Source organism: Burkholderia aenigmatica (genome assembly GCF_048627025.1).
Classification (GTDB): Bacteria; Pseudomonadota; Gammaproteobacteria; order Burkholderiales; family Burkholderiaceae; genus Burkholderia; species Burkholderia aenigmatica.
Genome location: NZ_CP184469.1, coordinates 2,448,784 through 2,560,874, shown reverse-complemented (window position 1 = coordinate 2,560,874; position 112,091 = coordinate 2,448,784). Strand labels below are relative to the sequence as shown.

107 protein-coding genes and 3 pseudogenes (2 of these 110 only partly in view) are annotated in these 112,091 nt (G+C 64.3%); 64 read left to right on the top strand and 46 right to left on the bottom strand.

Features of this window, described 5'->3' with window-relative positions; genetic code table 11:
- On the bottom strand, window positions 1-178 hold the 5' portion of the coding sequence (gene panB / locus ACN8ZM_RS28485) for a 3-methyl-2-oxobutanoate hydroxymethyltransferase (protein WP_420211403.1). The gene continues 680 nt to the left of window position 1, outside the view; 178 of the gene's 858 nt are visible here — the first part of the coding sequence; its start codon is at window positions 176-178; the stop codon falls past the left edge of the window.
- Between the two features lie 77 nt (window positions 179-255).
- Between panB and ACN8ZM_RS28480 the strand changes: the two genes are divergently transcribed.
- Window positions 256-1,074: an AraC family transcriptional regulator gene (locus tag ACN8ZM_RS28480; protein ID WP_301803877.1), complete on the top strand. Its 819-nt coding sequence runs from the start codon at window positions 256-258 to the stop codon at window positions 1,072-1,074.
- A gap of 19 nt (window positions 1,075-1,093) precedes the next feature.
- On the opposite strand, the gene ACN8ZM_RS28475 is transcribed toward ACN8ZM_RS28480, so the two are convergent.
- Window positions 1,094-1,627 carry a methylated-DNA--[protein]-cysteine S-methyltransferase gene (locus tag ACN8ZM_RS28475; protein WP_043178584.1) on the bottom strand — a complete coding sequence of 178 codons (534 nt, stop codon included), beginning with the start codon at window positions 1,625-1,627 and terminating at the stop codon, window positions 1,094-1,096.
- Window positions 1,624-3,102, bottom strand: coding sequence for a DNA-3-methyladenine glycosylase 2 family protein (locus tag ACN8ZM_RS28470; protein ID WP_420211402.1), 1,479 nt, complete (start codon window positions 3,100-3,102; stop codon window positions 1,624-1,626). Before ACN8ZM_RS28470 ends, ACN8ZM_RS28475 begins: the two co-directional genes overlap by 4 nt.
- Window positions 3,103-3,422: 320 nt before the next feature.
- On the opposite strand from ACN8ZM_RS28470, the gene ACN8ZM_RS28465 reads away from it, so the two are divergent.
- Complete coding sequence (locus ACN8ZM_RS28465; protein ID WP_089453766.1) at window positions 3,423-4,715, top strand: MFS transporter; 1,293 nt, start codon at window positions 3,423-3,425, stop codon at window positions 4,713-4,715.
- 101 nt (window positions 4,716-4,816) lie between these two features.
- Here ACN8ZM_RS28465 and ACN8ZM_RS28460 read toward each other — a convergent pair whose 3' ends face one another.
- On the bottom strand, window positions 4,817-5,920 hold the full coding sequence (locus tag ACN8ZM_RS28460) for a LacI family DNA-binding transcriptional regulator (protein ID WP_205821725.1): 1,104 nt from the start codon (window positions 5,918-5,920) through the stop codon (window positions 4,817-4,819).
- Between the two features lie 70 nt (window positions 5,921-5,990).
- Here ACN8ZM_RS28460 and ACN8ZM_RS28455 point away from each other — a divergent pair, with 70 nt between their 5' ends.
- Window positions 5,991-6,827, top strand: coding sequence for an NAD-dependent epimerase/dehydratase family protein (locus ACN8ZM_RS28455; RefSeq protein WP_043178578.1), 837 nt, complete (start codon window positions 5,991-5,993; stop codon window positions 6,825-6,827).
- A 19-nt stretch (window positions 6,828-6,846) separates the two neighbouring features.
- On the opposite strand, the gene ACN8ZM_RS28450 is transcribed toward ACN8ZM_RS28455, so the two are convergent.
- From ACN8ZM_RS28450 to ACN8ZM_RS28440, 3 genes are all read right to left on the bottom strand, one after another.
- Entirely contained in the window at window positions 6,847-7,167 is a 321-nt protein-coding gene (locus tag ACN8ZM_RS28450; RefSeq protein ID WP_043178577.1) for a DUF1330 domain-containing protein, read from the bottom strand.
- Window positions 7,168-7,357: 190 nt separating this feature from the next.
- Window positions 7,358-8,056, bottom strand: a complete 699-nt coding sequence (locus tag ACN8ZM_RS28445; RefSeq protein ID WP_420211401.1) for a hypothetical protein — start codon at window positions 8,054-8,056, stop codon at window positions 7,358-7,360.
- A gap of 113 nt (window positions 8,057-8,169) precedes the next feature.
- On the bottom strand, window positions 8,170-8,634 hold the full coding sequence (locus ACN8ZM_RS28440; RefSeq protein WP_175022382.1) for a MerR family transcriptional regulator: 465 nt from the start codon (window positions 8,632-8,634) through the stop codon (window positions 8,170-8,172).
- 78 nt (window positions 8,635-8,712) lie between these two features.
- Between ACN8ZM_RS28440 and ACN8ZM_RS28435 the strand changes: the two genes are divergently transcribed.
- The 7 genes from ACN8ZM_RS28435 to ACN8ZM_RS28405 all read left to right on the top strand — a co-directional run bounded on the left by ACN8ZM_RS28435 (window position 8,713) and on the right by ACN8ZM_RS28405 (window position 14,648).
- On the top strand, window positions 8,713-9,957 hold the full coding sequence (locus tag ACN8ZM_RS28435; protein WP_043178572.1) for an NADH:flavin oxidoreductase/NADH oxidase family protein: 1,245 nt from the start codon (window positions 8,713-8,715) through the stop codon (window positions 9,955-9,957).
- Between the two features lie 248 nt (window positions 9,958-10,205).
- Window positions 10,206-10,532, top strand: coding sequence for a DUF2946 domain-containing protein (locus ACN8ZM_RS28430; RefSeq protein WP_420211400.1), 327 nt, complete (start codon window positions 10,206-10,208; stop codon window positions 10,530-10,532).
- Window positions 10,533-10,641: 109 nt separating this feature from the next.
- Complete coding sequence (locus ACN8ZM_RS28425; RefSeq protein WP_420211399.1) at window positions 10,642-11,559, top strand: hypothetical protein; 918 nt, start codon at window positions 10,642-10,644, stop codon at window positions 11,557-11,559.
- A gap of 16 nt (window positions 11,560-11,575) precedes the next feature.
- The gene (locus ACN8ZM_RS28420; protein WP_043178564.1) at window positions 11,576-11,941 is read left to right on the top strand and encodes a copper resistance CopC family protein; all 366 of its coding nucleotides are present in this window, start codon (window positions 11,576-11,578) and stop codon (window positions 11,939-11,941) included.
- 294 nt (window positions 11,942-12,235) lie between these two features.
- Complete coding sequence (locus ACN8ZM_RS28415; RefSeq protein ID WP_031402528.1) at window positions 12,236-12,487, top strand: FeoA family protein; 252 nt, start codon at window positions 12,236-12,238, stop codon at window positions 12,485-12,487.
- The gene (feoB, locus tag ACN8ZM_RS28410) at window positions 12,484-14,343 is read left to right on the top strand and encodes a ferrous iron transporter B (protein WP_089453737.1); all 1,860 of its coding nucleotides are present in this window, start codon (window positions 12,484-12,486) and stop codon (window positions 14,341-14,343) included. Before ACN8ZM_RS28415 ends, feoB begins: the two co-directional genes overlap by 4 nt.
- Window positions 14,340-14,648 (top strand): DUF6587 family protein, encoded by a 309-nt coding sequence (locus ACN8ZM_RS28405; RefSeq protein WP_420211398.1) that lies wholly within the window; start codon window positions 14,340-14,342, stop codon window positions 14,646-14,648. Before feoB ends, ACN8ZM_RS28405 begins: the two co-directional genes overlap by 4 nt.
- 123 nt (window positions 14,649-14,771) lie before the next feature.
- Here the strand turns inward: ACN8ZM_RS28405 and ACN8ZM_RS28400 are convergent, their stop codons facing one another.
- The 7 genes from ACN8ZM_RS28400 to ACN8ZM_RS28370 all read right to left on the bottom strand — a co-directional run bounded on the left by ACN8ZM_RS28400 (window position 14,772) and on the right by ACN8ZM_RS28370 (window position 20,972).
- Complete coding sequence (locus tag ACN8ZM_RS28400) at window positions 14,772-15,221, bottom strand: hypothetical protein (protein WP_175022377.1); 450 nt, start codon at window positions 15,219-15,221, stop codon at window positions 14,772-14,774.
- A gap of 111 nt (window positions 15,222-15,332) precedes the next feature.
- The gene (locus ACN8ZM_RS28395) at window positions 15,333-17,450 is read right to left on the bottom strand and encodes a TonB-dependent receptor (RefSeq protein ID WP_420211397.1); all 2,118 of its coding nucleotides are present in this window, start codon (window positions 17,448-17,450) and stop codon (window positions 15,333-15,335) included.
- Between the two features lie 38 nt (window positions 17,451-17,488).
- Window positions 17,489-18,952 carry a PepSY-associated TM helix domain-containing protein gene (locus tag ACN8ZM_RS28390; RefSeq protein ID WP_420211396.1) on the bottom strand — a complete coding sequence of 488 codons (1,464 nt, stop codon included), beginning with the start codon at window positions 18,950-18,952 and terminating at the stop codon, window positions 17,489-17,491.
- Window positions 18,953-19,194: 242 nt separating this feature from the next.
- Complete coding sequence (locus ACN8ZM_RS28385; protein WP_301767098.1) at window positions 19,195-19,680, bottom strand: hypothetical protein; 486 nt, start codon at window positions 19,678-19,680, stop codon at window positions 19,195-19,197.
- A 104-nt stretch (window positions 19,681-19,784) separates the two neighbouring features.
- Window positions 19,785-20,330, bottom strand: coding sequence for a hypothetical protein (locus ACN8ZM_RS28380; protein ID WP_043178551.1), 546 nt, complete (start codon window positions 20,328-20,330; stop codon window positions 19,785-19,787).
- Window positions 20,327-20,560, bottom strand: coding sequence for a hypothetical protein (locus ACN8ZM_RS28375; RefSeq protein ID WP_420211395.1), 234 nt, complete (start codon window positions 20,558-20,560; stop codon window positions 20,327-20,329). The genes ACN8ZM_RS28380 and ACN8ZM_RS28375 overlap by 4 nt, the downstream gene beginning before the upstream one ends.
- An 88-nt stretch (window positions 20,561-20,648) precedes the next feature.
- Window positions 20,649-20,972 (bottom strand): hypothetical protein, encoded by a 324-nt coding sequence (locus ACN8ZM_RS28370; RefSeq protein ID WP_021162626.1) that lies wholly within the window; start codon window positions 20,970-20,972, stop codon window positions 20,649-20,651.
- 599 nt (window positions 20,973-21,571) lie between these two features.
- On the opposite strand from ACN8ZM_RS28370, the gene ACN8ZM_RS28365 reads away from it, so the two are divergent.
- Window positions 21,572-22,204 (top strand): LysE family translocator, encoded by a 633-nt coding sequence (locus ACN8ZM_RS28365; protein ID WP_420211394.1) that lies wholly within the window; start codon window positions 21,572-21,574, stop codon window positions 22,202-22,204.
- A 60-nt stretch (window positions 22,205-22,264) separates the two neighbouring features.
- Entirely contained in the window at window positions 22,265-22,522 is a 258-nt protein-coding gene (locus tag ACN8ZM_RS28360) for a type VI secretion system baseplate subunit TssF (protein ID WP_420211393.1), read from the top strand.
- A gap of 2 nt (window positions 22,523-22,524) precedes the next feature.
- Here ACN8ZM_RS28360 and ACN8ZM_RS28355 read toward each other — a convergent pair whose 3' ends face one another.
- From ACN8ZM_RS28355 to ACN8ZM_RS28335, 5 genes are all read right to left on the bottom strand, one after another.
- The gene (locus tag ACN8ZM_RS28355; protein WP_420211392.1) at window positions 22,525-22,779 is read right to left on the bottom strand and encodes a PAAR domain-containing protein; all 255 of its coding nucleotides are present in this window, start codon (window positions 22,777-22,779) and stop codon (window positions 22,525-22,527) included.
- Window positions 22,769-23,602, bottom strand: a complete 834-nt coding sequence (locus tag ACN8ZM_RS28350; RefSeq protein ID WP_420211391.1) for a hypothetical protein — start codon at window positions 23,600-23,602, stop codon at window positions 22,769-22,771. The genes ACN8ZM_RS28355 and ACN8ZM_RS28350 overlap by 11 nt, the downstream gene beginning before the upstream one ends.
- Window positions 23,586-26,534, bottom strand: coding sequence for a lytic transglycosylase domain-containing protein (locus ACN8ZM_RS28345; RefSeq protein WP_420211390.1), 2,949 nt, complete (start codon window positions 26,532-26,534; stop codon window positions 23,586-23,588). The genes ACN8ZM_RS28350 and ACN8ZM_RS28345 overlap by 17 nt, the downstream gene beginning before the upstream one ends.
- Before the next feature lie 61 nt (window positions 26,535-26,595).
- A complete protein-coding gene (locus ACN8ZM_RS28340) occupies window positions 26,596-29,100 on the bottom strand; it encodes a type VI secretion system Vgr family protein (RefSeq protein WP_420211389.1) in 2,505 nt (834 codons plus the stop codon).
- Between the two features lie 211 nt (window positions 29,101-29,311).
- A complete protein-coding gene (locus ACN8ZM_RS28335; RefSeq protein ID WP_420211388.1) occupies window positions 29,312-29,644 on the bottom strand; it encodes a hypothetical protein in 333 nt (110 codons plus the stop codon).
- Between the two features lie 473 nt (window positions 29,645-30,117).
- Here ACN8ZM_RS28335 and ACN8ZM_RS28330 point away from each other — a divergent pair, with 473 nt between their 5' ends.
- The 3 genes from ACN8ZM_RS28330 to ACN8ZM_RS28320 all read left to right on the top strand — a co-directional run bounded on the left by ACN8ZM_RS28330 (window position 30,118) and on the right by ACN8ZM_RS28320 (window position 33,433).
- The gene (locus ACN8ZM_RS28330; protein WP_420211387.1) at window positions 30,118-30,825 is read left to right on the top strand and encodes a hypothetical protein; all 708 of its coding nucleotides are present in this window, start codon (window positions 30,118-30,120) and stop codon (window positions 30,823-30,825) included.
- 132 nt (window positions 30,826-30,957) lie between these two features.
- A complete protein-coding gene (locus ACN8ZM_RS28325) occupies window positions 30,958-32,124 on the top strand; it encodes a M24 family metallopeptidase (protein WP_420211386.1) in 1,167 nt (388 codons plus the stop codon).
- A gap of 349 nt (window positions 32,125-32,473) precedes the next feature.
- A complete protein-coding gene (locus tag ACN8ZM_RS28320; protein WP_420211385.1) occupies window positions 32,474-33,433 on the top strand; it encodes a T6SS immunity protein Tli4 family protein in 960 nt (319 codons plus the stop codon).
- Window positions 33,434-33,520: 87 nt separating this feature from the next.
- On the opposite strand, the gene ACN8ZM_RS28315 is transcribed toward ACN8ZM_RS28320, so the two are convergent.
- Complete coding sequence (locus tag ACN8ZM_RS28315) at window positions 33,521-35,149, bottom strand: NADP-dependent glyceraldehyde-3-phosphate dehydrogenase (protein ID WP_420211384.1); 1,629 nt, start codon at window positions 35,147-35,149, stop codon at window positions 33,521-33,523.
- A gap of 580 nt (window positions 35,150-35,729) precedes the next feature.
- On the bottom strand, window positions 35,730-36,677 hold the full coding sequence (locus tag ACN8ZM_RS28310) for a LysR family transcriptional regulator (protein WP_175022361.1): 948 nt from the start codon (window positions 36,675-36,677) through the stop codon (window positions 35,730-35,732).
- Between the two features lie 224 nt (window positions 36,678-36,901).
- Here ACN8ZM_RS28310 and ACN8ZM_RS28305 point away from each other — a divergent pair, with 224 nt between their 5' ends.
- On the top strand, window positions 36,902-37,930 hold the full coding sequence (locus ACN8ZM_RS28305) for a DUF1338 domain-containing protein (protein ID WP_043178533.1): 1,029 nt from the start codon (window positions 36,902-36,904) through the stop codon (window positions 37,928-37,930).
- A 170-nt stretch (window positions 37,931-38,100) separates the two neighbouring features.
- Here ACN8ZM_RS28305 and ACN8ZM_RS28300 read toward each other — a convergent pair.
- A pseudogene (locus ACN8ZM_RS28300) lies at window positions 38,101-38,399 on the bottom strand (hypothetical protein); the annotation flags it as partial.
- Between the two features lie 340 nt (window positions 38,400-38,739).
- On the opposite strand from ACN8ZM_RS28300, the gene ACN8ZM_RS28295 reads away from it, so the two are divergent.
- The gene (locus tag ACN8ZM_RS28295) at window positions 38,740-39,045 is read left to right on the top strand and encodes a hypothetical protein (RefSeq protein ID WP_420211383.1); all 306 of its coding nucleotides are present in this window, start codon (window positions 38,740-38,742) and stop codon (window positions 39,043-39,045) included.
- Between the two features lie 349 nt (window positions 39,046-39,394).
- Here the strand turns inward: ACN8ZM_RS28295 and ACN8ZM_RS28290 are convergent, their stop codons facing one another.
- The 3 genes from ACN8ZM_RS28290 to ACN8ZM_RS28280 form a co-directional block, all read right to left on the bottom strand.
- Entirely contained in the window at window positions 39,395-39,592 is a 198-nt protein-coding gene (locus ACN8ZM_RS28290) for a CsbD family protein (RefSeq protein ID WP_011356274.1), read from the bottom strand.
- 56 nt (window positions 39,593-39,648) lie between these two features.
- Window positions 39,649-39,999, bottom strand: coding sequence for a BON domain-containing protein (locus tag ACN8ZM_RS28285; RefSeq protein ID WP_420211382.1), 351 nt, complete (start codon window positions 39,997-39,999; stop codon window positions 39,649-39,651).
- Window positions 40,000-40,062: 63 nt separating this feature from the next.
- Entirely contained in the window at window positions 40,063-40,227 is a 165-nt protein-coding gene (locus ACN8ZM_RS28280; RefSeq protein ID WP_179258841.1) for a hypothetical protein, read from the bottom strand.
- 374 nt (window positions 40,228-40,601) lie between these two features.
- Between ACN8ZM_RS28280 and ACN8ZM_RS28275 the strand changes: the two genes are divergently transcribed.
- From ACN8ZM_RS28275 to ACN8ZM_RS28260, 4 genes are all read left to right on the top strand, one after another.
- On the top strand, window positions 40,602-42,134 hold the full coding sequence (locus tag ACN8ZM_RS28275; RefSeq protein WP_420211381.1) for a PAS domain S-box protein: 1,533 nt from the start codon (window positions 40,602-40,604) through the stop codon (window positions 42,132-42,134).
- Window positions 42,135-42,274: 140 nt separating this feature from the next.
- Window positions 42,275-42,466, top strand: a complete 192-nt coding sequence (locus ACN8ZM_RS28270) for a CsbD family protein (protein WP_043178525.1) — start codon at window positions 42,275-42,277, stop codon at window positions 42,464-42,466.
- 419 nt (window positions 42,467-42,885) lie between these two features.
- Entirely contained in the window at window positions 42,886-44,037 is a 1,152-nt protein-coding gene (locus tag ACN8ZM_RS28265; protein WP_420211380.1) for a branched-chain amino acid ABC transporter substrate-binding protein, read from the top strand.
- A 195-nt stretch (window positions 44,038-44,232) separates the two neighbouring features.
- Entirely contained in the window at window positions 44,233-45,405 is a 1,173-nt protein-coding gene (locus tag ACN8ZM_RS28260) for an NAD(P)/FAD-dependent oxidoreductase (protein ID WP_420211379.1), read from the top strand.
- A 104-nt stretch (window positions 45,406-45,509) separates the two neighbouring features.
- Here ACN8ZM_RS28260 and ACN8ZM_RS28255 read toward each other — a convergent pair whose 3' ends face one another.
- Window positions 45,510-46,691, bottom strand: a complete 1,182-nt coding sequence (locus tag ACN8ZM_RS28255; RefSeq protein WP_420211378.1) for a serine hydrolase domain-containing protein — start codon at window positions 46,689-46,691, stop codon at window positions 45,510-45,512.
- A gap of 354 nt (window positions 46,692-47,045) precedes the next feature.
- Here ACN8ZM_RS28255 and ACN8ZM_RS28250 point away from each other — a divergent pair, with 354 nt between their 5' ends.
- Complete coding sequence (locus tag ACN8ZM_RS28250) at window positions 47,046-48,173, top strand: aminotransferase class V-fold PLP-dependent enzyme (protein ID WP_420211377.1); 1,128 nt, start codon at window positions 47,046-47,048, stop codon at window positions 48,171-48,173.
- A gap of 343 nt (window positions 48,174-48,516) precedes the next feature.
- Here ACN8ZM_RS28250 and ACN8ZM_RS28245 read toward each other — a convergent pair whose 3' ends face one another.
- Both ACN8ZM_RS28245 and ACN8ZM_RS28240 read right to left on the bottom strand, forming a co-directional pair.
- Complete coding sequence (locus tag ACN8ZM_RS28245) at window positions 48,517-49,059, bottom strand: isochorismatase family protein (protein ID WP_420211376.1); 543 nt, start codon at window positions 49,057-49,059, stop codon at window positions 48,517-48,519.
- Between the two features lie 113 nt (window positions 49,060-49,172).
- A complete protein-coding gene (locus ACN8ZM_RS28240) occupies window positions 49,173-50,015 on the bottom strand; it encodes an NmrA/HSCARG family protein (protein ID WP_420211375.1) in 843 nt (280 codons plus the stop codon).
- Between the two features lie 100 nt (window positions 50,016-50,115).
- Between ACN8ZM_RS28240 and ACN8ZM_RS28235 the strand changes: the two genes are divergently transcribed.
- Complete coding sequence (locus ACN8ZM_RS28235; protein WP_051889683.1) at window positions 50,116-50,496, top strand: winged helix-turn-helix transcriptional regulator; 381 nt, start codon at window positions 50,116-50,118, stop codon at window positions 50,494-50,496.
- Between the two features lie 125 nt (window positions 50,497-50,621).
- Window positions 50,622-50,801 (top strand): annotated as a pseudogene (locus ACN8ZM_RS28230) (GNAT family N-acetyltransferase); the annotation flags it as partial.
- A 129-nt stretch (window positions 50,802-50,930) separates the two neighbouring features.
- On the opposite strand, the gene ACN8ZM_RS28225 reads toward ACN8ZM_RS28230, so the two are convergent.
- The 3 genes from ACN8ZM_RS28225 to ACN8ZM_RS28215 form a co-directional block, all read right to left on the bottom strand.
- A complete protein-coding gene (locus ACN8ZM_RS28225; protein WP_043178512.1) occupies window positions 50,931-51,473 on the bottom strand; it encodes a hypothetical protein in 543 nt (180 codons plus the stop codon).
- Between the two features lie 74 nt (window positions 51,474-51,547).
- Window positions 51,548-51,973, bottom strand: coding sequence for a hypothetical protein (locus tag ACN8ZM_RS28220; RefSeq protein WP_043178510.1), 426 nt, complete (start codon window positions 51,971-51,973; stop codon window positions 51,548-51,550).
- 224 nt (window positions 51,974-52,197) lie between these two features.
- Window positions 52,198-52,656, bottom strand: a complete 459-nt coding sequence (locus tag ACN8ZM_RS28215) for a GNAT family N-acetyltransferase (protein WP_420211374.1) — start codon at window positions 52,654-52,656, stop codon at window positions 52,198-52,200.
- Between the two features lie 268 nt (window positions 52,657-52,924).
- On the opposite strand from ACN8ZM_RS28215, the gene ACN8ZM_RS28210 reads away from it, so the two are divergent.
- Window positions 52,925-53,791, top strand: a complete 867-nt coding sequence (locus ACN8ZM_RS28210) for an AraC family transcriptional regulator (protein WP_080741427.1) — start codon at window positions 52,925-52,927, stop codon at window positions 53,789-53,791.
- A gap of 87 nt (window positions 53,792-53,878) precedes the next feature.
- A complete protein-coding gene (locus ACN8ZM_RS28205) occupies window positions 53,879-54,793 on the top strand; it encodes an alpha/beta hydrolase (RefSeq protein WP_420211373.1) in 915 nt (304 codons plus the stop codon).
- 291 nt (window positions 54,794-55,084) lie between these two features.
- Here the strand turns inward: ACN8ZM_RS28205 and ACN8ZM_RS28200 are convergent, their stop codons facing one another.
- Complete coding sequence (locus ACN8ZM_RS28200) at window positions 55,085-55,726, bottom strand: hypothetical protein (RefSeq protein WP_420211372.1); 642 nt, start codon at window positions 55,724-55,726, stop codon at window positions 55,085-55,087.
- A gap of 185 nt (window positions 55,727-55,911) precedes the next feature.
- On the opposite strand from ACN8ZM_RS28200, the gene ACN8ZM_RS28195 reads away from it, so the two are divergent.
- The 3 genes from ACN8ZM_RS28195 to ACN8ZM_RS28185 all read left to right on the top strand — a co-directional run bounded on the left by ACN8ZM_RS28195 (window position 55,912) and on the right by ACN8ZM_RS28185 (window position 57,293).
- Entirely contained in the window at window positions 55,912-56,286 is a 375-nt protein-coding gene (locus ACN8ZM_RS28195) for a VOC family protein (protein ID WP_043178503.1), read from the top strand.
- A gap of 75 nt (window positions 56,287-56,361) precedes the next feature.
- The gene (locus ACN8ZM_RS28190; RefSeq protein WP_205822146.1) at window positions 56,362-56,568 is read left to right on the top strand and encodes a hypothetical protein; all 207 of its coding nucleotides are present in this window, start codon (window positions 56,362-56,364) and stop codon (window positions 56,566-56,568) included.
- Between the two features lie 170 nt (window positions 56,569-56,738).
- On the top strand, window positions 56,739-57,293 hold the full coding sequence (locus ACN8ZM_RS28185; protein WP_420211371.1) for a hypothetical protein: 555 nt from the start codon (window positions 56,739-56,741) through the stop codon (window positions 57,291-57,293).
- Window positions 57,294-57,413: 120 nt separating this feature from the next.
- Here ACN8ZM_RS28185 and ACN8ZM_RS28180 read toward each other — a convergent pair whose 3' ends face one another.
- Window positions 57,414-57,755 (bottom strand): hypothetical protein, encoded by a 342-nt coding sequence (locus tag ACN8ZM_RS28180; RefSeq protein ID WP_420211370.1) that lies wholly within the window; start codon window positions 57,753-57,755, stop codon window positions 57,414-57,416.
- A gap of 245 nt (window positions 57,756-58,000) precedes the next feature.
- On the opposite strand from ACN8ZM_RS28180, the gene ACN8ZM_RS28175 reads away from it, so the two are divergent.
- On the top strand, window positions 58,001-59,893 hold the full coding sequence (locus ACN8ZM_RS28175; RefSeq protein WP_420212682.1) for an SAM-dependent methyltransferase: 1,893 nt from the start codon (window positions 58,001-58,003) through the stop codon (window positions 59,891-59,893).
- A gap of 86 nt (window positions 59,894-59,979) precedes the next feature.
- The gene (locus ACN8ZM_RS28170; RefSeq protein WP_420211369.1) at window positions 59,980-60,681 is read left to right on the top strand and encodes a hypothetical protein; all 702 of its coding nucleotides are present in this window, start codon (window positions 59,980-59,982) and stop codon (window positions 60,679-60,681) included.
- Window positions 60,682-60,750: 69 nt separating this feature from the next.
- On the opposite strand, the gene ACN8ZM_RS28165 is transcribed toward ACN8ZM_RS28170, so the two are convergent.
- Window positions 60,751-61,722, bottom strand: a complete 972-nt coding sequence (locus ACN8ZM_RS28165; protein WP_043178498.1) for a LysR substrate-binding domain-containing protein — start codon at window positions 61,720-61,722, stop codon at window positions 60,751-60,753.
- A gap of 137 nt (window positions 61,723-61,859) precedes the next feature.
- Between ACN8ZM_RS28165 and ACN8ZM_RS28160 the strand changes: the two genes are divergently transcribed.
- The 8 genes and pseudogenes from ACN8ZM_RS28160 (at window position 61,860) to ACN8ZM_RS28125 (ending at window position 73,245) form a co-directional block, all read left to right on the top strand.
- Entirely contained in the window at window positions 61,860-64,160 is a 2,301-nt protein-coding gene (locus ACN8ZM_RS28160) for an NADP-dependent malic enzyme (RefSeq protein ID WP_089453713.1), read from the top strand.
- A 674-nt stretch (window positions 64,161-64,834) separates the two neighbouring features.
- Window positions 64,835-67,366, top strand: coding sequence for a type VI secretion system Vgr family protein (locus ACN8ZM_RS28155; protein ID WP_420211368.1), 2,532 nt, complete (start codon window positions 64,835-64,837; stop codon window positions 67,364-67,366).
- A 4-nt stretch (window positions 67,367-67,370) separates the two neighbouring features.
- Entirely contained in the window at window positions 67,371-68,336 is a 966-nt protein-coding gene (locus tag ACN8ZM_RS28150; protein WP_420211367.1) for a DUF4123 domain-containing protein, read from the top strand.
- 40 nt (window positions 68,337-68,376) lie between these two features.
- Complete coding sequence (locus tag ACN8ZM_RS28145) at window positions 68,377-71,229, top strand: T6SS effector BTH_I2691 family protein (protein WP_301766895.1); 2,853 nt, start codon at window positions 68,377-68,379, stop codon at window positions 71,227-71,229.
- Window positions 71,230-71,240: 11 nt separating this feature from the next.
- Window positions 71,241-71,975: a putative type VI secretion system effector gene (locus tag ACN8ZM_RS28140; RefSeq protein ID WP_301766896.1), complete on the top strand. Its 735-nt coding sequence runs from the start codon at window positions 71,241-71,243 to the stop codon at window positions 71,973-71,975.
- Window positions 71,976-71,998: 23 nt separating this feature from the next.
- Window positions 71,999-72,175, top strand: a pseudogene (locus tag ACN8ZM_RS28135) (hypothetical protein); the annotation flags it as partial.
- 45 nt (window positions 72,176-72,220) lie between these two features.
- Window positions 72,221-72,958: a putative type VI secretion system effector gene (locus ACN8ZM_RS28130; protein WP_420211366.1), complete on the top strand. Its 738-nt coding sequence runs from the start codon at window positions 72,221-72,223 to the stop codon at window positions 72,956-72,958.
- A 35-nt stretch (window positions 72,959-72,993) separates the two neighbouring features.
- On the top strand, window positions 72,994-73,245 hold the full coding sequence (locus ACN8ZM_RS28125) for a PAAR domain-containing protein (RefSeq protein WP_043178489.1): 252 nt from the start codon (window positions 72,994-72,996) through the stop codon (window positions 73,243-73,245).
- A 52-nt stretch (window positions 73,246-73,297) separates the two neighbouring features.
- On the opposite strand, the gene tssF is transcribed toward ACN8ZM_RS28125, so the two are convergent.
- Window positions 73,298-75,187, bottom strand: coding sequence for a type VI secretion system baseplate subunit TssF (gene tssF, locus ACN8ZM_RS28120; protein ID WP_420211365.1), 1,890 nt, complete (start codon window positions 75,185-75,187; stop codon window positions 73,298-73,300).
- A 93-nt stretch (window positions 75,188-75,280) separates the two neighbouring features.
- On the opposite strand from tssF, the gene ACN8ZM_RS28115 reads away from it, so the two are divergent.
- Both ACN8ZM_RS28115 and ACN8ZM_RS28110 read left to right on the top strand, forming a co-directional pair.
- Window positions 75,281-75,736, top strand: a complete 456-nt coding sequence (locus ACN8ZM_RS28115) for a hypothetical protein (protein WP_420211364.1) — start codon at window positions 75,281-75,283, stop codon at window positions 75,734-75,736.
- 407 nt (window positions 75,737-76,143) lie between these two features.
- Window positions 76,144-77,124: a hypothetical protein gene (locus ACN8ZM_RS28110; RefSeq protein WP_043178481.1), complete on the top strand. Its 981-nt coding sequence runs from the start codon at window positions 76,144-76,146 to the stop codon at window positions 77,122-77,124.
- A 40-nt stretch (window positions 77,125-77,164) separates the two neighbouring features.
- Here ACN8ZM_RS28110 and ACN8ZM_RS28105 read toward each other — a convergent pair whose 3' ends face one another.
- Both ACN8ZM_RS28105 and ACN8ZM_RS28100 read right to left on the bottom strand, forming a co-directional pair.
- Window positions 77,165-78,859: an NfrA family protein gene (locus ACN8ZM_RS28105; RefSeq protein WP_420211363.1), complete on the bottom strand. Its 1,695-nt coding sequence runs from the start codon at window positions 78,857-78,859 to the stop codon at window positions 77,165-77,167.
- The gene (locus tag ACN8ZM_RS28100) at window positions 78,856-80,820 is read right to left on the bottom strand and encodes a glycosyl transferase family protein (RefSeq protein WP_043178477.1); all 1,965 of its coding nucleotides are present in this window, start codon (window positions 80,818-80,820) and stop codon (window positions 78,856-78,858) included. Before ACN8ZM_RS28100 ends, ACN8ZM_RS28105 begins: the two co-directional genes overlap by 4 nt.
- A gap of 944 nt (window positions 80,821-81,764) precedes the next feature.
- On the opposite strand from ACN8ZM_RS28100, the gene ACN8ZM_RS28095 reads away from it, so the two are divergent.
- The 6 genes from ACN8ZM_RS28095 to ACN8ZM_RS28070 all read left to right on the top strand — a co-directional run bounded on the left by ACN8ZM_RS28095 (window position 81,765) and on the right by ACN8ZM_RS28070 (window position 87,210).
- Window positions 81,765-82,073 (top strand): hypothetical protein, encoded by a 309-nt coding sequence (locus ACN8ZM_RS28095; RefSeq protein WP_080741426.1) that lies wholly within the window; start codon window positions 81,765-81,767, stop codon window positions 82,071-82,073.
- A gap of 12 nt (window positions 82,074-82,085) precedes the next feature.
- Window positions 82,086-83,729 carry a DUF2334 domain-containing protein gene (locus tag ACN8ZM_RS28090; RefSeq protein WP_043178475.1) on the top strand — a complete coding sequence of 548 codons (1,644 nt, stop codon included), beginning with the start codon at window positions 82,086-82,088 and terminating at the stop codon, window positions 83,727-83,729.
- Between the two features lie 107 nt (window positions 83,730-83,836).
- Entirely contained in the window at window positions 83,837-84,805 is a 969-nt protein-coding gene (locus ACN8ZM_RS28085) for a hypothetical protein (protein WP_420211362.1), read from the top strand.
- Window positions 84,806-85,117: 312 nt separating this feature from the next.
- Entirely contained in the window at window positions 85,118-86,317 is a 1,200-nt protein-coding gene (locus ACN8ZM_RS28080) for a PLP-dependent aminotransferase family protein (protein WP_043178472.1), read from the top strand.
- A gap of 12 nt (window positions 86,318-86,329) precedes the next feature.
- The gene (locus ACN8ZM_RS28075; protein WP_043178469.1) at window positions 86,330-86,521 is read left to right on the top strand and encodes a hypothetical protein; all 192 of its coding nucleotides are present in this window, start codon (window positions 86,330-86,332) and stop codon (window positions 86,519-86,521) included.
- Window positions 86,522-86,616: 95 nt separating this feature from the next.
- Complete coding sequence (locus tag ACN8ZM_RS28070; protein ID WP_420211361.1) at window positions 86,617-87,210, top strand: pyridoxamine 5'-phosphate oxidase family protein; 594 nt, start codon at window positions 86,617-86,619, stop codon at window positions 87,208-87,210.
- Here ACN8ZM_RS28070 and gcvA read toward each other — a convergent pair.
- Window positions 87,183-88,103: a transcriptional regulator GcvA gene (gene gcvA, locus ACN8ZM_RS28065; RefSeq protein WP_043178468.1), complete on the bottom strand. Its 921-nt coding sequence runs from the start codon at window positions 88,101-88,103 to the stop codon at window positions 87,183-87,185. The genes ACN8ZM_RS28070 and gcvA overlap by 28 nt on opposite strands.
- 134 nt (window positions 88,104-88,237) lie before the next feature.
- Here gcvA and ACN8ZM_RS28060 point away from each other — a divergent pair, with 134 nt between their 5' ends.
- From ACN8ZM_RS28060 to ACN8ZM_RS28030, 7 genes are all read left to right on the top strand, one after another.
- The gene (locus tag ACN8ZM_RS28060; protein ID WP_039354670.1) at window positions 88,238-88,942 is read left to right on the top strand and encodes an SDR family oxidoreductase; all 705 of its coding nucleotides are present in this window, start codon (window positions 88,238-88,240) and stop codon (window positions 88,940-88,942) included.
- Window positions 88,943-89,140: 198 nt separating this feature from the next.
- A complete protein-coding gene (locus ACN8ZM_RS28055; protein ID WP_420211360.1) occupies window positions 89,141-90,418 on the top strand; it encodes an epoxide hydrolase family protein in 1,278 nt (425 codons plus the stop codon).
- Window positions 90,419-90,795: 377 nt separating this feature from the next.
- Window positions 90,796-91,605 (top strand): enoyl-ACP reductase FabI, encoded by an 810-nt coding sequence (gene fabI / locus ACN8ZM_RS28050; protein ID WP_420211359.1) that lies wholly within the window; start codon window positions 90,796-90,798, stop codon window positions 91,603-91,605.
- A gap of 61 nt (window positions 91,606-91,666) precedes the next feature.
- Window positions 91,667-94,015 (top strand): DUF3141 domain-containing protein, encoded by a 2,349-nt coding sequence (locus ACN8ZM_RS28045; protein WP_420211358.1) that lies wholly within the window; start codon window positions 91,667-91,669, stop codon window positions 94,013-94,015.
- 19 nt (window positions 94,016-94,034) lie between these two features.
- The gene (locus ACN8ZM_RS28040; RefSeq protein WP_043178464.1) at window positions 94,035-94,973 is read left to right on the top strand and encodes a phosphate acetyltransferase; all 939 of its coding nucleotides are present in this window, start codon (window positions 94,035-94,037) and stop codon (window positions 94,971-94,973) included.
- 4 nt (window positions 94,974-94,977) lie between these two features.
- Window positions 94,978-96,156, top strand: a complete 1,179-nt coding sequence (locus ACN8ZM_RS28035; RefSeq protein ID WP_420211357.1) for an acetate/propionate family kinase — start codon at window positions 94,978-94,980, stop codon at window positions 96,154-96,156.
- Window positions 96,157-96,181: 25 nt separating this feature from the next.
- On the top strand, window positions 96,182-96,436 hold the full coding sequence (locus tag ACN8ZM_RS28030; RefSeq protein ID WP_420211356.1) for an RNA-binding protein: 255 nt from the start codon (window positions 96,182-96,184) through the stop codon (window positions 96,434-96,436).
- A 167-nt stretch (window positions 96,437-96,603) separates the two neighbouring features.
- Here ACN8ZM_RS28030 and ACN8ZM_RS28025 read toward each other — a convergent pair whose 3' ends face one another.
- Window positions 96,604-96,999 carry a hypothetical protein gene (locus ACN8ZM_RS28025; protein ID WP_143331169.1) on the bottom strand — a complete coding sequence of 132 codons (396 nt, stop codon included), beginning with the start codon at window positions 96,997-96,999 and terminating at the stop codon, window positions 96,604-96,606.
- Between the two features lie 405 nt (window positions 97,000-97,404).
- Here ACN8ZM_RS28025 and ACN8ZM_RS28020 point away from each other — a divergent pair, with 405 nt between their 5' ends.
- The 10 genes from ACN8ZM_RS28020 (at window position 97,405) to ACN8ZM_RS27975 (ending at window position 107,116) form a co-directional block, all read left to right on the top strand.
- Complete coding sequence (locus tag ACN8ZM_RS28020; protein WP_420211355.1) at window positions 97,405-98,448, top strand: alpha/beta fold hydrolase; 1,044 nt, start codon at window positions 97,405-97,407, stop codon at window positions 98,446-98,448.
- 17 nt (window positions 98,449-98,465) lie between these two features.
- Window positions 98,466-98,990 (top strand): cytochrome P460 family protein, encoded by a 525-nt coding sequence (locus ACN8ZM_RS28015; protein ID WP_155291798.1) that lies wholly within the window; start codon window positions 98,466-98,468, stop codon window positions 98,988-98,990.
- A 305-nt stretch (window positions 98,991-99,295) separates the two neighbouring features.
- Window positions 99,296-99,622, top strand: a complete 327-nt coding sequence (locus ACN8ZM_RS28010; protein WP_043178459.1) for a DUF4148 domain-containing protein — start codon at window positions 99,296-99,298, stop codon at window positions 99,620-99,622.
- An 84-nt stretch (window positions 99,623-99,706) separates the two neighbouring features.
- Window positions 99,707-100,498, top strand: coding sequence for an alpha/beta fold hydrolase (locus tag ACN8ZM_RS28005; RefSeq protein WP_420211354.1), 792 nt, complete (start codon window positions 99,707-99,709; stop codon window positions 100,496-100,498).
- A 76-nt stretch (window positions 100,499-100,574) separates the two neighbouring features.
- A complete protein-coding gene (locus ACN8ZM_RS28000; protein WP_420211353.1) occupies window positions 100,575-101,975 on the top strand; it encodes an amidase family protein in 1,401 nt (466 codons plus the stop codon).
- Between the two features lie 427 nt (window positions 101,976-102,402).
- Window positions 102,403-102,873: a rhodanese-like domain-containing protein gene (locus tag ACN8ZM_RS27995; RefSeq protein WP_089453687.1), complete on the top strand. Its 471-nt coding sequence runs from the start codon at window positions 102,403-102,405 to the stop codon at window positions 102,871-102,873.
- Between the two features lie 28 nt (window positions 102,874-102,901).
- Window positions 102,902-103,840, top strand: coding sequence for a serine O-acetyltransferase EpsC (gene epsC, locus ACN8ZM_RS27990; RefSeq protein WP_043178453.1), 939 nt, complete (start codon window positions 102,902-102,904; stop codon window positions 103,838-103,840).
- Between the two features lie 8 nt (window positions 103,841-103,848).
- Window positions 103,849-104,070: a helix-turn-helix domain-containing protein gene (locus tag ACN8ZM_RS27985; protein ID WP_420211352.1), complete on the top strand. Its 222-nt coding sequence runs from the start codon at window positions 103,849-103,851 to the stop codon at window positions 104,068-104,070.
- Window positions 104,071-104,208: 138 nt separating this feature from the next.
- Entirely contained in the window at window positions 104,209-105,141 is a 933-nt protein-coding gene (locus ACN8ZM_RS27980; protein WP_021156739.1) for a family 2A encapsulin nanocompartment shell protein, read from the top strand.
- The gene (locus tag ACN8ZM_RS27975; protein WP_420211351.1) at window positions 105,116-107,116 is read left to right on the top strand and encodes a family 2A encapsulin nanocompartment cargo protein cysteine desulfurase; all 2,001 of its coding nucleotides are present in this window, start codon (window positions 105,116-105,118) and stop codon (window positions 107,114-107,116) included. Before ACN8ZM_RS27980 ends, ACN8ZM_RS27975 begins: the two co-directional genes overlap by 26 nt.
- Before the next feature lie 57 nt (window positions 107,117-107,173).
- On the opposite strand, the gene ACN8ZM_RS27970 is transcribed toward ACN8ZM_RS27975, so the two are convergent.
- The 7 genes from ACN8ZM_RS27970 to groL form a co-directional block, all read right to left on the bottom strand.
- Complete coding sequence (locus ACN8ZM_RS27970; protein ID WP_420211350.1) at window positions 107,174-108,067, bottom strand: acetylglutamate kinase; 894 nt, start codon at window positions 108,065-108,067, stop codon at window positions 107,174-107,176.
- Window positions 108,068-108,115: 48 nt separating this feature from the next.
- Window positions 108,116-108,637: a PTS sugar transporter subunit IIA gene (locus tag ACN8ZM_RS27965; protein ID WP_420211349.1), complete on the bottom strand. Its 522-nt coding sequence runs from the start codon at window positions 108,635-108,637 to the stop codon at window positions 108,116-108,118.
- Window positions 108,638-108,776: 139 nt separating this feature from the next.
- On the bottom strand, window positions 108,777-108,995 hold the full coding sequence (locus ACN8ZM_RS27960) for a hypothetical protein (protein WP_011356211.1): 219 nt from the start codon (window positions 108,993-108,995) through the stop codon (window positions 108,777-108,779).
- A gap of 58 nt (window positions 108,996-109,053) precedes the next feature.
- Complete coding sequence (locus tag ACN8ZM_RS27955) at window positions 109,054-109,425, bottom strand: DUF6697 family protein (RefSeq protein ID WP_043178447.1); 372 nt, start codon at window positions 109,423-109,425, stop codon at window positions 109,054-109,056.
- Window positions 109,426-109,867: 442 nt separating this feature from the next.
- Window positions 109,868-111,160, bottom strand: coding sequence for a hypothetical protein (locus tag ACN8ZM_RS27950; RefSeq protein WP_420211348.1), 1,293 nt, complete (start codon window positions 111,158-111,160; stop codon window positions 109,868-109,870).
- A gap of 46 nt (window positions 111,161-111,206) precedes the next feature.
- Window positions 111,207-111,821: a LysE family translocator gene (locus ACN8ZM_RS27945; RefSeq protein WP_089453680.1), complete on the bottom strand. Its 615-nt coding sequence runs from the start codon at window positions 111,819-111,821 to the stop codon at window positions 111,207-111,209.
- Window positions 111,822-112,000: 179 nt separating this feature from the next.
- Window positions 112,001-112,091 carry the 3' portion of a chaperonin GroEL gene (groL, locus tag ACN8ZM_RS27940; protein WP_420211347.1) on the bottom strand. Its footprint extends 1,550 nt past the window's final position, so the window shows 91 of its 1,641 coding nt (coding positions 1,551-1,641); its start codon lies off the right edge, out of view; it ends in the stop codon at window positions 112,001-112,003.

Sequence of the window (112,091 nt, the reverse complement as noted above, 5' to 3'; positions counted from 1 at the left end):
CGGGCATCCCGTACAGCACCATGCCGACGGAGTCGCCGACGATGATCACGTCGGCCACCTCGTCGACCAGCTTCGCCATCGGTGCGGAATACGCGGTCAGCGACACGAGGCTGCCGATGCCCTTGGTCGATCGGATCGCGGTGACGGTCTTGCGGGTGGTGCGGGTATGAGCGCTCATGAACGGAAGCCGTGTGAAAGAAGAGTCGCCACGGTAGCATCGCGCTCGTTCGCGCAATGACCTTCGGAGGACGTCTTATGTTGCTGGCGGGACAACCGGGTGACCCTTATGCGGTGCCGCCGATGGCGCGCCTGCCGAGGCCGCTGTACGTGCGTGCGTTCGAGATTCCCGGCAACGCGAATGTCGACGCGCACAGTCATCCGTGGGCGCAGCTGATGTATGCGACGAGCGGCGTGCTCGAGGTGTCGACGCCGTCGGGCCGTCACCTGCTGCCGCCGCACTATGCGATGTGGATTCCGCCGCACGTGCCACATGCGGTGTCGACGCGCGATTGCGTCGCGTTCCACAGCCTGTATCTCGACGCAGCGATCGCGCGCGACGACGTGCACGACGATTGCGCGATCCTCAGCATGACGCCGCTACTGCGCGAGCTGGTGATCGCCACGGCCGACTTGCCGGTGAACTACGACGAGACCGGGCCGGACGGTGCGCTCGTCTGCCTGATCGCCGACCGGATCGCGCGGATGCGACAGGCGCCGCTGACGGTGCCGCTGCCGCGCGATCCGCGTCTGCTGAAAATCGCGCGTGCGTTGCATGCGTTTCCCGGCGATACGCGCAGTCTCGACGATTGGGGGCATCAGGTCGGCGCGACGCGGCGCACGCTGTCGCGGCTGTTCCGGCAGGACACGGGGCTGTCGTTCACCGAATGGCGGCAGGCGGTGCGGCTGCTCGCGTCGCTGCCGCTGCTCGATGCCGGCGAGCCGATCGGCGCGGTGGCCGCGCAACTGGGCTACGACTCGACGTCGTCGTTCATCGCGTTGTTCCAGGCGAAATTCCGCGTGACGCCCGGCGCGTATGCGAAGCGTGAAGCGCGCCGGCCGGTGCTGAGCGCGTGACGCGGTCGCTTAACACTACTCAGAACGCGAGCGCCTGCTGCACCGGATGATGAGCACCGCGCTCGAACCCCGCGCCTTCGAGCGACAGCAGCGCGCGCTTGCGATCGATGCCGCCCGCATAACCGGTCAGGCTGCCCGACGCGCCGACCACGCGATGGCACGGCACCATGATCGACACCGGGTTCCGGCCGACCGCACCGCCCACGGCGCGCGCGCCGCTCATCGGCAAGCCGACGCGCTCGGTGATCTCGCCGTACGTCACGAGCTCGCCGAACGGAATCGCGAGCAACTCCTTCCAGACGCGTCGCTGAAACGCGGTGCCGCGCAAGTGGATCGGCACCGAGAACGTCTCGCGCATGCCGGTGAAGTATTCGGCGACTTCTTCCGCGACCTTGCGCGCAAGCGGCGACATCGCGCGCGCGTCCGCTTCGGTCACGATCGCAACCGGCGGGAAGTATTTCTGGCCGACGAAGTAGAGGCCCGTCAGCGCATCGTCCTCGATGCGCACGGCGATGTCGCCCAGCGGGCTCGGAATCAGGTGAGCGGGAGTCATCGCAACACATCTCCATGAAGGCGCCACACGTGCAGTGCGGCATACGCGCGCCACGGCGCCCAGCGCGCCGCATGTGGCGCGGATGAGGGCATACGGGCGCGTTCGGTGCGGGCGGGAAGCCACGCATCGTCGGCCGGGAACGCATTCGGCCAGGCCATCGCGCGCATCGCGACGTACTGCACCGCGCGTTCGTCGAAGCCGGGCAGCGCGCGCAGCGCGGCCAGCGTCGCGTCGAGTGGCGCCATCGGTTCGAGCGCGAGCGTGCCGTCGTCGACTGCGCGGGCGAGCGACACGATTGCCTGTGCCGCGTCGCGCGCGATGCCGATCGTTTCAAGGGCGGAAGGCGGCAGGGCGGCCAGCGTCGCGGCGGAAGGCAGCGCGTGCGTGAGGCCCGGCGGCGCGCCTTCCACCGATGAGCCGAAACGTTCGGCGATGCGCGCCAGCACCGGCGTGCCCGCATGTGCTGCCGCCAGCCGTTCGCCCGCGATCGCACGGATCGCAATCTCGACGCCGTCGAACGCGCCCGGTACACGCAGGCCCGGCGAGCCGCTCGCGAGTTCGCCGAGATGCGCGTCGATCACGTCGGGGCGGCTGTCGAGATCGAACAGCCGCCGCACGCGTGCGAGCACGGCCGGCACGACCGGCGTCAGCGCGGGCGATACGGTGACGGCCAGCGCGAAGCGCTGCGGTACGTGCGTGACGGACAGCCAGCCGGCGACGCGTCCGTTATCGCCGTTGCCGTTCCGGTTCGGCATGTCGACGACACGCGCATAACCCTGTGCATCGATTCGCTCGACCCCATCGATCTGCCGCTGCGCGAGAAAGCGCATCAGGTCGTCCCACGCGAACGGCGGCCGGTACGGCAGCGGGAACGTCATGTCGCCATCGGCCGATGCACGGACCCCTTTGCGCAGCCGCAATGGGTTGAGGCCGTAACGCTGCAGGAACAGGTCGTTGAAGCGCCGCACGCTGCCGAATCCGGCCGTCGACGCGACGACGGCCACCGGCAGCGCGGTATCGGTCAGCAGCCGCTTGGCCATCAGCAGCCGGTGCGTCTGTGCGAACTCGACTGGCGACACGCCGAACTGCGCGCCGAAGATCCGGCGCAGATGGCGCTCGGTCACGCCGACGCGCTGCGCGAGCGCGTCGACGGAATGGGTGTTCAGGAAACCGTCCTCGATCAGCGTGGCGGCCGCGTCGGCGAGATTGCCGGACAGGTCGAGCAGCCCGTGGCCGGGCGCGAGCTCCGGGCGGCAGCGCATGCAGGGTCGAAAGCCTGCTTTCTCGGCGGCCGCGGCGGTCGGGTAGTAGCTGCAGTTCTGCGCCTTCGGCGGCTTCACCGGGCAGACGGGGCGGCAATACACACCGGTCGTCGCCACGCCGACGAAGAACCAGCCGTCGAAGCGGCGGTTCCGCGAAAGCAGGGCGTCGTAGCAGGTGTCGGGATCGAGGCGCATGGGACGACTGTAAACCATCCCGGCCGCCGATTCTGGCTGGAATCGGACATGTGTATCGGCCACCGTACCCACGCGCGCCCGTCGGGAAAATTCGGGAAAAACGGTTAATGCCACGCGGCGAAACAGTCGTCTCTTTTGCCATGGCCAATTTGAGATGACTCATCGAAATCCCCGACTGACAGGGCGCCGGCACACGCCCTATCCTTTGAAAAACGTTTTCCAGATTGATCGGCGGAATCGGCTGCGCGCGACAGCGCGCAGCCGTCCGCCCCGGCGCCGGTCGCCGGTCAACGAACATCGTGCGGCGCGACGGGCGCGGCCGCGTATCGGAGACATTCATGCAATCTGCCGTCGTCGGCGCCGTGCGCGCTGCCGCCAGCCGCTACCGCTGGACCGTCTGTGCGCTGCTGTTTTTCGCGACCGTGATCAACTACATGGATCGGCAGATCCTCGGCCTGCTCGCGCCGATGCTTCAGCACGACATCGGCTGGAGCCAGGTGCAGTACGGCCGCATCGTGATGGCGTTTTCCGCGTTCTATGCGCTCGGCCTGCTCGGCTTCGGGCGCATCGTCGACCGGCTCGGCACGCGCATTTCGTATGCGCTGGCGATGCTGGTGTGGAGTATCGCCGCGATGCTGCACGCGGCGGTCGGCTCGGTAATGGGTTTCGCGTTCGTGCGCGCGCTGCTCGGGATCGGCGAGGGCGGCAACTTCCCGGCCGCGATCAAGACGACGGCCGAATGGTTCCCGCGCCGCGAACGCGCGCTTGCCACCGGCATCTTCAACTCGGGCGCGAACATCGGCGCGGTGTTCGCGCCGGCGATCATCCCGGCGATCGCGGTGGCCTACGGCTGGCGCGCGGCGTTCGTGATCATCGGCGCGATCGGCCTCGTGTGGCTCGCGGTGTGGCTCGTGTTCTATCGCCAGGCCGATACGCGCGCGCTCGCCGCCGAGTACGACGAGCCGCGCGACGAAGCGGAAGCGCTCGACGCGGCGAATGCGAACGCCGGTGCGCCGCGCTGGGGCGAACTGATCCGCAAGCGCGAGACGTGGGCGTTCCTGATCGGCAAGTTCCTGACCGACCCGGTGTGGTGGTTCTACCTGTTCTGGCTGCCGAAGTGGCTCAACGAATCGCGCGGGATGGACATGCAGCACATCGGCCTGCCGCTCGTCTGCATCTATGCACTGACGACGGTCGGCAGCATCGGTGGCGGCTGGCTGTCGTCGATGCTGCTGCGCGCGGGCTGGAGCGTGAACGGCGCGCGCAAGACGGCGATGCTGATCTGCGCGTGCTGCGTGCTGCCGATCGCATTCGTGTCGCAGGTGCAGAGCCTGTGGGCTGCGGTGCTGATCGTCGGCCTCGCCGCCGCCGCGCACCAGGGCTGGTCGGCGAACCTGTTCACGACGGCGTCCGACCTGTTCCCGCGCCGCGCGGTCGCGTCGGTGGTCGGGATCGGCGGGATGGCCGGTTCGATCGGCGGCGTGCTGTTCTCGGAAGTGATCGGCCAGGTGCTGCAGCGCACGGGCCACTACTGGGTGCTGTTCGCGATCGGCGCGTCGGCCTACCTGATCGCGTTGGGCGTGATGCACATGCTCACGCCGAAGATGAAGCCCGCGCAGCTCGACGCGTGACGAGGCGATCGCTTAGTCGCTCAATCGTGAATCGCATGTCCGCAAACGAACGCGCCGCCCTTGGGCGGCGCGTTTTCTTTTGAAGGCTCGAAGCAGGGCGCTCAGCCGACCGCGGCCGTCGACGCGCGCATGATCAGCCGCGGCTCGAACGTCGAATAGCTCGCATCGGTGCGCCCCGCGAGCGCGTCGATCAGCTTCTGCATCGCGAGCTCGCCCATGTTCTCGCTCTGGATGTCGACGGTCGTCAGCGCGGGCGCCGCGTATTCGCCGTACGGCACGTTGTCGATGCCCGCGACCGACACATCCTGCGGCAGCCGGAAGCCGAGCGACGCGGCTTCCTTCATGAAGCCGAGCGCGATCAGGTCGTTGTAGCAGATCACGGCCTGCGGGCGCTGCGGCCCGAGCATCACGCGCGAGCACGCGCGTTCGCCGGCTTCGGCGGTCGGCGCATGCGCATCGTGCACGTCGAGCGTGAGCCCGGCTTCCGCGAGGCAGTCGCGCGCACCCTGGATCCGTTCGTCGTTCACGCGGGCGGTGCCGAAGCCGAGATACGCGATGCGCGTGTGCCCGAGATTGAGCAGGTGGCGCGCGAGCATGTAGGTCGACAGCCGGTTGTCGATGCCGACGCTTGGAATCGGCAGGCCGGGGCTGCGCCGCAGCAGCACGAGCGGCTTGTTGAGGTCGAGCATCCAGCCGGCTTCTTCATCCGGCATCCGCGTGCTGACGATCAGCCCGTCGACGCGCTGCGCGAGCGCTTCGATCAGCGAGCGTTCGCGCGTCTGGTTCTCCTCGGTATCGACGAGCAGCAGCGTGTAGTCGTGCTGTAGCGCGACGCGGTTCGCGCCCTTCACCACGTTCGTGAAGTGCGGGTTGCTGATGTCGAGGATCACGAGGCCGATGGTGCGCGTGCGCCCGGTGATCATCGAGCGCGCGAGCGGGTTCGAACGGTAGCCGAGACGCTCGATCGATTCCTTGAGCCGTGCCTCGACGGTCGGCGAGAAGCGCTGCGTGCCGTTCACGTACTTCGATACCGTCGCGACCGACACGCCGGCTTCCGCCGCCACGTCGCGGATCGTCGGGGAAACTTTTTTCATCGGAAGGGTAACGTTTTCGTTCGATAACGCCGGATTGTGGCAGAAAAAGGGCACGCGCGGCCACGCGGCGATATCGGGAAAGTGCGGATGGCAGCGAACGGGTTCGACCATTGACGTTCGGCGACGCTCCCGCGTATAGTTGGAAAACGTTTTCCGATTCAGTCAGATTCAAGGAGATTCCATGAACGCCTCATCGACCGGCACGCGCAAACCGTTCGGGCGCTTGCTGCTGACGGGCGCAGCCGGCAACCTCGGCCGCCAGTTGCGCGGCGCGCTCGCCGACTGGGCCGACGTCGTGCGCGTCAGCGACATCGCGACGCTCGGCGACGCGGCCGCGCATGAAGAAACCCGCGTCGTCGACCTGGCCGACCGGGCCGCGGTGATGCAGCTCGTCGACGGCGTGGACGCGATCGTCCATCTCGGCGGCATTTCGGTCGACGCGCCGTTCGACGATCTCGTCGGCGCGAACATTACCGGTACGTACAACCTGTACGAAGCCGCGCGCAAGCACGGCGTGAAGCGCGTCGTGTTCGCGAGCTCGAACCATGCGATCGGTTTCCATCCGGTCACGGAAGTGCTCGACGCCGATTCGCCGCTGCGCCCCGACAGCCTGTACGGCGTGACGAAGTGCTTCGGCGAATCGCTGTCGCGCTACTACTTCGATCGCTTCGGGATCGAGACGGTGTGCCTGCGGATCGGTTCTTCGTTCGAAGTGCCAAAGAATCCGCGCATGCTCGTGACGTTCCTCAGCTATCGCGACTTCATCGAGCTCGTGCGCTGCTCGCTGCTGACGAACCGCGTCGGGCACGCGATCGTGTACGGCGCGTCGGACAACCCGGTGAAGTGGTGGGACAACACGAAGGCCGGCTTCCTCGGCTTCCGCCCGCGCGACAGCTCGGAACAGTTCGCCGGATTGTTCCCGGTGACGGCGCCGACCGCTGACTACGACGATCCCGCGCAGCGGTTCCAGGGCGGCGGGTTCGTCGTCGGCGAGCCGATGGAGCGCAACGCGTCGTAAGCGCCGCCGGCGTGGCCGATCAACGCAGGATGTCGGTCGCCTTGTGCGGTTCGGCGACGCCGTCGATCAGGATCAGCGGGCCGCTCGCGTGTCGGGCGCGCAGCGGCTGGATCTGCCGGTACGCATCCGATTCGTACCACGCACGTGCCGTGTCGAGATCGGGAAACGCGATCGCGATCAGGTCGCCGCGCCATACGCCTTCGCGTACTTCCGGCCGCGCGCCGTGAATCACGAAATGGCCGTCGAACGGCGCAAGCGTGCCGTCGATGCGTTCGAGGTACTCGATGATGTCGTCGCACATCTCGACGTCGTGCAGGTGGGCGATGGCGTACGCGGTCATGGTGGGCTCCTTGGCGTGAGTGCGTCGATGGAGCCATGATCGCGGCGCTGGCTACGCGCGTCGATTACCTGCGACGTAAGCAAAGCTGCACGGCCGGGGAAGGGGGCCTGCGCGTGCCGGCAGACACATCGCGCGTGCAGCACGGTACCGCTTACCCGCCCGCATCGTCAGCCGTGACGCCGCGTCGCCGTCAATGCGGCTTGCTGCAAACCGGATCGGTGTCGCGCCGCTCCACCGAATCGCACCAGTAACTCGGCCGCCATGCTTCGAACGTGACGGCTTTCGCCGCATTGGCGCGCGTGACGCGCACCGGGTCGGCTTTCAGCGCATCGCCGTCCGGGTCGTCGTTGAGGCGCCAGTTCCGCATGACCTCCCGATGGAATACCCACGTGCGATGGGCTGCGTCGTAGCGAAACGTCACGCGGTCGCGCCAGTGGCTCGGCCCCGCGAAGACGCCCTGTTCGACCGTGAAGGTGCGAGGTTCGATCGTGAGCGCGTTGTCGGCCACGCCGTCCAGATACGGGTCGCCCATCCCGCCTTCGTCGGCTTTCATGATCACGGCGTCGTTGCGCGCCGCCAGCCGATAGCGCCCGTCCTTGCCCGGCAGGAAGATCAGCAGCGGACGCAGCGACGCCTTGCGCATCGAGTCGTCGGGCTGATGCGCGACGACGACATAGCCGATGCGGGCGCCGTCGGTCAGTCGTCCTGACGCGGCATCCAGCGCTTCGTAGCCGGCGGGAAGCTGCGCGACGATGTCGCCTGGAAGGCCGGCGGTGTCCGGGCAACGGATCGAAGCCGGCGTGTCGCCGCAGTTCGCGGCGAAGGTGCTGCCGATGCCGAACGTCAGCAGCGCGGCGACGAGGCATCCTTTGATGCGGGGGAGCGTCATGCGGATCGGGACTTGATGAGGATGAGGTCGCGCGGCGGAAGCCGACGGGCACGCGTCGTCTTGTCTCGCCACAGCGCAGGTTGTGTGTGCGTCAGGTGACGCAGTGTAGCCAGTCATGCGCGCTTGCGCGTCGGCCGTGGGACGGGCACGGGCACCGGTGCCGGCGGCTCGTCGGCCTGCGCGCACAGCCGGTCGAGCATCCGTTGCGCGGCGCCCGCGCAATCCTCGCCCGCCGGCTTGTTCTCGATCTCGTCGATCAGCACCTGCAGATGTTGCCGGTTCTGCGCGAGACGCCGTTCGAGCAGCGCGATTTCATCGACCTTGTGCCGCAGCGCGACCAGCAGTTCGTCGCGCGGCCATGCGCCGAGATCGGGCGGCAGCACCGCGCGGATTTCGTCGAGCGCAAAGCCCGCGCGCTGTGCGCGGTCGATGATCGCGAGCCGCGTCAACGCTTCCGACCCGTATTCCCGATAGCCGTTTGCCTGCCGACGGGCCGGTTCGAGCAGGCCGCTCGCTTCGTAGAAGCGGATGCGCGACGCCGCGATGCCGCTGGCGCGCGCCAGTTCGCCGATTTTCATGCTGTGCTCCAAAAGGGGCTTGACCTTAAAGTTGACTTTAAAGTTATCGTTGGGCATCGTCAATCGAGGGTGCCCTCCATGAACCTGTTTACACCGCTGACACTGCCCAACGGGGCGGTGATTCCGAACCGTCTGGCCAAGGCCGCGATGGAAGAGAACATGGCCGATGCGAACCACGCACCGTCCGACGCGTTGCTGCGCCTGTATCAAGCGTGGGCCGATGGCCAGGTCGGCCTGATCCTGACCGGCAACGTGATGGTGGACGGCCGCGCGATGACGGGGCCGAACGGCGTCGTGCTCGAGAGCGATGCGCATCTCGACCGCTTCCGCCGCTGGGCGCAGGTGGCGCGCTCGGGCGGCGCGCACGTGTGGATGCAGATCAATCACCCGGGGCGCCAGATGCAGGCGGCGCTCGGCCAGACGACGCTCGCGCCGTCGGCCGTGCCGCTCGCGCTCGGTGCGCTGTCGAAGCAGTTCCCGGTGCCGAAGGAGATGACGCAAGCCGATATCGCCGACGTGCAGCAACGCTTCGTGCGCGCCGCCCAACTCGCGGAGCAGAGCGGCTTCACCGGCGTGGAGATTCACGCGGCGCACGGCTATCTGTTGAGCCAGTTCCTGTCGCCGCTGACGAACCGCCGGCAGGATCAATGGGGCGGCAGCATCGAGAATCGTGCACGCCTGTTGCTCGATATCGTGCGGGACGTGCGCGCGACGGTGTCGCCGGCATTTGCCGTCGCGGTCAAGCTGAACTCGGCCGATTTCCAGCGTGGCGGCTTCAGCGCGGACGATGCGAAGCGCGTGGTCGAACTGCTGAATCCGCTCGGCGTCGATCTCGTCGAACTGTCGGGCGGCAGCTATGAAGTGCCGGCGATGCAGGGCGAGGCACGCGACGGGCGCACGTTGGCCCGCGAAGCGTATTTCCTCGAATTCGCGCGCGACATCACGGCCGTCGCACGGATGCCGCTGATGGTCACGGGCGGCATCCGGCGCCGCGCGGTTGCCGAGCAGGTGGTCGACAGCGGCGTGGCGATGGTCGGCATCGCGACCGCGCTGTCGATCGAACCGAACCTGCCGCGCGACTGGCGAGCCGGCAAGGACAGCGCGCCGGTGCTGGAGCCGATTCGCTGGAAGAACAAGGCGCTGGGCGCGCTGGCGAACATGGCCGTCGTCAAGTTCCAGCTGACGCGGCTCAGCGAAGGCCGCCGCACGCACCCGCAGGTGTCGCCGCTGCGCGCGCTGGTGAGGCAGCAAATGGCCGCGCAGTGCCAGACGCGGCGCTACCGGAAGTGGATGGCGGGGCGCGCCGCAGGCACACGCGCGTGACGTGTGCGCGGGGCGGTATCGACCGCCCCGCACGGATCGGCCCGCCCATTTGCGGGTCGTTTCAAGGCTCGATTCTTTCGGATTGCTTTCTGAAATATCGAGCCTGTTTACTGCATTATTCAGGCACCTGAGCGCGATTTCAGCGTGGCATAATCCACCACCTTCATCGCCAGCCATTCTCGCCGCGCGTCATGCACGTCGCCCGTTTCCGCAAGCCAGGCAGCCTGATCGGATTGATCGCAATCCTGATGATGGCGCTCGCCCCTGCGGTCTCGCAGATGATGGCGTCGCGTCATCGGCTCGTCGATGCGCTGGCCGTCTATTGCACGGCGAGCGTCGAAGAGGCGGTGGTCGCGCACGACGACGGCAAGCCCGCACATGGCATCAAGGCGCACTGGCAAGCTTGTCCCTATTGCAGCTTCGTTGCCCACGCCGCCGCGCTGCCGGGCCATCCCGTCGCCTTCGCCGTGCCGCTTCCGGACTCACAGCGGCCGATCGTGTCGGCATCGATTCCGGCCCGCATCCGTCTCGTCCATACCGTCGCGCAATCGCGCGCGCCGCCTGCGTTCTCCTGAGTTCGTCTGATTTTCCTGCCTGACACGCCGCCGCTTCGCGCTCGGAGCGAGCGGCCGTTCGTCGCGCGCGTGCGCGACGGCATCGAACGACAACCGGAGAACACACCACATGCCCCGCTTTACCGAACGGCACGCGCCCCGCGCATGCGCCGCGCTGCTGGCCGCCTTTGCCGGCCTGTCCCATGTTTCTTCAGCGAACGCGCACGCCGTGGTCGGCGATCGCGTCTTTCCCGCGACGATGACCGTGGACGACCCCGGTGTCGGCGACGAATTCGACACGCAGTTCGGTCACATCAAGTCCTCCGACGACAGCGGCAACAGCTTCAACGTCAATACCGTGTCGTACGAGTGGGACAAGCTGATCACAAAGAACCTCGCGTTCAGCGTCGCCAGCCAGTACGTGTCGCAGAACGTCCCGGACGGCGGCTCCGCGAAGGGCTGGGACAACGTGACGCTCGGCGTGAAGTACCTCGCCTACACGAATGCCGCGCACGAATTCATGGCGTCGGTCGGCCTGAAAACCCAGATCGGCGGCACCGGCGCGAAATCGATCGCGAATCCATACTCGACGTTCACGCCGGCCGTCTACGTCGGCAAGGGCTTCGGCGATCTGCCCGCGTCGCTCGGTTACTTGCGCCCGCTTGCGCTGACGGCCGAGCTCGGGCCGAACCTGACCACCGCGTCGTCCGACCAGGGGCCGAATTCGCTCGGCTGGGGCGTGACGCTGCAATACAGCATCCCGTACCTGCAGCAGCAGGTGAAGAATCTCGGCCTGCCGCAACCGCTCAGCAACATGATCTTCGTCGTCGAGGCGCCGATGAGTACCTGCACCGCGGGCGCGTGTTCGGGGCAGACGACGGGGACGCTCAACCCCGGTGTCCTGTGGCTCAATCGCTACGGGCAATTCGGTGTCGAAGCGCAGATTCCGGTCAACCGGGCAAGCGGCCATCATGTCGGTGTGCTCTTCGACGCGCATCTGTATTTCGACGACCTGTTCCCCGGCTCGCTCGGCAAGCCGCTCTTCTGATCGACGGAGAATCGACATGACTGTTCAGACCACGCTGCGCGCTGCTGCCGCCGCGCTGTTGCTCGCCGGCGCGCAGCTTGCGCACGCGCACGCCTATCCGACCCACCAGGCACCGTCCGCGGGCGAAACCGTGACCGGCTCGCCGAAGACGGTCGCGATCGATTTCGACGACGGGCTCGAACCCGCGTTCAGCTCGATCGCCGTCACCGATGCGCAGGGCCACGCCGTCACGAACGGTAAAGCCGAAGTCGACGCGTCGAACCGCAAGCACATGTCCGTCGCGCTGAACCCGCTGACGCCGGGCGTCTACACGGTGGCGTGGGTGGCCGTCGCGCTCGACGGCCACCGCACGCAGGGGCACTACGCGTTCACGGTGAAGTGACGGCAGGCGCGCTCGTCGGCGCGCAGCAGGATACGGCGCTTACCGGCGCGTAGTTTCTCGGGCTGGCGTAGGGCCGCGTGCTCGCCGCCGTGCTCAGCCAGACAGCGCCGACCGCCGGCTCGCCCTGAGGCGGCATCCACGGCTGCAAACATCGAGGGCCCCGCGCCGGGGCCCGCTTCACCCTCATTTCCCCTCGCGGTCGAACAGGTTCGGGCCGACCTTCGCGTCGCGATTGTCCTCGGCCACTTATAATGAGAACGATTTTCATTTTTCTTCCGTAGCGTTCTCCCCGCCATGCGCCTCTCGAATCTGACCCAACACACGCCGGCCCTGGTCGACCATGTCGACGACGCGCGGCCCGACGACCCCATCGCCCAGCGCCTGCGCGATCTCGGCTTCGTGCGCGGCGAGCCGGTACGCGTCGTGGCGCGCGGGCCGTGGGGCGCCGATCCGCTGCTGATCCAGGTCGGCTCGACCCGCTTCGCGCTGCGCCGCGCCGAAGCGGAGCGCGTCAGCGTGAGCGTGCAGGAGGGCGGCCAGTCATGAGCGCCACGGCATTGCGTATTGCGCTGGTCGGCAACCCCAATTGCGGCAAGACCGCGCTGTTCAATCAACTGACCGGCGGCCGGCAGAAGGTCGCGAACTATGCCGGCGTCACCGTCGAGCGCAAGGTGGGACGTTTTGTCGCGCCGTCGGGCCGGCAGATCCAGGTGCTCGACCTGCCCGGCGCGTACAGCTTCGAGTCGACGAGCCCCGACGAGCGCATCACGCGCGATGTGCTGCTCGGCCGTCACCCCGGTGAAGCGCCGCCCGACCTCGTGGTGTGCGTGGCGGATGCGACCAACCTGCGCCTGCACCTGCGCTTCGTGCTCGAAGTGCAGCGCCTCGGCCGGCCGGTTGTGCTGGCGCTGAACATGATGGACGCGGCCGAACGCCGCGGCATCAGGATCGACGTCGACGTGCTGGCGCGCGAGCTGGGCGTGCAGATCGTGCAGACGGTGGCCGTGCGGCGCGGCGGCGCGAGCCGGCTCGTCGACGTGCTCGACCGCGCCGTCGCGAACCCGCCCGCGGCACCGGCCGACCAGCCGGCCGCGGCCGACGCGGCCGATCCCGACGCGATCCACACGCGGGTGCGCGCGCTGCTCGCGGCCGCCGTCGTGATGCCGCGCGCCACCGACATTCGCGACGATCGAATCGACCGCTGGGCGCTGCATCCGGTGCTCGGGCTCGTGATTCTCGCGGCCGTGATGTTCCTGGTGTTCCAGGCCGTGTATTCGATCGGCAAGCCGATTACCGACGCGATCGGCGACGGCTTCGGGTGGCTCGGTACGCTGGCCGGCGCGCACCTGCCGGACGGGCCGCTGCGCGGCCTCGTCACCGACGGGCTGATCGGCGGCCTCGGCACCGTGCTCGGCTTTCTGCCGGAAATCCTGGTGCTGTTCCTGTTCATCCTGGTGCTGGAGGAGTCGGGCTACCTGCCGCGTGCCGCGTTCCTGCTCGACCGGATGATGGTGTCGGTCGGGCTCACCGGCCGCTCGTTCATTCCGCTGCTGTCGAGCTTCGCGTGTGCGATTCCCGGCGTCCTCGGCACCCGCAGCATCACCGACCCGCGCGACCGGCTCGCGACCATCCTCGTCGCGCCGCTGATGACGTGCTCGGCGCGCCTGCCGGTGTATGCGCTGCTGATCGGCGCGTTCATCCCGTCGCAGCGCGTGCTGGGCATCTTCAACCTGCAGGGCGTCGTGCTGTTCGTGCTGTACGCGGCGGGCATCGGCGGCGCGATGCTGGTGGGCTGGATCATGAAGAAGGTGCGCGGCCCGCAGGGCGAGCACGCGTTGCTGATGGAGCTGCCGTCGTATCGCCTGCCGCGCATGCGCGACGTGGCGATCGGCCTGTGGGAGCGCGGCTCGATCTTCATGAAGCGGCTGACCGGCGTGATTCTCGCGCTGACCGTGCTGATGTGGTTCATCTCGACGTTCCCGTCGCCGCCGGCCGGCGCGGTCGGCCCCGCGATCGACTATTCGTTCGCCGGCTACATGGGACGCGGCCTGCAATACGTGTTCGCACCGCTCGGCTTCAACTGGCAGATCAGCCTGTCGCTGATCCCCGCGTTCGCCGCGCGCGAAACCGCCGTCGCGGCGCTCGCGACGGTCTACGCAGTGAGCGGCGGCGACGCCGACATCGCAAGTGTCGGCCACGCACTCGCCGCCAACTTCTCGGTTGCCAGCGCGCTGTCGCTGCTGGCCTGGTTTGCGTTCGCGCCGCAATGCATGTCGACGCTCGCGGTGATTCGCCGCGAGACGGGTTCGTGGCGCAACGTCGCGATCTCGTTCAGCTACATGTTCGTGATGGCGTATGCCGCGTCGTTCGTCACCTACCAGATCGCGCGGGCGCTGACATGAGCGCGGCCCTTGCCTGGCAATACGCGGCGATCGCGGTGCTGGTCGCCGCCAGCGCGCTCTTCATGTTCCGCAAGCTCGCGCCGAAACTGGCGGCGCGCGGTCAGCGCGCCGCCGCACTCGCATTGTCACGGCCGGGCCGGCCGCGCGCGCTGCGCTGGCTCGGCGCGCGCCTGATGCCGGGCTCGGCGGTCGCGAGCGCCGGTTGCGGCGACGGCTGCAGCACCTGCGGCGCCTGCGACACCGGCGGCGCACCCGTGCCGTCGGACGAACAGCCGCTCAGGTTCCATTCGCGCGTGCGAGACTGAAGGGCGCGGCGAGGATCGCGATAGCCCGGTCAGGCAACGGCCTGGCGATCGCATTCCTCGTCGTGTTCCGGCGGGGCCGGCCGTCGCGATAGGCGCGCAACGCGTCGGCGGCACGGCGGCCGCCTACCATTTGAACGCCTGCCACCGGTACGTATCGTCGAGCGACTCGATGACGAGCCGCTCGACCGGCACCGGCTTCACCGATCCGCACCACTCGAGCGGGTCGGCACCCTGCCGCACCCCCTCCGTGACGAGCGCGTCGCGCGCCGCATCATCGACACGCGCGCGCTGCCAGAGCGTCTGGTCGTGAAGCAGCTTCGTCGCATCGATCCCGAAGCGCACCAGCCCGCCGCCGGCCTGCCGCGTCTGCCACATCGTCAATGTCACGCGATCGCCGGTCACGGGATCGATCGCCCGCCGGTTGGCCATCTTCTCCCAGTGGGGATTGCGCGAGAACCAGGCGACGGGTTTCGCTTCGGGCGCCATGTCGAGCGCGTTCGGCATGATCACTTCGCTCATGATGATCGACTCGAAGTGCAGCATGACCGTGTAGTGCCACGCCATCGTAGCCATCCGGCATTCTCCTGTTTCGATTGAACGTGTCTGCGGCGCGACCCGGCCCGCCCGCTCGCTCGTCCGCCGCGGCGGATCGGCCGCGCGGGCGTGGGGCCGGGTCGCGCGGCGTCAGAACCGGTAGTTCGCGAGCACTTCGAGCCGCCGGTCGTTGCCGAGCAGGTACTGCGTCTCGTTGTAGTACGCGGACTGCACGAAGCGCCGGTTGAACACGTTGTAGGCGCGCGCGGTGATCGTCGTGTCCTTGCGCGGTTTCCACGCGAGGCCGAGGTCGACGGTGGTGTACGACGGCATCACGAGCTGGTTCGCGGTGTCGGCGAAGCGCTTGCCGACGTACTTGACGCCCGCGATGCCCGTCCAGTCCGGCGCGAAGCGCCAGCTCACCCACAGGTTCGCGAGCCGCTGCGGCACCGATATCGGCACGTTGCCCGCGCGCGAGACCGTCGTGCCGCCGGAGGTCTGCTGGAAGTCGTCGTATTTCGCGCGCAGGATCGACACGTTCGCGTCGACGCGCCAGTCCTTCGCGATTTCCGCGCCGACCGTCGCCTCGAGCCCGCGCGACGACTGCTGGCCGACCTGGATCGACTGGTTCGGGTTCAGCGGATCGGCCGTCAGGAGATTGCTCTTCACGATCCGGTACGCGGCCAGCGTCCATTCCGCCTTGCCGCCGAGGAGCGACTGCTTCACGCCGATCTCGATCTGCCGGCCGGTCGCGAGCGTGAAGTTCGCCTTCGACGCATTCAGCGACAGCAGCGAGCTGATCGGATCGGCCGCGACCGAATACTGGCCGTACACCGCGAGGCCGGGCTGCACGTCGTACACGGTGCCGATGCGCCAACCCGTGTTCGCGAACACCTTCGTGAACGCGCCACCGTTCACGAGATCGTCGCGGTTCACGCTCGCGTGGTCGTAGCGCAGCCCGCCGATCACCGACCAGCGCGGCGTGATCTCCAGCCGGTTCTCGGCGAACAGCGCGTACTGGTTCGACTGGCTGCGGTACTTCGGATAGGTGCCGGCCGTGTTGATGAAGCTGCCCGGATCGAAGTTGAACGGATCGACCGTCGACGTGCCCGAATACGGTGAGTTGTTGTCGTGCTGGAACGTCGTGTGATTGAACTCGAAGCCCGCCGAGAACGTGTTGCGCATCCCGAGCAGCGCGCTGTTCACGGTGGCCGCCGTCACGTTGCCGTACTGCTCCTGGTCGTGGAAGATCTCCGTGTAGCTGCTGCGCCGCACTTGCGCGGTTGACGGCAGGTACGTGTAGTACTCGGCATCCTTCCAGTGACGGTTGCTCTTCATCCGGTACAGCGTGCTCGTCACGTTCAGGCTGTCGCTCGGCTGCCAGTTCGCCGACACTGTCGCCCAGCTGTCGCGGAACGCGATGTCGCTGTCGCCGACGTTGTAGTTCTTCTTGTCGAGCGCGCGATCGCGTGCGCCGTTGACGAGCGGCACGCCGAAATACTGCATCGGATGCTGGAAGCCCTGCGCATACGACGCCGTCACGTACAGGTCGGCTGTCACGTCGTAGCGCAGCGCGCCGGAGATCGACAGGTTGCGCGAATTGCCGCGGTCGACCCAGTTCGACGAGCGGTTGCCGCTGATGTCGAAACGGTACGACAGCTTGTCGTTGATCGCGCCGCCGCTGCCGAACGCGGCCCGCGCCGTGCCCTCGGTACCGCCGCCGACCTGCAGCTCGTTCTGGATCGCGCCGCGCGTCGGCTTTTTCGGCACGATGTTGACGACACCGCCGATCGCGCCTTCGCCGTAGATCACCGAAGCCGGGCCACGCAGCACGTCGATATGGTCGACCGACCACGTGTCGAACGGAAAGGTCATGCCGATCGCGCCGTACGGGCGCACGCCGTCATAGAGCTGCGTGACCGACGACGCGCCGACGAAGCCGCGCGCGCCGAGCTCCGAGCCGCCGTTGCCGGGATGCGGCGATGCGCTGATGCCGGTGGCGCGGCTCACCGCGTCGACGATCGAACTGTCGCCGCGCGTGTCGAGCGTCTTGCGGTCGAGCTGCTCGACGCTCGCGGGCGTTTCGAGCGACGACAGCCCGAGACGGCTGCCGGTGTCGAGCGGTTGCGTGAGCGGCGTCGCCTTCTGGGCGTTGACGCGAATCGGTGCGAGCGTGGTGCCGGTGTGCTTGGCGTCGCTTTCCTGTGCCTGCCCGGCCGGCGCGAAGGCCGCGAGCAACGCGGCGGGCAGCATCAATCTGAACTTCATGTTTCGTTATCCTTCGAATCGGTGGAATCGCTTCGCGATCACGCGGTTGCGCGTGCCGAACGACCGAACAGCAGGCGGTCGATCAACCAGACCGCGACGATCGTCGCGCCCATCAGCGGAAAGACGACGCCGAGCAGCACGAGCCCCGCGATCCAGCCGCGCATCGGCGGCGCGCCGCGCTCGCGCGACGGCGCGCCCAATTTGTGCGCCGGGCGGCGCTTCCACCACATCACGGTACCCGTGACGGCCATCGCGGCGAGCCCGAGCGACAGCACCGCGCAGACGATCTGGTTCGCCAGCCCGAAGTAGCGGCCCATGTGCAGCGACGTGCCGTACGACACGGCCCGCGAGACCGCGCCGTAGTCGTCATAGCGGATGTCCTTCAGCACGGCCCCGCTGTACTGGTCGATGTAGATCGTCCGCTCGGCTTTCGGGTCGTCCGGGAAGTACGACGCGGTGAACACGCCGTCCGCGCCGGACGGCAGCGCGAGCGTGTAGCCGCTCGTCACGCCGAGGCCCGCGACGATCGCGATCGCGCGGGCCAGCGGCAGCGGTGCCGGCGTCGGTGCCGATGGCGAATGCGGGACGGGCACGTTGCCGACCGCCCACGGCGTTTGCGGCAACGGCAGGTCGTCCATCACCATTCCCGGCATCGATTCGCCGGATGCGTGGTGATGGCCGGATGTCGCCGCGGCCTGGGCCGGCGCGGGCGCCGTGACGGCACCGGGGCGGGTCGAGCGCACCGCCCCGCCGCCCCATGCGCCTTCCGGCGCGCCGAGGTTCACGGTCGCGGCCAGCGCCTTGAAGTTCTTGCCCCACGAACCCGACCACGGCAGCCCCGTCAGGATGAACGCCACCGTGCCGGCCGCGAGCCAGATGCCGGCCGTCGCGTGAATGTTCTTCCACAGCGGCCGGCCGCGCAGCGACAGGTCGGGGCGTAGCGCCTGCCCGACGCGCGCAGCGCCTCGTGGCCACCACAGCGCGATACCGGTGCCGATCATCACGAAGGTCCAGCACGCGGCGAGCTCCATCAGCAGTTCGCCGGTCTTGCCGAGCAGCAGCTTGCGATGCAGCATCCGGTCGATCTGCATGAAGCGGTTCTCGACGCTCAGCGTGCCGAGCACGCTGCCGTCGTACGGGTTCACGTACACGCTCTCGCGGCTGCCGTCGCGCAACCGGAACACGTATTCGGCGCTGCGGTCCGGCGCGGTCGAGACCTGCACGGAGGCCGGCGTCGCGCCGGCCGGCATCGCGGTGCGCGCGTTCGCGAGCAGCGCGTCGGGATCGAGTCGCGGCGTGGCGCGCGGCTCGACGACGAGCCGGTGCGGATACAGCAGCGGCTCGATCTGCGGCTGGAAGCAATAGAGCGTTCCGGTGATCGCGAGGACCACCAGGAACGGCATGACGAACAGGCCGGCATAGAAGTGCCAGCGCCAGAGTGTCCGGTAGCCGGCGTGGGTGGATTGGGCGGGCGCGATGGCCCGCTCGACGGTGGTCGACATGGTGTCAGCTCCTCGTGTTCGTTGAGCGGCCACGCCGGCGCGGGCCGGCGGACGTCAACGTGCGTCGCGCCCGCCTGCGCGCATCGATGGAACGGGCGGCGCGGCGCCACGCGCAGGCGGGGCGCATGACGGCGTCGCCCGCGCGATGCGGGCAAGCGGGTGAACGCTTGAATCAGGTCGTATGAGACGAACGGCGTGCAGGCGCATGCACATCGACGTGCACGAGCCGCTGGGCGGAACCGTCAGCAGAACAGAGGAGGCGCGCGCGAAGGGGGGCGATCGTCGAAGATCGATCGCACGAAGGGAATACTGTCGAAGTGAATCCGGAAGCGCCGCGGCGCGGCCGCGGGAAACAGCAACACCAGCAGGACGAACGACGCCAGCGCCGTGAACAGCGCGGCACCGAATGCGCACAGGCTGTCGCCGTTTCCGGACGATGCCGTGTTGTCGGCATGCGCGTCATGCTTGAGCGCATCGGCGAGCGCCAGCGCATCGTTGGCCGGTGTGATCGGCGCGCCGGCGTCGAAACGGGCAGCCAGCGCGGCCACGTTGACGATCAGCGGGCCGCGGCCCGAACACAGCACCACCGAGCCCGCATCCGGACTATCCGGATCGAGCATCACGGCACCCGACATCAGCGCGCGGGACAGCAGCGTCATGAGGAGGAACCCCCACAGAAGCTGTCGCGCGACACCGTGCTGGAGCAGGAAGCGGCGAAGTGCGTTCATGGCGCGCGATTGTACCTCCGTTTGCGGGGCGGGGCCGGTCGTCTCGCTGATGCGCGGCATCGGTCCGGCGTGCTGTAGCAGCCGAACGGGCGTGTCCGCAGCGGCTAGTCGGAACTGCACGATTCGCTGCCGGGCGGCGCGTTCGCCGGGCCATACGACCAGGTGCCGTCCGCGCGGGCGGTCAGCACGTTGCCCGAGCGCCGGTCGTAGAGGTGCCACTGTTCGTCGGCCGGGTCGTCGCCGTAGGGCCAGGTCGTCAGTTGGCCGCCGAGGTCGAAGTCGAACGCCCACGAACCCGGCTGGGCACGCGGCGCGACCGATTGCAGGATCTGCCCGTCGAGACGTTGCGCGGCCGCCGCGATGTCGCCAGACCGGGATTCGCTGTGCGCGAGCTCGTGACCGTCGAGCGCGATCGACCAATGGCAGTAGCAGATCCACAGATGCCCGTTGCCGGTGACCGTCACGTGCCGCGACGCGAGCCTGTCGCGCGCCGCCGCCGACAGCCCGCGCGAGCCCGCGAGCGGCTCCCTGACATGCAGCGCGGGTTGCCCGAATTCGAACGTGAGAAAGCTGCCCTGGCCTTTCGTCACGGACCAGGCCGGGGTTTCGCAGATGGCCGGCCAGATCCGGTCGAAGTCGGCAGCGTTCACGGCGTGCGTCTCACCTCGGCGAAACCGGCCTCGGCGTCGTCCGCGCTGGCGTCATCGTCGGCCAGCAGATCGGAGAGGTCGGCCGGCGACAAGCGCAGCATCGTGCGCTCGACGTCGTGATCGTAGCGGCGGTCGTTCGGGTCGTGATGCTTCTGCGCCTTGCGCCCGTAGCGCTTCACGAACACGCCGAGTGCGCCGGCCAGCCGGGATTTCCGGTTCCTGAGGCTCATGCGGCGAGGTCATCGGGCATGCGCGCGGATCGGGCAGGGCTGCCGTGGCCGCGCTTGCCGCCCGCGGCAGCCGCTGCGTGGCGCCGGCTCAGGCCGGATACGCATCGTCGACTTTCAGGTTCGCGAGCCGGAACAGCGTGCGCAGCGTCTGCGGATGAATGTCGCGGTGCGCGGCGAGCGACGTCAGCATGAAGTCGAGCACCTTCGCGTAGCGGAGCAGCACGAGGCAGCGCGCGAGATCGGGCGTGCGGCCGCGCATGTCCTCGGCGAGGTGGACCATTTCGGTGGACAGCGAGCGCGCCATCTCGAGTTCCATCTGCTGTTTTTCGGTCCAGTCGGGCAACGGCTGTTCGAGCAGCTTCGCGAGAAAGAGCTGGAACGACGTGTCGGACGAATTGGGCAGCGCATCCATGAAGGGCCTCGTTGCTTGCGCGTATCGATCGGGCGTATCCGGTGGGTGCGCCCGAGGGTGGATTCGTGTCCGCGCGATGAACGGCGCGGCTGTCCCCCGAACGGAATGCAGGTTCCGTACCAGCGCCGCGAGACCATTGTCGAGCCGGGCTGAGCCGCGCTGCGGCGCGGGGCGGCGAGTCCCGCCGATACTGGGGGGCGGAGGTGGTCGAGGCGGCCATCGACATGCGCGGCGCGATGCATGTCGGGTACGGCGGGCGGTGCGGCGAGGCGAAATGCTTCACGGATGTAACGTAACGGCGGGATAAATTGCGCGGCGCGTGCCTCGCCGGATCGACGAAACGGGGCGGCCCGTGCGTGCCGCCTGCGCCTGCCAAGCGTTCGGCCGGCCGGAAGCGGCGGGACGGGACGGCCGCCAGGGTCGGCAAAAACCGCTGGCGAATGTGACGAGTGTTTCAAAACCGAGACGGATTTGCCAGCGGCGATCCGGTTGCGTGACCGCCCAACTGGCAACTGGCCCAGCGAATTACCGGCCAATTGTCCATGGGCAGACGGCGCGCGTATGCCAACAATCCCCTGATCATCCCTGCGAGGTTCGACATGAGCGTCCACGCCTTCTTCTCGGCCAATCTGTTGCTGGCCTACACCGCCTATTTCATCGGTACGGCCAGCCCCGGGCCGAGCAATCTCGCGATCATGTCGGTCGCCGCGAACCAGGGCCGCAAGGCGGCGCTCGCGTTCGCGTTCGGCGTCATTTCCGGGTCGATGTTCTGGGCGACGGTGGCGGCGCTCGGCGTGTCGGCCGCGCTGCTGGCGTGGTCGAAGCTGCTGGTCGCGATCAAGCTCTTCGGTGGGGTGTACCTGCTGTGGCTCGCGTTCAAGTCGGGGCGCACGGCGCTGTCGGGCACCGCGGCAGCGTCGCTGAACGCGGCGGGCGAGCAGCGGCTGTCGCGCTTCTATGTCCGCGGCGCGATGCTGCACCTGACCAATCCGAAAGCGATCCTCGTGTGGGTGTCGATCGTTGCGCTGTCGTCGAACGGCGCGGGTGCATCGCACGGCGCGGTCGTGCCGGGCTGCCTTGCGATCGGGTGCCTGGTGTTCGGCGGCTATGCGCTCGTGTTCTCGATGGACGGCGCGCGCCGGCTGTACGTGCGCGGCCGGCGCGCGATGGAAGCGTGCCTCGCCGTCGTGTTCGGCGTCGCGGGGATCAGGCTGCTGGTGTCGAACGTCTAAGGCGGGCACGCCCGCGCATCTAGCGGGCGGCGCGCCGAACACGTCGGCGCGACTTCGTTCGTGAAGCGAAACGTCGTCGAGCGACTACTGGCGATCAAGCCGCATTCAGCCCTTGTGAGAGGCTTTGAAATCGTGATGGCGGCTGACGAGAACGCGTTCATTGAAAACAGCATGGGCGCGCGGATCCTTCAGCTCGACCTCTATCTGTCGCGCTATGCGCCCGCCAACAGCTTTACGCAGCTTGTCGTGCTGTCGAAGAACGACGGCTCCTTTATCGTGCGTTGCCCGATGCGGCCGGGCATCGCGCCACTGCTGTAGCACTACACGAGGCTCGAAATCAGGTGACAACCGCATGTCGCGCGATGGCCGTGTCGCGCGATCGGAATGCCGTTGTCTCTCATCGATTCGTCGCCTTCCTCGATGATGTTCGGTGACACGCCGGGATGCTGCGGACACGATATGCGGTCGCCTTTGCGGGCGACGTAGCGGCCATCGAATTTCATGGTCGATGAGCCCGTTTCGACTTTGCCACCGTGGTCAGTTGAGTCACCGATACGAATGATATTAATTGACATATCTCTCTTTCGCCCTCGAAGGAATCTTTGAGGCGTTACCGGCCCTAGTCATCAAATCAACGTACCTCTTATATGCCGCACGCCCTTTCTCAAAATTTCCTCCACTCCAGTAAGAGTCAGCAATATTAAGCCATGCAACAGCACGATTCGGTGTTATAGATAATACGCTCTGCAAAACCGGAATTGCCTCACCATCTCGATGACTCAATTGAAGGGCGTACGCATAATCATTAAGTGACGAAATCAAAATGTTGCGCGCGATGCGATCACCCAACCATTTCTCTTGATATATATTGGCATATGGAGCCAGAATTTCAACTGCCTCCCGAGGATGGTCATTTTTCAAAAAAATAAGAGCCTCTTGGTGGGCCATGTCAAGATAATAAATATACTTCTTTTTTAGATCGCCATCTTCCACCACCAATTTATAATTGCCAGTTAAATCTATATCATCTGCACAAATCCCCTGAACATTTACATCCTTTATTTCGAGAGCTGAATTTCTCAGGCTCGCAAAAATACGATGGCCCGCCACAGCTTTCTCGCTAATATTTGCAATTCCGTTATGAACGGGCGCAAGCTCACCATCAAGTGAGTCATTTTCTAACTTTAGCTCTCTGGATTTAACGTAACAATCCGCCGAAGTAGATGCGCCGGCTGGTGGGGCGCCACCCGATAGCGTTAATGTATAAAGATTATCATTTTTTACCAGAGCCGCATCCGCCCCTTGAGCTGTATAAAATTTGACTAAACCCTCGGAATGCGCAAGCAGCGTTGTAAAGGAAAAAAATCCACAAATTGATAAATTAATAATTCTTTTCATTGGCAAGCTCCTGTTGCGCCTTCACTCTCTCCGAAACAAATCTTTTTGCGACATTTTCTTGCTCATCGGGCGATGAATGGATAAATCGAACAAGCTTCCCATCCGAATTTTTTCTGCCACGCTCCGCATAAATTGCATCAATCAACTTCACGTCATAATCTCGCGTCTCCGTTGGCGGCTCAAGGGAACTCATTGCCGTTGTAATAACATCGGTTGACGGCCCATGCTGCACACAAGTTGACCAAATTACATCATTCAGTGCATGGGAGTGGTATCTCATGTCAACATGCGCGGAGTCCTGAATTGTTTGAATCTGAATGTCGTAGTGAGTTTCTCTCGTAAACTTATGTTCCGCATCATGAAATTTAGATTCGTCTGATTTTACCAGCTCCCGCCATTTATCGGAAAATTCAGATGATCCTGGTGTTAATCCCTCAAAGGCGTTGGGCCAAGGGAATCCAGACCATGAAACAAATTGTTTTACTCTTCCGCCAATAATGGGCGGGCCATGCTTTTGTCGTGTTTGGCTCGTAAACTGATACGAACCGTATGAAACTCCCCCAGGGTCTCCTTGACCACCGGAGATGGCAATTGGCCCTCGACCACTAGTTTCGTAATATGTCGACAACCCCCCAAGATCGTAATCCCGTCGCTTTCTAACAGTGGCAAGGAAATTGCCCAGCAGTCCGATCGGATGAAAGTGCCACGGCGAGAGGTCAGCGGGAAAACCATCGACCCCCTTGATTTGCTCCCACCACTGAAGCTTCGCGAGTCGGTCAAGCTCTGTCTTCCACATCTCTGTCTTCTTCTGCATAAGTGGGGTGAGTTCTTCCCACTTACCTAGACCGCCGCCCCATTCGGTTTCATTGCGCACTATAAGATGCGAGACCGCTTCGGCCATCCAGCGCGTGTCCAATGCGTGCTTCAGTTCCTGCGCCGACACCTTCCCGTCTTGGTTCGTATCGATCGCCTTCTCAAGCTTCGTGATGAGTTCACCTGCATTTACTTTCGTAGCTTCGTCTATAAACTCGGTACCGTCCTCGTCCGCCAAATACTGTTCGGTTGTATGTATGTGGCGTTTGAACATGTCGGAAGGGCTGACGCTGCCGTTGTCAACCAACTGGAAACCCGGCCATTCCCAAGGACTGCGAAATTGTATGTTTGGGTGGTCAGTGTCGCATACCCAACCTGTCAGTTCGGAGCCATCCTTCGTGCCAATCGTGATGTTCCACCAATGATGACCCTTGTCGTCGATTGCGACGTTACCCTCGCCAAGCTTATCAAGTTCGGCACGACGAAGCACGTCCCGGAAATCCGCTCCCGGCCCGCTTACCTTGGAAACGTCCAGCGGAAAGTTCTGCCATCCCGACACATTCGCCGTGCTGATCGTGTTCGCAAGACTGCTTTCCACCCACATCGGGTTCCCGACGTTTGTGAAATGCTGCGTTGCTTTCTGCTTTCCTTTCGCGGGCACATTTGTCACGCTCTTGGGCTGCACCTTGACCCAACGCGAACCCTTTGCATCGCCTATTGGCACGAGTTTCAACCCGGCTTGGGTCTGTTTCTGATCCGGCTCGGGAATTTCGCTGACCAGCTTGGCCCCCGGCTCGATTTCCAGAAGCGGCTTGTCTTTATCGTTCAGTTCTGTGGCGCGCGCGCGGCTTCGATCCATGAAATCCTTGAAATCCGCGCCTGCGAACACTTCGAGATGCAACATCGGGTAGTTCGGCTTCGGAGGTATCGGACTGGCCTTCATCGGCCATTGATATTGGCCGACATGAGCGAGGACTTCGCCTGCCTTGACGCGCTGCGGCTCCTTCAGGATTACGACTGTATCAAGCGGTTTCGGATCGACAATGGCATCCAGTTCGCCTTTGAACACGTAGCTCCAAGGCGCTTGGGGGGACACCGGCTTACCAACTTCGGCAGACAAAATCGTGCCCGATTTAACGGCCTTGATCTTGATCCAGTCCTGGTGTTTGGGGTCGCCATCGCCAGCAATAATTTCAGCCCCTTTCGGCAACAGACCGACAATCTTGCTCTTGCCGTTCGGCAGTTCACGAATGTTTAACCCTGTCTCGGGAGCCGGTAGATCGACTCCTTGATCGTTGTTCGCGGGTGGTAGTTCGTTCTGGTTGGTATTGTTAATGGGTAGATCGTCGGCCCCATCGGTACGCGTAGCGGGCGGCTGCGCCGGTGCCTTCGGCTTCGGCATAGATTGCGAGTTCTTCGCCTTATCGCCAACCCGATAGTAGCGCTCGCCTTCCCAATACGACATCGGCGCAGGAAGCGTCGGATCAGGTTTCGGGTTAGATTGGGCCTGTTCGATCGCTTTCTGATAGGTCTGCCAATCCATCGTATGCATGTACAGGCTGAAGAAAACGAGGGGCTTGTCCTGCGCCGGTTTGCTGCTCGGCGCGTTATCGGCTGGAGCGGGTGGTGGTGTAGCGGTAGTTGATGCAGGCGCGGGAGCTGATGCAGGGGCCGCAGGCTTCGCGGGTTCTTTCGGTGCCGGTTTCGGCGGCACAGGCGGCAATTTCAGTTCGTGCCGGACCAGTACAAAGCCGGTCGAATAGTGCGCCAGAGTTTTGTCAGGGTACGTCGTTTCCTCGTATTTCGTATTCAGCCGGTACGCGACAATCTTGCCGTCCGCGATGGCGCGCACGCCGCTGTCCTGCTTCAACATTTCGGCACTGCCTGCAGCGAAGTGCACGCCCCCATGCCACATGCCGCTGACGCCCATCGGATAGAAGCCGTTCTCGCACTTCGCCAGCGCCTTGAAATACGTCATCGGGACAGTCGCGTCGGCCTTACCTACGGGCGTGAAGGGATACGCCCAGCTCAGTGTGGTATCCGCCGGTTCCGTTGATTTCGGGGCCGATTGCGGCGCGGCCGCTGGATGATGTTTCTTTTTGTGCGTTGTCTTGCCCATGATTCCCGACTCGGATTCGGTTTCAGAATTTTTTATGTCGATACTATACCGGCCGTGTGATTCAACCGGAGAACACGGTGAAACGTCCGCCGTCTACCGATACTGGTGAAGAATGAAGCGGATTTTGCAGCGCGCCACTTGCGGCACCGGCTTTTTCCCAATTCGCGCACTTTTCCACAATCTGGCCCGACGTTGCGTTCTCGATCATGTTCGCCGTCAGTTTGATATACGAACCATTCGCGCCGATCCAGATTTCGTCGGCCGACAGGTACATCTTCTTGCCCGCCGTAATCTTCACATCCTGCGACGCGGCCAAGCTCATCGAATCATTCTGCGCCTGAAGGTCGATCGGGCCGCTTGCCGCGTAGATTTTGACGCCGAGCTTTTCAGCAAACAGGCTGATTTGTTCGAGTACACTCGCGAGCAACGCTCGACCGGCCGCGAGATTGATGTCTTCTCCGGCGACCACATTGGTTTGCTTGTTTGCCGTGATGTGCGCCGATCCTTGCGTCGATGCTGCGATGCCTTCCGGACTGGATAGCAGCATGATCGGTTTCGCGAATCCGTTTGCATCGCCCGTGCCGCCGCCCGCCGTGCGACCGCCCTTGCTCGTGCCTGCAACCGCGTGCTGCGTGGCGTCTGTGAAGGCTTTCAGCGCGTCGTGGCCGTCTTGCTGGCTTTGCGCCCGGTTCGTCTGGCTCGCCTTTGAGGTCGTTTGCAGCGTTGCTTCGGCGCGGATAAGTTGCTCGGATGCTGCCGTCGCACTCATCGGTTGCGTAGTGGAGGGTTGCGTCGACACGTAGAGCCCTTGTTCGGCGCGCACCGCACCGTAGCCGAGAGACTTGAGGTCGAAGCCCTGCCCGATGAATGCGCCGCGCGTATTGCCCGAATGCTGGATCAGGTAGCCCAGGTGCAAATGGGAGCTATAGCTCGTCGAGTACAAATGCACGCGGTTCTGTCCGCTGGCGTCATCCATCATCAGTTGGTTGTAACCTTCGCCGCCGTATTCGCGCGAAAGCAAACCCGAAGTCAGCCCGTGGGTGTGCCATTCGGGCATACTTTCGCCGCCGTGCATTCTGGACAGAATCACGGGGCGATCACAGTCGCCGTTGATAAAGCCGATCAGGCATTCATCGTTCTTGCGCAGCGGAAACATGCCGCCGCGCTTGAACCCCGCATCGGGCATCGCTGCGCGTATCCATGCCGATACATTCTGGTCGCCGTCATTGAGCCGATCCGATGTCAGGCGCACTTTCGCGCGCAGCATCGCATCCGTATAGATTTCCTCGTTATCCGGTCCGCCGACGATGCCGGTTTGAAGCTGCATGACGGGCTTCTTGTGTTCGAACGGACTACGAAACGCAACGCGGCGACGTTGCGCTTCGATTTCGACGTGGAAAAATCCAACGCCTCCGTCTTCGTGGCGCACGGACGAACCCGCGCCGGTCGCACGCGCTTGTTCGACCTCTGCGCGCAAGCTCTTGCAAAAGCGTGTCAGGTTTTCGAGACCCGGCACGTTGTTCTGGATCAACCAGTTTACCGAAAGAATCACCATCTCGCGATCCTGTTCCGACTGCGCATCGTGCACGGGGTGCCCTGTCAGCACGCCATAGCGGCCCGGCCATGCGCAACGCAGCGCGCCCACCCCGTAGAAGCGCTGCGCGCGCGAGCGCCATTCCTCTGCGATAAAGTTCGCCTGATTCTCGCCCATATCGCGATCTGACCACGTATGTGACCCGGTGTATTCGTACTGCTCGCCCAAGCCCGGAACGTCATCAAGATCGAACGCGGGCATCGTGACGTGCTTGGAAATGTCCGGGCGCTTGTAATCGAATGTGCCCGTGTCGAGTTCGGCGGACTGGATTTCTTGCGAATCGATCCACTCCCCAAGGCCGTCAAATTCTTCGTCCTGCACCGCGCCGCTAAACGAAATGGTCTTGCGCATCAACTCGGGAACCGAGAACAGATCGTCCATGATGACGACCTTGTGCGACTTGCCGTCCGGCGTGATATCGAAACGCGGAAAGAGGCCGAGTTCTTCGAATGTACGATGGACGTAGTTCCAGTCGGACTCCCATTGCATCCGCTGAGAATACGAGCGCAGCGCTTGGCGCACTTGCCACGTCACGTTACCGGATGCTTGCGGATACTTTCCGAGCACGTCGGACACGGTTTGCTGCGCGGGCGTCTCGATCCAGTCGCGCCGGTCGCTGCCGAGTCGAAGCAGCGCGAGGAACGAGTTGAATCGAAGCTGGTAGTAGGTGTTCGCGCCGTCCGCGCCCAAGCGACTGAACGCAGTCACATAGCCATGAACCGGCATTTCGCTGCCGTCCGTCTGTCGAATCCACAGTGTCACGGATTGCCGAATCAGCGCCTTGGCCTGAATCGTTTCAAGCCGCGTCGATGTTGCATCGATGGTGAATTCGAAGTCTCGTCCAAGGCATGCACGCCCCCGGACATAGAGCGGAATCAACCAGTCTTCGCCAAGTGGCGTATCAAGGCGAACTATCCGTCCGGATTGCACGTATTGCGCGCGCAGCACCTTGTTCAGCAGATCGGAAACCATCGGACTACCCCGTGCAGTGTAGTAACAAAAACGGCCGCCGGGCAATGCTGGGCGGCTGATCGGTATCACATAACAGGAAGGCCCAAATGTTTCGGCCGCTATTGAGGGCCTTCGAGCATCGGCGCGGTTCAAACCGCTGAATCGCGCCGATGTGGCGATTCATCATATCAAATCGCGATCTACCCCATCGCGGACTGACGATGTTTCACCTTCAGTGTCGCACCGACCGGTTTGCATCGCCGCCATACCGCGCCCGCCAGTATCGCGAAGCCGCCATGCGCAGCGCGTCGTGTCGCCGCTGCAAGTCTTCTTCTCCCAGCTCAGTGAGTTCGCGTATCTTTTGCAACACATAGCGTCGATCTTCGTCGCGCATTTCGACGTGTGGCGCGAAGCGGGCGATGGCGGTCAATCTAGAATAGTGGGCCGCGACGTGCTGGAACGACTCCAGCGCGCATTGCACCGCGCTTTCGAGTACCGCGATGTCGCGGGGAAGCAAGGGGTCGCGCGAGTGCGGCGTAGTCGGAAATTTGTCTTCAGGTGTCACGTTTGGCCTGCCCTCTTCTTCTTGGGGATGAGCCCGCGTCAACCGCGATGGAAGAATGGGGTGGGCGGGCACGAAACGAGGGTGGAAAACCGGCCTTGTAACCACTAACCGGTAGGCGCGAATACCTCCTCGCCACGGCCCGCCCGCAAACAGGCGTGCAGAAGCAGACGCACGACCTGCCGGGGCAGGCGTGCGAGTTACAAGGTTTATCGGGTTTCCACACCCGAGCCACCGCAGTTTTGGTAGCGCGTTGACTCTCGCCCGGCCTCCCGTGCCGTACAGTCGATTCGTCCGATGAAAACGGGCGCGTGGCTGTTCGTTGCCGAGGATTTTTGCGGATGCGCCCCCGCCCACTTTGATTACTCAGTGGTTACACACGAGAAAGATAGCGCCGGTACGCTCAAAATAAACCAATAACTCATTGTTTTTGCACAATAAATTGTAATCGCATTTCTTGACGGAGGGCATGGCGCGTGCCGTTCGTGGTCGGCCTGTTGATCGGCCCGGTCGGCTTCTATATCCGCAGGAGCGTGTCGGAAACCGATGCGTTCGTGCACGGTGAAGCGCTGCCGGTCGCACAGGTGCTCAAGCGCCTGTTCGGCGAGCACCTCGCGTCGTTCCTCGCGGCGATCGGCGTGACGATCGTCAGTACCGCTGCGTTCTACATGTATCTGATCTACATGCCGACGTTCGCGGTGAAGCAGCTCGGGTTGCCGATGTCCGCGCCGTTCATGAGCACGACGGTCGCCGGCATCGTGATGGTGGCGATCGCGCCGCTCGCTGGCCTGCTCGGCGACGTCTGGCGCCGGCCGGTCGCGATGGTCGCCGCCGCGATCGTCGTGCTTTCTGCGATCACGCTGCCGCTCTATACGTGGGTCATTGCGAGCCCTTCGCTGCGCAACCTGCTGATCATGCAGGCCGCTGCCGCCGCACCGATGGGCGTGCTCGTCGGGCTGGTGCCCGCGCTGTCGGCGCGGGCGTTCCCGGCCGCGGTGCGCAGCACCGGGCTCGCGGTGTCGTACAACATCCCGACGACGGTCTTCGGCGGCTTTTCTCCGCTGATCGTTACGTGGCTGATCGCGACCACGCACAACAAGGCGTCGCCTGCGCTGTACATCGCCGCGATGTCGGTCGTGAGCCTGGTCGCGCTGCTCGGGTTCCGACGCATGCCGCACGAATAAGCGAACCGGATTCAGTCGCCGTTTGTTTCGGTGAAATGCAGGATAACGAAAGAATCAAGCGCGCTGGAATGGCGATATCGCAATGACCGGCCCGTGCGGCCGCTCCCTCACCCTCAACAGGAGAAGTCCCGCATGAAATTCACCCCCACCTTCGCGCCGCCCAGCGAGGCGGAACTCAAAGGACGCCTCGACCGCGTGCGCGCACGCATGGCGGAAGCCGGCCTCGATCGCTACGTGGCGTTTTCGCCGGACAACATCTACTACCTGACGAACTTCGCGAACATCGTCCATGAGCGGCCGTTCGTGCTGGTCGTTTCGCGCAGCGGGCCGCCGCAGTTCGTCGTGCCGCAGCTCGAGCAGCCGCATGTGCGGACGCGCTCGATCGGCGAACTCGAGCTGATTCCGTACTTCGAATTCCCGGCGCCGGCCGGTCGCGAATGGAGCGACCGCTTCAAGGCGCTGTTCGGGCCGGGCGAACGCGTCGGCGTCGAGTCGGTGTGTCCGTTGCAGGTCTATGCGCAGACGCCGGGCGAGCGCGTGTGCATCGACATCATCGACGATGTCCGGATGATCAAGTCCGACTACGAGATCGGCCGCCACGTGTATGCGTGCGGGATCGCCACCGATGCGCACAACCTGCTGCTGAGCGAAGCACGCCCGGGCCTCGGGATGGCGGAGATGTCGTCGCGCATTCGCGGCTTCATCATGCAGCGGCTGCTGGGCGACGATCCGTCGCTGAACCCGTCGGCCACGCGGATCGTCGCGGTGTTCCAGCCGGGCAGCGTGTCGCACGATCCGCACAACTTCAGCAACATCGACATGCGGATGGAGGAGGGCGGCCCGCACGTGTCGATCGTCAATGCGGTGATGAACGGCTACGGCGCGGAAGTCGAGCGGACCTTCTTCCTCGGCCACGTGCCCGACGCGGCGCGCCGCGCGTTCGACGTGATGTCGGAAGGGCGCCGGCTGGCGTTCGATACGGCGATGCCCGGCGCGTTGCTGAGCGACGTCGATCGCAAGGTCAACGACTATTTCCGCCGCGCGGGGATGGGTGACCGGCTGCTGCACCGGACGGGACACGGGATGGGTGTCACCGCGCACGAGGCGCCGTTCTTTGCCGAAGGCTACGACCGGCCGATCGAGAAGGGGATGTGCCTGACGATCGAGCCGGGCATCTATATCGAGGGTGTCGGCGGCTTCCGTCATTCCGATACCGTGCTGATCGGCGATGAAGGCCCGGTTCAGCTGACCGGCGGGCCGCTCGATCTCGACGCGTTGACGTTCCCGGTACGGGCGTAGTGACGCGCAGGGGCAAAAAAAGCCGCTGCACGGGCGTGTGCGGCGGCTTTTTCATGAACGGCTCGCTTCGGAACTTGAAGCCCCCATCGATGAACGTCAAGATCTGCACCCCATGATTCCGAGGATTTTCATATCGGGCGTCATGGACTCGCCTATAGTCACGAAAGATAACGGTGACGAGGCCTGCTTCGCGCCGAACATGGACGCGCCGGGTGCTTCTCGGCAACATGGTGCAGATCATGAAAGATATCGATGTGCGGGGAGGATCGTGATGGCGCGTTTCGTTCGTTCACTGCTCTTGCTGGCGGGGCTGTGTGCCGGTTCGTTTGCGTATTCCGTGGAACCCGGGATGAACAATCCCTTGTTGTCGGAATTGCGTCCGTGGTGCATCGGTCGCCTGATGTTCGACCGGCCTGTCTCGAGCGAGATCTCGAACGAGCGTTACGAGTACCGCGGCGAAAAGCTGGTGACGACGCACGATGTGTCAGTGGAGGACTACGACGCCAAAGTCGCGGCGCGCGAGAAGGAACTGCGCACCAAACAGCGGGTGAATCCCGTCGATCTGCAGGAGACGACGGGACGCGCATGGCTGGAAAAGGCGTTTTCTCCGGTGCCGCACGCGCGGGTCTTCGTCTTCAACAATGCGGTGGTGAAAGCAGTAGCCTTACCGTTCGATACGGAAGGTTATCTGTTTGCGGACCGCACGCTCGTCCAGACGACGAGCTTGATCGGTTCGGATGTGCTGGACCGGGCCGAAAACATCTATGACGATACCTACCGCCGCATCAAGGTGCGCGATAACTGGAGCGTGCCTGCGGAATCCGGTTTTTGCTTCGATGGCGGGATCGTCACCGGCCCGTCGACTTACTCCGAAGAAGTCAGCCAGTCGTTCGCGTTGATGCCGGGCCGACCGGCGCTGCTCGTGATCAAGCTGCGGGATGCGGTGGACGAAGATCTGAAGCAGCCGCTCGCCCGCAATCTGCGCGCGCTGCGCGCGACACTCAATCGCATGCCGGGACACTACAGCATCCTGCGCCAAGGCAAGCGGCAGGTCGCCGGCATGGACGCGGAGGAGGTGCTGTTTGCGCTCGAGGATGGCGCAGTCACGGTCTATCGCTTCTACTTGCTCGCGCCGGGGAATCCCGCGACGGTGGAGCAGCCGCATACATCGGTCGAACTGCTGCTGGGCGCGCCCGCGCGCAGCGACCTGCCACCGGAGAAGGCCACCTCGCCGGTCGATGAAGCGGGCGCGTTGCAAGTATGGGACACACTGCTGAACAGCCTGCGCGCGAGGCCGGGTGCGATCTGACCGGAGGCGGACGAGGTGGGGCACGCGCTCAACCCGATGACTCCGCCGCACTGACGCGCGGCGGAGGGCTCCCGACTCAGAGCGGCTTCAGAAAATGAAGCCCGTATTGATGAACTTCGAGTAGTGATCCGACACGATCGAATCGAGCAGTTGCTTGCTGCTGTCGGTCTGCTTTGCCGCGACCATCGAGCGGATCGAGAACGCGCGCAGCGCGTCGCTTACCGACAGCGTGCCTTCCGCCGAATCCTTGCGGCCCGCGAACGGGAACACGTCGGGCCCGCGCTGGCACTGGCAGTTGATGTTCACGCGGCACACCTGGTTCACGAGCGGATCGACGAGCGCGCCGATCTGCGCCGGATCGGAACCGAAAATGCTGACCTGCTGGCCGTGATCCGACGTCGTCACGTAGTCTAGCGCGGTGTCGACGACGTCGAACGGTGCGACCGGGATGATCGGCCCGAACTGTTCCTCGCGATACAGCTTCATCCCTTCCGATACCGGATACACGACGGCCGGATAGAACAGCGTCTTGCTGAACTCGCCGCCCGAATGGTTGACGACCTGCGCGCCCTTGGCCTTTGCGTCGTCGATCGCGTCCGTCATGTAGGCGGTGCGATGCATGCCCGGCAGCGGCGTGATGCTGACGCCCTTCTCCCACGGCATGCCGATCTTCAGCTGTTCGAGCGCGGCGGTGAAGCGCTTCAGGAACTCGTCGACGATCGAGCGGTGCACGAGCAGCATCTTCAGCGCGGTGCAGCGCTGGCCGTTGAACGACAGCGCGCCGAGCAGGCATTCCTTCACGGTGAGGTCGAGATCGGCGTCGGGCAGCACGATCGCCGCGTTCTTCGCGTCGAGGCCGAGGATCGCGCGCAGCCGGTGCGACTTCGGGTGCTGCTTCTTCAGGTGATCGGCCACCTTGCTCGACCCGATCAGCGCGAGCACGTTGATCTTGCCCGACGCGAGCATGTGCGGCACGACCACCGCGCCCGGCGCGTAGATCGTGTTGATCACGCCCTTCGGGAACGCGTCGCGGAACGCTTCGAGCAGCGGCTCGAACAGCAGCGTGCCGTACTGAGGCGGCTTGAACACCACGGTGTTGCCCATCAGCAGCGCGGGGATCAGCGTCGCGAAGGTCTCGTTCAGCGGATAGTTGTACGGGCCCATGCACAGTACGACGCCGAGCGGCGTGCGGCGGATCTGGCCGATCGTGCCTTCCGCGATCACGAAGCGCGAATTCGCGTTGTCGAGCTCCTTCAGCGCGTCGATCGTCTGCGTCATGTACGTGACGGTGCGGTCGAACTCCTTCTGCGAATCGGCGAGGCTCTTGCCGATCTCCCACATGATCAGGTTCACCACCAGCTCGCGCTGCGCGACCATCCGCTTGATGAAGTCCTGCATGCACGCGATGCGCTGCTCGACCTTCATCGTCGGCCACTCGCCGCGGCCGGCGTCGTATGCGCGCACCGCGGCGTCCAGCGCCGCGTCGCTTTCCGTTTCGCCCATCACCGGGTAGCTGCCGATCTCGACCTGCTCGACGCTGCCGTCCGCCTGTCGCACGCACACGGGCGACAGCACGGTCTTGGTCGCGCCGTCCCACGGCCGCAATGCGCCGTCGACGAGCGACACGCGCTGGTGGATCGGCGAAGTCAGCCGGTACTCGGCGGGGATGTCCTGAAAGGCGGGAAACAACTGCTGCAGGGAGGCGGAATCGGGCATGACGGTCTCGTTTGACGGGGTGTCCGGGAAGGACGGGCGATGCGAATCCTGAGCTGAGCGATCCTCGATCCTGAATCGGCATCATGACGCGCGGACGACGGAGCGTCACGCATCGGCATGGCCGAATCGAGGATTGGAACCAGTTCCATTAAAAAGGAACGCCGCGCCGAATGCAAGATTTGCCGAACGATGACGCATGCGCCGTAAGCGTTTGGAAAGACTGTTGCCGAATGGGCGGTATAACACGCGCGGAGTACGCGCAAACGTTTCCCTTGGGCCGGATTACGCGGATAATGGCGCAGCGCGGCGAAGAAAAAAATGCAGTGAACCTGAGAGCATACGTAGTGAAGAACAGCAGTCGGTCCGCCGCGCTGCCGATGCGAGGTCGGCTGCCCGGAGCGCCGGGTCGGGGTTGCCCGGTCCGGCGCGTACCGGACCCAATGCGCCCCGCCGGCTTCAACGGATCCTTCGCGATTCCTCTCCCTTTTCAGCGTGGTCGTGTGCCTGGCTTCGGATTCTGTCCGGCCGACGCGACACGCATGCGACGCCACCGCGCCATGACGCCGGCGCGATCGCGCCGTTACTCGACGTCCTCGTCGTCCACCATCTCGCCGTCATCCGCGTCGAAATCCGGCGACGCATACGCGCTCGCCTGCTCGAGCAGCCAGCCGCGAAACAGCTCCAGCGGCTTGCTGTGGCTGAACTCCGTCGGATACACGAGGTAGTACGCGGAATCGCCGACCGTCGCCGCGTCGCACGGCACGACGAGACCGAGCTGCTGCAACTGTTCCTCGACGAAGAACTTCGGCACGAGCGCGACGCCGAGCCCGGCCGCGGCTGCGCTGATCAGCATCGTATGCAGCTCGTAGCGCACGCCCTGCATCGTGCGGATGTCCTCGACGCCGTGCGTCTCGAACCACTGCGCCCACGCGCCGGGGCGCGTCGTCGAGTGCAGCAGCGGGTACGCGAGCAGATCCTCGACACGCTCGACGGGCCCGTCGAGCAACGCGGGCGAGCAGATCGGCACGACTTCCTCGCCGAACAGGTAGTCGGACGACGTGCCGGGCCAGGTCGGCTTGCCGTAGTGGATCGCGGCCTCGAAGTGGGTGTCCTCGAACGAGAACAGGTCGGTGCGGCTGCCCATGTTCACGCGCACGTCGGGCGTGCGGTCGTAGAAACTCTTGATGCGCGGGATCAGCCAGTGCGACGCGAAGGTCGGCAGCACCGCCAGCTCCAGGTAGCCGCCGCCGCTGCCGTGCGCGATGATCGACAGCGTGTCGCGGTCGAGCGTCTCCAGCGCGCGCCGCACCTGCGTGCCGTACAGCTTGCCGGCGCGCGTCAGCACGACGCGCTGCTTCACACGCGCGAACAGCCGCACGCCGAGGCTGGCCTCGAGCGTCGCGATCTGCCGCGATACCGCGCTTTCGGTCAGGAACAGCTCCTTGGCCGCGTGCGTGAAGCTCTCGTGGCGCGCGGCGGCTTCGAAAGCCACGAGCGCGCCCATGTTGGGGATCTTGAATTTACGCATGATGTTCGATTCGTCTGACGATCAGCCCACACGGCACAAGGCGGAGGGCGGAGCAGGGGGCGGCTGATAATTCCAAAAACTCATCACATATCAATTTAATCTCGCTTTACGCCCGGCTGCAACCCTTTGAATAATGCTCCCCACGCAAGGCCAGGCGCCCGCAGGGCAGCCGGCCAACGAGTTGCCGGCACGTTTGCCGGCGGTCCCCCGAGACGAGAAACCTGATGCGCAATCCGAATATCGAGAGCTTGCTGACGAAGCTGCTGGGACAGGCGAAGACCGACGCCCTGTTCTCGACCCTGAACATGCCGGCCATCCTCGAAGAATGGGAAGACGGCGTCGTGACGCGCGCGGAAATCGCGCAGGCGATGAACATGGCGCTGTTCGAAGGGCTGCTCGAACGATCGGCGAATGGCCGCGCGTACACGGCCGACGCGATCGAAAGCGGCGGCTCGGTCTACTTCGACCACGGCGCGCTGCGCACGGTGCGCTGGCCGAACACGGGCGCGCTGCCGCCGGGCGAAGCCGCGTTCACGCGCATCCTGCGTCCGCTCGGCTTCCGCCTGAACGGCCGTTACCCGCTCGACAAGCTCGGCATGACGGGCCGCGCGTATGCGCATGAAGACGCACCGGACGAAATCGCGCAGTTCTTCGTCAGCGAGCTGCATCCGGAACGTTTCTCGAAGGAATTCCAGCAGGCCGTGACGAACGTCGTGAGCACGTCGCGCGATCCTCTGTCGCCGGCCGCCGTCGCGCTGCTGTGGGAAGTCGAGCGCGAAGGCTGGCTGTCGCTCGACGCCGCGCACGCGCTGCTGCCGGAGATCGTCGGGGCGTTCGCGCGTCAGCACGACCTGCCGAACGAGCTCGACTACGAGACGCTGCTGCTGGAATCGGCGGAAATGGCGTGGATCTCGACCGAAGGCAACGCGTTCAACCATGCGACCGACCGCGTCGCCGACGTGTTCAAGCTGTCCGACGACGAGAAGGCGAAGGGCCGGCCGATGAAGCCGGAAGTGGAGCGCTCGCGCTCGGGCCGCGTGTTCCAGACCGCGTATCGCGCGGATACCGTCGAGCGCGAGTTCCGCACGCGCGACGGCAGCACGGTGAAGCGCAACGTGCCGGGTTCGTTCTACGAGTTCATCACGCGCAAGCGCACGTTCGACCAGGCGGCACGCCGCTGGGTGACCGACCTGCGTTTCGATGCGGGCAACGCGCAGGGCATCTTCAAGATGACGGCGAACGCGGCGAAGTAATGCTGCGAAAGCGGGACGCTGCGCCGGCCGCGACTGTTTGGCCGGCGCATGCACGAACCGCTGCCGGAACCGCTCAGGGAATCGCGGCGTCCGGTTGGTTTGAGTCGATGCGGGCACGCCAGCGGTATTGCCGAGTTATCCGTAGCAGTTTGCCCCAGCCTCAGCTGGCGGCCTGACCGGTTCGTCTGCCTCCAGACTTTCGGTACGCTTTCGACCTGCACGTTGGCCTCCCAGGCACGCTTGATCTCCGGTTGCAGGATCGCATCGCGTTCGCCGTGGTCGACCTCCTCGCGCTGGAACCCATCCAGCAGCGTCCGCGGCGTACAGCCGATCATCGGCGCAATCGATTCGGGCGCCGCCCCATCGACGGATGGTCGCGACGCTGCTCGCGTACCAGGCGCCCCGCGCGCTCCCGGACCTCCGCCGAAAACCCGCTTGCCTTCTTGTTACTGACCCGGTGCTTCCGCAAAGACGAACCCCACGAAATTCCGTGCGGTTCAGGGGGCGCCTGCCATGTCGGGGAAAAGCCGTCATTGACACGACGGCCGGGCGCGAGGGTTTACACGGCCAGAAAATTTTCGACGCGATGTGTCACATCCACCGGCACGGGACGACAAAAGTCACGCCAGTCGAACCATCATGCGTCAGCCGATTCGTCGTAGTGCTTGCCTGGGAGAAGCCTTTCGATCACCCGGTCGATTGATTGGACGAGGTCTTGATGTCAGCTGGCCATTCATGACACGCGCTCAGGAAACCCGTGCATGCGACACGGGCGCTTCCAGACGTCCATTCTTGACAGGAGAACCCGGATGAACCCGATTCGCAAGCTGATGCTGTGTGGCGCCATTCCGTTCCTGCTCGTCGCCGGTGCGGCACAGGCAGACGGCGGTGGCATTGGCCGCAACGGTACCTACATGTCGCACACGAGCGACTGGACCATGATGATGATGGACAAGCTCACGCCCGAGCAGCGCACGCAAGCCATCGTCATCCAGCAAAAAATGATGGCGATGGAAATGGAGCACAACGAAGCGATGGCAAAGATGCAAATGCAGTACGACAAGGAAATGATGGCCATGCGGAGCCAGTTGCTCGAACTCTACAAAGGGCACTAAGCGTGGCGAGCCCGGTGTTGAACGCCGGGCTCGTCGTCTCTCATTGCGAGGCGGCCGTTGCCGCGCTCGCCGCCTTGGCTTACTTTGCTGCGTGGTGATGGCCGATTGCGCAACCCGCGGCGGCACCCGTCGCCCCATGGGGCCCCGCGACATGGCCGGCGACCCCGAGCCGCGTTGTTCGGCTTTATCGAGCGGGCACGGTCAGAAGACGTGCGTGATCAGAAAGAACAGCACCAGCAGCCCGACCGGCACGCCGAGTAGCCAGGCGATCAGGTATTTGCCCACGTCGTTGTCCTGGTGGCCGCGACACCGTTGGCGCCGCGGTGGGTTGCGCTAAAGCGCGATCGCGTTACAGCTCGCGGTCGAATTCCTTCAACTGCTTCTCGGCCGCGTCGCGGGCGATCCCGTAACGCTCCTGGATCTTGCCGGCCAGATACTCGCGATTGCCTTCCGCGACGGCCAGGTCGTCGTCGGTCAGCTTGCCCCACTTGGCCTTCAGCTTGCCGGAGAGTTGCTTCCACTGGCCCTTGATCTTGTCCTCGTTCATCGTGTGCTCCTTGTCATGCCGGGATAAAAGGCGCGGCGGCATGCCACGCCGGGAGGTCAGGCCTTCGCCTTCAGGCCGGACGCGTCGACGTGCTTCACGCCCTTGACCGCGCGCGACACGGCGATCGCCTTCTTCACGGCGATCTTCGTCGGCAGCACGCCCGTCAGCGTGACGACGCCGTCGACCGTCGTCACGCTGATGTCGACACTCTTCAGGCCGTCGATGGTGGCCAGCCGGCCCTTCACCTTGGTCGTGATCCACGTGTCGGTGACAGGCTGGTCCGATTCGGCCTTCATGCCGTTGTCGGCGGACGAGGTTTGCGCCTGCGCGTTCGTGAGCGGTGCGGCGCAAAGCAGGAAGGCCGCACTGACGGCGAGCAGCGTCGAAAGATGCGAGGTCTGGTTCATGGATGTTCTCCTTCGATTGGCGTGGTGAATGGACACGTTGCCGAGCATGGATCGTGCCGCGCGCTACCGGGCGATCGGCGTGTCGTAGCCGGGCTCGCGCGGCGGCATGTCCGGGCGCGGCCCGTCGGGCGGCAGCGGAACCGGCGGGTCGGTGCCGGGCGGCGGTTCGGGCGGGCTGTCCGGAGGCGGTTCGGGCCGCGTCGGATCGGGTGTCTGATGCAGCTTCATCGTGCTTCTCCTCTGCGGTTCGGATGGCAGCGCATGAGCGCCGATGCAGTACCAGCGTACCGAGGCGAACGTGCGTGGACATCGCGCAAATTCACCTGATCGGCTAGTGCGTTTGCACGGGGCGTCCTGAAGGAGAGGGAGATGAGCCTGTTGACGGCGACGCGCGGAAAGCGGGCGTCGCGGATGCTTGCGGGATCGGCGAGTTGCCGCACGGTGGCGGCGAGCGGCGCGAATGTACTATGACAAATAGTGCATTCGCGCCTGTCGCGGACCGGTACGGCACGCGATCATCGTCACACGCGCCGGCCGGCGCGTGGTGTCGACGAAGCGGCAACCGGGCCGGCAGTCATGCTGACGACAAGGACAACCATTCGATGAACGAACAGGTAAACGAACAGGCGCTGAAGTCGCACACCGACCGGCGCCAGCTGCACCAGATCATTGCTGGGCTCACCGAGGGCGTGATCCTGGTCGAGCCCGACCAGCGGATCGTGTGGGCGAACGAAGCCGCACTCGCGATGCATGGCGTGACCGAGCTGAAGGCGCTCGGCGCGACCGTCACCGATTACCGTGAGCGCTTCCGGCTGCGCTACCGGAACAACCATCCGGTGCGCGACGGCCACTATCCGATGGATCGCGTGATCGCGGGCGAAGAGTTCAGCGACGTGACGGTCGAAGTCGAATCGGCCGCCGACGAAACCGTGAGCTGGGTCCACCGCATCCGCAGCCTCGTGCTGACGAACGCGGCCGGCGAACCCGACTGCCTCGCGCTCGTGCTGCACGACGCGACCGAATGGGCGAGCGCCGAGGAGCGCTTCGAGCGCACCTTCAACGCGAACCCGGCGCCGGCCGTGATCTGCCGGCTCGACGATCTGCGTTACGTGAAGGTCAACCAGGGCTTTCTCGACATGACCGGCCACGCGCGTGAGGACGTGCTCGGCCGCTCGGTGTACGAGATCGACGTGCTCGAACAGGCCGAGCGACGCGAACTCGCGATCGAGCGGCTCGGCGAAGGCGCGACGATCCCGCAGATGGAGGCCGTGCTGAAGCTCGCGGACGGCAGCACGAAGGCCGTGGTCGTCGCCGGGCAGCCGATCGACATGAACGACGAGGCATGCATGCTGTTCACGTTCATGGATCTCGAGCCGCGCAAGCAGGCCGAGCGCGCGCTGCGGCAGAGCGAGGAACGTTTTGCGACGGCGTTCCGGATGGCACCGGTCGCCACCGCGATCGTCACCGCCGACCGTTTCGAATTGCTCGACGTGAACGGTGCGTTCGCCGCGATGACGGGCCATGCGCAGGACGACCTGCTCGGCAAATCCGCGGACGAGATCGGGCTGTGGGCCGAGCGCGGCGCGTGGCAGCGCATCGAAGGCCGGCTCGCGCGCGACGGCAACGTGCGCAACGCCGACGTGCAGATTCGTACGCGTGAAGGCGACGTGCGCGATTGCGTCGTGTCGGCCGACCCCGTCGCGATTCACGGGCGCGACTGCCTGCTCGTCGCGCTGCTCGACATCAGCGATCGCAAGCGCACGGAGATGGAGCTCGTCTACGCGATCGAAACGGCGATGCAGGATGCGTCGTGGTTCAGCCGCACGCTGATCGAGAAGCTCGCGAACGTGCGGCGCGCGAATGCGCCGGATGCAGGCGCACAACTGTCGGACCTGACCGCGCGCGAGCGCGACGTGTTCGATCTGCTTTGCCACGGTCTTGCTGACAAGGAGATCGCCGGCCGCCTCGGGCTCGCGCCGAACACCGTGCGCAATCACGTCGCGACGATCTACGCGAAGCTCGACGTGCATAGCCGCGGCGAGGCGATCGTGTGGGCGCGCGAACGCGGGATCGTCGGCGCGGCCGAAGCGAACGGCGCGCGCGGCGAGAAGGGCGGCGCGAAGGGCAAGGACTGACGGCGTCGGTACGAATGCACCATGTGCGCTGGTGCATCCGCATCTGCCGCGCGCGGCGCCCGCTTGCGATCCTGTCCACTCGGCGGTGCGGCGCAGGCCGTCGCGTCGCCGGCTCTCCCCAACCGTCGCAGGAGACGACCATGGACAGGAATCGCATCGAAGGCAAGCTCAAGCAGGTCAAGGGTTCGGTCAAGGAAGCGCTCGGCAAGGTCACGGGCGATCGCAAGACGGAAGCGGAAGGCGTCGCCGAACAGCAGGCCGGCAAGATGCAGGAGAAGGCCGGCGAGGCGGCCGACGCGGTGCGCAAGCAGACGGGCACCGATCGGCACTGACCGATGACGCGGCGCCGCAGGCGTCGCGATGGCCGGCCGGGCAGTCATCGCAACGATGATGCGCCATCGGCATGACCACGGCCGGCCTTGATGGACGGGCGCCGGCGCGGCATTCCACGACAACGGTTTACCCGCGGCCCACCGACGCGTGGGCCGCGGGCCGGCCGCGAACGCGGAACTTGATGACAAATCCTCACAACATAGTTCCGATATTTCGTTTGCTGCACGGGTATTGGCTATCCACAATCCATTCACCTCTTTCGCGATGAAAGGTTCTTCGGAGACGGAGCCGCGGCGATCGACCGGCTAGCAGGGTGCGTTGCATGACGCCCGCTGGCGGACGAGATGACCGGCACGCGAGAGGTTGCCGACGCGCGGCAGTCGCGTGTTGCATCCCGGCCCCCAGAACAAGGATTGTCATGACGTTCCGCATTCGTTCGCTTTCCGGCGTCGCATTGACCGCCGCGATCTTCGCGCTCCAGACGGGCGCGGTTCATGCGCAGGAGACGGTCGTCAAGGTCGGCGTGGCCGGCCCGCTGACGGGCGGCGGCGCCGCCTACGGCAAGGACATCGAGAACGGCGTGCGCATGGCCGTCGACGAAGCGAATGCCGCGCATACGACGGTGGGCGGCAAGCCCGTGAAGTTCGTCGTCGCGTCGCAGGACGACCAGAGCGATCCGCGCACCGGCGTGCAGGCCGCGCAGCAGCTCGCCGACGCGCAGGTGGCCGTCGTGATCGGCCACTTCAACTCGGGCACGACGCTGCCTGCATCGAAGATCTACGCGAAGGCCGGCATTCCGATGATCACGCCGTCGGCGACCAATCCCGACATCACGCGCGCCGGGCTCGGCACCGTGTATCGCGTGATCGCGACCGACACGCAGAACGCCGGCAACGCAGGCGCGTATGCGGCGAGCGTGACCAAGGCGAAGCGCATCGCGATCATCGACGACCGCACCGCGTTCGGCCAGGGCGAAGCCGACGAATTCGAGAAGTCGGTGAAGGCGAACGGCGGCACGATCGTCGCGCGCGAATTCACGAACGACAAGGCGGTGGACTTCAGCGCGCAACTCACGAAGATCAAGAGCACCAATGCCGATCTCGTGTTCTTCGGCGGCCTCGATGCGCAGGCCGCGATGCTCGTGAAGCGCATGCGCCAGCTCGGCATCCGCGCGCAGTTCCTCGCGGGCGGCGGCGTGATGAACGCGAACTTCATCAAGCTGGCCGGCAATGCGGCGGAAGGCGCGTCCGTGTGGGAGTACGGGCAGCCGCTGTCGCGTCTCGCGAAGGGCAAGCAGTTCGAAACGAAATTCAAGCAGAAGTACGGCATCGACATGCTCGCGTATGCGCCGTTCGCGTACGACGCGACGTGGATCGCGATCAACGCGATGCAGAAGGCGAACTCGACGAAGCCGGCCGATTTCAACGGCGCGCTGAAGAGCACGCGCTACGACGGCATCACGGGCACGATCGCGTTCACGAACACGGGCGACCTGAAGAACCCGAGCTCGACGCTGTATGAGGTGAAGAACGCCGCGTGGCAGCCCGTCACGACGAAATCGGCGGATTGAACGCAACCCCCGCGCGCGGACTTTCGCGGCGACGCCGGACGTGCTGAAATGCCATCAGCGATCGGTTGCGATCGCGGCGCACGCCGGTGTGGCAGCCGCCCAGGTCTGCCTGCGCGACGCCGCGTGTGACGCGGCACGAACAACCCACGGGCATGGCCGGCTGGCCGCGCCCAACCTGTGCAACTGGAGTCAGTCGTGAGTTCTCAAGTCGTCATCGTCGGCGGTGGTGTGATCGGCAGCTCGATCGCCTATTTCCTGCGCGCCACCGATCCCACGGTTTCCGTGACCGTGATCGAGCGCGACCCCACCTATGCGCGATCGTCGTCGGCGTTGTCGGCCGCGTCGATTCGCCAGCAGTTCTCGACGCCGCTGTCGATCGAGATGTCGCTGTTCGGCATCGACTTCCTGCGCACGATCGGCGAACGGCTCGAAGTGGATGGCCACCAGCCGTCGATCGACCTGCACGAAGGCGGCTACCTGTTCCTCGCGACGCCGGCCGGCGATGCGACGCTGCGCGAGAACCATGCGCTGCAGACGAGCCTCGGCGCGGACATCCGGCTGATGGATCGCGATGCGCTGCGCGCGAAGTTTCCGTGGCTGAACGTCGACGATCTCGTGTCGGGCGCGTACGGCGTGAGCGGCGAAGGCTGGTTCGACGGCTACGGGCTCGTGCAGGCGCTGCGCAAGAAGGCGCAGGCGCTGGGGGCGCGCTATGTGCCGTCCGACGTGAAGTCGGTGGTGCGCGATGGCCGCAAGGTGACGCATGTGGTCACGGTCGATGGCGAGCGCTATGCGTGCGACACGCTCGTCAACGCGGCCGGGGCGTGGACGCGCGCGCTGTCGTCGATGATGGGCATCGACATTCCCGTGTATGCGCGGCGCCGCAGCATCTTCAACGTGTCGTCGCCGGCGAAGCTCACGGATTGCCCGCTGCTGATCGATCCGACCGGCGTGTATTTCCGGCCGGAAGGGCGCACGTACATCTGCGGGACGTCCCCGAGCCCGAACCGCGACCCGGACGACCTGCCGCTCGACGAAGTCGACCACGACCTGTTCGACGACGTGATCTGGCCGACGCTCGCGAATCGCGTGCCGGAGTTCGAGGCGCTGCGCGTGGAGAACTGCTGGTCCGGATACTACGAGTACAACGTGTTCGACCACAACGCGATCATCGGGTATCACCCGGAACTCGACAACGTCGTGTTCGCGAACGGCTACAGCGGCCACGGGCTGCAGCAAGGGCCGGCGACGGGGCGCGGGGTCAGTGAACTCATTCTGGGCGGGCGTTATGACACGCTCGACCTGTCGACGCTCGGCTGGGCGCGGGTGCTGGAAAACCGGCCGATCGTCGAAAAGAACGTCGTGTAGCGCGGCGTAACCCGCCCGGTGTGGTGGGCGGGGATTCTCCTTGTGTCTCAACTCATTGGCCCGACTGTGTCGGGCCTTTTTTGTTGTGCGTGTTGCTGCGCGTGTCAGCCGACGCCGTAGACCGCGTCGCGCAGATCGAGCGTGTACGGACCGTTCATCCCTTCATAGAGCGTGTTCGACAGCGACACGACGGTGAGCCCGCGGGCGCGGTCGACGAACCACGAATGGCCGTAGACGCCGCCCCAGCGCCAGGTGCCCGGGGACTCCGGCGACAGCGCCGCGCGCGGGTCGCGCAACACGGAAAACCCGATTCCGTACCCCGCGCCGGGCAGGTCGGGCAACGCGAGGTTGCCGGAGTGGATGCGGCCCATTTCGTCGACGAGCTCGGCCGGCAATACTGCGCCACCGCCCGCCCGCAGCGTGTCCAGCACGTTCAGCACGTCGCCGGCGGTGCCGACCATCCCGCCGCCGCCCGATGCGAATGCATCCGCATTGAGCGCGCGCGACGGCGAGTACGTCACGCCGACGGTTCCGTCGTAGATGGGTACGGCTTCGTTCTCGGCGAGCCGGTGCGGCTGCGGCGTGTCGTTGACGTAAGGCGTCGCGAGCCGCGCGGCGTCGCGTGCGACGAATCCCGTGTCGCGGGTGCCGAGCGGGCGGAGCACGAGCGCATCGACCGCATCGGCGAGCGGCAGTCCGGTGACGGCCTCGATCACTGCCCCAACGACGTCGATCGACAGCGAATAGTTCCAGCCGGTGCCGGGTGCGTACAGCAGCGGCACGCTCGCGATCCTGCGCATGTTTTCGGCGAGCGTGATCGATGCGCCATCGAGCCCGTCGGAGACGCCCGCACGCGCATACGGGCCCGCCGCGTCGGCTTCCGCGTAGCGATAGCCGAGGCCGGCGGTATGCGTGAGCAGGTGGCGCACCTTGATCACCGGTACGCTGCCATCACGCAGCGCCGGCCGGAACTCGGGCAGCCAGCGCGTGACGTCGTCGTCGAGCGACAGCTTGTGCTGTGCAACGAGCGCCATGGCGGCTGCCGCGACGATTGGCTTCGTCACCGACGCGAGTCTGAACAGCGTGTCCTCTTGCATCGGCGTGCGCGCTTCGCGGTCGGCGAACCCGGCCGCGCGGCGATAGACGAGCTCGCCGTCGCGCGCGATCAGGACGACCACACCGACGAGGCGTTGCGTTTCGAGTTGACGGGAGAGTACCGCATCGACGCGCTCGGTGAGTGCGGGATCGGCCGACGGCTGCTGTGATGACGCTCGGTTGGGGATCATCGAAGACTCTGTCGTGAGGGGGAGCCGACATGTTAGGCGGCACGCGGCGGAAGTGCCACTTATCCATACATGGAACAGGGCTTCGTGCGCCGCACGGTCGACGTCGACGGCCACCGGGCGGGAGATTCAGCCGGGGGCCGCGGCGGCTCCGTGGCAGCGAGGCGCTCCGGCTGGCGGCGGCGCCACGTCGCCCATACGCGGGACCGCCGACAAAATATGCCCCAAGCGGCGCGCGGCCTTCGTTAGAATCTGCTTTCGTCGAGAAAATAACGCAATTGCATGGGTGCAGGGCGGTATCGCATGACGGACACTGCTCGCCCAGATTCCATCGTTCATCTTTCACCGGAGGCGAGCATGCCTGGTTTACTTCCCGATGTTGACCGCGAGGGGCTCCTCGAATATTCGGTGGTGTACACCGATCGCTCGGTCAACCATATGTCGCAACGCTTTCAGGGCGTCATGCGCGACATCTCCGCCACGCTGAAAAAAGTCTACAACGCGAAGTCGGTCGTGATCGTCCCCGGCAGCGGGACGTTCGGCATGGAAGCCGTCGCGCGGCAGTTTGCAACGAACAAGAAGTGCCTGGTCATCCGCAACGGCTGGTTCAGTTTCCGCTGGTCGCAGATTTTCGACATGGGCAGCATTCCGTCCGAAACGACGGTGCTGAAGGCGCGCCCGGTCGAAGCGGGACGGCAGGCCGCATATGCGCCGGCCCCGATCGACGAAGTGGTCGCCGCGATCAAGGAGCACAAGCCGGATCTGGTGTTTGCGCCGCACGTCGAAACCGCGTCCGGGATGATGCTGCCCGATGGGTATCTGCGCGCGGTGTCGGACGCCGTGCATGCGGTCGACGGCATGTTCGTGCTGGATTGCATCGCGTCCGGCACGGTGTGGGTCGACATGCAGGCGAGCGGCGTCGATATCCTGATCAGCGCGCCGCAGAAGGGCTGGAGCGCGTCGCCGTGCTGCGCGATGGTGATGCTCAGCGAACTCGCCCGCGAACGCATCGACGCGACGACCAGCACCAGCTTCGCGTGCGATCTGCGCAAGTGGCTGCAGATCATGGAAGCCTATGAAGGCGGCGGGTTCGCGTACCACGCGACGATGCCCACGGACAGCCTCACGACGCTGCGCGACGTGATGAAGGAAACCGAGGCGTATGGCTTCGACAAGGTGAAGGCGGAGCAGCTCGAGCTCGGCACGCGCATTCGTGCGTTGCTGGCCGACAAGGGTTTCCGCAGCGTCGCGGCCGAAGGCTTCGAGGCACCGGGCGTCGTGGTCAGCTATACGGACGACGACGGGATTCGAACCGGGAAGAAGTTTGCCGACGTCGGCCTGCAGATCGCGGCCGGCGTGCCGCTGATGTGCGACGAGCCGGAGGATTTCAAGACGTTCCGTCTCGGGCTGTTCGGCCTCGACAAGCTGCATGATGTCGACGGGGCGGTCGCCCGGTTTGCCGACGCGCTGGATCGGATTCTCTAGCAGGCTGCTGAAATCGGGAACGGCATAACCGGACCCGGAGGGCGGTGCGTTAGAGATATCGTGTTCATGATCTTGGTCGGATGGGTGCGATGCAAGAACCGCTGTTCACGACGGTGGACCCGCACGGCGCGGTGACATGAGCCGCCCAAGTGTGTCGGTCGCGCGGCAATGCGCCGGTTGGACCGCTCGTGAGCGGTCCAACCACGACGATCCGACTGCAACCCGGCAACCAATTGCCTAGTCCATCCCTTTACGCCGTGATCTCGTGGTCAAGACGAGGCGTTTTTCAACGGGCTGCTAACGCCCGCCATTCCACGGGTTGGTTCGAATCCACGCCCGTGGACTAACTTCCCGGGTTCAAGCGCTTGCCGAGCGCCTGCCCCTTCGGCGTCGTCCAGTCGACGGCCAGCTCGGAAACGACCTGCGAGGCCGACGTGATGACGGCTCCAGCCTGTTCCAGGCGTCGCAGCGCCGCGTCGTCGCCGATTTTGGTGAACGACGCGGATGCGTCGGTGACGACCTGTACCTCGTAGCCCTCGTCGAGGAGTTGCAGGATCGGGAACACGACGCAGACCTCGGTAGTGATGCCCGCCACGAACACCTTCTTGCGCCCCGTGGCCTTGACTGCCTCATTGAAGTTCGGGTCGTGCATGGCGTTGACGATGCCGGAGCGCTTGATGCGCGCGGCAAATGCCTTCGGCGCCACCGCTTCCAGCTCAGGCAGCAACGGCCCCTGGACGCGTTCCTCCATGCTGGTCGTGAACACCAGCGGCAGTTCGGTCGCCACGGCGATCTTCGCCAGCAACACGGCGTTCTTCCTGATCTCCGTCACGTCGTGCGAATGTGTCCAGGAAGTCGTACCGACCTGATGGTCGATCAGTAGCAACGCCGCGTTCTCCGGGGCGAATACGTTACTGTGCGTGCCCCGCTCCTTTCATGAATGGGTCATCAGGATGACTGATCGATGGCCGGCGATGCTGGTCATGGGCGCTTCGGGCGTCAAGCTTGTTCGGCGAGCCACTCGTTCAGACTCAACAGGTCGGTCTGGCTCGCCCTCAGTGCGCGAATGTCGGCCTTGTATCCGGCCTCGCCGAACCACTCGAACATCCTGCGAGCGTCATAAGGGAGCGACCGCAGCAGCAACCGTGGAATGGGGAATGGCAACCCCGTCGACCAGCCGTGGCGCTTGAAGGCTGCGGTAATCTGCGCGCGGGTCAATTCATCACCGGCGATTTCCTCGGCCTTGCCGATGAACGCATCAGGGTGCGCGAAGGCATGCGCGACCCACTTGCCGATATCGGCCGTGGCGATCATCTGCAGCGGCTTGTCTGTCGGCACGTAGCTGCGCAACAGTGCCATCAAGACGGTGCGCATGCTCGACTTGCTGAAGTTGTCCATGAAGAACACTGGCCGCACGATCGTCGCCGGGATGCCGATCTGGCGGATGTGCTCCTCGACGCGCCATTTGCTGTCGAAGTGCGGCACGCGTGATTGGCGGTCGGCACCGCCGACAGACGCATAGACGAGGTGCTCGACGCCAGCCGCCAGAGCGACGTCGGCTACCGCAATGCCTCGGCGCGCTTCCAACTCCCCACCTCCATCGGAGCCTTGCACGGAGAACACGCCATGCACGCCTGCGAAAGCCTGACGCAGCGAGGCGGGATTGTCCAGGTCCGCGGCCAGGACCTGGACATTCTGTGCAGCCAACGCACGGCTTGCCTCGGATTCTGCGTTTCGCGAGATCGCGCGGACTTGCCATCGCCCGTCTGCCAGGAGTGCGCGTATCACGGCCCCTCCTTGCTGCCCGGTACCACCCAGGACAGCAATTGTTTTCTTCGTCATGCACGAGCCCCGAACGATGATATGAACATCGACTGTTTTGATGGTATGAATATCGACTGTTTTATTCGATTGAACAAGTAGGATGAAAAAAGAGACTAGTATGAACAACCATACTGATCATGGCGTACCGCCGCGTTGTCCGCCGACGGAGGCCGAACTCAATGAGTTCCGCCAAGCGATCGACATCATCCGCGGCAAGTGGAAAGTGGAAATCATGTGGGTCCTGCTTGATGGATCGCTGCGCTTCGGCGAGGTACGCAAGGCGCTGCCGGGCATCACCCAGCACATGCTTACCGCGCAACTTCGGGCGCTGGAAGCGGATGGGCTGGTCAACCGGACGGCTTATGCAGAGATTCCGCCGCGGGTGGAATATGTTCTGACGGATCACGCTCGCGCGCTCAAGCCGATTTTCCTGGCGTTGACGAAATGGGCAACGTCGCTGCGGAGTCCTGAAAAAATCTCGCCGGAGTCTTCCGACTGAAGTCGGGAGGGGCGTTGGGCTAACCTCAACCCGGTCCGCCCGCCTGTTTTGAATCCATCGGCATGCGCTCGCGGCGCACCGATTAACACACCTGCAGCAGCAAGGCTCGCAGCAGTTTCTTTAGCATCGTCGCTCATTGCGACCGTGTCCCGGTCGGAGTTGGCCGGGTAATCGGCGACGGCGGCTGTTTCTTCGAGATCGTCGATATCGCGGTGTTGCCCGCTCACCAGAAGAAAGGCGTAGGCGACCTGATCATGCGTGCACGCATGGGCTACATTCACGAGCATGCGCTGCCGACCGCCCATGTCAGCCTGATGGCCGATCATGGGACCCCGGAGTGCTACGAGCGTTACGGCTTCCAGCCGTCGCTGCTGCCCGACAAGGCGGGGATGTTCCTGCGCATCGCGTCACGCGCGGGACGCCGATGCAAGCCGTCAGATGTGGTGGTGCACGATCTTGACGCGATGCCCGAGAATCTTGCCGAGTTCGACGGCCAGACGTGGCTCGATCAACCAGTTCGTGAACCCGAATCCGAGATTGCCGAAGGCCCAGTCGAGCTCGAGGAACGTCCAGTCGACGATGCGTGCCGAGCCGCCGCATGCGGGGCAGGCGAGCGTGTCATCGGCTTCGTTCGAGTACCAGGCGCCGACTGCGTCGCCCCAGGGCACCTCATCGAGTGAATGAGACGCGCCGCAGTGTGGACAACGTACGTCGTTGGGCCCCGGGCCTGAATGAAAGACCGTGCGTTCGGTCTCGAGGCCGACGCCACACCAGTCGTTGCCGAGATTGATGAACTCGGACCACGCACCGGCATTCGGGCCGGGACGATAGATATCGCCGTGCAGCCCATTGCCGCTTTCGGGCACCGCTTGCACGATGCCTTGCTCGGCCAGCCATGCGATGCCGCGTTGCGCGAGGATCGGTGCTTCTTCAAGGCTTGCGTCGATGTCGACGACCCAGACGATATTGTCACTCATGGCGAATCGGGGTATCAGATTGGATGGTCAGGCGATTTCAGGACAGGCACTTTTCGTCACGACGTCGGCAATGTTCAACCGGCTGCCGTGCGCTGATTCGGGTAAGGGTCTTCGTCCGAAGACTGGTGCCAGACGGATTGATCGGCCCGCTGAAGTGCTTCAGCATGTTTTTCCCTGAGCCGGTCGATGTCCGGTGCCGCCAACCGGTTTTCCGAGGCACTGATCGAGTCGCCACTGGTGAGATACAGATAGAGCGCGGTCAACTCTTCCAGTTCTGGCGCATCCGATGTAACCGTGAAGATGGCTGGATCGGTGTCGGTCGGATCGATCTTGACGCTCGGGGCGTCGCTTTTCCTGTCGCGGAGATACAGGCGCGTCCAAAGCCTGCTGTGGACCGGATAGGCGTCGCCGTCCGTGTCTACATTCCGTGGGGGCCCGTACAGCAGGTCGATAAAGCATCTGAAATCCGGGCGGTTCCTGGCGATCTTGACGGTATGCATTGGGTTCCTGGCTGTTCGCACGCTGCTGTAGATCGCAGCAGGAAGCGATTCTAAATCGCTATGTCGAAAGACGCTTTGCTAGCGACCTGGCGGTGTCGAAGACGCTTGTCGATGGTTGGCTGGACTGAATTGACTGACCACATTTCCCCTCGGCAACCATTCCCGTCTCATCTCTTCAATCATCGCCGATGACGAACACGCGATGCGAGTCACGCGGGCCGACGCTACCGCGCCAAGCGATACAAAACATCGGGACAACCTTCCTCGTTCCTGCTTCCGTCGCTGTATGCAATCGCAACGAACCCGTGCCATTCATAAAATGCAGCAGCATCGCGATTCATCTGGAACGTATAGAGCTGGAGCATGCCCACCGTCTGCGACTTCACCGATTCCAGGAGGGAAGATCCAATCCCGCGTCGCTTGAATTCGGGGCACACATACAACTGGTCAAGCCATGCCACGCCATCGGTAACGACGTGCGCGGCCATGCCGACCATGCGGTTATCGTTCACGGCGACGGTGACATTGCCCGACGGCACAAGTACGTTGGCCACCCAATCGTGGACTGCGGCTTCGGCGTGCGCGAGCGGCGCATAGGATGCCAGCGTGTTGCGCGACCGTAGATAGACTTCAGCCACCTCCGCGGCATCAGCCGCAATCGCTCGACGCAAGATCAAGGGCATCTGTCGGCCGCTCCGAAAGCTTCACAAGGTGCACAACGATAGCAGCACGGAATCGAACTTCCAAGATCGCGCAGACTGCGCTGAAACTGGCGAGACCGGATATTCAGCGCGACGTATCGAGTGTGCGGTACAGCGAATCGGCCGTGAGATCTCGCTATCGATTCACTGTTTTCTTCCGGGATTCCCGGGATCCGACATTCCCGTATCATCTGTCCGATTCGCCCGGATCGCACGACCTGGCGATTCCGCACAAACGAGAGGACGAGCGATGAAGGGCGAACGGCGCGGCCACGGTAAAGCGATCGAGCACGACGCGGCGGCGGCGCCGAAGCGGGCCGGTATCGCACCCGTCGCGAAGAGCACCGATCCGCGCGACTACCAGCATGCGCCAGGTATCGCCGCCGTCATGCCGAAAGCCTTTCCCGACGGCTTCGTCGTCGCCGAGCATCGGCACCCGCGCGCGCAACTCGTCTACACCACGACGGGCATTGCCGAAGTCGTCGCCGGTCAGTCGCTGTGGATGATCCCGCCGCATCGCGCACTCTGGATTCCGCCCGACCTGCCGCACGCGATGCGCGCACACGGACCACTCGAAATGCGCACCGCCTACGTCGACCCGCGAGCGTACCGGTCGGCAACCCCGGATCAGCCGAGCCTGGTCAACGTTTCGCCGCTGCTGCGCGAGTTGATCGTGCGTGCGTCGTCGTTCCCGGTCGAGGTCAATCCCGATGGACGAGACGATCTCGTCATCCAGCTCATGCTGGCCGAGATCGAGTGGTCTCCGGAGCAGCCCTTGCCGCTGCCGTCCGGCCAGGACCGGCGTCTTGCCCGAGTCTGCGACGCGCTGCTCGAGCATCCGGCCGATCAGCGAACGCTGACGGAATGGGCCGATGAAGTCGGTGCATCGAGCCGGACACTCGCCCGGCTGTTCACTGCCGAAACCGGGTTGTCGTTCAGCCAGTGGCGGCAGCAGGCCCGGATTTCGGCCGCGCGCCCGCTGCTGGCGTCCGGATGCGCGGTGATCGCCGTCGCGGCCGAACTCGGCTATGAAACCACGAGCGCCTTCTCGACCGTGTTTCGCCGGTTTGTCGGCATGACGCCCAGCGCGTACGCGAAACTGTCCGATTCCGCGTAGCAATCGTCTTTCCAGCACATGCGGCGCGTGGCGCGTGCCTTTATCGTGTCGGTCATCGAACCCACTGACCGACTGAGGTAAGCCGACATGACGCGACACGACATCGAATTCCTGTCCGAAGCCGCCACGCTGCGAGGCTGGTACTACGAGCCGGCGCAGCGCCTCGCCGATACGCCGACGTATCCGGCGATCGTGATGGCGCACGGTTTCTCCGGCGTGAAGGAGCAATATCTGGACCGCTACGCCGAGGTGTTTGCCGCCAGCGGTTTTGGCGTGCTGCTCTACGATCACCGGAATTTCGGTGCGAGCGACGGGTACCCGCGTCAGGAGATCGACCCCGTGCAACAGAAGCGCGGCTATCGCGATGCGATCAGCTATCTGCTGACCCGCCCCGAGGTCGACGCCGCACGCATCGGCATCTGGGGCACCAGCTACAGCGGCGGCCACGTGCTCGAAGTCGCGGCAATCGATCGGCGCGTCAAATGCGTGGTGGCGCAGGTGCCGACGATCAGCGGGTATCAGTCGGCCTTGCGCCGCACGCGTTCCGATCTGGTGCCGGCGCTGCTGGCTCGCTTCGATGAAGATCGCAGGCAGCGATTCGCGGGTGGCGCGCCGGCGATGTTGCCGGCAGTCAGTGCCGATCCCGCGATAGCCTGTGCGATGGCCGGCGCGGATGCGTACCGGTTCTTCACCGAGTCGGCGGCGCAGTTTGCACCGAACTGGAAAAACGAAGTGACGCTGCGCAGCGCCGAGATGTCGCGCGAAAACGAACCGGGCCAGTATGTCGATCGCATCTCGCCCACCCCGTTGCTGATGATCGTGGCCGACCAGGATCTGCTGACACCCACGGACCTGTGCCTCAAGGCGTGGGGTAACGCGCTGGAGCCGAAGCGCTTGGTTCAGATCAAGGGCGGGCATTTCACGCCGTATATCGAGCATTTCGACGCAACCAGCCAGGCGGCGGTGGAATGGTTCACGCTGCATTTGGCCGGCACGCGTTGATCTGGCCCGTTGCTGCGTTGGCGGTGTCCACGGCTTGTATGACAGTCGCGGCCGGTTTTGACGGTGCGTGCGTTTGCCGGGCACATGAAAGCGTGATGCGCGATGGCGCCAATCTGCCAGCCGGAAGCGGTGCACGCGAACGGCAAGCCGAGCCGTCGTGACACGGGCACGCGGGCTCACGGCCTCATGGGCGATGTGTCACCACCTGAACGCACGCGACGGCGACCGAGGCTTCGTTATATGGAGTAATAGCTGTAATTTGGCCTGAAATTTTCTTTCCGGCGACTCGGGCTAGACTGGTCTCGCCTTGATACCCCCCCAAGGTTGTTGTTGTGTTCTCGGTTTGGCCCGCGCGTTCAAGTGCGGGCCAATTTTTTCGGGCGGGCGCCGCGGGCGGCCGAACGATCGCCGGCCGGATGCACATTGGAGGAAACGTAGCGTGACAGTACGCCCGACAGTCCGCGATGCCGGTTCGCTCGTGCGGATCGCCGCGTTGAGCGCGGCGGCCGCCGCCGCGATGATGTCCGCCATGCCGTCGGCATTCGCGCAAGCCAGCGAGCCCGTGACCAGCAGCGTATTCGTGCACCGCTCGTACGACACGGGCAATAGCGCGATCAATGACAACTTCCAGTACATCGCGCATCCGCCAATACGGCCGGTTGCCGCGAGCGCGCCTCCGGTCGCGCGTGGCGCACACCGCGGCCGCCGCGGACAGACGGGCGCCACGAATTCGGCCGGCGCAACGGGCAGCGGGGCGAATAGTGCGGCGGTTCCGTTGCCGACGATGCCGGCGGACGGAGCATCCGGCGCTCCGGTTTCGCAGTAGTCGTTTCTTTCCGAATCCTTCCAGGCAAGCCTGTCGATCGACGATCGGTCGCAACGCCGTGCGCGATCGTCGGCTGTCGCCAGGATCATGATGATGTCAGGTAGCACGGTGTGACCGCTCGATGAGGGATGAGCGGGATGTCTCCTTGTATCTCGCTCGTTGGCCCGACTGTGTCGGGCTTTTTTTGTTCGGTTGCGAGCGGAGGTGCCGGCGACGGCTACGTGTGGCAACATCGCGGTGATTTCCACATTCCATCCGGGTGCCGGCAGACCCATCTATCCGAGGGGGAGTCATGTTTGACCATGTCAAATTCGGCGTGAGCGACTATGCAGCCAGCAAGGCGTTTTTCCTGAACGCGCTGGAACCGCTTGGCGTAGTGGTGCAGGGGGAGGGCGAGCCTTCGTACGGCATCGAGATTTCTCCGCCGGGCCAGCCCTCGTTGTGCCTGTTCCAGACGACGGAGAAACCGGCGCATCTTCACATCGCGTTCGTGGCCGAGCATCGGCAGCAAGTCGACGCGTTCTATCGCGCGGCGCTGGAGTCAGGCGGGAAGGACAATGGCGCGCCGGGGCTGCGGCCGCACTATCACGCGAATTACTACGCGGCGTTCGTCATCGGGCCGGATGGGCACAATATCGAGGTGGTGTGTCATCGGGCGGAGGGGTGAGCGTCGGGCGACTGATCGCTGTCATTCAGACCATGAGCGAACGCATGCGCCACGCACGCAACCGAGCATTCCCGGATGAGTGAAATCACCATTGATTGGCCTTTTTATCTCATTGTGCTTGGAACCGGCATGGAATACTGGCCCGTGACGCTTTGTGTCGGCGTGGTGGGATTGTATTTCGGGGCGACTCGCCTGCGCGGTGTGTGGCGAGTTGCCTGCCTCCTCATTGCGCTCTTGTTCATCGGTGATGCCGGTACCGGAATTTACTTATCCCTTGGTTAGCGTTCAGGAAAATCACGCTGACGCATGGCGTGCAAAACGTTGTCGGCGTGGGCGCGCGGTACGCGTCGGAGCGCGAGCGGTCAGGAGCAGGCGCCGGGTTTCGGTGTCTGGCGTGTCAATCAGTAGTGGAAAGGCAGCGTAAAAGAATGACGAGAAATCGCGGTAACGGGATGCGCGCCGACAGCGGTGCGGGCGTGTTCTCCTTGCGGGCACGGGCCGTACTTTTGCGGGCGGTTTTATTTTTCCCGTTGGCATACCACTGCCAGGCTCACGCCGAAGCGTCGGTGCCGAAGAACATCACGCCGGCAAGCTCCGGATATAAAACGGAGATCTTCAATCTCGTCGGTCCGGACGGGGATCAATTCGATACGGCGATCGGCCGGACGGTATCGGCCGCATTCGACCGTTTCCTGAATCTGGCCGGCCAGGATTCGAAAACGATTCGAAAGCGCTTGCTGAGCGGTCCCGCGACGGAAGGGACCCTGTGGCAAATCGGTGAGTCTCGCGAATGGCTTTATCACATTTGCCAGGCCCACCAGTGCAACGTGACGAATGTTGCCCTGCTTTACGATGAACAATCACGTCGCACGGCCGGGCGTCTGCTGTACCGCTGCGAGACAAAGTGGCTCGGAAACCCGAGCGACGCGGAACGGGCGCTGATCGAGCGTGAATATCCCGTCAAGATCGACCCGGACGACGCAAAGTTTTTTTGCAAGAAGCCGTGATCGACGTGGTTTTCCTCGCCAACACGACTGCAACGGGACGCGTTTGTGCGGGGCCGTGTTCGCGTGGATTCCAGCGTGCGACTTCAGGCTGGCCGCTGGCGTAGCGGCCGGATGAATGGTCTATTTCTTCCACGATGGCGGGAAAAACAGCTCCGTGGTCGCCGCAAGCGAACTGGCGTCAAACATCTTCAAAAGGTGTTCGGCGCGCATGTCGTACAGCTTGATATGCACCAACTCGATCGCGCCGCTGTCGTCCTCAAGCGCGGATGCATCAACTTCCGGACTCACGAAGTGTTGTTCGCCGGCGAACCGTTCGAGTGGCTGCATCCCGAGCGTCGTCGCGAGGAAGATTCGGGTGGCCTCGGGCAGACGGGTATCGGCACTGAACTCCCAGCCATCGTCGGTTAGCCGCTTTTCATTCGGTAGCGGGAGAATGAATGCCGCTTCGTAGCGTCGCCTCAACGGAACCCCCTGAATCATGGCGAAAGACAGACGATTGAAGCATATCTCTTCCTTCTCCCGTGTTCGGCATGATCGGGCTTCGTCGACAAGATTCCGGGAACGCCGCCGCACACATTCGCGGCAGGTTTGCGCGAAGACCCGGCAGATGGCCCCGACGTCTTCCAGCCGCACACACAATCCCTTCGATTTCACTTGCACCTGACGCTACGTCAGCTTTTATGGTCGACACCGACTACTGGGAAAAAATGCGACTGAAAATCGGCGATCTGGCGAAGCAGGCGGGACTGAGCGTCCGGGCCCTGCATCACTACGATGCAATCGGGCTGCTGTCACCGTCGCAGCGCACGGACGGCGGCGCGCGCCTGTATGGGCGGGACGACCTCGTCCGGCTGCATCGGATCGAGGCGCTGAAGCGGTTCGGGTATTCGCTGCCGGACATCAAGGCCAGCCTCGATGGTCAACTCGCCGGTTCGCCGCTCCAGCTTCTGCGGCGCCAGATTGCGGAACTCGACGTGCAGGCATCGCGCGCGCAGCGCCTCAGTCGTCACCTGCAATACATCGTGGACATGATCGCCGCCGGCGACGAGACCACGGCGACCGACTGGCTGAACGCTCTGGAGTTGATGAACATGATGCAAAAACACCTTGATGACGACGAACTCGATGCGCTGCTGGCATCCGGGCCGGATACGATCGCGCCGACGGATCCATCCTGGCTCGAACTGATCGACGAAGTCCGCATTGCCCGGCAGCAGGCGCTGCCGGCCGACAGCGAGGCCGCCCATGCACTGGCGTGGCGCTGGATCCGGCTCGTGGTCCGGATGACCCGCAACGACCCGACGCTCGCGACCAAGCTGATGACGATGCAGCTCGACGAGCCGCGGGCCCCGCAAATCGTCGGCATCACGGCGGAGATGCTGGCATGGATCGACGAAGCGTTCATGCACGCGCGCTGTGCGCTGCTCGCGAAATACCTCGATCCGGCTCAGGCCGACGAAGTGCGGCGGCGCCAGTTCGCCGCGATGAAGCATCGGGCGTGGCCGGCACTGGTGGTCGAGCTGAGAGCGCACCTGGATGCGGGCGTCGACGCCGGCGCTGCACCGGTGCAGGCCGTCGTCAAGCGCTGGCAGCAGCTGTTTCTCGACAGCTTCTGCGGCGACGACGCGGCGCTGGAAGCACGCGTGCGCGATGCGATGATGCGTGAACCGGATCTGCAACTGGGCATCGGCCTCGACGATGCGTTGCTCGCCTATCTGAACCGGGCGCATATCGTCGGCCACGACACGACACCGGTGAACGCCGGCCCCAAGCCGAGCGCATTGATGGTGGCCACGCAGCGGGCCGCGCACCAGTTGCTCGACCGGCCGCTGGTGCTCGACGATCCGGTCGCGCTGACCGTCCTCGGCACGGCCGAGGCGCAAGCGTTGCGCGACAACCTCGACAAGTTCCGCCAGCCGATGACCGTGGGCATGCGCAGCACGGTGGTCGTACGCAGCCGGCTGGCCGACGACGTCTGGGCCGATGCGATCGAACGCGGCACCCGCCAGTACGTGGTGCTCGGCGCGGGGCTCGATACCAGCGCATACCGGCGACCCGATGCGCCGGGACGCGTGTTCGAGGTCGACCTGCCGGCGACGCAGGCGTGGAAGCAGGCCCGCTTGCGCGAGGCCGGCATCGCGGTGCCACCGTCGCTGCAGTTCGTGCCGGTCGACTTCGAGCGCGTCGGTCTCGCGGAGGGGCTGGCGCGCGCCGGTTTCGATGCCGATGCGCCGGCGCTGTTCAGCTGGCTGGGCGTGACGATGTATCTCGACGAGGCCGCGGTCGTCGAGACGCTGCGCTTCATCGCCGGCTGCGCCAAAGGCAGCGAGGTTCTACTCGAATATGTGGTCCCGCTGTCGAGCCTGTCGCCGATCGTGCGTATCGCGGTGGAGCAGATGATGGCGCGCTTCGCCGAGCGTGGCGAACCGTGGAAGAGCTTCTTCGAACCCGCCGAGCTGACCGGGCGGCTGGCTGCGCTGGGCTTCAGCCACAGCAACACCTGGACGCCGGACGAGTTGAACCAGCGTTATCTCGCGAATCGTTCCGACGGGCTGCATATCGGCGCGTCGCCGGGGCGTCTGGTGCTGGCCACCGTCTGATGTGTGTTGGCCGGCGCGCGTCGCCGGCCGCACCCGTTCATTCGACAGACGCGGCCGGATCATCGACAATTCGCGCCTGACAAAACATGAGAGAAGGGGGCAGGTGCATGCGCAGGGTTTTCAAGCGGCTCGGCGTGATCTTGAGCATTTCCATTGCTGGCATCGCAGGGGCTCAAGCCGCATCCAGCGAACTCGCATTCCCGCGTTTCGCCCAGGCGGAGGGCCGGCTGGACAACGAGGGGTTCCCGTTGTCCGGCGTGAAACTCTGCGTGCTCCCCGATCGCGCGCCGTGCTTCGAAATGCCGCCCGCGCCACTTCCCGATGGCTCGACGGAGTATCAATACCAGTTCGGTCTGAAGCCGCGATCCGAACGGTTGCCGATTGCGTCGGGCGGCTCGTGGGTGTTTTTCTCGGGGATGTTCTTCGGCGGTGGCAGCGGGATGCTGGAGCGCGTGGCGATATTACGTTATGGCGCGAACGGCAAGATCGAGAACCTGATGCCGAAAGTCACCCAGACGGAGCTGGCCGACCGCGCGATGTGGAAGGTGCCGGACGTGTCGCCCTATCCGGTGTTCGTTCGAGCCGATTACCTGTGGGGCGACGGCGAGAGTCATTTCGAGGCGCACCTGTTCGTCGTCGATGCGTGGGTGTTCGATCCCGCCACCAGCCAGTACAGGAAGCGGTTTTCCTACCGGACGACCAAGCGCTATGACCGCGGCGAGGGCTCGGATCATGTGCTGACCGCCGAGCGTGCGGAAATTCTGCGGCGCCTCGCCGCCAGCCAGTAGCCTGCTACGGGGCGGCCCGGTATCCGTCGAAGCACGTGACGGCTTTCGGCGGACCCGGCGCGCGAACCCTCATCGCTGCGCTTCGCCGTACGTCTCCCTGCACACCTCGCGCAGCGCGTCCACGAGCAGATCGCGCGCCGGCGCGCGCGAATCGGCGGCGCGGGTAAACAGCGCGATCGGCGGGAGCGTCCACACCAGCGAGTACGGCACGATCGCCACGCCGGCGAACCGCACCAGTTCTTCCGCGATATCGGCAGGCACGATCGAGACGGCCTCGTCGCTCGACGCGATCATCTCGCCGATCAGCTTCGACGAATAGCTTTCGACGATCGGAACGGGCGGCGGGATGCCGGCCGACAGGAACAGGTCGGTCACCTGTTCCCGCATCGGCGTATGCGGTGCGCCGAGAATCCAGTCGAGCGCGTGCAGCTTGTGCCAGTCGAGCGCGGTGCGGGCCAGTTTCGCGGCCAGACGCCGGCTCGCGATCATGCGCGGCTGCTGCTGGTACAGCACCTCGAAGGAGACCTGGCCCAGATCGATCGCCGACGACGCCCGCCCGATCACGATGTCGACGCTGTGGTCCCTGAGCTGCAGCAGGAGCTGATCGCTGGTGCCTTCGTGAATCGTCACGGTCACGCGCCGCTCCATGCGCGCTTGCAGCCGCTTGAGCGCCGCCGACAGCATCTGTCCGGAAATGAACGGAATCACGCCGATGTGCAGGTGAGCTGCATGCCCGGCGGCGACGGCCTCCATTTCGCGGGCGAGGTGGTCGAGATCCTTGATCATCGCCTTCGCCCGCTCGAGCACGACCGCGCCGAGCGCGGTGGGCCGCATGCCGCGCGACGAGCGCTCGAACAGCGGCGTGCCGAACATGCTCTCCAGCTCGGACAACGCGTTCGTCACGGCCGGCTGGCTGCTGGCCATGTGCTCCGCGACGCGCGTCAGCGATCCGTGCTGCTGGATCTGCAACAACAGCACCAGGTGCCGCATCTTCAGGCGCGCGCCCAGCCGCCTGACCACGTCGTTTGCGTCAAAAGTCATTGACTGGTCATGTATTCATCATGAAAAAGTGATGGGCCGATATTAAAACAGAATCATCACCTTATGGCGGATCCCTAGAATCACCTTCATGGATCGCGCCGGGACTGGCCTGGCGCCCGTGCCCGGATCGGAAAAACATGAAACAGACAGAGACACAGCAGCAGGCCGCGTTCGACTATCACGAATTTCCGACCCCGGGAAAGATCTCGGTCGTCGCCAGCAAGCCGCTCGTGACCCAGCGCGATCTCGCGCTGGCCTACACGCCGGGCGTGGCGGGCGTGTGCGAAGCCATCGCCGCCGATCCGCTGCAGGCGCACCGTTTCACGAGCCGCGGCAATCTGGTGGGCGTGATCACGAACGGCACGGCCGTGCTGGGTCTGGGCAACATCGGCCCGCTCGCGTCCAAGCCGGTCATGGAAGGCAAGGCCGTGCTGTTCAAGAAGTTCGCGGGGATCGACGTGTTCGACATCGAGATCAACGAAACCGATCCGGACAAGCTGGTCGACATCATCGCCGGTCTCGAGCCGACCTTCGGCGGCATCAACCTCGAGGACATCAAGGCGCCCGAGTGCTTCACGGTCGAGCAGAAGCTGCGCGATCGCATGAAGATTCCGGTCTTCCACGACGATCAGCACGGCACCGCCATCACCGTCTCCGCCGCGTTCATCAACGGGCTGAAGGTCGTCGGGAAGTCGATTTCGGAGGTGAAGGTCGTGACGTCGGGGGCCGGCGCCGCCGCGCTGGCCTGCCTGGACCTGCTGGTCGACCTCGGGCTGCCGGTTGAGAACGTCTGGGTGACCGACATCGAAGGCGTCGTCTATCGCGGCCGCACTGCGCTGATGGACCCGGCCAAGTCGCGCTTTGCGCAGGAAACCGACGCGCGCAAGCTCGCGGAAGTGATCGGCGGCGCGGACGTGTTCCTGGGCCTGTCGGTCGGCGGCATCCTGACCGCCGACATGCTGAAAGAGATGGCGCCGCGCCCGCTGATTCTTGCGCTGGCCAATCCCACGCCGGAAATCTTCCCGGAACTGGCGCATGCGACGCGCGACGACGTCGTGATCGCGACGGGCCGCTCGGACTACCCGAACCAGGTCAACAACGTCCTCTGCTTCCCGTACATCTTCCGCGGTGCGCTGGACGTGGGTGCGACGACGATCACCCGCGAAATGGAGATCGCCGCGGTTCACGCGATCGCGGGGCTGGCCGAGGAAGAGCAGAACGAAGTCGTTGCGGCCGCCTATGGTGCGTACGACGTGGCGTTCGGCGCGCAATACCTGATTCCGAAGCCGTTCGACCCGCGCCTGATCGTCCGCATCGCGCCGGCCGTGGCCAAGGCGGCGATGGAAGGCGGCGTGGCGAAGCGCCCGCTGACCGATCTCGACGCGTACGTCGAGCAACTGCAGCAATTCGTCTACCACTCCGGCGCGTTCATGAAGCCGCTGTTCGCGACGGCGCGCCAGCTGGTGCGCGACGGTGGCAAGGCGCGGATCGTCTTTACCGAAGGCGAGGACGAGCGCGTGCTCCGCGCGGTGCAGGTGATCGTCGACGAGAAGCTGGCGCGTCCGATCCTGGTCGGGCGCCCGGAAGTGCTGCTGGCGCGCATCGAGCGCTTCGGCTTGCGGATCCGGCTCGGGCAGGATGTCGAGGTGACGAACCCCGAGTATGACGAGCGGTTCCCGCAATACTGGACGACGTACTGGGAACTGCGGTGTCGGGACGGCATCTCGAAGGAAATGGCGCGGGTCGAGATGCGCCGCCGCCTGACGCTGATCGGCGCGATGATGGTGCGGCTCGGCGATGCGGACGGGATGATTTGCGGGACGGTGGGCGAGTATCACAACCACCTGCGGTTCGTCGACGAGGTGATCGGGAAGAAGCCGGGTGCGTCCACGTATGCGGCGATGAACATCCTGTTGCTCGATCAGCGGACGGTCGCGCTGGTGGATACGCACGTCAACGACAACCCCGATGCGGAGCAGATCGCGGAATTCACGATTGCCGCGGCACGTCAGATGGAGTGGCTGAATCTGACGCCGAAGGCGGCGTTGCTGTCGCGCTCGAACTTCGGGTCGGGCAGTGCGGCTTCGGGCGTGAAGATGCGTCGGGCGCTGGAGATCGTCCGGGAGCAGGCGCCGGATATCGAGGCGGACGGCGAGATGCATGGCGACTGTGCGCTCGACGAGGGCTTGCGGTCGAGGCTGCTGCCGATGTCGCCGCTGAAGGGGGCGGCCAACCTGCTCGTATGCCCGAACGTGGATGCGGGGAATATTGCGTACAACCTGCTCAAGACCGAGGCGGGCAGCAATGTGGCGGTGGGGCCGTTCCTGCTGGGCGTCAATGCGCCGGTGAACATTCTGACGTCGAGCTCGACGGTGCGGCGGATCGTGAATATGGCGGCGCTGACGGTGATTGAGGCGAATCGCAACACGGGTGCCTGAGTCGGTGCAGAAAGGGGGCGGGTTGACCGGGCGTGGTGTCGTTCGGGGAACCCGCCCCATTTGTTATCGATTCGAACTCGTCGTGTCGCGCGGCGTGGGTCGAAACGGCGTTCGGGTTCGTCAATGCGATCACAGGCGGGATCGGCGTTGTTCATATCCTTATGGCGATCTTGACGAGTGCCGTTTATTACAAGATCGTGAAACGACGCCTGATTTTCCCATTTCTTGCACTTCTCCAATCGAAATGACGATGGGATAGGTGGCGCCGAGGGCGAGAAAGCGCGAGCCGCTTAATTCCTGGCTGAGCGTCAATAGAGCCCCGATACGAATCTCGCGATCGATATGCGGGCAAGGCCGACTGGCACGGCATCAAAGAGGGGGAAATTCGCCGAATTTCCCGTGCGCAGCGCGCGCTATCCGGGAGTACGGCTGCAGAGTCGCCACTGTTGGCCGGGTCCAGAAAAGAGATGAGTGATTTAAAGCGACTCACGAGAATAATCGGAAATTTTTCCCTGAAAAATTGTGAAGTCTCTTTAATTTTGCGTGCGCCGGTCACATTTTCCGATTATTTGAAATAGATGAGGTGCAACGGCCACTATCGTCTTGTTCCGAAAGGTATTTATAATCACCGCTCGGCAGAAACCCCACCTGAATACCAACCAAGGGCAAGCTGCATGGGCCATACCGCGCTTTATAAGACATTGCGTCTTGGCGACGCGCAATACAATCGTCTTGTCAAACTGGACACGCCGCTCGGCGTCGACTGGTTATTGCCGCTCTATGTGAAAGGAACGGCTAGACTTGGCCGCGATTACGAATTCGAGATTGATGCCGTTTCACCACGTGGCAGTCAGATCGAACTCAGCGCGCTGCTCGCCAAGCCGGTCACGCTTTGGATCCAGCAGGCAAACGGCTCATACATGCCGATCCATGGCTATGTTCACCGATTCAGCCGGCTGGGGGCGGATGGGCCGCTGACCTTTTACAAGCTGGCTTTCTCATCCTGGCTCTATTTTCTACGCCTGCGCCGCGATATGCGTGACTGGCAGGAGCAGAACGGCGAGCAGATTCTGACCGACGTATTCGACCAGCATCCGCAGGCACGCGGCGCGTATCGTTTCGATTTGCATAAACCGCTTCCGTCGTATTCGAACCGCGTGCAATGGGAATACGACCTGAACTTCGTTCATCGCAGCCTTGAAGAGGTGGGCGCGTTCCCGTACTTCGAGCAGGCGGACAATGGTCGGTCGCACACGATGGTGCTGACGGACGACGTTTATTTTGTCCCGCAGCTGAAGCAGCCGGTTGTCGAGTTCGGCCCTACGGAAATCAGCGGCGAACTGGACGGGTTCGCGCAATGGAAGGAGCAGCTCCAGATCGATAGTGCGCAGCTGACGTCGCGCTCGTTCGACTATAAGCGCCCCGATCTTCCTCGGCAGGTGCAGGGTGTGACCGACGTGGACGGCAAGCTGCCGACCGATGGGGAGATCTACGACTATCCCGGCGCGTACATGTGGTCGGATCGTGAGCAAGGCGAGCGTCTTGCGCAGATTCGGCTCGAAGAGCGCAAGTCGCGGATGAAGCGCTTTCACGGCATCGGCGGCTTGCGTTGTGCGATGCCGGGGCGGCGCTTCGAACTGCGCGGCCATCCGGTGCACGATGCGGGCAGTCAACCGGATCGCGAATTCGTTCTGCTCGGCGTCGACTGGTTGATCTGCAATAACCTGCCCGGTCTGGACGAAGCAGAGCAATTCCCCGACGGGCTGGCTGAGGAGGTTGCGCAAGCGAAGGCAGGCGCGACGGTTCGCCATGCCGATGGCAGCGAAGGTTTCTTTCAGGTGATGGTCGAAGCGCAACCGCGCAACGTTCCGTTCCGCAGCCCGTTCGAACACAAGAAGCCCGTGATGCAGTTGCAGAATGCGATCGTGGCCGGGCCGAGCGGCGAGGAGGTTTATACCGATTCGCTGAACCGGGTGAAGGTGTGGTTCCACTGGAATCGCCGCAACGGCCAGGATGAACGCGCGTCGTGCTGGGTGCGTCCGACGTTTCTTGATGCGGGCTCGAGCCGTGGCGGGATTCAGCCGCTACGCAAGGGCGACGAAGTCGTCGTGGGCTTCATGGAAGGTGACTGCGATCGGCCCGTCATCATTGCGCGGATGTACGGGGGCGCGACGCAGCCGGTGTGGCACACAAACGGTTTGCTGTCCGGTCAACGCTCGCGCGAGTACGGCGGCACCGGCTACAACCAGCTCGTGATGGACGACTCGACGCAGCAGAATCGGGTTCACCTTTACTCGAGCAGCTACCAGTCTCATTTGCACCTCGGGTACCTGATCCAGCAGACTGACAATACGCGTGGTGCGTTCCTCGGTAGCGGTTTCGACCTCAAATCGGACGCCTATGGCGCCATTCGGGCGGGGCAGGGCTTGTTCGTATCCACGCACCCGACAGCGACGACCCAGCCGTTGAACGTGACCGCTGCATCCGAGCAGTTGGCCAGTGCGGAAACCGTTGTCGATCTGACGTCACAGGCGAGTTCGGCGAACCAGGCGGAGAGCCTGCAGGAAGGGCAGGACGCGCTCAAGAAATTCACTGACGCGACGCACTATGGCGTGAGCGGTGGCGCCGGCAGTGGTGGTCGGACGGACGGGGGCGGCACGGGCAACGCGAACGGGTTCTCGACGCCGATCATGTTGATGGCGAGTCCTGCGGGCTTGGGGCTGTCGACTCAGGATTCAGCGCAACTGACGGCTAATCAGCAAGTCAATATCGTCAGCGGTAAGAGCACGCACGTGGCGGCCGGCAAATCGCTGATCGTAAGTGTGATGGAGAAGATTAGCCTGTTCGCGCAGAACGCCGGAATCAAGCTCTTTGCGTCCAAAGGCAAGGTCGAAATTCAGGCGCAGAGCGACGAGATGAAGCTTTCGGCGCTCAACGACGTGACGATCACGAGCTCGAACGGGAAGGTCGTGATTTCAGCGGAGAAGGAGATCTGGATCGGTGCAGGCGGTTCGTACATCAAGATCACACCTGATCTGATCGAGAACGGAACGAGCGGCCAGATTCTCGAAAAATGCGCATCGTGGGACAAGCCGGGCGCATCGTCGATGCGCTTGCCTTCACCGCTTGCCAGCGTGCCGAAGGGCTGTTCGTGGAAGACCGCTGCGGCATCGGCCGATAGCGCGTCGAGCGTCGTGCTGGAGTAACGGGATGGAAACGATCGAACCTGTTGATGACTTGAACCGTGAGTTGATCGATTCGACTGTCCGTGCCTTGCGCGCTTATTTCGACCAGCAACGCATGTCGCGCTGTTGCCTTGTAGTCGACCCGAGTCAGCGTGCGTTGCCTCAAAGCGGCGAGGGTGCACCGTCGTTCCATGATCGGCCTGGCGCCGTCGTCGCAATTGGGCACGAAGCCTTCCCTGATGATCATCGTCCGTATTTGATCGAGCTGGATTTGTCGACCTCGGAAGGTGTGGCGTTGCTGGTTGAAAGCGTTCGGCTGGCCTTCGAAGATCGACAGCCGGATGCGGTCGCAAAGGGGCTCGGTCAACGGATTGGCGGCTGGTTGGCGAGCGACATGGCACCGGAGCAAATCGCCGGATACTGGTCGAATCACATACTGCAAATCGACGATCAGGGGCGCCGATGCGCATTGCGTTTCTACGACGCGCGTGCACTGAGCCTGATGTGGCCGATTCTGTCTGACGGGCAGAAGCGGACCTTGCTTGGCCCGGTCAAAGTCTGGCATGCGTTGGATGCCACTGCAAAGTTATGCGTCTACTCGTCGGCAACGACATCGTGTACGGAACTGGATCTGACTGAAGGGCAGTGGCGTGATGTCCATCGTCATGGCGTGATAAATCGAGCGCTTGCGTTGCATATGTTGGCTACGCAGCGGCAGCCTCGATCCAGCGAAGTCGAGACCGCGATTGCGAGCGCGACCCGTGCGGAGCAGCACGGACTGACCGATCGAGAGGACAAGATCGCTTTTATCGGGCATGCGCTGGCGTGGCATCCATATTTCGATCGTCATCCGAGCGTTGCACTGGCATTGCGCCAGCGCGCGCCGGATGAGTTCTATACATCCGCTGTCGGTGAATTGAGCGAGGACGAAATCGAAGCGATTCGCCGGGGAGCGTGGTACGACGAGTCGAAGGCAGTTTTGTCTTTCTAGTCTCAGCAGAATAAATCTAGTTCCCATATCGAGAGAGCGAATGGATACAGCAAACCAGTGTGCCAACTGCGAAAAGACGGGGCTGCCGATCCTGCCGGTTCGGTACACAGTCGTGCCGAATTCCGTGGCAGCAAAGTTGCCAGCCGGCGTTAGCGGGCATGGGGTGACTGACGTCAAACTGACTGAACATCGATACGCGCTGCGCACGTTGCGTGCAGGTTGGGTGTATCTGTTCTACGTAAAGGGTGCGCGAGGTAGTAACTACTGGGAAGCGTATAACGTCACGGAGGACGGGCGCTTGTGGAAGCAGTCGCTTCCGCTGCCGGCCGAGCCGACGACTCATCCTGCATGTGCAAAGAAATCTATCGCAGTGCCGATGGACATCATTGCTATCGAGAGGCCCGATAAGTGCACTGACCGTGTGTATGTCGCATTTTCGCAGCACGCGTGGCATCGTGACACGTTCGAACTGTACAAGAAGGATGCAGCGCTTCGTCAGAAACGCATGCAATGGATCGAGCCGTCAAAATGGATCTCGGCGGGCCAGGACGCACATGGGCACGCTGTCGTTGCAACCCGACAAAGTATCGATGACGTCATCGAGTACATGCCTGGCCTCGATCCCAAACTGTTGCAGCCGCCTGCGCAGACGCTGAGCGACGAAACCGGCAAATACAAGCCGGAAGTCATGCGTCAGGTGACGACCTGTTACCCGTTGCATATTCGTCAGGCGTCTCCCGGGTCGGCCAGTGACGCGTTGATCCGGGTGATGAGCGATGTCGGCCAGCTCGACAAGGGCAAGCATCATCCACCGATGTTGTTGGCATTGTGGGACGGTATCGGGAACGTTCATGAGTTGAACGGCTTCCGGAACGACGCCGGGAGCTGGTTACTGACGTACACGCGTGAGCGGGTGAAACAGATCGATGCGCTCGAGTCGATTACCTCTGCTGAAGGAGCGGTACGCAACGGTGCAGTCGAGTCGAAAAGCCGTTTGCGGTCGGCGTGGACGGCTGGTTGGGAGGCGATGAAGAATAATCCGTATGCGGCGGATGGGGTTCCCGATGCTCTGGTCGTATCTCCGGAACAGCAGGCGATGTCCGACAAGAAAATTGCTGCTGCCGGAGTGATCACGCCGGCTGAGGCAAAGCGGATAGGCGATGCCGCGTGGCCGAAGTATTACGGCAAACTCGATCCGAACAAACTGAACGTGTTTCGACCGTGGTACGAGTCGGTGCAGACGGCCTCGCATCAGTTACAGGCCAATCGGACGCCGGATGTCGGCGCGTGGCTGAAAGCGTCGACGTTCATGGCTGCGCTGCATGATTATCACGAAAACGATTTCGACGATGGACATGCCTTTGCCGCAGTCATCGATAGTGCGTTGTGGGGTTTGCCGTCGGAGGAGAAGGGCGCCAAGTTGGTCGAGGATCTGGTCAACAACATGGATCCCACGCAACCGTCGAGTCTGGTGTGGCGGGCCTATGCGTACAACCAGCAGGATCAGAAGGAGGAAATCAAGGCGCTGCTGGCGAAGGCAACCGAATACAAGACACAGCCGGCGAGTGCCGGCGATCAAGTCAGTCATTGGGCCGACTTCGTGTCTTCGTATCTCATCAAGAATCTGAAGGCCTTCCTGAAGTTCTGCGACAAGATGACGGATGTGCTAAAGCGCGGAGCAACGGCGGCGTCGGGTTCGGAATATATCGTGAAAGGTCTTCGTGTCGATCAGCTCGCCGTGACGATAGGCAATGGCCTGTTCAAATGGAGTAAGAGTGCGGAGTTGGCCGATAGCGTCGGTATGTATCTGATTCGCGGCACGTTGATGTTGCGAGGCGGGATTGCGCAGGCGGACACAAACAGGCTCATCAAGGCTGCGGTGCTGGCCGAGCCCGCGATGCGCCTGGCTTTGCAGATGGGCTATCGCGCGTTGCGACAGCAGGGACTACCCCCGCCTCAGGCGTATCTGCGTTCGCTGCAGGCCGTAGGAGCGGATAAGCGTGTCAAGAATTTGACGGACATGTGGGAGGAGGTCAGCAAGTCGCAAAAGGGGGCGTCGACGCAATTGAATGCCCGGTTGGCTAGTACGCTGGTGGTAATCGAGATGCTGAATTTCGGATGCTTGCTTGCCAAGGCAGATAAGAGCAGCGATGACTATGCGCTGCTGGTCGCGTCCGGGGTGTCGGTGGTTGGGGCGGTATTTACGGTTTCGGAGAAGGCGCTCAAGGCGTTCGGGAGTGACGCAGCGCAGACGCTGCGCAATCTGAAGGCGATTACGAGTTTCCTGGGAGGGGTTGCGGCGCTGATTCAGGCGGCTGTGGACGTCCGGAAGGCGAGAAAAACGGGAAATAGTGTCATTGCTTATCTTTACTACGCCAAAGCGGCATTAGGCTTTGGTACGGGCCTGTCATATCTTCTTACCGCTCTGACATCGTCGGCTCCGCTGCTTGCGCGCTTGGCCGGAAATGGGGGGCGCATTGTGATTCTGGCAAGGGGAGGTGCAGCGGGCATTGCCGGTGCGACCGCCAGATTGGCTTCGTTTACGACCCCCGAGGTTACAGAGGCTGGCGGGTGGTTTGCTCGACAGGGTGCGGCGAAGGCGGCGGGCACGACTGCAGTCGGCGTAGCCGCAGAAGGAATGGGTGTAACGATCGGTGGATCAGAGGCATTGCTATTGCTTGGTCGGGGTATTTTGATTCTGACTGGCTGGGAGGTTGCTGTGGCAGTGGTCGCAATCCAATTCCTGATTTGGTATTTTTCGGACGATGAGTTGCAGACATGGCTTGAAAAGTGCTCGTTCGGACGAAAACCTGCGAATCCAGCTTGGGATGCGGGAAAGCAGAGCGATGAATTTGAAAAGGCATTGAAGGTAATGGGTCTTTCGACTGACTGAATGGATTAACGATGGCAGACACGGCACAATCCTCCCCCACGCAATTGCTGAGAGGGCATATCCGGAATCTTCGTAGCACGAGGCAGTCTCAGGAGTTTTTGTTTACAGAAGCGGATCGGACCGCGATGGGCGCAACGGCTGTTGCGGCTGGGCTGGCGGGTCTGGGTGGGGTGGCCATCGGGCTGGCTGCGTCCGCGGATGATACGGCCGAGAAGGCTGATCTGCTTGAATTTGAACTGGATGGGAAAAGCATTCGTGCTTGGGTATGGGTATCCGTGTTCAAAAATGGCGATGAAGTCGAGGTTGTCGCCGAGCCATTTGGCGAGATATGGCATGCCTTTGGCATCAAACGCGTCAGCGACCGAATCGTTGCGCTCCATCCGCATTGCAGTCGTGGCCGATATGCGCACTATAAGGCGACGGCGCGATGGTGGATTGGGCTGACTGGTATATTTTTGTTGTGCTTTAATATTTTCGCTGCAGTTGTTTTGTATTTCAGCGGCGAAAGCGATTGGTTTGGTGTTTTGAATTTATTTTTGGGTGGTGGGGTGATCGTCGCGATGATTACTGGCGTCATTTCATTCCGTATAGGTAGGAGGATGATGAAATTCGTTCGCCTCGCCGAGGGAATTTTTTTGGGGTTTGGTTGGAAGGATGTCAAGAGTATCGATCTGCCCGCGATCACGAAAAATAGCAAGAAGCCTGGGGAGCCAGGTGCACTAGGTGTCTTGTATTTCCGTTACTAACGGGAGTTGTTGCCGGAACGAGCGATAAGATATCGTGTTCGCATCATCCTGATGTCAAATCGAATCTGATTGTAGCGGGCGGTGAGTCTATGGCTGATAACAGTGTTCCGATTGCTCGGCACGATCATCGAGCGACCTGTCGATGCCATCTGATCCATGAATCGGGCCTGGGATTCGGTAAAGCAGAGCGACGAATTTGAGAGGGCATTGAAGGTAATGGGTCTTTCGGCTGACGGAACGGATCAATGACGGCAAGCACGGAAAAATCCTCTCCTACCCGCTTGTTGAGAGGGCATATCAAGAATCTTCGTAGCACGAGGCAGTTTCAGGAGTTCTTGTTTACCGATGCGGATCGAACGGCGATGGGCGCAACGGCTGTTGTGGCTGGGCTGGCGGGTCTGGGTGGAGTGGCCATCGGGCTAGCCGCGTCTGCGGACGATACGGCCGAAGAGGCCGCTCTGCTTGAATTTGAACTGGACGGGAAGAGCATTCGTGCGTGGGTATGGTTATCCGTGTTCAAAGAGGGCGACGAAGTCGAGATTGTCGCAGAGCCGTTTGGTGAGATATGGCGTGCATTCGGCATCAGACGTGTCAGTGACCGAATCGTAGCGCTCCATCCGCATTGCAGTCGAGGCCGATATGCGCACTATAAGGCGACGGTGCGATGGTGGTTTTATATATATTCGGCATTAATGTTGGTCATGATTGCTTTGGGGGCGATCATGTTGCTTTTTGAAAACATTTATAATTGGCTGGGAATTTTTTATATGTATGCAGGCGGGGGAGCTATGGCTGCGGCTATCTTTGGCGTGATCGCATTCAACATATCCAGGAAATTTATGGGATTTGTTCGTCTGGCTGAGGGGATTTTCGCCGGTTTCGGTTGGAAGGATGTGAAAAATATTGACCTGCCCGCGATCACGAAAAAGAGCAAGCAGCCTGGCGAGCCTGGTGCATTGGGTGTCTTGTATTTCCGTTACTAACCGTAGTTCGCTCACTCGAAGGTTGGGCCTTACTCATGATGAATCTCATCCGTGTCGGCGATGACACCGACCACGGCGGCAAGGTGATCACTGGTTCATCGACGATGCGCTTCGACGGCCGTTTTGTTGCCCGCAAGGGCGACGAGGTATCGTGTCCTCAGCATCCCGACGTCAAGCCGAATCTGATTGTAGAGGGCGATGAATCAATGACCGACAACGGTGTTCCGATTGCGCGGCACGGTCATCGGGCGACCTGCGGCTGCCATCTGATTTCGAGTCTTACCTGATCCGCGCGGATTTCGTGCGTGCCGTGACGCCGGGATTTGGGCCGCAGGAAAGTCAGGTCAGCGGGATCGTGCCCGGCCTCGGTGCGCAGCGTCGAATCTCTCTGCCGTTATTGGCAGACGTCACGACGAGTTGAATGAAGCTTGTCGCGGGCGCATACATGGCGAAAAAGTGGTCCATGACGACGATGAACGTGCTGAGGCTGGCAGCGGCGAATGCCTGTTCATCGACCGTCAACGTGACTTCCAGACCCCGCACGAAGCTCGGCATCGGTTCTCCCGATAACCAGAGCTGCCTGACGCGATGGCTCAGGTTCGTCAGGCCATCCAACAGGTTCGCGTGTCTCGCAGCATGATTGGAGAATTCGCGGAACAGGCGTTTCAGTTCCACGAGCCCCGCTCGGGTCAGTTCGATCGAGTGTGGGGCGAGCAGCGCGATAAACCGCCATGCCGCATTGCCATCGCGTGGCAAACGTTCGACCTCCGTCGGAGCGCTCAACATCACGATGCGTGACACCAGCGCGCCCTGCTCATTGACCAGATCGCCATCGTCGGCGCCGAATCGAATCATGCGAGGGAGATCGCCATTCGAGCAGGTGACATCTACCACGATCTGCTCAATCCCGGTGTCGGCAGCGGGGCGTCCGTCAAGTCCAACCAGATCGAGTGCAGCGTCCTTCCTGTCCGATGGCGCGGCCACATTGCGTTGTTTGGGCACCCAGTAGGGACCGGCCGGCCTGGTAGAGCTGCCGTGCATGAGCGACGTGAACGGATGAATGACGTTCGCCCGGGATGCGTTCGTCGTGGCGCGGACGGCGTCGACCGAGCAGATTTCGACGTCGGTGGCATCGGTATTCTGGGACCGGACGGGGTACGTGCCGCTGATCGGGTCTCGCTTGAGCGACAGTGACGTGAGTTGGAACAGGTTGACGATTGGCGTGCAAAAGAGCCTGAGATGGTCGGCCGACAGATTCTTCAACCTCTGGGCAGCGGGCGAATCCGGGTGAATACTGGAAATGGCGAGGTGGAGTGTCAGACGTTGCGCGGAGCCTGCCGCACGGGCGAGCGACGCGAGATCGACGTCGACAAAATCGAATTTCTTCGGATACGCAAAGTATTCGCTCAGCAACCTCAACGCTGCCGGGCCGTCATCTTCGTCAATCAGCCTCTCGGATTCACCGTAGCCGACTGCGGCAAGGGGCGACGCGTTCAGTGCTTCCCAGCGATGTTCAGTGTCCTCGACGAAGGCTGCGGCCGTGTATATCGTCATCGCATCCATGGTGGCGCCGACGATTTCGCTGGCGCCACTGATGTGGATGCGCAACGGGTGGGGCATGGCGTCGATACGGAAGTTCGGACGGGCAACGGCGAAGGTGATTGAGAGCAGGCCGGCCGTGTTCGGGGGCAGCGCCACATTCGACGGGGCGGCCGACGCCGACGTGTAGCGCGCATCCGAAATACGTACGGGTGCCAGCGTGACGTCATATACGGTTCGGAAGCGGCAGTCTTCGGTCTTGCTGACCAGCTCGGTTGCGCGGGGAACGATGGACGGCTCGGTGATCTTGTCGAACATGTCCGAGACATCGAACTGAGCGACGGCGCATGCCGGAAACGCGCGTAGATACCGGGGGTAAAGCATGCCGAGGAGGGCTTCGGCAAACTCCGGATAGCTGTCATCGAGCCGGCTGTCTATATCCGCCGCGAGGAGCGCGAACGACTGCAGCATTCGCTCGAGATGGGGATCTTCGGAACGGTCGCCGCTAATCCCGAGCCGAATGGCAATCTTGGGATAGCGCGATGCGAAGGCGGCAACCGATCGGCGTAGTAGTGCAAGTTCTCGTTCGTAATGCGGAAGCAGGTAATCCATCGCGTAAAGTGAGGAACCGGCACGACGACAAAACTGTCTGTTCGCCGTCTGGCGGTTGCACTGAATGGTGTCAGGCATACTAAGGTCGGCTGTCGCTATGATAACCGCTTAATCGGCGATGCTCTTTGAAGTGTTCTCGACCCACTGGCAGGCCAGCGATGCCGCGATTGAGTGAAGTTCCCGAGCCGTCGACCGACCAAACCTGATTTCAATAAGACTCTCCGCAGCGAACGGCTGCCTGCACCGATGCGTCAGATACCTTTTCTTGCTTTTGCGCTCTCGGCCCTCGTGCCCGGTCTACTGTGGTCGTATTTCACCGGCGATCACGGGTCACTGAAATATTCCATTCCAATCGCCTATTTCGGCACGGCAGTGTTTGCCATTCCACAATATCTGCTGGTAGTGAAATACTGGCGCGTTTCCGTGATCGCATCGTGTCTGTGTGGCGGTATGACGGGATTGTTGACGTGGATTGCCACCTTTTTGATTTACACGTCGATCTGGGATGACGATCTTTTCAAAGCCGGTTTGTCGGCCGCTTTGGGGTTTCTGGCGTTCGTATGCCTGGGTGCGGTGGCGGGATTCGTGTTCTGGCTCATGCATCGTTGGCAACGAGCCAAAGGCTGATCCGTGCGCGCGAAGCCATGCCACGCGCCTACGTCGCGGCGGCTTCCGTTACCGGTCGCCTGGCGAGCGTCCGTGTCGCGTGCGGCGCCTGCCGCGGGGGCGCACTTGTCGATCGAGGTGGGCGGCCGCCCGCTTCGAGCGTTGGCAATCGTTTGCCCCCGGCCACCCGGACCTCGGCTTTACCCTGAAACGCACACGTCGAACGCCCGCCGGCTCCCCGCGCCGGCCTTCCGCGCCGATGCTGCAGTGCAATTGATCAGTATCTCGTAACAATAGCCCCGTCGCGACGCCCCGAAGTGCTCACTTTCGATACCAATCCTAACGATGTTTTGGGGCTCGCTAGTTCGGATATCATCCGATAATTAGCTTTTATTTTCGTCTAAAATCGCGCTTCTTCTTACTTTAGGATGGAAGGCGTTTTGAAAAAACTGACGAAAAATCTCTCGCGCACGGCCATCGCCGCATGCGTTGCTTATGCCGGGCTCATGCCCTTATCCCGGCCCGCCGAGGCCCAGGTCGAACCGCTGAAGAATCCCGTCTACGGTGTGACCCTCGACGACCTGACCAAGCTGGACGCCATCGTCGCGTCGCTGCAGAACCTGCCGTACAAGCCCACCGTGCGTGTCGTGTTCGATCCGGGTACGTCTGCGGCCGACTACTACGCACCGCTGCTGCGCCTGCACGCAGTCGCGTACGTGATGGGCGAAGTCTACGATTCTTACTATTTCCCGACAGATCTCGCCACGTACAAGGCACGGACGCAGGAACTGGTGTCGCAGTTGAAGAACACCGTCGACGTCTGGGAGATCGCGAACGAAATCAACGGCGAATGGCTGCGTACTGACCCGAGCGGCACGAACTCCGTGGTCAACTCGGAAGAGCAGCAGATCGGTCAGATGGTTGCCGCGGCCAACCAGATCGTCAAATCGAACGGCGGCAAGACGGCCATCACGCTGTACTACAACGACGACAGCAAGGGCAACAACTGCTGGGAGAAGCCGCTGGATTACTGGAAGACGTGGCCGACCACCTTCCTGTCCTCGACGGTCCGCCAGCAGGCCGACTACGCACTGTTCAGCTACTACCCGTACCAGGATTGCCCGGGGCTGAATCCGACGTGGAAGAACGACTTCGCAGCGCTGGAAAGCATCTTCCCGAACGCGAAGGTGGGCTTCGGCGAAATCGGCACCTCGGACACCGCCGCGCCGGCATCGGTGCAGCAGAACCTGATCAAGACGTACTACCCGATGGTCAACAGCATGACCGATCCGCGTTTCATCGGCGGATTCTTCTGGTGGAACTACGTCGAGCAAATGCTCCCGTATTCGACGAGCTCGTACTTCCAGCTGTTGCGTCAAACGATCCTTCCGCTCAAGTCGCCCAACTAAGCGAAAAGCGCTGTTCAAGATCAAGCGTCAGCGTCGATGGCTAGAACCACAATGTCGCGCGTACCACGAGACCACGTGCGCGTGCCGCTGACGTCAACCCGAACCGGTATTGCACCGTGACATCCAGGTAGCTTGCCGGCGCGCTATACCGGCCTTCGCGAAACCAGTACCGCAACTGGATGCCGGGCCCGGCGCCGATCGCCGTCTTGTCCGGTTGTCGATTGTCGTGATCGCCGGCCACCGCGGCGTGCGGGTAGATGGTCAGCCGATCGCTGATCATCGGCAAGCGCCAGGTGTGCCCGTAACGCAACTCCGAATAAATGATGTACCGACCCGCGCTGATGAAGTACGCGCCCTCCACATACGCCTGCCAGCTGCGCCAGCTCGGTTCGGTCACCCTCAGGTCGGTCCCGGCTTCCGACGAATAACCCAGGCGCATCAGCCAGTCGGTCGTCGACAGGGCGCCGACGTGGAACAGCCGCTCGGCGGTCAGCACGACGTTCTGGTCGGGCAGCGGCTTGTAGCGTGCGCCCACCGAACCCTGCACGGTCGGCATGCCGGTCACGTTGCCTGTCCCGTCGTAGGCCGTGCCGTATCCGCGCACGAAGAACTGGAAGATGCGGCCGTTCTGATAGCCGATCTTCGGCGGCTGCCAATACACTTCGATACCCGGCTGCAACACGCTGATGGTGCCTTGCGGGCCGAACGCGGCCGACTGGTACGGCGCGCTCAGCACGAACCCCCAGGTGCGCTGAAGCTGTTCGACTTCCCGCCGATAGCCGAACTTGTGCTGCGCGTCGAACGTGTGTTCGTTTTCGTCGGCGTCGAGGCTGTGCTCGAACAGATCGATGGACTCCTGGTTCAGCCCGATCCGCTTGGCGGCGTAGCCCGCGTCCGCGTAGTTCATCGCGTTGCCGGCGCCGCCGGAAAATCCCTCCTGGAATGCATCGAGCGCCTCGCGGTCCTTGTGGTCGCGCAGCAGGTCATAGGCTTCCTGCAGCTTCTGTTGCGCGGTATTGTCCACCGGCGCCTGAGCGGCCTGATCGTCTTGCCGCGCCTGCGCCGCGATCGACGCGGCCATGTTGCGCTCGCCATCGGACGTCGCATCGCTGGTTGCCAGATCCGCCATGCGGATCGCGGTGTCGCGGTCGCCTGCCTGCAGGCTCATCTGTGCGATACGCAACTGGACCACGGCCGATTTCTCATCGGCCAGCGGCGTCAGTGCAATGCCGGCTTCATGCGGACGCTTCGCCGCGAGCGCGCTGTCCGCCCAGGCGAGGCGCAGGTTGCGCTGCTGTTCCTTGCTCCATTTCCCGGTCGCGACGGCGGCGGCGAAATCGCTGCAGGCAACGTCGTAGCGCATCTGCCGCTGCGCCAGGTAGCCATGCTGCGCGCGTACCGCCGCACTCTTCGGAAAACGAACGATCAGCGATTCGGTCATCGCGTCCGCTTGGTCGACTTTTCCTTCCCGTCGGTAGACATCGACGAGCAGCAGCCCGAGCTGTTCGCTTCCAGGTTGAATCTTGATGGCACGCGACGCATACACTTCCGCGAGGGGCAGGTCGCCGGCATTGATCGCCTTGTAGGCGCTGTCGGCGAGCCGGTAGGCTTTGGGCGTCAGGTGCTGGGCGGCGGATGCCGGCGCCTGCCAGGCCAGCGACACGGCGATCGCCAGTGCGCTCAACCGTGCGCAGCGCTTGAGGCTGGCCGCGAGCGGGAATCTCGAATGCTTCATGCCTGTTCTCCCGACGGTTTTTTCGTGGGAGCGTCCTGCTGCGCCGACGGATCGCCGTCGCGTGCGCGTACGAGTTCGACGAAGCGCGAGTGCCGGGCGAGTTCGGCGGTAATCTCCAGATCGCAGGCAATGAAATAGGCCACCTTCGCCCGGGCGCCGCGCCGCACGACATCCTGTTCGTCCGGCGTGAGCGGTCGCCCGACCGCGATGTTCAACGTGCCGTCGTCCGCCGTTGAAAACGGGACGGCGCGATACGCGTACTGCAGCTCGAATGCCAGTGAATCCGCGAAGTGGCCCACCGCGACGTTGCTCAGGCACACCCGAGGCAGTTCGGCTTGCTCGGCGATTGCATCCGCCAGCGATTCGGTCGAGAGCGCGCTACCTTCGATCAACAACTCGCCCAGCCGCTTGCCGCAGATCAGCTGCTTCTCCAGGCTCGCCTGCAATTGTTCCAGCGTGACCACTCCCCAACCGACGAGAATCTCGCCGATCTTGAGGCGCGCTTTGCCGAGTTCCTTGTTCGACAGGTAGGTATGACTGGTCTTGTCCCACGCGATGGGCTTGCCGCTCGCGAGATGGCCGAGATAGATGCGCCACGCACGGCAGACCGCGTAGAAATTGATCAGGTTGTTGACGAACATCCGCGGAATCGACAGCAGCCCCTGGACCGGGCCGTTCAACTTGCTGACGAAGTGATAGCGTTGCCCCGCACGCGCAAACAGCATGGCGGTGTTCACCCACAGCAGCGGCGCGACCCAGGGGCTCGCCGCGAGCGCGGTGGCGCCGACAGGGATGGCATGGCCGGCTTTCTGAAGGGCGGCCAGCAACAGGAAGTTGAGCAGCACGCCATAGGCAATCACCGAAAACAGTGACGTCACGATGCCTTTGCGATCGTGGAAGAACATGTAGCGGGTGAGCAGGTTGCCTTTCCAGCCGAGTTGCTCCCAGCCCTGAAAGGCGATGCCGAGAATCCAGCGGGCGCGCTGACGGTAGGCGGTGCGAAATGTCTTGGGAAAATACTCGCGCGTGGCCAGCAGGTTTCGATTGACGACGCTGCTGCTACCACTGGCACGCTCGGCCCCGGTGTCGCGCGCGATATCCGAAAGCGGAAAGCGGGCGAAGGTTTCCTTCATGCCGAGGTCCCTCAGCCGAAAGCTGAAGTCGTAGTCCTCCGTCAGCGAACTGGTGTTGAACGGGCAACCGTTGCGTTCCTTCATCGCCGCTTCGATCGAGCGCCTGCTGTAGCACGACGCCACGCCCGCGCCCGGGACGATGCCGGTCAGGCGGGCCCGCACCGGCACGTCCTTCTGGTGCGTTTCGCTGAAGTCGTCCAGGTAGCAGCCGGCGACGAACTCGTTCCACTTGCGCGGCAAGGACAGCACGGGAAGCTGGACCAGGTCGCTCTCCGCCACCGCGTGGTTGAGGTACTTGAGTTCGACCGGATGAATGACATCCTCGCAGTCGTGCATGACGACGCCCGCGAACTGGATGTGATGAACCGCTTCGTAGCGCAGGATGGCTTCGACGATCCAGTTCAGGCAATCCGCCTTGCAGGTCGGCCCATCGTTCATGACTGTCGCGCGCGTGACCCTGCCCGGATACCGGCGGACCATCCGCTCGACCTCGGCGGTGGTTTCGGCATCGTTGTGATAGGTGCCGACGAAGATCACGTAGCGCTCGTATTCGAGGGTCGCCAACGTGTTTTCGATCATCTTGGCGATCACGTCATATTCTTTCCAGGCCGGCACCATCAGCGCCAGATGGCGCTCTTCCAGCGCGCGCAGCATGCCGATATCGATCGTTTGCGATTTTTCACGGCGCAGGATCCGACCGATTTCAAAGGACCAGTAACAGGCGTCCAGCGTGAGGTCATCCAGTGTGCTCACCAGGATGACGATTGCGGTCACAATGGTGACAAGGTTAAGTGCATATAAATACGCACTCCAAATCATGTTATCCATCATTCTTTCCGCGCTGTTATCTTGTAGTGGATTATTTCCCCTCGTACCGGCGCAAGACGAAACGTTCCCCGTCTTCGCCGCCCCCGTCACGTCCACTCCGTGGTGTGCGCCACGCGAATGCCTGCCGCTCGAAAAGGCGCTGCGCCGGGCGCGACCTTCCTCGATGCAACGTGTTCAGTGGATGACTTTTCGACAACCCGGTCCCTGCTTGCCTGCTTCCGTCCCAGCGTGCTTCAACACGCTTGCCGCCACGCTCCACCCGGCGCACGCGCAGTGCTCCCCGCGCACCGACTTCGCAACCCACTGCTCATGAAGCAAGTCGTGCGCCATCGCTGCGTGACCCTTGAGCCTGCGGGCGTCACGGGGCGTCGCGCAGGATCGGCCCATCGAATCCGAGTCAAATGTTTCAGCGCTGAAACACGCGGTAGATCGACCGGATGACACATCGTTTTCAGACCCTCTGCCGGGCGCAGGCGGCCACCGTGGGGAAGTCGTCGCGCGATTCCAGCAGCGACCGGCCGGATGGATCGGCGTCGAACCGGAAATCAGGCGCCTTGGTCGTCATTGCGCATGCCTGTCGTCCGCGGCCATGACCGCGTTGCATCTTTGCGAAGCACCGCGATCAACTGGTTTTCCCTGAATCGTACGAACAGGCTTGGCGCGTTTGTCCGATTAAATTCGTGACACCGCCGCGTTGCACGCCTGAAACGTTTATCGAAGCAATTTTTGAGCTGCGTTGATGCGTCAATTTAGGCGCCTTGGCGCTATGCCCATTTGCGACGGATGGTACGGTTCTAGCTTGAAAGTAAAACCATCTCCTGCCGGATTTATTCGTCTGGTTTCAATCGCGCAGCAGAAATTCACGACATAACGCCCCGAATCCGGATGGCGCTTCGCCGTGCTCGTTTCGTTAACTGAGATGAACTTATTTTGCATATCAAAGGATGAAAATCATGCCTTCGCATCGCAATCAATCTTTTCGGAACGGGTTGAGCACTGCCGGATCGCTCGTCGCCATCATCGCCACGCTTGTCTTCGCTGTCGGCGTGCAGGATGCGAGTGCGCAGCAGAACGGCAATTCTTCTGTCCAGAAGAAGGTGAAACCGCCTCCGCTGCCGAACGGCTCGGCTCAGGTCAAAGTGAAAGCAGGCATGTCCGACGAGGATTGGGACAAGGCGTACAAGGAAACGGGCCGCCCGAAGTTCGACAGGAAGTCCGTCAAGAAATCCAATGGCAATGTGGAACGTGACTAGGGAGAAACGGCCATGAAAAAGATCTTGCTCGTCATCGCCCTGCTTGCCGGACTCGCGCAAATGACATTGCCGGGCACCGCGCATGCGCAGGCCACCACCGCCCATACGCTCGTGCTGTACGACAATCCGGCCAACGATCCGTATTCGAAGCTGGGCCTGATGTACAGCATTATGTTGAGGAATCTGCTGGGTCACTTCAATACGACGGTCGACCTGGTGCCGATCCAGAACTACACGTCCGGCATGATCGGAAGCCACGACGCGACGTTCTATATCGGCGACTACTACAACAACCCGATTCCGACGGCGTTCATGAGCGACGTGATGACCGCCCAGAAGACCGTGGTCTGGTTCAAGTACAACCTGTGGGAACTGGCATGGAACACGGCCTACACGTTCAACCAGACCTACGGGTTCAGCTTCTCGGGCCTCGCGGGGATGAACGCGACGCCGTCGGCGAGCAATCCGAATCCGGGCTTCTACGACACGGTCACGTACAAGAACCTGTCGATGGTCAAGTACTACGCCTATGACGCGTCGACCGGCGTCATCAATGCGGATCCGGATGTCGGCCTGACCCAGATCGTCGATGCCACCAAGGCACAGGCGCTCGTCACCATCAAGAACAGCCAGAGCGGTGCAACCACGCCGTACGTCATGCGCTCGGGCAACCTCTGGTACTTCGCGGACATGCCGTTTTCCTACATCGGCCCGACGGATCGCTACCTGGTGATTTGCGACATCCTGCACGACATTCTGAAGACCAATGCACCGGTGAATCATCGTGCGCTCGTCCGCCTGGAGGATCTCGACGCGTACACGACGACGAGTTCGATGCAGAAGCTGACGAATTACCTGTACTCGAAGAAGATCCCGTTCACGATGGCCACCATCCCGTTGTATACGGACCCGAACGGCTATTACAACGGCGGCGTGCCGGAGACGATCCATCTGGCACAGGCAACCGGCCTCAAGAGTGCGCTGAACTATGCGGTCGCGCATGGCGGCTCGATCGTGATGCACGGTTATACGCACCAGTACGATTCGACGCCGAACCTGCAGAACGCCGTGAGCGGCAGCGATTACGAGTTCTGGTTCGCCGTGCAGAACCGGCCTGTTGATGAGGACTCCGTGCAATGGGCGGAAGGCCGGATGACCGACGGCCTGCTCGAGTTCACGACCAACGGCTACAAGGTCGTCGGCTGGGCCGCGCCGCAGTACCAGATGTCGCCGGCCGCGTCGTCGGCGACGGCCCTCACGTTCCCGACCACGTTCCAGCGGGCCGTGTATTACACCGCGACCAATCCGCAACTCGGAACGGGGGCGGCCAACCAGGACTTTTCGGCCGGGCAGTTTTTCCCGTACATCATCAACTCCGATTACTACGGGCAGCGGATCATTCCGGAGAACCTGGGCAGCGTGCAGTACAACATCTGCAATATCGACCCGTTCTCGTGCATCACGTACACGTGGCAGCAAATCGTGACCAATGCCCAGTATGGTCTGGCGGTGCGGGACGGTTTCGCATCGTTCTTCTTCCATCCGTACTGGCTTGAACCCGATCTCGGATTGCCGGCGTATCAGGACTTCCAGAGTCTCGTCACCGGCATCACGAATCTTGGCTACACGTGGGTGGACGGCACGACGGCCAAGTGACGGCGCCGTAGCGGCAACTCCGTGCGACCCGCGTCAACAACGCGGGTCGCACGTTTGCATTTGATCGGCTACGATGACGCGCAGGCATGCTTCCCGGGGAGCCAGCGATGACCACGTACGCGATTCCGGCCTTGCGCAGGATTCGTCTGTGCATGGGCCGGTTTCGGCTCGCAGCACGACCGGGCCTGCTCGCCGCCGCGCCGCGTTCGCCCCGGGCGGCGACGCTTGCGGCCATCGGCGCATCGCTCGTCGTGGCCGCCTGCAGCTGGACCGCGCACGACGTGCACGCGGACGGCATCGTCTGGCAGGTGGACAACTCGACGACGAACCCGGTCGGCAACTGGCAGATGCTCGGCATCAGCGATCTGCTGATTCAATGGACCGTCGTCGACGATGCCGCGTACCTCCCCAACACCCGCATCCCGCCTGCTGCGCACCTTCCCGACTGGGAACGTATCGGTCGCGAGCCGTGGGCCCGAAACGTCATCCTGGGCCTGGCCGGCTACCAGGACGAAAAGCGCGCGCGCACCCATCTGTCGACGCTCGCCGACCAGTCGCTGGAAGTGGCGCACGCATCCGTCCCGCTGCATGTCACCGGCTACTACTTCCCGGTCGAAATCGATCCGACCTGGCAGGATGCCCCCAAGCTCGCCGCGGTCCTGCAACGGTTGCCGCGTCCGCTCTGGGTGAGCGTGTACGACCAGACCAATATCGGCGGAAAGGCGCTCGCGGACTGGCTCGCAACGTGGCTGCCAGCGGACGTCGGCGTGTTCTTCCAGGATGGTTGCGGCGTCTATGCCCGCGAGCCGTATGTCGCGCGCAGCTACCTCGACGAACTGGTTGCAAAACTGGGCAAACGCCGCGTGCGGGTCATCGCCGAGGCGTTCCGGCCCGCCGAGCGCGGCGGGTTCCGTTCGGCCAGCGCCGACGAGTTGAGCAGGCAACTGCTGGCGTATCGCGGCTATTCGGTCTATCTGTTCGATGGTCCGCACTATGTGTCGGACGACCTCACGCGCGCGCTCTCGACGTGGAAGCCCGGGCCGCCGCCGGTCGCGCCTGCGGGGCCGGCGCACTGATTCGGCGCGATCCCGGCAAGCGGAGCGGGCGGGGCGAACGCAGCGCGAAACAATCGGACGGATTGGCTTTCCGCCGGCAACGCGTGCCCGGAATCCGGTGTCGAGACGCCGGGAACCAGCGTGTTTCGCTTCCCCCGTCCAAGGCCCATTTGATGATCAAACCGCAAGACCTAGTGCATAGATATCGTTTGCCGCGGCCTTAATGACTATCGACAATCGTGGCTCGATTTCACCGCCGTGGCGCCAGCAGCGCCGCGGTGGCCGGCATCGGGCGGCTATCCCGGCCGTCCGCGCCATCCAGCTCACGACGACATGTACGCGTTCACTCCCTCATTCCAGAATCCCGCCGGCTCGCCGATCCGCGAACTGTTCAAGTACCTGTCCGAACCGGGCATGATTTCCTTCGCGGGCGGCTATCCGGCCAGCGACCTGTTCGACGTCGACGGCCTGAACGCGGCCGCCGAGCGCGCGTACGCGCAGCCCGTGCGCTGCCTGCAATATGGCCCGACCGACGGCCTCGCCGACCTGAAGCAGCAACTGATCGCGCTGATGGCGCGCCGCGGGGTAGCGTGCACGCCGGCCGAACTGCTCGTCACGACCGGTTCGCAGCAGGGCCTCGACCTGCTGCTGCGCGTGATGGTGTCGCCCGGCGACGTCGTGCTGACCGAGCAGCCGGCCTATCCGGCGACGCTGCAGGCGATGCGTCTGCAGCAGGCGCGCATCGTGACGATTCCGGTCGACGGCGACGGTCTCGACGTCGACCGTCTCGGCGAGCAGCTTGCGTCCGGCGCGATCGCGCAGCCGAAGCTGCTCTACACGGTGCCGACCTTCGCGAACCCGACGGGTGCGACGCTCACGCGCGAGCGCCGGCTGAAGCTGCTGCGTCTCGCGGTGCAATACCGTTTCCTGATCGTCGAGGACGATCCGTACGGCGACCTGCGTTTCGCGGGCGAGGCCGTGCCGTCGATGCTGGCGCTCGCCGATGAAGTGGACGGCGCGCGCGACTGGCTCGTGCATTTCGCGAGCCTGTCGAAGATCGTCGCGCCGGGGCTGCGCGTGGGCTGGACGATCGCGCCGGCCGAGATCGCGCGGCGCTGCGTGATCGCGAAGCAGACGGTCGATCTGTGCAGCACGCCGTGGACGCAGGCGGCCGCCGCCGAATATCTGGCCGACGGCGCGCTCGAACGCCATCTGCCGCGCATCACGGCCGCCTATCAGCGCAAATGCGACGCGATGTGCGACGCGCTGCGCGACGGCCTTGGCGATGCGATCGAATTCCATCGTCCCGAAGGCGGGATGTTCGTGTGGGCGCGGATCGGCGCGGTGTCGTCGGACGTGCTGCTGCAGCAGGCGATCGCGAACAAGATCGTGTTCGTGCCGGGCAAGGCATTCTTCGCGGACAACGTCGACGCGGCCTCGCTGCGCCTGTCGTTTGCCGCACCGGACGTCGACGCGATCCGGGAAGGCGTTGCGCGCCTCGTGCGCGCGTATGGTGCGGCGCTGGCCGCTTGAGGAGACATCCACATGAAACTCACCGTCAACGACACCGTATCGATGGGCGCAGCACCGGGCGCGGGCGATCACCGGCCGGTTGCGCACCGTTCGTCGCAGATCAGCGCGGGGCCGCAGTATGTGGCCGACGTGCTCGGCCGCTTCGGCGCGGAGCCGGCAGCCGACCTCGGCGAAGCGGCATCGGTCGTGCTCGGCTACAACTGAGTTGCACGGCGACGGCCGGCGCGCCATGCGCGTGCCGTCGCCGCCGCAAACGGTTAAGCTTGCGCGATCGCCACCCGCACGATCGCCGCTTCGTCATGCCCGACTCAACGTCCGAATCGCTCGCACGAACCTACGAGCGCCTGTGGTCCTGCCTCGAATCCGGCGTGAGCGCGCAGCGCTCGCCGTTCACGATGCTGCAGGCCGCGACGCTCGGCATCGACGGCGCGCCGAAGGTACGCACGATCGTCTTGCGCCAGGTGAGCCGCGCCGATCGCGTGCTGTCGTTTCATACCGATGCGCGTTCGGAGAAGGTCGCGGAGCTGCGCCGCGATCCGCGCATCGCGCTCGTCGCCAACGATCTCGATGCGCTCGTGCAGATTCGCGTGGAGGGGGTTGCATCGATCTGCGACGACGCGCAACGGCGCGCGATCTGGCAATCGAGCCGCCCGCATACGCTGCTGCTGTATCGCGCGCCATTGCCGCCGGGTACGCCGGTCGAGTCGCCCGAGGCGGCGCATGTCCCGGCGAGCCAACGCGCCGAGCCATCCGGCGACGGCTATGAAAACTTCTGCCTGCTTCACGTGACCGCAACGCGCATCGACTGGCTCGAACTCGCGCGCAGCGGCCATCGCCGCGCGGTATTCGATCTGCACGCAGGCGGCTACGACGGCCGCTGGATCGCGCCCTGACCCTGCCGTTCGTCGGACACCGCCTGCGCGATCATCCACTCGCGCATCACGGCGATCGCATCGTCGTCGCGTCGCTCGGCCGGATACACGAGATAGAACCCCACCGACAGCGGAAACGCGAAATCGAACGGCTTGCACAGCCTGCCCGCGGCAATGTCGCGCTCGACGAGCGGATCGGTCGCGAGCGCGATGCCCTGGCCGGCGACGGCCGCATCGATCGCGAGCGACGTCTGGTTGAAGCGCAGCCCCTTGTGCGGATCGATATCGACGGGTTCCGGCATCGCGGCGAGGAACGCGGGCCACAGGTCGTGCGCGTCGTGCAGCAGCACCTGGCCCGCGAGCGCGCTCGACGACGCGGGCGCGGCCAGCAGCGCGGGGCTGCATACCGCGCACACGTCGAGCGGGAACAGCGCATGCGTGGCGAGATGCTTGCCGAACGGCGGCTTGCCGTAGCGGATCGCGAGATCGACGCCGTCGTGGCGGAACGTCGCGAGCTGCGGGTCGGCGATCACGCGCACGTCGTAGTCGGGATGCGCGTCGGTGAATCGTGCGAGCCGGGGGATCAGCCATTTCGACGCGAACGACGGCGTCGTGCTGATCGTCAGCGCGGCGCGCCGCTTCACGAGCTTGTCGGTGGCGTCGGCGATCGCGTGCAGCGCGCGCTGCACGTCGGAGAAATACGCGGCGCCGTCGTGCGTCAGCGCGAGGCCGCGCGGCAGGCGTTCGAACAGCTTCAGGCCGAGCACGTCCTCGAGGTGGCGCACCTGCTGTGCGACGGCGCCCTGCGTGACGCCGATCTCGTCGGCCGCGGCGCGGAAATTGAGGTGCCGCGCGGACACTTCGAACGCGCGAAGCGCATTCAGCGGCGGCAGGCGGGAGGGGCGAGGCGGCATCGTCAGGCTGTAGAAAAACTATCGGCTGGAGGCAGAAATACTGGTTCGACAGTCGGTATCGATGCGCCTACATTACCACCATGGCGCGCCGAACGGCGGCTGCGCGGCGGCAGGATTCGAACGAGGAGCAGATCGTGACTGTAGAAAAAGTGGCGTTGATTACGGCGGCGGGCAAGGGCATGGGCGCGGCGATCGCGCGCGAACTGGCGGCGACGGGCTATCGCGTCGCGCTGATGTCGCCGTCGGGCAGCGCGGTGGCGCTCGGCGAGGAACTGGGCGGGTTCGGCATCCAGGGCTCGGTGACGGAAGAAGCCGACATCGACCGGCTCGTGCAGGAAACGGTCGCGCGCTACGGTCGCATCGATGCGGTCGTGAACAACACCGGGCATCCGCCGAAGGGTGAGCTGCTGGCGATCACCGACGACAACTGGCACGCGGGGCTCGACCTGATCCTGCTGAACGTGGTGCGCGTGATGCGCCGCGTGACGCCGATCTTCCAGAAGCAGGGCGGCGGTGCGGTGGTCAACATCTCGAGCTTCGCGGCCGACGCGCCCGAGCAGCCGATGCCCGTTTCGTCGGCATTGCGCGCTGCGCTGAGCGCGTGGACGCGTCTTTACGCGGAACGCTATGCAGCCGAGAACATCCGGATGAACGCGGTGCTGCCGGGCTTCATCGACAGCTGGCCGGAAACGCCGGAGATCGTCGCGCGCATTCCGGCCGGCCGCTTCGGCAAGACCGGCGAGATCGCGAAGACCGTCGCGTTCCTGCTGTCCGACGGCGCGGGCTACATCACCGGGCAGAACATTCGCGTCGACGGCGCGATCGTCAAGGCGCTCTGAGCGTCACACGGGCGAGCGGCCGCGCGGGCCGCTCGCCGCGCAACAGCTACAAACGCGTACAAATCAGACAAATCCGGGATACATCAGACCTTTCAAATGGGCGACGCCGCGTGAGCAGGGCGCGCCGGATTGAAAGCGAAGGCGCGACCCTGCGCGCGGCATGTTCACTTTCCACCTCACGAAAGGAGATGCCGAACGATGTCTTCCACACCGTTTTCCCCGATGCGTCGCCACCTGCTGGCCACCTCCGTGGCCGCCGGGGTCTCGGCGATGCTGCCCACCGCGCTGCATGCGGCGACCGGTACCAGCGGCATACGCCCGTTCACCGCGCACATTCCCGATGAAGCCGTGGCCGACCTGCGCCGCCGCATTGCCGCGACGCGCTGGCCGGGCCGCGAGACCGTCGCCGACGAATCGCAGGGCGTGCGGCTCGCACGCATGCAGGCGCTGCTCCGTTACTGGGGCACCGACTACGACTGGCGCAAGGGCGAGGCGCGCCTGAACGGTTTCCCGATGTTCATCACGGAAATCGACGGGCTCGACATTCATTTCATTCACGTGCGATCGCGGCACGAGAACGCGATGCCGATGATCATGACGCACGGCTGGCCGGGCTCGATCTTCGAGTTGCTGAAGGCGATCGGCCCGCTGACCGATCCGACCGCGCACGGCGCGAGCGCGGACGATGCGTTTCACGTCGTCGTGCCGTCGTTGCCGGGCTTCGGCTTCTCGGGCCGGCCGACGCAGACCGGCTGGGGTTCCGACCACATCGCGCGCGCGTGGGGCGAGCTGATGGCTCGGCTCGGCTATACGCGCTTCGTGTCGCAGGGCGGCGATTGCGGCTCGGTGATCTCGCACCGGATGGCGATGCAGCGCGTGCAGGGCCTCGCCGGGATTCACGTGAACATGCCGGCGACGGTGCCGCCGGATATCGCGACGCTGCTCGCCACCGATGCGCCCGCACCGGCTTCGCTGTCGCCGAAGGAGAAGGCCGCGTACGAGAAGCTCGCGACGTTCTATCGCGACAACTGCGGCTACTCGGCCATGATGGTCACGCGCCCGCAGACGGTCAGCTATGCGCTGGCCGATTCGCCTTCGGGTCAGGCTGCGTGGATGTATGACAAGATTTCCCAGTGGACATATAGCGGCGGCGTGCCCGAACGCTCGATTCCGCGCGACGAGATTCTCGACGACATCTCGCTGTACTGGCTGACGAACACCGCGACGTCCGCCGCGCAGATCTACTGGGAGGATCACTCGAACAACTTCAACGCGGTGGATATCTCGCTGCCGGCTGCGATCACGGTGTTTCCGGGCGAGATCTACCAGGCGCCGCGCAGTTGGGCCGAGCGCAGTTATCACAACCTGATCTACTTCAACGAAGTCGACAAGGGCGGGCATTTCGCGGCATGGGAGGAGCCGGAACTGTTTGCTCGTGAAGTGCGTGCCGGGTTCCGGCCGTTGCGGCGCGCGTAGGCGAGGGGGAACTGACGAACGCGGGCCGGGGCAGTCATGCGGCTTGCGTTCGTTTCTGTTTTATCGCGAAAACAGCGGTTATTTTGTTTCTGCTTGCAGAAGCAACGCGCGTTTTTACGCACGGTTGAATGACATATCGATGAAATACACCCTTCCCGACTGAAACATTCCAGCGTAATTATTTGATTGGAAAGCGATTTTGATAAAAATCAAAAATATATCGCACGAATGATCTGATGGTTTGAAACCCTTAATACAATGATTCGCGACTGCACATGCGTGCGGACTGCTCCTCCTGTTTATTGGCTCGCGGCAGAAAGGTAAATCAACCTTTCTACAGTTTCGCGCAGTGAAAAAATACGACCCGAGGTTTCGCGATGACGAATCACGACGTGCGCGAGTCGCGCGTGTCCGGCAATGGCATGCGGCTCCTTGAAGGCAAAAGGGGAATCGTCGTCGGCATGGCGAACGAGCAGAGCATCGCGTGGGGATGTGCGCGCGCTTTTCACGCAGCCGGCGCCGAGCTGGCCGTGACCTGGCAATCCGACCGGGCGTTGCCGTATGTCGAGCCGCTGCTGGAGCAGCTGAAGCCGGCGATTGCGGTGCCCGTCGACGTGAGCCGGGCCGACCAGATGCACGCGGTGTTCGACATGATCGGCGAGCAGTGGGGCGGCCTCGATTTTCTGCTGCATGCCGTGGCCTTCGCACCGAAGGCCGATCTGCACGGGCGGGTTGTCGACAGCTCGCCGGAAGGGTTCGCCCTCGCGATGGATACCTCCTGCCACTCGTTCATCAGGATGGCAAAGCTTGCCGAGCCGTTAATGACGTCCGGCGGCAGCCTGATGGCGATGACCTATATCGGCGCCGACCAGGTCATCGCGGAGTACGGCGTGATGGGGCCGGTCAAGGCGGCGCTGGAGGCCACCGTCCGCTACCTGGCCGTCGAACTGGGGCCGGCCGGCATCCGCGTGCATGCGGTTTCGCCCGGCGCATTGCCCACGCGGGCGGCCTCCGGGCTGCCGAACTTCGATCACCTGCTTGACGACACCGCACGGCGTGCGCCGTTGCGCCGGCCGCTCGACATCGACGACGTCGGCGCGCTGTGCACCTTTCTTGCCAGCGATGCCGCACGCGCGATGACCGGCGGCGTTCACTACATCGACGCGGGGATGCACGTGCTCGGCTGACGCGAGGCGGCCGCTCCCGGAATGCGTCGAGACTCACCTTGCCCCTCTGGAGAACAGTGTTATGGATGCTGCCACGCAACTGGCGCGCAGTCATGAGATCGCCACGGAGATTGCCCACGTCCTGCAAAAGCGCACGCAGCACGCGCTGGAACAATACGGGAAACGGTTGGGCGAAGCGCTCGACGGCAGCGAGAGCCCAAGTCACGACTCGGGCACTGCCCCTTTCGCCACGCCTTTCTCGCCGCTGAGCGCGTGGCATTACGCGGTGGATGCAGTGCAGCGCTCGCTGCTGTTCTGGGACACGCTGCGCGAGCGCGGCACGCAATACGTCGAGCGCACGGCCCAGGGGCTCAAGCCGGTGCTGCATTTCGACTACGAAGTCGTGCTCGATGGCCGGCAGTTCGAACGGCCCGTCAATTACGCGCTCGTTCACATCCAGCCGCCGGACGGCGTGATCGTCGACGCCAGCAAGCGGCCTTACCTGATCATCGATCCGCGCGCGGGGCATGGCCCGGGCATCGGCGGCTTCAAGGACGATTCGCAGGTCGGCGTGGCGTTGCGCGCGGGGCATCCCGTGTACTTCGTCGTGTTCTTCCAGGAGCCCGAGCCCGGCCAGACGCTGCTCGACGTGTGTGCGGCGGAACAGGCGTTCGTCCGGAAAGTGCGGGCGCTGCATCCGGACAGCCTCAAGCCGGCCATCGTCGGCAATTGCCAGGGCGGCTGGGCCGCGATGATGCTCGCGAGTTCGTCGGCGGACGATACGGGCCCGATCGTCATCAACGGCGCTCCGATGTCGTACTGGAGCGGTGCGTGGAGCGACGGGCCCGGCGACAATCCGATGCGCTATGCCGGCGGCCTGCTCGGCGGCACCTGGCTCGCGTCGTTCTCGTCGGACCTCGGCAACGGCAAGTTCGACGGCGCCTATCTCGTGCAGAACTTCGAGAACCTGAACCCGGCGAACACGTTGTGGGACAAGTACTACCACGTGTACGACAACATCGACACCGAGCCGCCGCGCTTCCTCGAGTTCGAGCGCTGGTGGGGTGGGTACTACCTGATGAACCGCGAAGAGATCGAGTGGATCACGCGCAACCTGTTCATCGGCAACAAGCTCTGGTCCGGCGAGGTGCGGGACGGGGCGGGCAAAGCGTTCGACCTGCGCGAGATCCGCTCGCCGATCATCCTGTTCGCGTCGATGGGCGACAACATCACGCCACCGCAGCAGGCGTTCAACTGGGTCGCGGACATCTACGGCAGCACGGAGGAGATCAAGTCGCGCGGGCAGGTGATCATCGGGTTGATGGAAGAGGATGTCGGGCATCTCGGCATCTTCGTGTCGGGCAAGGTCGCGAAGAAGGAGCACGCACAGATCGTCAGCGTGCTGGATGCCGTCGAAACGCTGCCGCCCGGCCTCTATGCGATGTCGATCGAGGAGGTGAAAGGCGCCGACGGGAAGATCGCTTACGAGGTCACCTTCGCCGAGCACCGTCTCGAAGAGATCGCGCAACACTTCAACCGTTTCGGGCGCAAGGACGAACATGCGTTCGAGGCTGTCGCCGAGCTGTCGGAATTCACGCAGCGCGCCTATGAACTGTTCATGCAGCCGTTCGTGCAGCAGGCATCGAACGAGACCACGGCACGCCTGTTGCGCGATTTTCATCCGCTGCGCTTTCAGCGCTGGGCGTTTTCGGACCTGAATCCGTGGCTTGGCTGGCTGAAGCCGGCCGCCGACACGGTCAGGGCTCACCGCCAGCCGGCCGACGATATCGAGCCGTGGCGCAAGCTCGAACATCGCGGCTCCGATATCGTCAGCGCGTCGCTCGATTTTTTCCGTGCGATGCGCGATGCGAGTACCGAGTCGCTGTTTTTTACGCTGTACACGCAGCCCTTCATGCTGCATTTCGCCGAGCAGTATCGTGACCATCATGCCGCTTCGCCGGTGGCGACGGACCCCCGCGATCTGCCGTTCGTGAAGGAGGCGCTCGCATCGATCGACCGGGGCGGCTACACGGAAGCGGTGGCGCGCGCGGCGTTTCTGCTCGAACGCAGCGGCGAACCGTTTCCGCTGGCGCAGCTGGCGACCGAGCGTGAACTCGCGGAAACCTACGCCGAGTACCTGCCGGACCTGCCGGCCGATCAGTGGCGGCGCATCTACGGCGAGCAGGAGATCATCGCGACTTATGCGCCGCAGCAGGCCGTCGCCACGCTGCCGGCACTGCTTGCCAGGCCCGAGGACCGCCAGCGGCTGCTGACGTTGCTGGACAAGCTGCTCGGCGATCCGCGCGTGCAAAGCGCGTCGGTGAGCGAGCAGCAGTGGGCGGCCCTGCAACGCATCCGCGCGGTGCTGGGCGCGCCGCCCGCGAAGCGGCCGGCCAAGGGGCCGGTAGCGACCCCCGATCGTGTGCAGTGACAGCCGGCAAGGAACCGAGATGGAAAACAGACACGAGAAATACCAGCGCCTCATCGAACACTGCCAGACGCTGGCGCCGATGCCGACCGCCGTCGCGCATCCGTGCGATCGAAGCTCGCTCGAAGGGGCGCTGGAGGCGGCGCGCAAGGGGTTGATCGACCCGATCCTGGTCGGCCCGCGTGCACGTATCGAAGCGACCGCCGCGGAGTTCGGGCTGTCGATCCGCGCGCACGAGATCGTCGATACGCCGTACAGCGAGGCGTCGGCAGCGGCGGCGGTGCGACTCGTACGCGACGGCCGGGCGTCCGCGCTGATGAAGGGCAGCCTGCACACCGACGAACTCATGGCCGAAGTGGTCCGGCACGATGCCGGGCTGCGCACGGGCCGGCGCATCAGCCATTGCTTCGTGATGGACGTGCCCGCGCACGCCGATCCGCTGATCGTGACCGACGCGGCGATCAATATCGCGCCGACGCTCGAGGAAAAGGTCGACATCCTGCAGAACGCCATCGATCTCGCGCATGCGCTGGCGTTTCCGCAGGTCTACGTGGCGATCCTCTCGGCGATGGAGACGGTCAACCCGAAAGTGCCGTCGACGCTCGAAGCCGCCGCGCTGTGCAAGATGGTGGATCGGCGGCAGATTACCGGCGCGCTCGTCGACGGCCCCCTTGCACTCGACAACGCGATCGATCCCGAGGCCGCGCGCATCAAGCAGATCGATTCGCCGGTGGCCGGGCACGCGAACGTGCTGATGGTGCCGGATCTCGAAGCCGGCAACATGCTCGCCAAGAGCCTGTCGTTCCTGGCCGGCGCGGACGCGGCAGGGATCGTGCTCGGCGCGCGCGTGCCGGTCATCCTGACGAGCCGCGCCGATTCGTTGATCACCCGGCTGGCTTCCTGTGCGGTCGCGATGCTCGTCGCGAACGGGCAGCGTGAAGCGGCCAGGCGCGCGGGGTGACGCCATGGCAGACGTGATTCTGGTGTTGAATGCCGGCTCGTCGAGCATCAAGTTTTCCGCATTCGACGTGCAGGGCGACACGCTCGGGCTGATCGTGCACGGCCAGGTCGATGGCCTGTACACGGCCACCGCGCACTTCAGCGCGGTCGACCATCACGCGGAACGGCACGAGCGGCAATGGGCCGGCGGCGCGTCGTTCGGCCATCACGAAGGGCTCGCGCAGATCGCCGCGTTCCTGGAGGATCATCAGGAAGGGCACCGTCTCGCCGCGGTGGGCCATCGCGTCGTGCACGGCGGGCAACGCTTCAGCGGCCCGGTGCGCGTCACGCCCGAGATCGTCGCCGGGCTGGAAACACTCACGCCGCTCGCGCCGTTGCATCAACCGCACAACCTCACGCCGATTCGCATCCTCGAAACGGTGCAGCCCGGTATCGAGCAGGTGGCCTGCTTCGATACGGCGTTCCACAGCACGCAGCCCGCGGTGACCCAGGCGTTCGCGCTGCCCGCGTCGATCACCAGCCGGGGCGTGCGACGCTACGGTTTCCATGGGCTGTCGTACGAGTACATCGCGAGCGTGCTGCCCGACGTCGCGCCGCAGGCGGCGCGCGGGCGCACGGTCGTCGCCCACCTTGGCAACGGCGCGAGCATGTGTGCGCTCGTGGCAGGCAAGAGCGTCGCGAGCACGATGGGGTTCACGGCGGTCGACGGATTGCCGATGGGCACGCGTTGCGGCAACCTCGATCCGGGCGTCGTGCTGTTCCTGATGGACGAACTCGGGATGGACGTGCGCGCCGTCGAGGATCTGCTCTATCGGCGCTCCGGGCTGCTCGGCGTGTCCGGCCTGTCGAGCGACATGCGGACCTTGCTCGCGAGCGACGATCCGCATGCGCGCTTCGCGATCGAGCTATACATCTACCGTATCGCGCGCGAACTCGGTTCGCTGGCCGCCGCGATGGAGGGCATCGACGCCATCGTTTTCACGGCGGGGATCGGCGAGCACGCGGCGGCGATTCGCGAAGGCGTGCTGCGCCGCGCGGCCTGGCTCGGCGTCGAGATCGACGTCGAAGCGAACCGCGCGGACGGGCCGCTGATCGCGACGGCGTCGAGTCGCGTGCCGGCCTGGGTGATCCCGACCAACGAGGAACTGATGATCGCGCAACATACGCGCCGGTTGATCCGGTGACGAACGAACAAGAAAAGGAGCCGTCATGGCCGAACTTTTGCTGGTCAATGTCGAAGAACACGCACGCGACGACGAAGTCGGCGCGTTCCTGAAACGGCACGGGTTCCCGCTGTTCGATGCGATCGAGCGCGTGCCCGCCGGGATTGGCGATCCCATCGCGTTGCTCAGGTTCAATACGCTGACGTCGGTGGGGCTCTACACGCTGCGGGCGCGGATCGACCACATATCGTGGCGGGGGCGGTCGATTCGGGCCCATATCCTGCCGGATCGGAAGGACTGAGCGGCTTCGTGCATCGGCGTGGTGCTCGCGGTGATGGCGGGCCGGCCGTCAGGTGGCCCGCGTTCGCTGGCGATGCCTGACGGCATCACGCATCCGCGATGTTACCGGCGGACGTCAGGTAGCGCCGTCGCGCCGATACGTGCGGCAATCCTGCATGACCGTGCGCGTCAGAGAACGCGGCAGTCGCTGTGTGAACTCCCCAGCCAGGCGAGCAATGCCGTGGCGCCATAGACACAAAGCAGCGCAATCAGAAATCGAAGCCACGTGACCTTGAAGCGCTGAAGTCGCCGAACGACCTCGGCGAGCGCGATGCAGGCAACCAGTCCGACCGGCAAGACATCCCGATAGAGCTTGAAGACGCCATAAACGGCGGCGGCCGTGTAGAGCACGACCCAGACCACGGCACCGCCGAGGTCATTGCAGTACCCGGTGGAGAAACCGAAGAACGACGCAAGCGAAAGCGCTGCCAGTCCGAACACGGTCAGGATGGTCGCGAGCCAGAGCGGCGGCCTGTTCGGGCTTGCCCGTTGTACGGGGACGCGTTGTTCATTGGCATGGGTCAAACCGATCACCTGAAGTCGAATGGGATGTCACCCCGGTACCCGGAGTATCGCCGCAATCTTGCATGGGCGGCGCACGCGTTTCCGGTCACGCCTTTTCAACGCGCGAGCATGTGCCCGCGATCGCCGGGTAGTTTCGGCGCGGGCGCCAACGGCGCCACCACGGGGCCGATGGCGCCTGGAGGCGGGCCGAAAGCGTCGTTCTCCACGCAATTTTTGAATCCCCGTGTGTCGTATTCGCACACAGATACGTTGGGATACACAGCCTCCGGATGGATCGGATATAAATCCGGTGAAGCGATTCACACGGCGGCGCAGTGCCAGCGCCGCCACCGCGAACGACGCTTCCCGAGCACCCGCACGTGCCGCGGGGCCCCCTTCTTAGCGATCGACCATGGAGAACGAGTCATGCCTGACACCGTGAACACCCGCCGCCGCCTGATCCTGGGTACGACACTCGCGAGCCTGAGCCTCGCCGACCTCGGCTTCAGTGCCCTCGCGCATGCGCAGTCGGCGCCCGATGCGCCGGCGGGGAAGCGCGCAGCCGGCGTCGCGTCGCTGGGCACGATTCACCAGATCGACGCGGGCGTGCTCAACGTCGGGTATGCGGACCTCGGGCCGAAGAACGGCCCCGTCGTGTTCCTGCTGCACGGCTGGCCGTACGACATCTACAGCTATGCGGAAGTCGCGCCGCTGCTCGTCGCGGCCGGCTATCGCGTGATCGTGCCGTACCTGCGCGGCTACGGGTCGACGACGTTCCGCTCGGCCGACACGGTGCGCAACGGCCAGCAGGCCGTGACGGCGGTGGACATCGTCGCGCTGATGGATGCGCTGAAGATCGACCGCGCGGTGTTCGGCGGCTACGACTGGGGCGCGCGCACGGCCGACATCATCGCCGCGCTGTGGCCGCAGCGCGTGAAGGCGCTGGTGTCGGTGAGCGGCTACCTGATCGGCAGCCAGGAGGCGAACCGCAAGCCGCTGCCGCCACAGGCCGAATTCCAGTGGTGGTATCAGTTCTACTTCACGACCGAGCGCGGCGCGCTGGGCTACGCGGCGAACCGCGATGCGTTCAACAAGCTGATCTGGCAGCTCGCGTCGCCGAAGTGGCAGTTCTCCGACGAAACCTATGCACGCTCGGCCGCGTCGTTCCAGAACCCCGATCACGTGGCCGTCGTGATCCACAACTATCGCTGGCGCCTCGGGCTCGCGAAGGGCGAGGCGCAGTACGACGATATCGAACGGCGTCTTGCGGCCGGGCCCGCGATCACCGTGCCGACGATCACGATGGAAGGCGACGCGAACGGTGCGCCGCATCCGGAACCGGCCGCGTACGCGAAGAAGTTCACGGGCAAGTACCAGCACCGGACGATCACCGGCGGGATTGGCCACAATCTGCCGCAGGAAGCGCCGCAGGCGTTCGCGGATGCGATCCTGCAAGTGGAGCATCTGTGAGGCGGGCTCGCGTGGGCCTGGTGCGTCGCGGCGCGCGGCGTGCGTTGGTCGCGGGCGTGCTGCTGGCTGGCGCGCTGTCGGCGAGCGGCCCGGCCGCGTTCGCGGAGCAGCCGAAGCCGGCGGCCGCCGCGTCGCCGATCTACGGCGTGACGATCCCGCCCGGCTACCGGAAGTGGGAAATGGTCGCGCCGGCCGAGGAAGCCGCCCCCCTCGATGAACTGCGCGTGGTGCTCGGCAACCCCGTCGCGATCCGTGCGCTCGAACAGGCGACGCTGCCGTTTCCGGACGGTACGATCCTCGTGAAGCTCGCGTACAAGCGCAAGCAGTCCGACGAGTTCGCGCCGGCGACGGTGCCCGGCCAGGCGACGACCGTGCAGGTGATGGTGAAGGACTCGCGCCGCTATGCATCGACGGGCGGCTGGGGTTTCGGGCGCTTCGTCAACGGCGTACCGGCCGATATCGGCCAGCATCAGACGTGCTTTGCGTGCCACCAGGCGCGTGTGAAGAACCACGACTACGTGTTCACGCGGCTCGCGCCGTGACGTACGCGGTGTGATGGGTTCGACGGAAGGCGTGCCGTGCGTGGCACGCCTTTTTTTCATGGCGGGTGTGCTTGGCGGGGAGCACTTCAGCAGATAGCGTAAATGAACGATGCGGCAGCCGGGTTTGTATCGCACTGTATCTGCGGCCGCTCCTGAAAAACTGGCATGCAGAAAGCACCGGTTCTGGAAACATGGCAGATACGTGCGCGGGTTCTACTGTCGACATGCAGGAAACGTTCGATGCCAGACGAACTGGATCGGATGCCGAATGATCGACTGACTACCTTCCTTCAAGGAGAACCTTCATGAAAGCCGCTCGAATCCTCGCCGTCGCCGTCCTCGCCGCCATCCCCGCATTGTCGTTCGCCGATACCGGCCACGGCCTCACGCGTGCCGACGTGCGCGCCGAACTCGTCCGTCTGGAACAGGCCGGCTACAACCCGGCCCGCAGCGAACCGCATTACCCGGAAGACATCGCCGCCGCGCTGCAGGTCGCGCGTTCCGACCAGAACGGCCCGTCGAAGTCGCAAGGCGACAATGTGGCCGACGCATCGACGCCGGCCAGCCATCGTGACGCCGCCCAATCGCGTTCCGGACGGAACGCTGCGGACGACCTGTACGCGCATTCGTGATCCGGTGCCGCGCCTGCTGCATGGAGGCGCGGTCGCCAATGCAGCACTTCATTTGAATCACACGACACAGACAGGAGCATGACGATGGCCGGTTTGACGAAACGCGTTCTGGTATCCGCCGCGGTGATCGGCGGACTGTTGGGTGCAGTCGCGGCGCAGGCCGCGCCGAAGGATGACCTGAAGGGCACGAACGTCGTGCTCGTGCACGGCGCATTCGCCGACGGGTCGAGCTGGAACCGCGTGATTCCGCTGCTCGAGGCGCGCGGGCTGCACGTGGTGTCGGTGCAGAATCCGCTGAGCTCGCTCGCCGACGATGCGGCCGCGACGAAGCGCACGATCGACGCGCAGAAGGGGCCGGTCGTGCTGGTCGGCCATTCGTGGGCCGGCGTCGTGATCAGCGATGCGGGCAACGACGACAAGGTGAAATCGCTCGTGTACGTCGCCGCGTTCGCGCCCGACAACGGCCAGTCGATCGCCGATGTCACGCAAGGGCTGCCGGCACCCGCGTGGGCCGGTGAGCTGCGCAAGGATGCGGGCGGCTTCGCCACGCTGTCGGACAAGGCGATCGCGCAGGATTTCGCACCGGACCTGCCGCCCGCGCAGCAGCGCATCGTGGCGGCGACCCAGGGGCCGTGGTATGGCGGTTGCATCTCGGAGAAGGTCACGCAAGCCGCGTGGCATGCGAAGCCGTCGTCGTTCGTCGTCGCGACGCAGGACAAGATGATCGATCCGAAGCTGCAGGAAGCGATGGCGAAGCGGATCGGCGCGACGGTCACGCGCGTGAACGGCAGCCATGTGTCGATGCTGAGCCAGCCGAAGGCCGTGGCCGACGCGATCATCGCAGCGGCCGAACGCGCGAAGCAGGATACGCAGTGAGTGAACGCGGCGCCGCGCTTTCGTTGGGAAGCGCGGCGCCATGAGTGATTGTGATGCCCTTCCACAAGGAGAAGTCATGACGCAACTCTGGCAACTGCCGGCAACCGAACTCGCGAAACGCGTGCGGCATCGTGAAGTGTCCGCACGCGAAGTGGCCGACGCGGTGCTCGATCGCCTCGATGCGGTGAATCCGGCGATCAACGCGGTGATCGAGCACCGGCCCGACGATGTACGGCGGCAGGCCGACGAAGTCGATCGCGTCATCGCGCGCGGCGACGATCCGGGGCCGCTCGCGGGTGTGCCCGTCACCGTGAAGATCAACGTCGACCAGGCGGATTTCGCGACGACCAACGGCACGCGTCTGCAGGAGAACCTGATCGCGCATGCAGACAGCCCGGTGGTCAGCAACATCAGAAAGGCCGGCGCGATCCTGCTCGGCCGCACCAATTCGCCGACGTTCGCGTTGCGCTGGTTCACGTCGAATCTCGTGCACGGCCACACACGTAATCCGCGCAATCCGTCGCTGACGCCGGGCGGATCGAGCGGCGGCGCGGCGGCAGCCGTGGCCGCCGGGATCGGCCCGCTGGCGGTGGGCACCGATATCGGCGGCTCCGTGCGTTACCCGGCCTATGCATGCGGTGTGCACGGGATCCGGCCGTCGCTCGGACGCGTGCCGGCGTTCAATGCGTCATCGCCCGAGCGTGCGATCGGCGCGCAACTGATGTCGACGGCGGGGCCGATTGCACGCACGATCGACGATCTCTCGCTCGCGCTGCGTGCGTTCGCCGCGCCGGACCCGCGTGATCCGTGGCACGTGGCGGTGCCGTTCGACGGGCGCGAGGTGCCCAAGCGCGCGGCGCTGTGCGTGCGGCCGGGTGGCTTGCAGGTCGTGCCCGAGGTCGAGGCCGCATTGCGCGATGCCGCACGGCGGTTGATCGATGCCGGCTGGACCGTCGATGAAATCGACGACACACCGCCGATGCGCGAGGCTGCACTGTTGCAGGAGCAACTCTGGCTCGGCGATGGATTCGACGCGTTGACGAGCGCGGTCGTGAACGACGGCGATCCGGGTGCGGCTGCCGTGGTCGAGGCGGTGCGCGGCAAGGTGCGCGATCTGCCGGCCGACGTGATCAGCCGCGCGCTCGTCCGGCGCACGACGCTGACGCGGCAGTGGCGGCTGTTTCTCGACGAGTATGCGGTGGTGTTGCTGCCGGTGTCGTCGGAGCTACCGTTCCCTGACGATCTCGACCGGCAGGGGCAGGACGGGTTCGATCGCGTGTGGGAGGCGCAGCTCACGTTGCGCGCGCTGCCGGCGATGGGACTGCCGGGGCTGGCAGTCACGACTTCGCTCGTGAATGGCGTGCCGGTCGGCGTGCAGGTGGTGGCCGCGCATCACCGCGAGGATCTGTGCCTGCTGGCCGGGCGCGATATCGAAGCGCGCGGCGTGCCGGTCGCGCCAGTCGACCCGGTGCAGTAGCCGGTCGACGGACAAGCGAATGCATCGGCGATGCCCGTCCGGCATCGTGCCGATGCATTCCGCCAGCCAGCCGGATTTCATCAGTCGTCCCTGCCTGCGCGTCCGCGTATGCACGCCGTTTTGGATTCCATTCCAACGCGCCGCACGCAGCGTTGATCGTCTCCCGCAATGCCTTCCAATGCCCTTCGATGTGTGACATCGAACGGTCGCCATTCCGCCTGTCCTCCTCGCCACCGAACCGGCCCCGATAGCGCGCGTCTGCTATTGCATTCCTCGCGGCGCTGATTAGGAAATGAATTTTTATTGGTTCTGCTTGCCCGGCCGCACTCGCATAGTGGCGCTGACGGCTATAGACAGCATGCAAGCTGCAACGGCCGCATTCCCGGTGTTTTTTGATCATACGAATCAGCGAAAACAAGGAAGTGTCATGACGGTTGCATTGGAAGAACGAACCGCTGCGCAGCAGGCGCTTGAAGACGCGCGCGCGGCCGCCGCAGCGGCCGGCACGCCCTATGCGGGCGGCGTTGCGCCGGAAGCGGCGTGGGCGCTGTTCTCGTCCGGCGATGCGTTGCTGGTGGACGTGCGCACCGCCGAGGAACGGAAATTCGTCGGCCACGTGCCGGCGTCATTGCATGTGCCGTGGGCAACGGGCACGAGCCTGACGCGCAACCCGCGCTTCGTGCGCGAGCTGGAAGCGAAGACCGGCAAGGCGGCCGTCGTGCTGCTGTTGTGCCGTAGCGGCAACCGCTCGGCGCAGGCGGCCGAGGCCGCGACGAAAGGGGGCTTTACGCAGGTATTCAACGTGCTCGAAGGGTTCGAGGGCGACCTCGACGCGCGGCAGCATCGCGGCGGCAGCAATGGCTGGCGTTTTCGCGGCCTGCCGTGGGCACAGGACTGATTCACGGCCGTTACGGGGAGAAAGCAGCATGGCCGCATTCGACATCGACGACATCGTTCAATCGCTGCAGACCGTGCGTCGCGCATGGCGCGAGAAGCAGCGGCGCTCGCTCGAACCGGGCGGGCGCGACTTGCCGGCGCGCGAGGCGCTCGCGCAGATCATCGGCGCACTGAAAGGCGTGCTGTTCCCGATGCGGCTCGGGCCGCCCGACCTGCGCCAGGAGAGCGAGAACTTCCACGTGGCCCATGCGCTCGACGCGGCGCTGAATGCGTTGCTCGCGCAGGTGAAGCTGGAATTGCGCTACGCGGCGCGACAGCGCCAGGCCGACGGGCAGGTCGATCACGTCGATGAAGTGGCGTCGACGGCCGTGCAGGCGTTTGCCGCGCGCTTGCCGGAGATTCGCCGGTTGCTCGACAGCGACGTGCTGGCCGCATTTCATGGCGATCCGGCGGCCGGCAGCGTCGACGAGGTGCTGCTGTGCTACCCGGGCATCCTCGCGATGATCCATCACCGGCTCGCACACGAACTATACGGGCTCGGCCTGCCGCTGCTCGCGCGGATCATCGCCGAGCAGGCGCATGCGGAGACGGGCATCGACATTCATCCGGGCGCACGCATCGGTGCGGGCTTCTTCATCGACCATGGCACGGGCGTCGTGATCGGCGAGACGGCGATCATCGGCGAGCGCGTCCGCGTGTACCAGGCCGTCACGCTCGGCGCGAAGCGCTTTCCGCGCGATGCGGCCGGCCATCTGGAGAAGGGGCTCGCACGTCATCCGATCGTCGAGGACGACGTCGTGATCTATGCGGGCGCAACGATCCTCGGCCGCGTGACGATCGGGCGCGGCGCGGTGATCGGCGGCAACGTGTGGCTCACGCAGGACGTGCCGGCCGGCGCGAACATCACGCAGGCGGTGCTGCGCAGCGAAGCGAACGCCGCGCCGCGCGCGGCGGCGCGTGTCGCCTAGGAGGCGCGATGAGCGACCTCATCCATCACTTCGGCGCCAACGTGCGCAAGCTGCGCGAAGCGCGCACGTGGTCGCAGGAGCAGCTGGCCGAGCATGCGGGGCTGAACCGCTCGTATGTCGGCGAGATCGAGCGCGGCGCGGCGATCGCATCGATCGTCACGGCCGACAAGATCGCGCGCGCGTTCGACGTGTCGATTTCGACGCTGCTGCCGGGCGTGTACGTCACCTGAGGCCGCCCCGTTTTGTTTCCCTTTCGGTTGCACGCGACATGACGGCTATAGCATGTTGAGCCGGCAGGTGTGTGCTTCCGATAATCACCGAGCGTCATAAGCAATCCCGTTTTTCATCTTAAGAACCCGGAGCCACACATGTCGACCGTTGCAAGCGGCACGGCCGCGCTGAGCGATCACGCCGCCCGCCAACTAGCGAACGCTACCAAGACCGTCCCCCAGCTTTCCACGATCACGCCGCGCTGGCTGACCCACTTGCTGCAATGGGTGCCGGTCGAGGCCGGCATCTATCGGCTGAACCAGGTGAAGAACCCGGAAGCCGTGCGCGCCGCGTGCACGCAGCTCGAGGACGAAAGCGTGCTGCCGCAGACCTTCGTGCCGTACGAGGAACAGCCGCGCGAATACTTCCTGAACGCGGTGAGCACGGTGCTCGACGTGCATACGCGGATCTCCGATCTTTACAGCAGTCCTCACGACCAGATCAAGGAACAGCTGCGCCTGACGATCGAGACGATCAAGGAGCTGCAGGAAAGCCAGCTGATCAACAACCCCGACTACGGGCTGTTGGCCAACGTGACCGACGACCAGCGGATCTTCCCGCTGACGGGCGCACCGACGCCGGACGATCTCGATGAGCTGCTGACCAAGGTGTGGAAGGAACCCGCGTTCTTCCTCACGCACCCGCTCGCGATCGCCGCGTTCGGCCGCGAATGCACGCGGCGCGGCGTGCCGCCGCCGACGGTCAGCCTGTTCGGCTCGCAGTTCCTCACGTGGCGCGGCATTCCGCTGATCCCGTCGGACAAGGTGCCGGTCGCGGACGGCAAGACCAAGATCCTGCTGCTGCGCGTCGGCGACAAGCGGCAGGGTGTGGTCGGCCTGTATCAGCCGGGTGTCGCGGGCGAGCAGGGCCCGGGCCTGTCGGTGCGCTTCATGGGGATCAACAACCAGGCGATCGCGTCGTACCTGATCTCGCTGTATTGCTCGCTCGCGGTCCATTCGCCGGATGCGCTGGCTGTCCTCGATGACGTCGAAATCGCCAAGTTCCATGACTATCCCGACACCTACCGTTAATCCCGGCCTGGCCGGCGGCGACGCGCACGCGTTGCCGCACGCGCCGCTGCCGGCCGGCTTGCCCGATCCCGCGACGCTTGCGCGGCTCGCGTCCGAGTTCTTCGCGACGCCGCCCGGGCAGGCCACCGCGCCCGGGCTGTCGGCGGGCAGTGGCGCGGTCGGCGGCGTGCCGTCGGCGTTGCCGGCCGCCGCGCCGATCCTCGCATCCGTGAGCAACCCGGTACCGGGCGGCTCGCCGCTCGCGGGGCCGGGCGGCGCGGGTACCGGCGTGCCGGGCCTCGCGCTTCCGCAAGGGAAAGTGCCCGGCGCGAACCTCGCGCCGTCCGCCCCGACCCACGTGCTGTCGCTCGGCAACCGCGCACCGGCGCTCGCGCCGCATGCGGCCGCGCAGAACGGGCTGCCCGACAACGTCGTGTCGATCGCGCCCGCGCTCGAACCGCGCGTCGGCGGCGCGGCGCTCGGCGTGCCGACAGTGAGTGCGCCGGCACCGGAGCGTGCGGCAAAGGCATCGCCGTACTACTTCACCGACGGTTCGCTGCAGGGCTGGCAGGCGACGCCGCAGGATATCGTCGTACCGTCGAACGGCCTCGCTTCGCCGGAAGCATTCGGGTTGCCGGGTGACGATGCGCTGCGCGAGTTGCTCGCCGTGCATCGCGACGTGCCGCAGTCGCGCGCATCGGGTGCCGACGTGCCGCGTTACTTCATCGACGATGCGCACGCAGCCGAGCCGCAAGGCTCGTTGCATCGCGGCGCGCATCCGCCGTTCGACGTGAACGCGATCCGCCGTGACTTTCCGATCCTGCAGGAGCGCGTGAACGGCAAGCCGCTCGTGTGGTTCGACAATGCGGCGACGACCCACAAGCCGCAGGCCGTGATCGATCGGCTCGCGTACTTCTATGCACACGAGAACTCGAATATCCACCGCGCCGCGCATGCGCTGGCCGGTCGTGCGACGGATGCGTACGAGCAGGCGCGGGACACCGTGCGGCGTTTCATCGGCGCATCGTCGTCCGACGAGATCGTGTTCGTGCGCGGCACCACCGAGGCGATCAACCTGATCGCGAAGACGTGGGGCGTGCAGAACGTCGGCGAAGGCGACGAGATCGTCGTGTCGCATCTCGAGCATCACGCGAACATCGTGCCGTGGCAGCAGCTTGCCGCGCTCAAGGGCGCAAAGCTGCGCGTGATTCCGGTCGACGATTCGGGGCAGGTGCTGCTCGACGAATACCGGAAGCTGCTCAACGACCGCACCAGGATCGTGTCCGTCACGCAGGTGTCGAACGCGCTGGGCACGGTCGTGCCGGTGCAGGAGATCGTCGAGCTTGCCCATCGTGCCGGCGCGAAGGCGCTGGTCGACGGCGCGCAGTCGATCTCGCACATGCGCGTGGACGTGCAGGCGCTCGATGCGGATTTCTTCGTGTTCTCCGGGCACAAGATCTACGGGCCGACCGGCATCGGCGTCGTGTACGGCAAGCGCGCGATCCTCGACGACATGCCGCCGTGGCAAGGCGGCGGCAACATGATCGCGGACGTGACGTTCGAGCGCACGGTGTTCCAGCCGCCGCCGAACCGGTTCGAGGCCGGCACCGGCAACATCGCGGATGCGGTGGGGCTCGGTGCTGCGCTCGACTACGTGAGCCGGGTCGGCATCGAGAATATCGCGCGCTACGAGCACGACCTGCTCGCGTATGCGACGAGCGTGCTCGCGCCGGTGCCGGGTGTGAGGCTCGTCGGTACCGCGCGGGACAAGGCGAGCGTGCTGTCGTTCGTGCTGAAGGGCTATGAGACCGAGGAAGTCGGGCAGGCGCTGAACGAAGAGGGCATCGCGGTGCGCTCGGGGCATCACTGCGCGCAGCCGATCCTGCGGCGGTTCGGGCTCGAGGCAACGGTGCGGCCGTCGCTCGCGTTCTACAACACGTGCGACGAGGTCGATGCGCTGGTGAGTGTCGTGCGGCGGCTTGCGACGCGGCGTTGACGTCATTCGCTTGCGGCGGCCCGTGCGGGTCGCCGCAAGCGTTCTGTTGCTACGAGGTCAGAACCGCACGACCTGTTTCTGCTCGACGCTGAAGCCGTCGCGCAGCACGCTTGCCGAATCCGCGAAGTAGCGGCGGGTTTCCGACAGCAGATCGGTGTTGCCGCGACGGCAGAACACCACGCCCGATCCTTCCTCCGTCAGCAGTTCGTCGATCAGCGATTCGGGTTGCCCGATGTCGGCGAGATGGACGTTCTGCACGCCATGCGCGAGTGCGTCGAGCGCTTCCCGCACGCAGGGCGCCGCGGTGGCGGCCGGATGCTCGGCCAGCCATTGCTCGAGTTCCGCGATGCCGTAGAGCCCGGCGAGCTCGCCGAGTTCGTGCAACAGCGTGCTGTCGACCATCATCACCAGCGTCACGGCGCCCGTGCGCTGCGCGAAGAGGCTGCCGAGCCGTTCCGGGGGCAGCAGGTGATCATGGCCGGCGTCGTCCGGGGCGACCGGCATCACGACGGGCACCAGCCCGTTCGCGAGAAACGCGTTCAGCGCGGCGCCGTCGAACCGTGCGACCGCGCTCGTGCCGATGCGGTCGGCATCCGCGCTCGCGACCAGCAGGCCGCCGTCGTGACCGTCGATGCCGATTGCCTTGGCGCCGTGACTGCCGATCAGGCGCACCAGTTCGTGATTGACGCCTGCCATCGCCGCGTGAACGACGTGGACCGATTGCGTACCGGACGCGGCCGGACCACCCTGGACGACGATCGGGCGAACGCCGGTGAGGGCGAGCAGCGCGACATCCTGCGCGAATGCCTGACGGGCACGCGCGTCGCGCGCGGCGCCGCCCTCGACGATGACGACGGTTTGCCCGTGCAGGGCCTGCATGAACGGCAGCGAGCGGGCCAGGCCGGCCACGCGACGGGACGTAAGGGTGGGACTTTCAGGGTCTGGGAACATGGGAATCCGAATGGATGAAGGGGGTGCCAGTCGCCGCACGGTGCGGCATCAATGCGTGCGTTGCATCAGCTGGTGAATGTCGTCGGGCGTCTGCGCGTCGCGCGATGCCTGCCGGAACGCGCGCTCGCTGAAACACCGCGCCGCGTCGGCGAGCAGTTCGAGGTGGGCGCGATCGTCTTCTTTCGGCAGGACCAGCACGATGAATTCGCGCACGGGCTTGCTGTCCGGTGCGTTGAAGCTGAACGGATACTGCGCGCGAACGAACAGCGCGATGGCCGAGCGGAGACCGTCGACACGCGCATGCGGAATCGCGACGCCCTGGCCGAGGCCGGTCGAGCCGAGTTGTTCGCGCTTGATCAGTTCGGTCCTGATCCGTTCCGCGGTTACCCCACCGCTGCGCTCGATATATCGCGCGACGAGGTCGAACAACTGGATTGCGCTTTCGACCGGTACGTCGAGCAGGATGTTGTCCGGTGGGCAGGCGTCGGCCAGCCGGGTCGCGGCGGGCATGCCGCCGCGTCGGCGGGGAAGGTCGGGTTGGCCGCCGATGGCGGCCTGCTGCGTTTGCATGCGGATCTCTCCGTGTCGGGATGACAGGGAAATCCTAGACAAAAGCGCGTAAAGACGGTGTCAGATACGCGGGGGCCCGGCATTAAAATTGTGTATCGATGGCGTCGCGGCGTGCGCGACGCGTTCGATACGTATCGCTTCAGGTACCCGACAGCACGAACGGCAGCGTCGTCAGCAGAAAGACCGAAATGCCGACGACCGGCGCACCGAACGCGATCGCCGCGAACGCCACCGCGGCGCTGGTCAGCACGAGCGTCCTCGACACCCGTCGGTGCCGGTCGTGTGCAGCCGCCCTGTCATCGCGGATTGCATCGGTCCGCGCGCCGATCACGTGTTTCCAGAACGTCAGGCCAAGCATGATTGCTCCTGTATGAGAGATGACCGGAACGGGGCGCGCGAGGCGCCTGTCAAGCGGGTCAGCAGCGCTTGAGCTTGAGGACGCGCGAGATCTGTCCGGACGTGAAGCTGCTGTTGCGCACGTAAGGCGCGCAGTCGAGCGGTGCGGTGAGCGATTCGCTGACGACGTACTGGCCGACGAAGCGGTACGCGTCGGTTGCCATGCGGATGAACACCGGAATCGCATCGCGTTGCGCGGCGAGCGTCCTGCCGGCCGCTCGCGCGGACGCGCTGCCGTCGCAGAGGATCACGTCGGGCGCGTGCGGGTTGAGGTCCGTGCGCAGGCAGGCGGCCACGACCTTGCCGTTTTTTGTCGGCAGGAACGCCTGCTTGCTGCCGCCGCAGGCGGTGTGGATGAATTCGCGGGTGTACTGCTTGTCGATCTCGAACATGACCGGGCTCCGGGTATCGGAAATTTCCGTTGGTTAAATCAGGTATGCGAAGTAACTCGGCTGGATCGACATGCGGGATGCGAGGCATGCCAGTCGATCGTTGCCGGGGCGGCGGATCGATGGCGCGTCGTGATTCGGGAATTCCGCGCGAACACGCTTGCCGGCACGATGCGCGATCAACGCATCGACGTCGTGTTCAAGCGTGCACGGGAAGGACTACGGCGCGCACCGTCCGCCTGCTGGCAGGACGGTGGCTCGGGAACAGAGAGACGCAGGCGTCCTGCCTGTCAGGCAGAAAAGCAACTCGGAGGGCGAGGACTTCGGATGCGCATGTGCGTACTCGGTGATGGACTGATTGCGAACACATTCTAGTGAACGCAAGCGCGGGCGCAAGTAAAAAGGTCGTAAAGGTTACGCGGCCCGTGCGGGATCGCGCCGTGTGCTACGTGCACTGCCAGAGATGCGCGCTGGTGCGGCACGGCGCGCACCAGAATGTGTAGTTTGCGCCCCCGCTGCCCCACAGCCATTCGCTGCCGTCCGTTTGCGGAAGGTTGGAATCGAGCTGCATGACGAACGACATCTTGCGGCCGCAATCCGGACAATCGGGATACTGCGCCGACTGTACCCACGACGGTGCGCCGCCGACACGACTCAGGTTCTGCCGGCTGTTCGACAGGCCCCATTCCTGCCGCGTCCAGCGTGCGGGTGCGGCGAAGAGTGCAACGTCGGCGTCCACGAACGGGGCCGCCGTATATTCCGGCTGGATGGCGACGTCGCGTTGCTGAGACGGGTGCGCACAGGCGTTGCCGGCGTCGTCGTGACGGTGGAATAGCGGGCCGTCGCTCTCCCAGCCGACACACGACAGGCAGGTGTCGAACGACACGGGCGTTGAGCTGTCGATGCCCGCTTCAGCGGGTTGCGGCAGTGTCAGCAATCGATGCAGCGGCCCGTGACACAGGCCGCATCGATGCGACGATACGCCGCCAAAGCGCGCGCCCGATCGATGCGAATCGCCGGCGCGCCAGGTTGCATGATGCGCGAGAACCCCACGATGCCATTTCGGCTGCGCGCGGAGGATCGGTGCGCCCAGCGTCGGGCCGAAGTCGATATGCAGCGGCGTTTCGCCGTGCAATGCGCGCAAGGCGTCGTGTTCCTGAACGTAGCCGGCGGACATGAGCCAGTTGGCGCGCGTCCCGGGATCGTCCGGAAACAACCACGCTGCCGCGTCGCGAACGGCCGCAGGCTGTCGCGAATGGAGCAGCGCGACGGCACGGGCATGTTCTACCTTGCTACCGGCAGGGACGTCGGCAAGCCGGCCGCGCCATCGTTCGACCGTCGCCGGATCGAGCATGCGCCACACGTTGTCCTCGAGGTACACGCGCGGCGACTGCTTCGTGGTGTAAATGTCGACGAGCATGTCCCAGTGACCGGAAAACATCTGCGGCGTCTGCGTTGCCACGCTCGACAACACGCTCGCGAGTCGTTCGTTCCATGTGCCGTTGCAGATGGCTTGCCACGCTTCGGTGGCGACCTTCTCGAGGGCGGTGTCGTCCATCAGATCGAGCGCGGCATCGAGGAACACCGCGTGCGGGAACACGCGATCGAACGATGCGATCACGAGGTCGGCGAGTGCCGCCGGGTCGTCGTGCCGCAGCGCCAGCATCTGCGACATCGGATCGTTGTTGGTCCAGCCGAGGCGTTCGTAGTCGTCGAGAATGGTTTGGATGGTCGGCATGATGGGGACCGGTGACGGTTCGAGGAGTGAGCGCAAGCCGGGTGGATCAGCGTCCGGCGAGCATCCGCCCGCCGACACCCATCAGCAGCAGGCCGGCCGTCGTGTCGAGCACGGCCTTGCGGCGCACCAGCAGCGCGCGCACCGACGGGTGCGAGGCGAGCAGCGCCATCGTGCAATACCACGCGGCCGAGATTGCCACCGACAGCGCGACGACCGCGAGATCGAGCCAGGCCGGCGCGTGGGCCGGCACCATCAGCGCGAAGATGCTTCCGTAGAACGCGACCGATTTCGGATTCGTCATGCTGACGACATAGCCCTTCCTCGCGGCGTGCCAGTCGGGCGCTGCGGCCGGCGCGGCAACGGGCAACGGCTTGCGGGCGGTCACGATCATCTTCAGGCCGAGCCAGATCAGGTACGCGGCGCCCGCCAGCCGCAGCGCCGTGTGTACCCACGCGACATGCGTGACGAGCAGGCTGAGCCCGGCGATCGCGATTGCCGCCCAGGTGCCGGACGCGGCGGCCAGGCCCAGGCCCGTCATCACGCCGGCGCGGCGCGACGCGACCGCGGTCGACGTGACGATCACGAAGTTCGGGCCGGGGCTGGCGACGCTCAGTAAAAGGACGCCGGCAAGCGGCAGCAAGGTGGTGACGGTGGTCGACATGGCGTGGAAGGCAGTGCGACGGGACGGGCGTTCATCTTACCCGAGCGCGCTGGCGGGCCGGCACGCCGCTCTTTTTCGCCCATCCAATGCAAAAACGCGTGACGACTTCCATCGCCACGCGTTGCATACGCTGCGTATTGCTGCACGTATGCCGGCGTACCGGCACACGCGCCGCACCGTCAGAAATCGAATCCCGGGCCGCCTGCACCCGGGCCGCCCGGCGCGGCTGCCGGCGCGGCATCCTTCGGCGCTTCGAATACGGTCGCATCG

What these genes read in the sequence shown, in the direction of transcription:
- ACN8ZM_RS28225 (WP_043178512.1), bottom strand. Translation starts at nt 51,473, where the DNA reads ATGAGTGACAATATCGTCTGGGTCGTCGACATCGACGCAAGCCTTGAA.
- ACN8ZM_RS28365 (WP_420211394.1), top strand. Translation starts at nt 21,572, where the DNA reads ATGAGCGTCCACGCCTTCTTCTCGGCCAATCTGTTGCTGGCCTACACC.
- ACN8ZM_RS28125 (WP_043178489.1), top strand. Translation starts at nt 72,994, where the DNA reads ATGATGAATCTCATCCGTGTCGGCGATGACACCGACCACGGCGGCAAG.
- epsC (WP_043178453.1), top strand. Translation starts at nt 102,902, where the DNA reads ATGGCCGCATTCGACATCGACGACATCGTTCAATCGCTGCAGACCGTG.
- ACN8ZM_RS27950 (WP_420211348.1), bottom strand. Translation starts at nt 111,160, where the DNA reads ATGCCGACCATCCAAACCATTCTCGACGACTACGAACGCCTCGGCTGG.
- ACN8ZM_RS27985 (WP_420211352.1), top strand. Translation starts at nt 103,849, where the DNA reads ATGAGCGACCTCATCCATCACTTCGGCGCCAACGTGCGCAAGCTGCGC.
- ACN8ZM_RS27975 (WP_420211351.1), top strand. Translation starts at nt 105,116, where the DNA reads ATGACTATCCCGACACCTACCGTTAATCCCGGCCTGGCCGGCGGCGAC.
- ACN8ZM_RS28100 (WP_043178477.1), bottom strand. Translation starts at nt 80,820, where the DNA reads ATGGATAACATGATTTGGAGTGCGTATTTATATGCACTTAACCTTGTC.
- ACN8ZM_RS28465 (WP_089453766.1), top strand. Translation starts at nt 3,423, where the DNA reads ATGCAATCTGCCGTCGTCGGCGCCGTGCGCGCTGCCGCCAGCCGCTAC.
- ACN8ZM_RS28460 (WP_205821725.1), bottom strand. Translation starts at nt 5,920, where the DNA reads ATGGTCGAACCCGTTCGCTGCCATCCGCACTTTCCCGATATCGCCGCG.
- ACN8ZM_RS28110 (WP_043178481.1), top strand. Translation starts at nt 76,144, where the DNA reads ATGGAAGGCGTTTTGAAAAAACTGACGAAAAATCTCTCGCGCACGGCC.
- ACN8ZM_RS28190 (WP_205822146.1), top strand. Translation starts at nt 56,362, where the DNA reads ATGAGTGAAATCACCATTGATTGGCCTTTTTATCTCATTGTGCTTGGA.
- ACN8ZM_RS28275 (WP_420211381.1), top strand. Translation starts at nt 40,602, where the DNA reads ATGAACGAACAGGTAAACGAACAGGCGCTGAAGTCGCACACCGACCGG.
- ACN8ZM_RS28005 (WP_420211354.1), top strand. Translation starts at nt 99,707, where the DNA reads ATGGCCGGTTTGACGAAACGCGTTCTGGTATCCGCCGCGGTGATCGGC.
- ACN8ZM_RS28220 (WP_043178510.1), bottom strand. Translation starts at nt 51,973, where the DNA reads ATGCATACCGTCAAGATCGCCAGGAACCGCCCGGATTTCAGATGCTTT.
- ACN8ZM_RS28305 (WP_043178533.1), top strand. Translation starts at nt 36,902, where the DNA reads ATGCGCAATCCGAATATCGAGAGCTTGCTGACGAAGCTGCTGGGACAG.
- ACN8ZM_RS28185 (WP_420211371.1), top strand. Translation starts at nt 56,739, where the DNA reads ATGCGCGCCGACAGCGGTGCGGGCGTGTTCTCCTTGCGGGCACGGGCC.
- ACN8ZM_RS28425 (WP_420211399.1), top strand. Translation starts at nt 10,642, where the DNA reads ATGCCCCGCTTTACCGAACGGCACGCGCCCCGCGCATGCGCCGCGCTG.
- ACN8ZM_RS28440 (WP_175022382.1), bottom strand. Translation starts at nt 8,634, where the DNA reads ATGAAAATCGGCGAACTGGCGCGCGCCAGCGGCATCGCGGCGTCGCGC.
- ACN8ZM_RS28070 (WP_420211361.1), top strand. Translation starts at nt 86,617, where the DNA reads ATGCCCGACTCAACGTCCGAATCGCTCGCACGAACCTACGAGCGCCTG.
- ACN8ZM_RS27965 (WP_420211349.1), bottom strand. Translation starts at nt 108,637, where the DNA reads ATGCAAACGCAGCAGGCCGCCATCGGCGGCCAACCCGACCTTCCCCGC.
- ACN8ZM_RS28035 (WP_420211357.1), top strand. Translation starts at nt 94,978, where the DNA reads ATGGCAGACGTGATTCTGGTGTTGAATGCCGGCTCGTCGAGCATCAAG.
- ACN8ZM_RS27955 (WP_043178447.1), bottom strand. Translation starts at nt 109,425, where the DNA reads ATGTTCGAGATCGACAAGCAGTACACCCGCGAATTCATCCACACCGCC.
- ACN8ZM_RS28080 (WP_043178472.1), top strand. Translation starts at nt 85,118, where the DNA reads ATGTACGCGTTCACTCCCTCATTCCAGAATCCCGCCGGCTCGCCGATC.
- ACN8ZM_RS28415 (WP_031402528.1), top strand. Translation starts at nt 12,236, where the DNA reads ATGCGCCTCTCGAATCTGACCCAACACACGCCGGCCCTGGTCGACCAT.
- ACN8ZM_RS28105 (WP_420211363.1), bottom strand. Translation starts at nt 78,859, where the DNA reads ATGAAGCATTCGAGATTCCCGCTCGCGGCCAGCCTCAAGCGCTGCGCA.
- ACN8ZM_RS28075 (WP_043178469.1), top strand. Translation starts at nt 86,330, where the DNA reads ATGAAACTCACCGTCAACGACACCGTATCGATGGGCGCAGCACCGGGC.
- ACN8ZM_RS28455 (WP_043178578.1), top strand. Translation starts at nt 5,991, where the DNA reads ATGAACGCCTCATCGACCGGCACGCGCAAACCGTTCGGGCGCTTGCTG.
- ACN8ZM_RS27970 (WP_420211350.1), bottom strand. Translation starts at nt 108,067, where the DNA reads ATGTTCCCAGACCCTGAAAGTCCCACCCTTACGTCCCGTCGCGTGGCC.
- ACN8ZM_RS28385 (WP_301767098.1), bottom strand. Translation starts at nt 19,680, where the DNA reads ATGAACGCACTTCGCCGCTTCCTGCTCCAGCACGGTGTCGCGCGACAG.
- ACN8ZM_RS28430 (WP_420211400.1), top strand. Translation starts at nt 10,206, where the DNA reads ATGATGGCGCTCGCCCCTGCGGTCTCGCAGATGATGGCGTCGCGTCAT.
- ACN8ZM_RS28370 (WP_021162626.1), bottom strand. Translation starts at nt 20,972, where the DNA reads ATGGATGCGCTGCCCAATTCGTCCGACACGTCGTTCCAGCTCTTTCTC.
- ACN8ZM_RS28475 (WP_043178584.1), bottom strand. Translation starts at nt 1,627, where the DNA reads ATGACTCCCGCTCACCTGATTCCGAGCCCGCTGGGCGACATCGCCGTG.
- ACN8ZM_RS28285 (WP_420211382.1), bottom strand. Translation starts at nt 39,999, where the DNA reads ATGAACCAGACCTCGCATCTTTCGACGCTGCTCGCCGTCAGTGCGGCC.
- ACN8ZM_RS28205 (WP_420211373.1), top strand. Translation starts at nt 53,879, where the DNA reads ATGACGCGACACGACATCGAATTCCTGTCCGAAGCCGCCACGCTGCGA.
- ACN8ZM_RS28270 (WP_043178525.1), top strand. Translation starts at nt 42,275, where the DNA reads ATGGACAGGAATCGCATCGAAGGCAAGCTCAAGCAGGTCAAGGGTTCG.
- ACN8ZM_RS28150 (WP_420211367.1), top strand. Translation starts at nt 67,371, where the DNA reads ATGGAAACGATCGAACCTGTTGATGACTTGAACCGTGAGTTGATCGAT.
- ACN8ZM_RS28175 (WP_420212682.1), top strand. Translation starts at nt 58,001, where the DNA reads ATGCGACTGAAAATCGGCGATCTGGCGAAGCAGGCGGGACTGAGCGTC.
- ACN8ZM_RS27980 (WP_021156739.1), top strand. Translation starts at nt 104,209, where the DNA reads ATGTCGACCGTTGCAAGCGGCACGGCCGCGCTGAGCGATCACGCCGCC.
- ACN8ZM_RS28095 (WP_080741426.1), top strand. Translation starts at nt 81,765, where the DNA reads ATGAAAATCATGCCTTCGCATCGCAATCAATCTTTTCGGAACGGGTTG.
- ACN8ZM_RS28130 (WP_420211366.1), top strand. Translation starts at nt 72,221, where the DNA reads ATGACGGCAAGCACGGAAAAATCCTCTCCTACCCGCTTGTTGAGAGGG.
- ACN8ZM_RS27995 (WP_089453687.1), top strand. Translation starts at nt 102,403, where the DNA reads ATGACGGTTGCATTGGAAGAACGAACCGCTGCGCAGCAGGCGCTTGAA.
- feoB (WP_089453737.1), top strand. Translation starts at nt 12,484, where the DNA reads ATGAGCGCCACGGCATTGCGTATTGCGCTGGTCGGCAACCCCAATTGC.
- ACN8ZM_RS28030 (WP_420211356.1), top strand. Translation starts at nt 96,182, where the DNA reads ATGGCCGAACTTTTGCTGGTCAATGTCGAAGAACACGCACGCGACGAC.
- ACN8ZM_RS28445 (WP_420211401.1), bottom strand. Translation starts at nt 8,056, where the DNA reads ATGACGCTCCCCCGCATCAAAGGATGCCTCGTCGCCGCGCTGCTGACG.
- ACN8ZM_RS28090 (WP_043178475.1), top strand. Translation starts at nt 82,086, where the DNA reads ATGAAAAAGATCTTGCTCGTCATCGCCCTGCTTGCCGGACTCGCGCAA.
- ACN8ZM_RS28155 (WP_420211368.1), top strand. Translation starts at nt 64,835, where the DNA reads ATGGGCCATACCGCGCTTTATAAGACATTGCGTCTTGGCGACGCGCAA.
- ACN8ZM_RS28350 (WP_420211391.1), bottom strand. Translation starts at nt 23,602, where the DNA reads ATGAAAAGAATTATTAATTTATCAATTTGTGGATTTTTTTCCTTTACA.
- ACN8ZM_RS28290 (WP_011356274.1), bottom strand. Translation starts at nt 39,592, where the DNA reads ATGAACGAGGACAAGATCAAGGGCCAGTGGAAGCAACTCTCCGGCAAG.
- ACN8ZM_RS28345 (WP_420211390.1), bottom strand. Translation starts at nt 26,534, where the DNA reads ATGGGCAAGACAACGCACAAAAAGAAACATCATCCAGCGGCCGCGCCG.
- ACN8ZM_RS28470 (WP_420211402.1), bottom strand. Translation starts at nt 3,102, where the DNA reads ATGGTTTACAGTCGTCCCATGCGCCTCGATCCCGACACCTGCTACGAC.
- fabI (WP_420211359.1), top strand. Translation starts at nt 90,796, where the DNA reads ATGACGAATCACGACGTGCGCGAGTCGCGCGTGTCCGGCAATGGCATG.
- ACN8ZM_RS28240 (WP_420211375.1), bottom strand. Translation starts at nt 50,015, where the DNA reads ATGACGAAGAAAACAATTGCTGTCCTGGGTGGTACCGGGCAGCAAGGA.
- ACN8ZM_RS28045 (WP_420211358.1), top strand. Translation starts at nt 91,667, where the DNA reads ATGGATGCTGCCACGCAACTGGCGCGCAGTCATGAGATCGCCACGGAG.
- ACN8ZM_RS28140 (WP_301766896.1), top strand. Translation starts at nt 71,241, where the DNA reads ATGGCAGACACGGCACAATCCTCCCCCACGCAATTGCTGAGAGGGCAT.
- ACN8ZM_RS28195 (WP_043178503.1), top strand. Translation starts at nt 55,912, where the DNA reads ATGTTTGACCATGTCAAATTCGGCGTGAGCGACTATGCAGCCAGCAAG.
- ACN8ZM_RS27945 (WP_089453680.1), bottom strand. Translation starts at nt 111,821, where the DNA reads ATGTCGACCACCGTCACCACCTTGCTGCCGCTTGCCGGCGTCCTTTTA.
- ACN8ZM_RS28395 (WP_420211397.1), bottom strand. Translation starts at nt 17,450, where the DNA reads ATGAAGTTCAGATTGATGCTGCCCGCCGCGTTGCTCGCGGCCTTCGCG.
- ACN8ZM_RS28340 (WP_420211389.1), bottom strand. Translation starts at nt 29,100, where the DNA reads ATGGTTTCCGATCTGCTGAACAAGGTGCTGCGCGCGCAATACGTGCAA.
- ACN8ZM_RS28210 (WP_080741427.1), top strand. Translation starts at nt 52,925, where the DNA reads ATGAAGGGCGAACGGCGCGGCCACGGTAAAGCGATCGAGCACGACGCG.
- ACN8ZM_RS28450 (WP_043178577.1), bottom strand. Translation starts at nt 7,167, where the DNA reads ATGACCGCGTACGCCATCGCCCACCTGCACGACGTCGAGATGTGCGAC.
- ACN8ZM_RS28255 (WP_420211378.1), bottom strand. Translation starts at nt 46,691, where the DNA reads ATGATCCCCAACCGAGCGTCATCACAGCAGCCGTCGGCCGATCCCGCA.
- ACN8ZM_RS28435 (WP_043178572.1), top strand. Translation starts at nt 8,713, where the DNA reads ATGAACCTGTTTACACCGCTGACACTGCCCAACGGGGCGGTGATTCCG.
- ACN8ZM_RS28390 (WP_420211396.1), bottom strand. Translation starts at nt 18,952, where the DNA reads ATGTCGACCACCGTCGAGCGGGCCATCGCGCCCGCCCAATCCACCCAC.
- ACN8ZM_RS28280 (WP_179258841.1), bottom strand. Translation starts at nt 40,227, where the DNA reads ATGAAGCTGCATCAGACACCCGATCCGACGCGGCCCGAACCGCCTCCG.
- ACN8ZM_RS28405 (WP_420211398.1), top strand. Translation starts at nt 14,340, where the DNA reads ATGAGCGCGGCCCTTGCCTGGCAATACGCGGCGATCGCGGTGCTGGTC.
- ACN8ZM_RS28020 (WP_420211355.1), top strand. Translation starts at nt 97,405, where the DNA reads ATGCCTGACACCGTGAACACCCGCCGCCGCCTGATCCTGGGTACGACA.
- ACN8ZM_RS28000 (WP_420211353.1), top strand. Translation starts at nt 100,575, where the DNA reads ATGACGCAACTCTGGCAACTGCCGGCAACCGAACTCGCGAAACGCGTG.
- ACN8ZM_RS28235 (WP_051889683.1), top strand. Translation starts at nt 50,116, where the DNA reads ATGAACAACCATACTGATCATGGCGTACCGCCGCGTTGTCCGCCGACG.
- ACN8ZM_RS28325 (WP_420211386.1), top strand. Translation starts at nt 30,958, where the DNA reads ATGAAATTCACCCCCACCTTCGCGCCGCCCAGCGAGGCGGAACTCAAA.
- ACN8ZM_RS28145 (WP_301766895.1), top strand. Translation starts at nt 68,377, where the DNA reads ATGGATACAGCAAACCAGTGTGCCAACTGCGAAAAGACGGGGCTGCCG.
- ACN8ZM_RS28375 (WP_420211395.1), bottom strand. Translation starts at nt 20,560, where the DNA reads ATGAGCCTCAGGAACCGGAAATCCCGGCTGGCCGGCGCACTCGGCGTG.
- ACN8ZM_RS28315 (WP_420211384.1), bottom strand. Translation starts at nt 35,149, where the DNA reads ATGCCCGATTCCGCCTCCCTGCAGCAGTTGTTTCCCGCCTTTCAGGAC.
- ACN8ZM_RS28250 (WP_420211377.1), top strand. Translation starts at nt 47,046, where the DNA reads ATGCCTGGTTTACTTCCCGATGTTGACCGCGAGGGGCTCCTCGAATAT.
- gcvA (WP_043178468.1), bottom strand. Translation starts at nt 88,103, where the DNA reads ATGCCGCCTCGCCCCTCCCGCCTGCCGCCGCTGAATGCGCTTCGCGCG.
- ACN8ZM_RS28295 (WP_420211383.1), top strand. Translation starts at nt 38,740, where the DNA reads ATGAACCCGATTCGCAAGCTGATGCTGTGTGGCGCCATTCCGTTCCTG.
- ACN8ZM_RS28310 (WP_175022361.1), bottom strand. Translation starts at nt 36,677, where the DNA reads ATGCGTAAATTCAAGATCCCCAACATGGGCGCGCTCGTGGCTTTCGAA.
- tssF (WP_420211365.1), bottom strand. Translation starts at nt 75,187, where the DNA reads ATGCCTGACACCATTCAGTGCAACCGCCAGACGGCGAACAGACAGTTT.
- ACN8ZM_RS28165 (WP_043178498.1), bottom strand. Translation starts at nt 61,722, where the DNA reads ATGACTTTTGACGCAAACGACGTGGTCAGGCGGCTGGGCGCGCGCCTG.
- ACN8ZM_RS28265 (WP_420211380.1), top strand. Translation starts at nt 42,886, where the DNA reads ATGACGTTCCGCATTCGTTCGCTTTCCGGCGTCGCATTGACCGCCGCG.
- ACN8ZM_RS28040 (WP_043178464.1), top strand. Translation starts at nt 94,035, where the DNA reads ATGGAAAACAGACACGAGAAATACCAGCGCCTCATCGAACACTGCCAG.
- ACN8ZM_RS28055 (WP_420211360.1), top strand. Translation starts at nt 89,141, where the DNA reads ATGTCTTCCACACCGTTTTCCCCGATGCGTCGCCACCTGCTGGCCACC.
- ACN8ZM_RS28010 (WP_043178459.1), top strand. Translation starts at nt 99,296, where the DNA reads ATGAAAGCCGCTCGAATCCTCGCCGTCGCCGTCCTCGCCGCCATCCCC.
- ACN8ZM_RS28170 (WP_420211369.1), top strand. Translation starts at nt 59,980, where the DNA reads ATGAGAGAAGGGGGCAGGTGCATGCGCAGGGTTTTCAAGCGGCTCGGC.
- ACN8ZM_RS28160 (WP_089453713.1), top strand. Translation starts at nt 61,860, where the DNA reads ATGAAACAGACAGAGACACAGCAGCAGGCCGCGTTCGACTATCACGAA.
- ACN8ZM_RS28355 (WP_420211392.1), bottom strand. Translation starts at nt 22,779, where the DNA reads ATGTCAATTAATATCATTCGTATCGGTGACTCAACTGACCACGGTGGC.
- ACN8ZM_RS28400 (WP_175022377.1), bottom strand. Translation starts at nt 15,221, where the DNA reads ATGGCTACGATGGCGTGGCACTACACGGTCATGCTGCACTTCGAGTCG.
- ACN8ZM_RS28320 (WP_420211385.1), top strand. Translation starts at nt 32,474, where the DNA reads ATGAACAATCCCTTGTTGTCGGAATTGCGTCCGTGGTGCATCGGTCGC.
- ACN8ZM_RS28215 (WP_420211374.1), bottom strand. Translation starts at nt 52,656, where the DNA reads ATGCCCTTGATCTTGCGTCGAGCGATTGCGGCTGATGCCGCGGAGGTG.
- ACN8ZM_RS27960 (WP_011356211.1), bottom strand. Translation starts at nt 108,995, where the DNA reads ATGCTTGGCCTGACGTTCTGGAAACACGTGATCGGCGCGCGGACCGAT.
- ACN8ZM_RS28085 (WP_420211362.1), top strand. Translation starts at nt 83,837, where the DNA reads ATGACCACGTACGCGATTCCGGCCTTGCGCAGGATTCGTCTGTGCATG.
- ACN8ZM_RS28420 (WP_043178564.1), top strand. Translation starts at nt 11,576, where the DNA reads ATGACTGTTCAGACCACGCTGCGCGCTGCTGCCGCCGCGCTGTTGCTC.
- ACN8ZM_RS28480 (WP_301803877.1), top strand. Translation starts at nt 256, where the DNA reads ATGTTGCTGGCGGGACAACCGGGTGACCCTTATGCGGTGCCGCCGATG.